This is a genomic window from Bradyrhizobium sp. Kon56 (assembly GCF_055807635.1).
In genome coordinates this window covers 56,105-166,694 of the sequence record NZ_JBVVOU010000010.1, presented here as the reverse complement: position 1 = coordinate 166,694, position 110,590 = coordinate 56,105, and the positions used below count along the sequence as shown (strand labels likewise).

111 protein-coding genes, 2 tRNA genes, 1 other RNA gene and 1 pseudogene (1 of these 115 only partly in view) are annotated in these 110,590 nt (G+C 64.2%); 57 read left to right on the top strand and 58 right to left on the bottom strand.

Annotated elements, in window-relative coordinates:
• Positions 1 to 62: 62 nt before the first annotated feature.
• From AC0L3B_RS18545 to AC0L3B_RS18535, 3 genes are all read left to right on the top strand, one after another.
• Positions 63 to 683 carry a class I SAM-dependent methyltransferase gene (locus AC0L3B_RS18545; RefSeq protein ID WP_473380873.1) on the top strand — a complete coding sequence of 207 codons (621 nt, stop codon included), beginning with the start codon at positions 63 to 65 and terminating at the stop codon, positions 681 to 683.
• 71 nt (positions 684 to 754) lie between these two features.
• Positions 755 to 1,507: an SIR2 family NAD-dependent protein deacylase gene (locus AC0L3B_RS18540; protein ID WP_247820920.1), complete on the top strand. Its 753-nt coding sequence runs from the start codon at positions 755 to 757 to the stop codon at positions 1,505 to 1,507.
• A 2-nt stretch (positions 1,508 to 1,509) separates the two neighbouring features.
• Positions 1,510 to 2,157, top strand: coding sequence for a non-canonical purine NTP pyrophosphatase (locus AC0L3B_RS18535; protein WP_247820921.1), 648 nt, complete (start codon positions 1,510 to 1,512; stop codon positions 2,155 to 2,157).
• On the opposite strand, the gene AC0L3B_RS18530 is transcribed toward AC0L3B_RS18535, so the two are convergent.
• Positions 2,152 to 3,825 (bottom strand): HTH domain-containing protein, encoded by a 1,674-nt coding sequence (locus tag AC0L3B_RS18530; protein WP_247820922.1) that lies wholly within the window; start codon positions 3,823 to 3,825, stop codon positions 2,152 to 2,154. The two genes, AC0L3B_RS18535 and AC0L3B_RS18530, sit on opposite strands and share 6 nt — an antisense overlap.
• A 270-nt stretch (positions 3,826 to 4,095) precedes the next feature.
• Positions 4,096 to 4,407: a 50S ribosomal protein L28 gene (gene rpmB / locus AC0L3B_RS18525; protein WP_007604603.1), complete on the bottom strand. Its 312-nt coding sequence runs from the start codon at positions 4,405 to 4,407 to the stop codon at positions 4,096 to 4,098.
• 628 nt (positions 4,408 to 5,035) lie between these two features.
• Between rpmB and AC0L3B_RS18520 the strand changes: the two genes are divergently transcribed.
• From AC0L3B_RS18520 to AC0L3B_RS18500, 5 genes are all read left to right on the top strand, one after another.
• Positions 5,036 to 5,845, top strand: a complete 810-nt coding sequence (locus AC0L3B_RS18520; RefSeq protein WP_204512785.1) for a DUF3108 domain-containing protein — start codon at positions 5,036 to 5,038, stop codon at positions 5,843 to 5,845.
• A 677-nt stretch (positions 5,846 to 6,522) separates the two neighbouring features.
• A complete protein-coding gene (locus tag AC0L3B_RS18515) occupies positions 6,523 to 9,939 on the top strand; it encodes a helicase-related protein (protein WP_473380872.1) in 3,417 nt (1,138 codons plus the stop codon).
• A 22-nt stretch (positions 9,940 to 9,961) separates the two neighbouring features.
• Positions 9,962 to 10,231 (top strand): RNA-binding S4 domain-containing protein, encoded by a 270-nt coding sequence (locus AC0L3B_RS18510; protein ID WP_083926310.1) that lies wholly within the window; start codon positions 9,962 to 9,964, stop codon positions 10,229 to 10,231.
• Between the two features lie 132 nt (positions 10,232 to 10,363).
• Complete coding sequence (gene fdxA / locus AC0L3B_RS18505) at positions 10,364 to 10,702, top strand: ferredoxin FdxA (RefSeq protein ID WP_018452948.1); 339 nt, start codon at positions 10,364 to 10,366, stop codon at positions 10,700 to 10,702.
• Between the two features lie 344 nt (positions 10,703 to 11,046).
• Complete coding sequence (locus AC0L3B_RS18500; RefSeq protein WP_247360829.1) at positions 11,047 to 11,886, top strand: CarD family transcriptional regulator; 840 nt, start codon at positions 11,047 to 11,049, stop codon at positions 11,884 to 11,886.
• Between the two features lie 135 nt (positions 11,887 to 12,021).
• Here the strand turns inward: AC0L3B_RS18500 and AC0L3B_RS18495 are convergent, their stop codons facing one another.
• A complete protein-coding gene (locus AC0L3B_RS18495) occupies positions 12,022 to 12,393 on the bottom strand; it encodes a winged helix-turn-helix transcriptional regulator (RefSeq protein ID WP_473380871.1) in 372 nt (123 codons plus the stop codon).
• A gap of 109 nt (positions 12,394 to 12,502) precedes the next feature.
• Between AC0L3B_RS18495 and AC0L3B_RS18490 the strand changes: the two genes are divergently transcribed.
• On the top strand, positions 12,503 to 13,213 hold the full coding sequence (locus tag AC0L3B_RS18490) for a glutathione S-transferase family protein (protein WP_204512782.1): 711 nt from the start codon (positions 12,503 to 12,505) through the stop codon (positions 13,211 to 13,213).
• Between the two features lie 37 nt (positions 13,214 to 13,250).
• Here AC0L3B_RS18490 and AC0L3B_RS18485 read toward each other — a convergent pair whose 3' ends face one another.
• From AC0L3B_RS18485 to cyoA, 7 genes are read right to left on the bottom strand one after another with little or no spacing between them, the layout of a single operon-like run.
• Positions 13,251 to 13,784, bottom strand: coding sequence for a response regulator transcription factor (locus tag AC0L3B_RS18485; protein ID WP_018452952.1), 534 nt, complete (start codon positions 13,782 to 13,784; stop codon positions 13,251 to 13,253).
• Entirely contained in the window at positions 13,774 to 15,153 is a 1,380-nt protein-coding gene (locus AC0L3B_RS18480) for an ATP-binding protein (protein WP_166520799.1), read from the bottom strand. The genes AC0L3B_RS18485 and AC0L3B_RS18480 overlap by 11 nt, the downstream gene beginning before the upstream one ends.
• The gene (locus AC0L3B_RS18475; protein WP_473380870.1) at positions 15,125 to 15,985 is read right to left on the bottom strand and encodes an SURF1 family protein; all 861 of its coding nucleotides are present in this window, start codon (positions 15,983 to 15,985) and stop codon (positions 15,125 to 15,127) included. The genes AC0L3B_RS18480 and AC0L3B_RS18475 overlap by 29 nt, the downstream gene beginning before the upstream one ends.
• Positions 15,982 to 16,368: a cytochrome o ubiquinol oxidase subunit IV gene (gene cyoD / locus AC0L3B_RS18470; RefSeq protein ID WP_473380869.1), complete on the bottom strand. Its 387-nt coding sequence runs from the start codon at positions 16,366 to 16,368 to the stop codon at positions 15,982 to 15,984. Before cyoD ends, AC0L3B_RS18475 begins: the two co-directional genes overlap by 4 nt.
• Positions 16,365 to 16,994, bottom strand: a complete 630-nt coding sequence (cyoC, locus tag AC0L3B_RS18465; RefSeq protein ID WP_085351629.1) for a cytochrome o ubiquinol oxidase subunit III — start codon at positions 16,992 to 16,994, stop codon at positions 16,365 to 16,367. The genes cyoD and cyoC overlap by 4 nt, the downstream gene beginning before the upstream one ends.
• Positions 16,995 to 18,992, bottom strand: a complete 1,998-nt coding sequence (gene cyoB / locus AC0L3B_RS18460) for a cytochrome o ubiquinol oxidase subunit I (RefSeq protein ID WP_018452957.1) — start codon at positions 18,990 to 18,992, stop codon at positions 16,995 to 16,997.
• An 11-nt stretch (positions 18,993 to 19,003) separates the two neighbouring features.
• Positions 19,004 to 20,164: a ubiquinol oxidase subunit II gene (cyoA, locus tag AC0L3B_RS18455; protein ID WP_473380868.1), complete on the bottom strand. Its 1,161-nt coding sequence runs from the start codon at positions 20,162 to 20,164 to the stop codon at positions 19,004 to 19,006.
• Between the two features lie 182 nt (positions 20,165 to 20,346).
• On the opposite strand from cyoA, the gene AC0L3B_RS18450 reads away from it, so the two are divergent.
• Positions 20,347 to 21,672 carry an MFS transporter gene (locus AC0L3B_RS18450; RefSeq protein ID WP_473380867.1) on the top strand — a complete coding sequence of 442 codons (1,326 nt, stop codon included), beginning with the start codon at positions 20,347 to 20,349 and terminating at the stop codon, positions 21,670 to 21,672.
• Between the two features lie 198 nt (positions 21,673 to 21,870).
• On the opposite strand, the gene AC0L3B_RS18445 is transcribed toward AC0L3B_RS18450, so the two are convergent.
• Positions 21,871 to 23,262 (bottom strand): M48 family metalloprotease, encoded by a 1,392-nt coding sequence (locus AC0L3B_RS18445; RefSeq protein ID WP_018452960.1) that lies wholly within the window; start codon positions 23,260 to 23,262, stop codon positions 21,871 to 21,873.
• 134 nt (positions 23,263 to 23,396) lie between these two features.
• Positions 23,397 to 24,236, bottom strand: coding sequence for a thermonuclease family protein (locus AC0L3B_RS18440; RefSeq protein WP_473380866.1), 840 nt, complete (start codon positions 24,234 to 24,236; stop codon positions 23,397 to 23,399).
• 254 nt (positions 24,237 to 24,490) lie between these two features.
• Here AC0L3B_RS18440 and AC0L3B_RS18435 point away from each other — a divergent pair, with 254 nt between their 5' ends.
• From AC0L3B_RS18435 to AC0L3B_RS18420, 4 genes are all read left to right on the top strand, one after another.
• Positions 24,491 to 25,696, top strand: a complete 1,206-nt coding sequence (locus tag AC0L3B_RS18435) for an ABC transporter substrate-binding protein (protein ID WP_473380865.1) — start codon at positions 24,491 to 24,493, stop codon at positions 25,694 to 25,696.
• Between the two features lie 132 nt (positions 25,697 to 25,828).
• Positions 25,829 to 26,620, top strand: coding sequence for an enoyl-CoA hydratase (locus AC0L3B_RS18430; RefSeq protein ID WP_473380864.1), 792 nt, complete (start codon positions 25,829 to 25,831; stop codon positions 26,618 to 26,620).
• A 2-nt stretch (positions 26,621 to 26,622) separates the two neighbouring features.
• Positions 26,623 to 27,375, top strand: a complete 753-nt coding sequence (locus AC0L3B_RS18425; RefSeq protein ID WP_473380863.1) for a VOC family protein — start codon at positions 26,623 to 26,625, stop codon at positions 27,373 to 27,375.
• Between the two features lie 136 nt (positions 27,376 to 27,511).
• The gene (locus AC0L3B_RS18420) at positions 27,512 to 29,680 is read left to right on the top strand and encodes an acetate--CoA ligase family protein (RefSeq protein ID WP_473380862.1); all 2,169 of its coding nucleotides are present in this window, start codon (positions 27,512 to 27,514) and stop codon (positions 29,678 to 29,680) included.
• A gap of 101 nt (positions 29,681 to 29,781) precedes the next feature.
• Here the strand turns inward: AC0L3B_RS18420 and AC0L3B_RS18415 are convergent, their stop codons facing one another.
• The 3 genes from AC0L3B_RS18415 to AC0L3B_RS18405 are packed head-to-tail and all read right to left on the bottom strand — an operon-like array spanning position 29,782 to position 32,858.
• Positions 29,782 to 30,600 (bottom strand): enoyl-CoA hydratase/isomerase family protein, encoded by an 819-nt coding sequence (locus tag AC0L3B_RS18415; protein WP_204512777.1) that lies wholly within the window; start codon positions 30,598 to 30,600, stop codon positions 29,782 to 29,784.
• A 15-nt stretch (positions 30,601 to 30,615) separates the two neighbouring features.
• Positions 30,616 to 31,776, bottom strand: coding sequence for an acyl-CoA dehydrogenase family protein (locus AC0L3B_RS18410; RefSeq protein WP_008133127.1), 1,161 nt, complete (start codon positions 31,774 to 31,776; stop codon positions 30,616 to 30,618).
• A gap of 17 nt (positions 31,777 to 31,793) precedes the next feature.
• The gene (locus tag AC0L3B_RS18405; protein WP_026232431.1) at positions 31,794 to 32,858 is read right to left on the bottom strand and encodes an acyl-CoA dehydrogenase family protein; all 1,065 of its coding nucleotides are present in this window, start codon (positions 32,856 to 32,858) and stop codon (positions 31,794 to 31,796) included.
• A 238-nt stretch (positions 32,859 to 33,096) separates the two neighbouring features.
• On the opposite strand from AC0L3B_RS18405, the gene AC0L3B_RS18400 reads away from it, so the two are divergent.
• Entirely contained in the window at positions 33,097 to 33,882 is a 786-nt protein-coding gene (locus AC0L3B_RS18400) for an SDR family NAD(P)-dependent oxidoreductase (RefSeq protein WP_473380861.1), read from the top strand.
• A gap of 221 nt (positions 33,883 to 34,103) precedes the next feature.
• Here AC0L3B_RS18400 and AC0L3B_RS18395 read toward each other — a convergent pair whose 3' ends face one another.
• Positions 34,104 to 34,376, bottom strand: coding sequence for a GlsB/YeaQ/YmgE family stress response membrane protein (locus AC0L3B_RS18395; RefSeq protein ID WP_083926312.1), 273 nt, complete (start codon positions 34,374 to 34,376; stop codon positions 34,104 to 34,106).
• 30 nt (positions 34,377 to 34,406) lie between these two features.
• Entirely contained in the window at positions 34,407 to 34,988 is a 582-nt protein-coding gene (locus tag AC0L3B_RS18390; protein WP_473380860.1) for a YidB family protein, read from the bottom strand.
• 158 nt (positions 34,989 to 35,146) lie between these two features.
• On the opposite strand from AC0L3B_RS18390, the gene AC0L3B_RS18385 reads away from it, so the two are divergent.
• Both AC0L3B_RS18385 and AC0L3B_RS18380 read left to right on the top strand, forming a co-directional pair.
• A complete protein-coding gene (locus AC0L3B_RS18385; RefSeq protein ID WP_473380859.1) occupies positions 35,147 to 36,154 on the top strand; it encodes a 2-dehydropantoate 2-reductase in 1,008 nt (335 codons plus the stop codon).
• A 28-nt stretch (positions 36,155 to 36,182) separates the two neighbouring features.
• Positions 36,183 to 36,398: a hypothetical protein gene (locus AC0L3B_RS18380; RefSeq protein WP_083926313.1), complete on the top strand. Its 216-nt coding sequence runs from the start codon at positions 36,183 to 36,185 to the stop codon at positions 36,396 to 36,398.
• 117 nt (positions 36,399 to 36,515) lie between these two features.
• Here the strand turns inward: AC0L3B_RS18380 and AC0L3B_RS18375 are convergent, their stop codons facing one another.
• The gene (locus AC0L3B_RS18375; protein WP_018452973.1) at positions 36,516 to 37,148 is read right to left on the bottom strand and encodes a hypothetical protein; all 633 of its coding nucleotides are present in this window, start codon (positions 37,146 to 37,148) and stop codon (positions 36,516 to 36,518) included.
• Between the two features lie 208 nt (positions 37,149 to 37,356).
• Between AC0L3B_RS18375 and AC0L3B_RS18370 the strand changes: the two genes are divergently transcribed.
• From AC0L3B_RS18370 to AC0L3B_RS18345, 6 genes are all read left to right on the top strand, one after another.
• Entirely contained in the window at positions 37,357 to 38,874 is a 1,518-nt protein-coding gene (locus tag AC0L3B_RS18370; protein WP_473380858.1) for an AMP-binding protein, read from the top strand.
• Positions 38,875 to 38,900: 26 nt separating this feature from the next.
• Positions 38,901 to 39,539, top strand: a complete 639-nt coding sequence (locus tag AC0L3B_RS18365; protein WP_473380857.1) for an RraA family protein — start codon at positions 38,901 to 38,903, stop codon at positions 39,537 to 39,539.
• A 26-nt stretch (positions 39,540 to 39,565) separates the two neighbouring features.
• Positions 39,566 to 39,937: a cupin domain-containing protein gene (locus AC0L3B_RS18360; protein ID WP_473380856.1), complete on the top strand. Its 372-nt coding sequence runs from the start codon at positions 39,566 to 39,568 to the stop codon at positions 39,935 to 39,937.
• Between the two features lie 48 nt (positions 39,938 to 39,985).
• Positions 39,986 to 40,942: a tripartite tricarboxylate transporter substrate-binding protein gene (locus AC0L3B_RS18355; RefSeq protein WP_247820928.1), complete on the top strand. Its 957-nt coding sequence runs from the start codon at positions 39,986 to 39,988 to the stop codon at positions 40,940 to 40,942.
• Positions 40,943 to 41,039: 97 nt separating this feature from the next.
• Positions 41,040 to 41,116, top strand: a tRNA-Arg gene (locus AC0L3B_RS18350).
• Between the two features lie 125 nt (positions 41,117 to 41,241).
• A complete protein-coding gene (locus AC0L3B_RS18345) occupies positions 41,242 to 42,381 on the top strand; it encodes an amidohydrolase/deacetylase family metallohydrolase (RefSeq protein WP_018452978.1) in 1,140 nt (379 codons plus the stop codon).
• A gap of 26 nt (positions 42,382 to 42,407) precedes the next feature.
• Here the strand turns inward: AC0L3B_RS18345 and AC0L3B_RS18340 are convergent, their stop codons facing one another.
• The gene (locus AC0L3B_RS18340; RefSeq protein ID WP_018452979.1) at positions 42,408 to 43,553 is read right to left on the bottom strand and encodes an acyl-CoA dehydrogenase family protein; all 1,146 of its coding nucleotides are present in this window, start codon (positions 43,551 to 43,553) and stop codon (positions 42,408 to 42,410) included.
• Positions 43,554 to 43,674: 121 nt separating this feature from the next.
• Here AC0L3B_RS18340 and AC0L3B_RS18335 point away from each other — a divergent pair, with 121 nt between their 5' ends.
• A complete protein-coding gene (locus tag AC0L3B_RS18335; protein ID WP_247820929.1) occupies positions 43,675 to 44,373 on the top strand; it encodes an alpha/beta hydrolase family protein in 699 nt (232 codons plus the stop codon).
• A 4-nt stretch (positions 44,374 to 44,377) separates the two neighbouring features.
• Here the strand turns inward: AC0L3B_RS18335 and AC0L3B_RS18330 are convergent, their stop codons facing one another.
• On the bottom strand, positions 44,378 to 45,352 hold the full coding sequence (locus AC0L3B_RS18330) for a ketopantoate reductase family protein (RefSeq protein WP_377828817.1): 975 nt from the start codon (positions 45,350 to 45,352) through the stop codon (positions 44,378 to 44,380).
• A gap of 154 nt (positions 45,353 to 45,506) precedes the next feature.
• On the opposite strand from AC0L3B_RS18330, the gene AC0L3B_RS18325 reads away from it, so the two are divergent.
• Complete coding sequence (locus AC0L3B_RS18325) at positions 45,507 to 46,310, top strand: enoyl-CoA hydratase-related protein (RefSeq protein ID WP_085351611.1); 804 nt, start codon at positions 45,507 to 45,509, stop codon at positions 46,308 to 46,310.
• Between the two features lie 47 nt (positions 46,311 to 46,357).
• Here the strand turns inward: AC0L3B_RS18325 and AC0L3B_RS18320 are convergent, their stop codons facing one another.
• The gene (locus AC0L3B_RS18320; RefSeq protein ID WP_204512773.1) at positions 46,358 to 47,242 is read right to left on the bottom strand and encodes a LysR family transcriptional regulator; all 885 of its coding nucleotides are present in this window, start codon (positions 47,240 to 47,242) and stop codon (positions 46,358 to 46,360) included.
• A 113-nt stretch (positions 47,243 to 47,355) separates the two neighbouring features.
• Between AC0L3B_RS18320 and AC0L3B_RS18315 the strand changes: the two genes are divergently transcribed.
• Genes AC0L3B_RS18315 through AC0L3B_RS18300 form a run of 4 tightly spaced genes read left to right on the top strand, consistent with a single transcriptional unit; the run spans position 47,356 to position 51,366 of the window.
• Complete coding sequence (locus tag AC0L3B_RS18315) at positions 47,356 to 48,720, top strand: FAD-dependent oxidoreductase (protein ID WP_204512772.1); 1,365 nt, start codon at positions 47,356 to 47,358, stop codon at positions 48,718 to 48,720.
• Between the two features lie 34 nt (positions 48,721 to 48,754).
• On the top strand, positions 48,755 to 49,759 hold the full coding sequence (locus AC0L3B_RS18310) for an ABC transporter substrate-binding protein (RefSeq protein ID WP_085351609.1): 1,005 nt from the start codon (positions 48,755 to 48,757) through the stop codon (positions 49,757 to 49,759).
• Between the two features lie 16 nt (positions 49,760 to 49,775).
• Entirely contained in the window at positions 49,776 to 50,549 is a 774-nt protein-coding gene (locus AC0L3B_RS18305; protein WP_085351608.1) for an ABC transporter ATP-binding protein, read from the top strand.
• Positions 50,542 to 51,366 carry an ABC transporter permease gene (locus AC0L3B_RS18300; protein ID WP_018452987.1) on the top strand — a complete coding sequence of 275 codons (825 nt, stop codon included), beginning with the start codon at positions 50,542 to 50,544 and terminating at the stop codon, positions 51,364 to 51,366. The genes AC0L3B_RS18305 and AC0L3B_RS18300 overlap by 8 nt, the downstream gene beginning before the upstream one ends.
• Positions 51,367 to 51,474: 108 nt before the next feature.
• Here AC0L3B_RS18300 and gtdA read toward each other — a convergent pair whose 3' ends face one another.
• Positions 51,475 to 52,515, bottom strand: coding sequence for a gentisate 1,2-dioxygenase (gene gtdA / locus AC0L3B_RS18295; RefSeq protein WP_018452988.1), 1,041 nt, complete (start codon positions 52,513 to 52,515; stop codon positions 51,475 to 51,477).
• 90 nt (positions 52,516 to 52,605) lie between these two features.
• Here gtdA and maiA point away from each other — a divergent pair, with 90 nt between their 5' ends.
• Positions 52,606 to 53,238, top strand: a complete 633-nt coding sequence (gene maiA, locus AC0L3B_RS18290; RefSeq protein WP_473380855.1) for a maleylacetoacetate isomerase — start codon at positions 52,606 to 52,608, stop codon at positions 53,236 to 53,238.
• Positions 53,228 to 53,740 (top strand): MarR family winged helix-turn-helix transcriptional regulator, encoded by a 513-nt coding sequence (locus tag AC0L3B_RS18285; protein WP_473297380.1) that lies wholly within the window; start codon positions 53,228 to 53,230, stop codon positions 53,738 to 53,740. The genes maiA and AC0L3B_RS18285 overlap by 11 nt, the downstream gene beginning before the upstream one ends.
• A 20-nt stretch (positions 53,741 to 53,760) precedes the next feature.
• Here AC0L3B_RS18285 and AC0L3B_RS18280 read toward each other — a convergent pair whose 3' ends face one another.
• The 3 genes from AC0L3B_RS18280 to AC0L3B_RS18270 all read right to left on the bottom strand — a co-directional run bounded on the left by AC0L3B_RS18280 (position 53,761) and on the right by AC0L3B_RS18270 (position 57,467).
• On the bottom strand, positions 53,761 to 55,374 hold the full coding sequence (locus tag AC0L3B_RS18280; RefSeq protein WP_473380854.1) for a benzoate-CoA ligase family protein: 1,614 nt from the start codon (positions 55,372 to 55,374) through the stop codon (positions 53,761 to 53,763).
• Positions 55,371 to 56,510, bottom strand: a complete 1,140-nt coding sequence (locus tag AC0L3B_RS18275; RefSeq protein ID WP_247820934.1) for an FAD-dependent monooxygenase — start codon at positions 56,508 to 56,510, stop codon at positions 55,371 to 55,373. The genes AC0L3B_RS18280 and AC0L3B_RS18275 overlap by 4 nt, the downstream gene beginning before the upstream one ends.
• Positions 56,511 to 56,777: 267 nt before the next feature.
• Positions 56,778 to 57,467 (bottom strand): cysteine rich repeat-containing protein, encoded by a 690-nt coding sequence (locus AC0L3B_RS18270; protein WP_247820935.1) that lies wholly within the window; start codon positions 57,465 to 57,467, stop codon positions 56,778 to 56,780.
• On the opposite strand from AC0L3B_RS18270, the gene AC0L3B_RS18265 reads away from it, so the two are divergent.
• The gene (locus AC0L3B_RS18265; protein WP_473380853.1) at positions 57,466 to 57,726 is read left to right on the top strand and encodes a hypothetical protein; all 261 of its coding nucleotides are present in this window, start codon (positions 57,466 to 57,468) and stop codon (positions 57,724 to 57,726) included. The genes AC0L3B_RS18270 and AC0L3B_RS18265 overlap by 2 nt on opposite strands.
• A gap of 34 nt (positions 57,727 to 57,760) precedes the next feature.
• Here the strand turns inward: AC0L3B_RS18265 and AC0L3B_RS18260 are convergent, their stop codons facing one another.
• Positions 57,761 to 58,762 (bottom strand): NADP-dependent oxidoreductase, encoded by a 1,002-nt coding sequence (locus tag AC0L3B_RS18260; protein ID WP_473380852.1) that lies wholly within the window; start codon positions 58,760 to 58,762, stop codon positions 57,761 to 57,763.
• 207 nt (positions 58,763 to 58,969) lie between these two features.
• Here AC0L3B_RS18260 and AC0L3B_RS18255 point away from each other — a divergent pair, with 207 nt between their 5' ends.
• Together AC0L3B_RS18255 and AC0L3B_RS18250 are read left to right on the top strand one after the other, a co-directional pair.
• Entirely contained in the window at positions 58,970 to 60,265 is a 1,296-nt protein-coding gene (locus AC0L3B_RS18255) for a dicarboxylate/amino acid:cation symporter (RefSeq protein ID WP_027569994.1), read from the top strand.
• Between the two features lie 12 nt (positions 60,266 to 60,277).
• On the top strand, positions 60,278 to 61,198 hold the full coding sequence (locus tag AC0L3B_RS18250; protein ID WP_026232434.1) for an amino acid ABC transporter substrate-binding protein: 921 nt from the start codon (positions 60,278 to 60,280) through the stop codon (positions 61,196 to 61,198).
• A gap of 72 nt (positions 61,199 to 61,270) precedes the next feature.
• Here the strand turns inward: AC0L3B_RS18250 and AC0L3B_RS18245 are convergent, their stop codons facing one another.
• The 4 genes from AC0L3B_RS18245 to AC0L3B_RS18230 all read right to left on the bottom strand — a co-directional run bounded on the left by AC0L3B_RS18245 (position 61,271) and on the right by AC0L3B_RS18230 (position 64,866).
• Complete coding sequence (locus tag AC0L3B_RS18245; RefSeq protein WP_018452997.1) at positions 61,271 to 61,636, bottom strand: nuclear transport factor 2 family protein; 366 nt, start codon at positions 61,634 to 61,636, stop codon at positions 61,271 to 61,273.
• A 166-nt stretch (positions 61,637 to 61,802) separates the two neighbouring features.
• Positions 61,803 to 62,153 (bottom strand): RidA family protein, encoded by a 351-nt coding sequence (locus AC0L3B_RS18240; protein WP_473380851.1) that lies wholly within the window; start codon positions 62,151 to 62,153, stop codon positions 61,803 to 61,805.
• A 133-nt stretch (positions 62,154 to 62,286) separates the two neighbouring features.
• The gene (locus AC0L3B_RS18235; protein WP_473380850.1) at positions 62,287 to 63,207 is read right to left on the bottom strand and encodes an extracellular catalytic domain type 1 short-chain-length polyhydroxyalkanoate depolymerase; all 921 of its coding nucleotides are present in this window, start codon (positions 63,205 to 63,207) and stop codon (positions 62,287 to 62,289) included.
• Positions 63,208 to 64,866 carry an FAD-binding dehydrogenase gene (locus tag AC0L3B_RS18230; protein WP_204514025.1) on the bottom strand — a complete coding sequence of 553 codons (1,659 nt, stop codon included), beginning with the start codon at positions 64,864 to 64,866 and terminating at the stop codon, positions 63,208 to 63,210. It lies immediately after the preceding gene.
• A gap of 293 nt (positions 64,867 to 65,159) precedes the next feature.
• Between AC0L3B_RS18230 and AC0L3B_RS18225 the strand changes: the two genes are divergently transcribed.
• From AC0L3B_RS18225 to AC0L3B_RS18200, 6 genes are all read left to right on the top strand, one after another.
• On the top strand, positions 65,160 to 65,630 hold the full coding sequence (locus AC0L3B_RS18225; RefSeq protein ID WP_018453000.1) for a Clp protease/crotonase-like domain-containing protein: 471 nt from the start codon (positions 65,160 to 65,162) through the stop codon (positions 65,628 to 65,630).
• 274 nt (positions 65,631 to 65,904) lie between these two features.
• Entirely contained in the window at positions 65,905 to 66,099 is a 195-nt protein-coding gene (locus AC0L3B_RS18220) for a hypothetical protein (RefSeq protein ID WP_085351669.1), read from the top strand.
• A gap of 24 nt (positions 66,100 to 66,123) precedes the next feature.
• Complete coding sequence (locus AC0L3B_RS18215) at positions 66,124 to 66,714, top strand: SCO family protein (RefSeq protein WP_018453003.1); 591 nt, start codon at positions 66,124 to 66,126, stop codon at positions 66,712 to 66,714.
• Positions 66,715 to 66,805: 91 nt separating this feature from the next.
• Positions 66,806 to 67,741 carry a transporter substrate-binding domain-containing protein gene (locus tag AC0L3B_RS18210; RefSeq protein WP_085351597.1) on the top strand — a complete coding sequence of 312 codons (936 nt, stop codon included), beginning with the start codon at positions 66,806 to 66,808 and terminating at the stop codon, positions 67,739 to 67,741.
• A 260-nt stretch (positions 67,742 to 68,001) separates the two neighbouring features.
• Complete coding sequence (locus tag AC0L3B_RS18205; protein ID WP_026232438.1) at positions 68,002 to 68,511, top strand: TIGR02281 family clan AA aspartic protease; 510 nt, start codon at positions 68,002 to 68,004, stop codon at positions 68,509 to 68,511.
• A gap of 190 nt (positions 68,512 to 68,701) precedes the next feature.
• A complete protein-coding gene (locus AC0L3B_RS18200; protein WP_204512762.1) occupies positions 68,702 to 70,201 on the top strand; it encodes a phosphomannomutase/phosphoglucomutase in 1,500 nt (499 codons plus the stop codon).
• 144 nt (positions 70,202 to 70,345) lie between these two features.
• On the opposite strand, the gene AC0L3B_RS18195 is transcribed toward AC0L3B_RS18200, so the two are convergent.
• The 9 genes from AC0L3B_RS18195 to AC0L3B_RS18155 form a co-directional block, all read right to left on the bottom strand.
• Entirely contained in the window at positions 70,346 to 70,855 is a 510-nt protein-coding gene (locus AC0L3B_RS18195; protein WP_018453007.1) for an Lrp/AsnC family transcriptional regulator, read from the bottom strand.
• A 67-nt stretch (positions 70,856 to 70,922) separates the two neighbouring features.
• Positions 70,923 to 71,876: a sugar kinase gene (locus AC0L3B_RS18190; protein WP_473380849.1), complete on the bottom strand. Its 954-nt coding sequence runs from the start codon at positions 71,874 to 71,876 to the stop codon at positions 70,923 to 70,925.
• A 7-nt stretch (positions 71,877 to 71,883) separates the two neighbouring features.
• Positions 71,884 to 72,822, bottom strand: coding sequence for an NAD(+) diphosphatase (nudC, locus tag AC0L3B_RS18185; RefSeq protein WP_473380848.1), 939 nt, complete (start codon positions 72,820 to 72,822; stop codon positions 71,884 to 71,886).
• A gap of 11 nt (positions 72,823 to 72,833) precedes the next feature.
• Positions 72,834 to 73,253: an HIT domain-containing protein gene (locus AC0L3B_RS18180; RefSeq protein ID WP_018453010.1), complete on the bottom strand. Its 420-nt coding sequence runs from the start codon at positions 73,251 to 73,253 to the stop codon at positions 72,834 to 72,836.
• A 275-nt stretch (positions 73,254 to 73,528) separates the two neighbouring features.
• Positions 73,529 to 74,656, bottom strand: coding sequence for a muconate cycloisomerase family protein (locus tag AC0L3B_RS18175; RefSeq protein WP_018453011.1), 1,128 nt, complete (start codon positions 74,654 to 74,656; stop codon positions 73,529 to 73,531).
• Positions 74,653 to 75,408, bottom strand: coding sequence for an SDR family NAD(P)-dependent oxidoreductase (locus tag AC0L3B_RS18170; protein ID WP_018453012.1), 756 nt, complete (start codon positions 75,406 to 75,408; stop codon positions 74,653 to 74,655). The genes AC0L3B_RS18175 and AC0L3B_RS18170 overlap by 4 nt, the downstream gene beginning before the upstream one ends.
• On the bottom strand, positions 75,408 to 76,205 hold the full coding sequence (locus tag AC0L3B_RS18165; protein ID WP_018453013.1) for an amino acid ABC transporter ATP-binding protein: 798 nt from the start codon (positions 76,203 to 76,205) through the stop codon (positions 75,408 to 75,410). Before AC0L3B_RS18165 ends, AC0L3B_RS18170 begins: the two co-directional genes overlap by 1 nt.
• Positions 76,202 to 76,864: an amino acid ABC transporter permease gene (locus AC0L3B_RS18160; RefSeq protein WP_018453014.1), complete on the bottom strand. Its 663-nt coding sequence runs from the start codon at positions 76,862 to 76,864 to the stop codon at positions 76,202 to 76,204. Before AC0L3B_RS18160 ends, AC0L3B_RS18165 begins: the two co-directional genes overlap by 4 nt.
• A gap of 124 nt (positions 76,865 to 76,988) precedes the next feature.
• Positions 76,989 to 77,834, bottom strand: a complete 846-nt coding sequence (locus AC0L3B_RS18155) for a transporter substrate-binding domain-containing protein (RefSeq protein ID WP_204512757.1) — start codon at positions 77,832 to 77,834, stop codon at positions 76,989 to 76,991.
• Between the two features lie 193 nt (positions 77,835 to 78,027).
• On the opposite strand from AC0L3B_RS18155, the gene ffs reads away from it, so the two are divergent.
• The 5 genes from ffs (at position 78,028) to AC0L3B_RS18130 (ending at position 81,463) form a co-directional block, all read left to right on the top strand.
• Positions 78,028 to 78,124: signal recognition particle sRNA small type (gene ffs / locus AC0L3B_RS18150), an RNA gene on the top strand.
• 95 nt (positions 78,125 to 78,219) lie between these two features.
• Positions 78,220 to 80,040 (top strand): DNA polymerase III subunit gamma/tau, encoded by a 1,821-nt coding sequence (locus AC0L3B_RS18145; protein ID WP_085354356.1) that lies wholly within the window; start codon positions 78,220 to 78,222, stop codon positions 80,038 to 80,040.
• 25 nt (positions 80,041 to 80,065) lie between these two features.
• On the top strand, positions 80,066 to 80,395 hold the full coding sequence (locus tag AC0L3B_RS18140) for a YbaB/EbfC family nucleoid-associated protein (RefSeq protein WP_007597704.1): 330 nt from the start codon (positions 80,066 to 80,068) through the stop codon (positions 80,393 to 80,395).
• A gap of 1 nt (position 80,396) precedes the next feature.
• Complete coding sequence (gene recR / locus AC0L3B_RS18135; RefSeq protein ID WP_018453017.1) at positions 80,397 to 80,999, top strand: recombination mediator RecR; 603 nt, start codon at positions 80,397 to 80,399, stop codon at positions 80,997 to 80,999.
• 26 nt (positions 81,000 to 81,025) lie between these two features.
• The gene (locus tag AC0L3B_RS18130) at positions 81,026 to 81,463 is read left to right on the top strand and encodes a hypothetical protein (RefSeq protein WP_007597700.1); all 438 of its coding nucleotides are present in this window, start codon (positions 81,026 to 81,028) and stop codon (positions 81,461 to 81,463) included.
• A 139-nt stretch (positions 81,464 to 81,602) separates the two neighbouring features.
• On the opposite strand, the gene AC0L3B_RS18125 is transcribed toward AC0L3B_RS18130, so the two are convergent.
• From AC0L3B_RS18125 to AC0L3B_RS18115, 3 genes and pseudogenes are all read right to left on the bottom strand, one after another.
• Entirely contained in the window at positions 81,603 to 82,967 is a 1,365-nt protein-coding gene (locus tag AC0L3B_RS18125; protein ID WP_204512756.1) for an AmpG family muropeptide MFS transporter, read from the bottom strand.
• Positions 82,968 to 83,053: 86 nt separating this feature from the next.
• Positions 83,054 to 83,355, bottom strand: a pseudogene (locus AC0L3B_RS18120) (GIY-YIG nuclease family protein).
• Between the two features lie 62 nt (positions 83,356 to 83,417).
• Positions 83,418 to 84,617 carry a DNA recombination protein RmuC gene (locus tag AC0L3B_RS18115; RefSeq protein WP_085383584.1) on the bottom strand — a complete coding sequence of 400 codons (1,200 nt, stop codon included), beginning with the start codon at positions 84,615 to 84,617 and terminating at the stop codon, positions 83,418 to 83,420.
• A 171-nt stretch (positions 84,618 to 84,788) separates the two neighbouring features.
• Between AC0L3B_RS18115 and def the strand changes: the two genes are divergently transcribed.
• The 3 genes from def to truA all read left to right on the top strand — a co-directional run bounded on the left by def (position 84,789) and on the right by truA (position 87,107).
• Positions 84,789 to 85,313, top strand: a complete 525-nt coding sequence (gene def, locus AC0L3B_RS18110) for a peptide deformylase (protein ID WP_007597693.1) — start codon at positions 84,789 to 84,791, stop codon at positions 85,311 to 85,313.
• Between the two features lie 12 nt (positions 85,314 to 85,325).
• Positions 85,326 to 86,249, top strand: a complete 924-nt coding sequence (fmt, locus tag AC0L3B_RS18105; protein WP_473380847.1) for a methionyl-tRNA formyltransferase — start codon at positions 85,326 to 85,328, stop codon at positions 86,247 to 86,249.
• A gap of 120 nt (positions 86,250 to 86,369) precedes the next feature.
• The gene (gene truA / locus AC0L3B_RS18100) at positions 86,370 to 87,107 is read left to right on the top strand and encodes a tRNA pseudouridine(38-40) synthase TruA (RefSeq protein WP_204514024.1); all 738 of its coding nucleotides are present in this window, start codon (positions 86,370 to 86,372) and stop codon (positions 87,105 to 87,107) included.
• Positions 87,108 to 87,271: 164 nt separating this feature from the next.
• Here the strand turns inward: truA and dapE are convergent, their stop codons facing one another.
• The 14 genes from dapE to rpmH form a co-directional block, all read right to left on the bottom strand.
• The gene (gene dapE / locus AC0L3B_RS18095; RefSeq protein ID WP_204512754.1) at positions 87,272 to 88,438 is read right to left on the bottom strand and encodes a succinyl-diaminopimelate desuccinylase; all 1,167 of its coding nucleotides are present in this window, start codon (positions 88,436 to 88,438) and stop codon (positions 87,272 to 87,274) included.
• Positions 88,435 to 89,085: a DUF805 domain-containing protein gene (locus tag AC0L3B_RS18090; protein ID WP_204512753.1), complete on the bottom strand. Its 651-nt coding sequence runs from the start codon at positions 89,083 to 89,085 to the stop codon at positions 88,435 to 88,437. The genes dapE and AC0L3B_RS18090 overlap by 4 nt, the downstream gene beginning before the upstream one ends.
• A 102-nt stretch (positions 89,086 to 89,187) precedes the next feature.
• Entirely contained in the window at positions 89,188 to 90,033 is an 846-nt protein-coding gene (dapD, locus tag AC0L3B_RS18085; RefSeq protein ID WP_473380846.1) for a 2,3,4,5-tetrahydropyridine-2,6-dicarboxylate N-succinyltransferase, read from the bottom strand.
• Positions 90,034 to 90,171: 138 nt separating this feature from the next.
• Positions 90,172 to 90,627 carry a DUF302 domain-containing protein gene (locus AC0L3B_RS18080; RefSeq protein ID WP_473380845.1) on the bottom strand — a complete coding sequence of 152 codons (456 nt, stop codon included), beginning with the start codon at positions 90,625 to 90,627 and terminating at the stop codon, positions 90,172 to 90,174.
• 4 nt (positions 90,628 to 90,631) lie between these two features.
• The gene (locus AC0L3B_RS18075; RefSeq protein WP_018453029.1) at positions 90,632 to 90,991 is read right to left on the bottom strand and encodes a carboxymuconolactone decarboxylase family protein; all 360 of its coding nucleotides are present in this window, start codon (positions 90,989 to 90,991) and stop codon (positions 90,632 to 90,634) included.
• 109 nt (positions 90,992 to 91,100) lie between these two features.
• Positions 91,101 to 92,006: a LysR family transcriptional regulator gene (locus AC0L3B_RS18070; protein WP_473380844.1), complete on the bottom strand. Its 906-nt coding sequence runs from the start codon at positions 92,004 to 92,006 to the stop codon at positions 91,101 to 91,103.
• A gap of 25 nt (positions 92,007 to 92,031) precedes the next feature.
• Positions 92,032 to 92,724 (bottom strand): pyrimidine 5'-nucleotidase, encoded by a 693-nt coding sequence (locus AC0L3B_RS18065; RefSeq protein WP_085351583.1) that lies wholly within the window; start codon positions 92,722 to 92,724, stop codon positions 92,032 to 92,034.
• Positions 92,725 to 92,926: 202 nt separating this feature from the next.
• Positions 92,927 to 93,913 carry a DUF1036 domain-containing protein gene (locus AC0L3B_RS18060; RefSeq protein WP_018453032.1) on the bottom strand — a complete coding sequence of 329 codons (987 nt, stop codon included), beginning with the start codon at positions 93,911 to 93,913 and terminating at the stop codon, positions 92,927 to 92,929.
• Between the two features lie 68 nt (positions 93,914 to 93,981).
• A complete protein-coding gene (gene argB / locus AC0L3B_RS18055) occupies positions 93,982 to 94,869 on the bottom strand; it encodes an acetylglutamate kinase (protein WP_007597683.1) in 888 nt (295 codons plus the stop codon).
• 231 nt (positions 94,870 to 95,100) lie between these two features.
• Complete coding sequence (locus tag AC0L3B_RS18050; protein ID WP_368506915.1) at positions 95,101 to 95,466, bottom strand: DUF423 domain-containing protein; 366 nt, start codon at positions 95,464 to 95,466, stop codon at positions 95,101 to 95,103.
• On the bottom strand, positions 95,466 to 96,119 hold the full coding sequence (gene yihA / locus AC0L3B_RS18045) for a ribosome biogenesis GTP-binding protein YihA/YsxC (protein WP_085351580.1): 654 nt from the start codon (positions 96,117 to 96,119) through the stop codon (positions 95,466 to 95,468). The genes AC0L3B_RS18050 and yihA overlap by 1 nt, the downstream gene beginning before the upstream one ends.
• 111 nt (positions 96,120 to 96,230) lie before the next feature.
• Positions 96,231 to 98,078, bottom strand: coding sequence for a membrane protein insertase YidC (gene yidC, locus AC0L3B_RS18040; RefSeq protein WP_026232445.1), 1,848 nt, complete (start codon positions 98,076 to 98,078; stop codon positions 96,231 to 96,233).
• A gap of 13 nt (positions 98,079 to 98,091) precedes the next feature.
• The gene (rnpA, locus tag AC0L3B_RS18035) at positions 98,092 to 98,505 is read right to left on the bottom strand and encodes a ribonuclease P protein component (RefSeq protein ID WP_018453036.1); all 414 of its coding nucleotides are present in this window, start codon (positions 98,503 to 98,505) and stop codon (positions 98,092 to 98,094) included.
• 27 nt (positions 98,506 to 98,532) lie between these two features.
• Positions 98,533 to 98,667, bottom strand: a complete 135-nt coding sequence (gene rpmH, locus AC0L3B_RS18030) for a 50S ribosomal protein L34 (protein WP_008542748.1) — start codon at positions 98,665 to 98,667, stop codon at positions 98,533 to 98,535.
• Between the two features lie 382 nt (positions 98,668 to 99,049).
• Here rpmH and AC0L3B_RS18025 point away from each other — a divergent pair, with 382 nt between their 5' ends.
• Positions 99,050 to 100,549: an ATP-binding protein gene (locus AC0L3B_RS18025; RefSeq protein ID WP_026232446.1), complete on the top strand. Its 1,500-nt coding sequence runs from the start codon at positions 99,050 to 99,052 to the stop codon at positions 100,547 to 100,549.
• A gap of 163 nt (positions 100,550 to 100,712) precedes the next feature.
• Positions 100,713 to 100,789, top strand: a tRNA-Arg gene (locus tag AC0L3B_RS18020).
• A 129-nt stretch (positions 100,790 to 100,918) separates the two neighbouring features.
• On the opposite strand, the gene AC0L3B_RS18015 is transcribed toward AC0L3B_RS18020, so the two are convergent.
• Complete coding sequence (locus tag AC0L3B_RS18015) at positions 100,919 to 101,143, bottom strand: hypothetical protein (protein ID WP_018453038.1); 225 nt, start codon at positions 101,141 to 101,143, stop codon at positions 100,919 to 100,921.
• 266 nt (positions 101,144 to 101,409) lie between these two features.
• Between AC0L3B_RS18015 and AC0L3B_RS18010 the strand changes: the two genes are divergently transcribed.
• The 5 genes from AC0L3B_RS18010 to AC0L3B_RS17990 all read left to right on the top strand — a co-directional run bounded on the left by AC0L3B_RS18010 (position 101,410) and on the right by AC0L3B_RS17990 (position 107,843).
• Positions 101,410 to 101,856, top strand: a complete 447-nt coding sequence (locus AC0L3B_RS18010; RefSeq protein ID WP_247820953.1) for a hypothetical protein — start codon at positions 101,410 to 101,412, stop codon at positions 101,854 to 101,856.
• Positions 101,857 to 102,554: 698 nt separating this feature from the next.
• Positions 102,555 to 102,713, top strand: a complete 159-nt coding sequence (locus tag AC0L3B_RS18005; protein WP_018453041.1) for a hypothetical protein — start codon at positions 102,555 to 102,557, stop codon at positions 102,711 to 102,713.
• Between the two features lie 151 nt (positions 102,714 to 102,864).
• Positions 102,865 to 105,018, top strand: a complete 2,154-nt coding sequence (locus AC0L3B_RS18000) for a GumC family protein (protein WP_473380843.1) — start codon at positions 102,865 to 102,867, stop codon at positions 105,016 to 105,018.
• Positions 105,019 to 105,020: 2 nt separating this feature from the next.
• Positions 105,021 to 106,184 carry a glycoside hydrolase family 5 protein gene (locus AC0L3B_RS17995; RefSeq protein ID WP_473380842.1) on the top strand — a complete coding sequence of 388 codons (1,164 nt, stop codon included), beginning with the start codon at positions 105,021 to 105,023 and terminating at the stop codon, positions 106,182 to 106,184.
• A 78-nt stretch (positions 106,185 to 106,262) separates the two neighbouring features.
• Positions 106,263 to 107,843 carry a hypothetical protein gene (locus AC0L3B_RS17990; protein ID WP_473380841.1) on the top strand — a complete coding sequence of 527 codons (1,581 nt, stop codon included), beginning with the start codon at positions 106,263 to 106,265 and terminating at the stop codon, positions 107,841 to 107,843.
• 44 nt (positions 107,844 to 107,887) lie between these two features.
• Here AC0L3B_RS17990 and AC0L3B_RS17985 read toward each other — a convergent pair whose 3' ends face one another.
• Complete coding sequence (locus AC0L3B_RS17985) at positions 107,888 to 108,910, bottom strand: LLM class flavin-dependent oxidoreductase (RefSeq protein WP_473380840.1); 1,023 nt, start codon at positions 108,908 to 108,910, stop codon at positions 107,888 to 107,890.
• A gap of 273 nt (positions 108,911 to 109,183) precedes the next feature.
• Here AC0L3B_RS17985 and AC0L3B_RS17980 point away from each other — a divergent pair, with 273 nt between their 5' ends.
• Both AC0L3B_RS17980 and AC0L3B_RS17975 read left to right on the top strand, forming a co-directional pair.
• Positions 109,184 to 109,693: a DUF2867 domain-containing protein gene (locus AC0L3B_RS17980; protein ID WP_204512566.1), complete on the top strand. Its 510-nt coding sequence runs from the start codon at positions 109,184 to 109,186 to the stop codon at positions 109,691 to 109,693.
• Between the two features lie 273 nt (positions 109,694 to 109,966).
• Positions 109,967 to 110,590, top strand: the 5' portion of a protein-coding gene (locus tag AC0L3B_RS17975; RefSeq protein ID WP_018453047.1) for a calcium:cation antiporter. The gene runs 459 nt beyond the window's last position; the window shows 624 of its 1,083 coding nt (coding positions 1–624); the start codon lies at positions 109,967 to 109,969; its stop codon lies beyond the right edge, outside the window.

Below are 110,590 nucleotides of genomic sequence, written 5' to 3'. Positions count from 1 at the left end.
TTGCGTTGGTCCGCTAGTATCCTTAAGCTATCTGCTGCGATTAAAATTCATATTGCAGGCAAATGACAAGAGACAGCGGCGGTTACGATGAAGGCTATTCGTCGAGTGATTGTTTTTGGGGGAGGTCCCCCGGCTCTTTGGTAAAATCGTTTCTCGAAGAGCATCCGGACGTACGTGGAATTCGCGTGCTCGACTTAGGTTGCGGGGAAGGGAAGAACGCCGCCGCATTTGCTCAATGCGGCGCAAGCGTAACAGCAGTTGATTGCTCCGCGAAGGCTATAGAAAATGGTCAGCGCTCGTTTCCAGACCCGCGAATTGAATGGCTCGTCTTAGATGGAAGAGCTTATCTGACTAGAGATGAATTATTCGATGTGATTGTGCTCTATGGCTTAGCGCACTGCCTTAGTTCGTCTGAAGAGATATCCTCACTGATCCAAACGGCGCTACTGAGGACACGGCTTGGCGGGTATCACTTCCTTGTTTCATTCAATGATGGGCCCCATGATTTATCCGCCCATCCGAACTTTTCGCCAACTCTACTGGCTCATTCGTTTTATGTTGAGCAATACGAAGGCCACACGGTCTTGGCTGAGTCTGACTCGATCATTCACGAGACGCATCCCCATAACAACATCCCGCATTTTCACAGTCTTACTCGCTTAGTAGTGAAGAAGGTCCGATGACCTGCCCCCCCGATCTTCGAAGATTGTACCGCGATAGGCGCGTCGTCCCGTTCGTCGGCGCAGGAGCGTCAATGTCAGTTACCTGGGACGGAGGAACCAAGAGGGGGCCCTCCTGGGAAGCGATGGTGGACCAAGCAGCGAAGCTGATTGGCTGTAATGACGAAAATTTGCTACGGATGCGGGGAAGTGACCTCCAAATCTTGGAGTACTTCAAGATTTTGAACCGCGAGCTCGCACCGCTAACGAATTGGCTTTCGCTACAATTCGCCGAAGCGACGGATGCAGACATTCTTGCCTCGCCGGTGCATTCAGAGTTGGTTCAACTGGATCGTTGCAGCCTCTACTATACAACAAATTATGACGATTTTATCGAACGAGCTCTAAAGAAGAGCGGACGAAATACACACATCGTATCCGGCGAACACACAATTGCGCATGATAGGTCCGTGATCGAAGTCGTCAAATTTCACGGCGACTTCAATAGTCCTCAACAGATGGTGGTCTCCGAATCGCAATACATGGAGCGGATGCGATTGGAGAGTCCAATGGACTTCAAGTTGCGGGGCGACATACTTGGTAGAGCCGTTCTGTTTATCGGATACAGCTTCCGCGATCCGAATGTGAATTACTTATTTCACATCGTGAATCGCTTATTTTCCGATCTGCCAAACTCTTCGAGTGGGAGAAGAGCATACATAGTTCTGCCAGAGCCGTCGGAATTCGAGCGGCGCCTCTTCAATGAGCGCAACATCGATGTCATACCCGTTGGGGCGGAAGATATATCAAAGAACGTCGCTGAAGTGCTTCATGAGATGAGAATCTAGTGATGAGCTCCTCTCCCATACAAATCGCGTATTGCTCCTGGAGTGATTACAAGAAGGAGGAATGGGCACTAGCGAAGGACACGATCGAGCTTGAGTATACCGGCAAGAAGCTGGGTGAGCTCTTCGATATCCGCTTTAGGAAGATCGCAACAACGGAGCCGCTATTATGCGATCTCGAGTCTATGGTTAAGTTCAAAGTTGAATCTGCGTATCGACAGATTCAGATCCCCTGCATTGTTGAGCATGCAGGGCTCGTTCTGGAAGGCTTCGGGGATAAGTCGTTTCCGGGTGGACTTACTCAGCCGATGTGGGACTCTCTTGCTCCCGAGCAGTTTGTGGCGGCTTGTTCGACGCTCACCACTAGAGCGATCGCGCGAGCTGTGGTTGGCTATTGTGACGGTTTGAACGTCCACACCTTTGTTGGCGAGACCCAAGGCGCTTTGAGTAATTCTCCAAGAGGAATTAGAGAGTTCTACTGGGACACCATTTTTTGTCCTGACGGCTTCGGCGGCCGGACCTATGCGGAGATCGTGAAGAACGATCATTCAGGTCTCGGGGAAAAGCTCCTCGTATCGCAATCAATTAAGGCCCTCAAGGCATTCATGACGTATCGCTTGGCCGCTGAACCGTCTTTATTTCCAGCGCTATGAACGCATTTGCGGCAATAGCTCGTCTAGCGTTCGCCGAAAGGCTTCCATCCCAAAAGAGTTGTAGATGTAGGCGTTTGCTCGGCGGCCTAGGCTTGAGATCTCCCCCTCTACTGGGGCGTCGTATACCTTAAGAAAATCGCGATAGCTGAATTTCAGCGTTCCTGCCTCTCTGGCGCGATACATGTCGAACGCGAGATCCGGTGGGGTCTGTACAAAGAGTAGTCCGATCCCGCCAGCGCACTTTCTTTCTAAGTGCTCGAAGGTGTCGAGATTTCGAATTCCATCGACAATCGTACGATTGCCACCTTCGTGCGCGATTTGGCTCGCGATGGCGTCAGCCAACTTCTTAGTGCCGCCTTCCGCACTGATGAATTCGTATGCTCGAGTTTGAAATTCCTCTCGTCCAATCTCCGCAATTGGAGGTGATTCCATTAGCGTGCGAACCAACTCCCCAGTCTTGATCAAAGAGCATTGTAAGCGTTGGCTGAGGTAATTGGCGGTCTCCGACTTCCCCGATCCAATTCGGCCCGCGACAACTAAGATGCGGTCGGTCGCAAAGCGAGAGTTATTTACGATTTCGAGTCTTGCTCGCGTGAAGAGAGTGGACGGATAAAAGCGTCGCAAACATAGCTGCGACCAATACTCGAAATCGGTTATGTCGACCTTGTCCTTTGAAAGATCGATCCATCCCAGGCCTTTGATCGATGAATCGCCCTTCTGCAGCTTCTTGGCTGTGTTCCAATCGGGAAGCCATGCACGGTAAACAATGGCAACGTGCCGCCTTCCGACCTCCGAAGAGTCGTCATTCAGAACTCCCAAACACTCTAGTGGGACGCTTTGAAAGAGATCGATAGTAGGTTTATCCGTAAGACTTGCCTCAGCCGAGACCTTGCGTTTTCGTCTGGTTCGATCTGGCAAAAAAAGTTCTTCCGCGAGCTCTCTGCGTCCACAAGCTGACAAACCAAAGTCGGCTCGCGAAAGCATGTCGAGATCAGCGGCGCTAACGTGGCCACCGAAGCCAATGCACTTCGATCCTCTTAGAAATTCGGCTGCTCGGCTGAGATAGGATCGCTTGAAGAACAGCAGGCGCTGACCACATTGAACCAAGACGTACGTTATGAATTGCTTCGCGTCGTTGTTGACCTCAGCCTCAGCTCGCCCGAGGTAGGTGGTAGTTTTTTCGCTAAGAAGCTGCCCCAGTATGGAGGATGTATCGGTGTCTATACCTTGAAAGGTCAGGACATCGCGATATGCAGATTCTGGAACGCACAGAACTTCTTCGTGCGGCGTATTTAGTACACGGCGCTCGGCTACGTATTCAGACGGAACTTCGCCGGGCGCAATGTCCGGCTCACTTAATGGTGCTCCTAGGGAAGCGCGAAGGATAAAGCGCCCGCGACCAGTTCGAACAAATCGTGAGTCAGACTTTCTGTGTAAGATGTCCATGCTAAGCCGAGCCTGCATGGATTTCTGAGGTGTGCGACCCATTGTGTGGTCGCCAAAGAGTCCTTGCTCGACTCCTCGATCAACAATCTCACCAGCGCTAAGTGGGACACGAGACTTGCTCAACACAATCTCCGCGACACGAAGAAAGGTTTGTCGTTCACCTTCGACGCGCTCGTCGGTCTGATTCTGCACGGCAACCGTTTGTTTTTGGTAACTATGCATTAGGATGATGTGCTTCCGCTCGGCGAGTGCTCACTCAAAAGCTACCTCGATCTAAGCCGCGCGCGAAGGACGATGCGGCTGTCGTTGAGAGGCTCCCAAAAAGTCGTGTCAATTGATGATCTTAGCGTAACCTACTCCAAGCGATGCGGCGACATAGACATTTCAACCGCAAAAACAAAAACGGCCGGATCTTCCGATCCGGCCGTCACGCAAACTCTTCCGGCTTAGCCTACGCCTCGCGACGCAAGCCTCCGCCCATTCCGATAACTCTTAGCTCGCCTTCTTCGCCGGCGCGGGGGTCGGGCCGACCTTCTTCTGGATGGCGCGCTTCAGCTCGAGGGCGCGCGGCGACAGCACGGCGGCCTTGGCCTTGAGCAGGAAGGGATCGAGGCCGCCATTGTGGTCGACGCTCTTGATCGCGTTGGTGGAGACGCGCAGGCGCACGTTGCGGCCCAGCGCTTCGCTGATGAAGGTCACGTTGACCAGGTTCGGCAGGAAGCGGCGCTTGGTCTTGATGTTGGAGTGGCTGACCGTGTGGCCGACCTGGGGGCCCTTGGCCGTCAATTCGCAGCGGCGAGACATGGCAAAATCCTCAATCTTTCCCAACGATGTGCGGCCGCCATTCGGGGCGCCACGGGCAAATCTCTGTCCTTGCAGGGAGCGGGCGGACGTATAGGGGGGAAGCGGCGGGACGTCAAGGTTTTGGGGCGGGTTTCGTGCTCCAAGCTAGCTGTCATCGCCCGGCTCGCCGCCTTCGCTGAAGCTTCGGCGGGCCGAGCACCCGTGTGGGCCTCGGCGTAGCCTTGGCGGAGCCGGGACCGGGCGATCCAGTATTCCAGAGGCGGTACGGCTGACCAGAGGGGCCGCGGCGTACTGGATGCCCCGGTCAAGCCGGGGCATGACAGCGGTGGAGGTGGCGGGGTGAGGTGCGCTTTACAGCCCCACCCCGATCACCAAAACGGCAATGATTATCGCGCCTTACCATCACATAAAGGGCGTATTCGCGCCCGAAAAGTCCAGTGGAGTTCCGGCCGCCGACAGGCCCGGACGCATTGCTTGGCGCGCTATTTGGCTTAAGTAACAACCGTTCGCGCCCCGATTGGATTGTTTCGTGCTCACAACGCCTCATCTTGCGCCCTGCCTGCGCTCAGCGGAGCGGCGCGCAAGGAATCCGCGCGTAAGCCATCCGCGCCCTGCCGGCCGCTGGGTCATGGCGGCCCTTGGCGGGCTGGTGTTGGCGTGGGCGGCGGAGCCCGCGGCGGCGCAGGGCAAGCTCGAGGCGCAATACGAGGCGACGCTGGCGGGCATTCCCGTCGGCAAGGGCGCCTGGAATATCGACATCCAGGACGATGTGTTCGCGGCCGCGGCCTCCGGCGGCACCTCGGGGCTTTTGAAATCGTTCGCGGGCGGGTCGGGCACCGGCGCCTCGCAGGGCCGCGTCGTCAACGGCGCGCTGGTCGCGACCGGCTACCAGGCCTCCACCACCACCTCGAAGAAGACCGAAGAGATCCGCATCACGCTCGACAAGGGCAATGTGAAGGATTTTGCCATCGTGCCGGAGCCGCCGGTCGATCCCGACCGCATCGTCGTCACCGATGCGCATCGCCGCGGCGTCTGGGACCCGATGACGGCCTCGCTGGTGCGTGTATCCGGCAGCGGCGAGGTGCTGTCGGCGGACGCCTGCCACGGCAGCGCCGCCGTGTTCGACGGCCGCATGCGCTACGAGCTCAAGCTCGATTTCAAGCGCATGGAAAACGTCAAGGCGGAGAAGGGCTACCACGGCCAGGTCGTGGTCTGCTCGCTGTATTTCGTGCCCATCGCCGGCTACATCCCCGACCGTCCGGTGATCAAATATCTCGCCGCCCAGCGCAACATCGAGGTCGCGTTCGCGCCGATCGCCGGAACGCGCATCCTGGTCCCGTTCTGGCTGAAAGTGCCGACCCCGCTCGGGCCGGCCATGCTGGAAGCGACCTCCTTCATCACCAGCGCCCAGCCGCCCAAGGTCGCGAAGACGCAGTAGGGCTGGGTGCCGTAGCCCCGCTGCCGTAGCCCGGATGGAGCGCAGCGTAATCCGGGGTTCTTTGCTTCGGCCCCCGCATTGCGCTCCGCTCCATGCGGGCTACGGACCTCCCTTTTGGTGAAAATAAACATCAATGATTTCAACAACATCCCTACTGTGCATGGGGTTGTTTTCGCACTTTTGTTTGGAGGGGGGTCGGGATGCGGGAATCCATTTGACTCCTCCCCGATTCTGATTCGACTCCGCGCCGTCCCCAGCTTTAACGATTCCGCCATCGAAACGTCGCTTGTGCGGCGGGCCAAAACTCCATCTAGTGCGAACCCATAAGCCTCCCGCGACATCTTGCGTGAACGGAACAGGACTCAAGAGGGAGTCAGCGATTCGGCCGCGATTCGTTCTCAACTCGTTCCGAAGCTTAAAGCCAACGGGAAAAGCGTCGCAAAGTGAGACAGTTGCGCGGGATCTGGGAAGGGGCGCCGCATTCTCCGCCGTCATGCCCCGGCTTGACCGGGGCATCCAGTGCGCCGCGCCCTCTCGGTTTGATCTGCGCCGCCTCTGGAATACTGGATCGTCCGGTCGAGCCGGGCGAGGACAGCAGCGTGTGAGGCGAGCCCTTCGCGCCACCGCCCCAAAACAGCACTGACATTCGCCCCAATCGCCATTACCTAATCCCCCAGATGCCTTTTTCCTCCTCCCCCTTCGCTTCCGAGCGGCTTCCCGGCGCCGGCGTCACTGCGGTGCTTGGTCCCACCAACACCGGCAAGACCCATCTCGCCATCGAGCGGATGCTCGCGCATCCCTCGGGCATGATCGGGCTGCCGCTGCGCCTGCTCGCGCGCGAGGTCTACAATAAGATCGCAGCAAGGGTCGGCCCCGACGCCGTCGCGCTCGTGACCGGCGAGGAGAAGATCAAGCCGAAAGCGCCGCGCTACTGGGTCTCGACCGTCGAGGCGATGCCGCGGGATCTCGACGTCTCGTTCCTCGCCGTCGACGAGGTGCAGATCGCGTCTGATCTGGAACGCGGCCACGTCTTCACCGATCGCATCCTCAACCGCCGCGGCCGCGACGAGACGCTGCTCTTGGGCGCTGCGACCATGCGTCCGATCATCGAGCGGCTGCTGCCGGGCGTCTCCATGATCACGCGGCCGCGTTTGTCGCAGCTGGAATTCGCCGGCGACCGCAAGATCACGCGGCAGCCGCGCCGCACCGCCATCGTCGCCTTCTCGGCCGACGAGGTCTACGCCATCGCCGAGCTGATCCGCCGCCAGCATGGCGGCGCCGCCGTGGTGCTGGGTTCGCTGTCGCCGCGCACCCGCAACGCGCAGGTCGCGATGTTCCAGAACGGCGAGGTCGATTACCTCGTCGCCACCGACGCCGTCGGCATGGGCCTCAATCTCGACGTCGACCACGTCGCCTTTGCCTCCGACCGCAAGTACGACGGCTACCAGTTCCGCCGCCTGACGCCGTCCGAATTCGCCCAGATCGCCGGCCGCGCCGGCCGCGCCACCCGCAACGGCACCTTCGGCACCACCGGTCGCTGCGCGCCGTTCGAGCCCGAGCTCGTCAATGCGCTGCAGAACCACACCTTCGATCCCGTGAAGGTTTTGCAATGGCGCAATTCGAAGCTGGATTTTGCGTCCCTCGGCGCGCTCCAGGTCTCGCTGAACCTGGCCCCCGGCCACGAGGCGCTGACGCGCGCGCCGATTGCCGAGGACATGCGCGTGCTCGACCACGCCGCCCGCGACGCCGAGGTGCGCGATGTCGCGCATGGCAAGGATGCGGTGGAACGGCTGTGGGAGGCCTGCCAGGTCCCGGATTATCGAAAGCTGTCGCCGGCCGCCCATGCCGAGCTGGTGACGACGCTGTACGGCTTCCTGATGCGGAAGGGATGCATCCCCGACGCCTGGTTCAGGACCCAGATCGACCAGGCCGACCGCGTCGACGGCGATATCGACACGCTGTCGGCCCGGATCGCACAGATTCGCACCTGGACCTTCGTCGCCAACCGCCCTGACTGGCTGAAAGACCCCGAACGCTGGCAGGGGATCGCCCGCGAGGTCGAAAATAAATTATCGGATGCGCTCCATGAACGCTTGACTGAGCGTTTCGTTGATCGCCGGACCAGTGTATTGATGCGCCGCCTGCGGGAGAACACGAGCTTGAATACGGAAATCGGCAAGACCGGCGAAGTCATCGTCGAAGGCCATGTCATCGGCCGCCTCGATGGCTTCACCTTTGCACCGGATGCGGCGGAAGCCGGCTCCGATGCGAAAGCGTTGCAGGCTGCAGCGCAGGCCGTGCTCGCCGGCGAGATCAACGCGCGCGCCGAAAAACTGGGCAATGCGCCGGACGAGCAGTTCGTGCTGACCTCGGAAGGCATCATCCGCTGGACCGGCGACGCCGTGGCGCGGCTGTCTGCCGCAGAGGAAGCGCTGCATCCGCGCATCCGCATCATCTCCGACGAACGCCTCACGGGCGCCCCCCGCGACAAGGTGCAGGCGCGGCTTGAGCTCTGGCTCAAGACGCATATCGAAAAGCTGCTCGGGCCGCTGTTCGAGCTCAGCAAGGCCGAGGACGTCACCGGCATCGCCCGCGGCATCGCCTATCAGCTCGTCGAGGCGCTCGGCGTGCTGGAGCGCCCGAAGATCGCCAACGAGCTGAAGGATCTCGACCAGCCCTCGCGCGCGACCTTGCGCAAATACGGCGTCCGCTTCGGCGCCTATCACCTCTATTTCCCCGGCCTGCTCAAGCCGGCCGGGCGTGCGCTGGCCGCGCTGCTCTGGGCGCTGAAGCAGGACAATGTCGATCCCTCCGCGCTGTCGGGCGCGCAGCATCTGGCGAGCTCGGGCCGCACCTCGTTCCCGGTCGACAAGCAGCTGCCGCGCGATGCCTATCGCGTGCTCGGCTACAAGCAGGCCGGCGAGCGCGCCGTGCGCGTCGATATCCTCGAGCGCCTGGCCGATCTGATCCGTCCGGCGCTGGCCTGGCGCGAGAACGCGTCTGGCGAAAAGCCCGCCGGGGCATTCGACGGCCGCAGCTTTGTGGTGACGCAGGCGATGACCTCGCTCACCGGCTCCGCCGGCGAAGACTTTGCCTCCGTGCTGCGTGCGCTCGGCTATCGCATGGACAAGCGCCCGCCGCTGCCGGCGAAGCCCGCCGCGGCTGTTGTCGAGACGCCTATTGCTGAGACGCCTGTTGCTGAAGCCTCCAGCGAAGAGACGCCCGCAACCGAAACGCCGGTCGAGGACGCCGCAACCCCTGCGGATGCCGCGATCGAAGCCGCTGCCGAGCCTGTGACCGTCGAAGACGCGCCCGGGATGGAGCAGCACGACGAGCCCGCGCATGACGAGCCGGCGCTCGAAGCTTCCGTCACGCCGGAAGACGCTCCCGGCATCGCGCCACCTGCGGAAGAGCCTGTTGCCCCCGCTGAAGCTGTCGAAACCGCACCTGCCGAAACCGCGCCTGCAGAGACCGCTGCAACTGAAGCCGCTGCGTCGGCCGATGCGGCAGCGCCCGTGGAAGCCGCGGCGACGCCCGCCGAGCCCGAGCTCATCGAGGTCTGGCGTCCCGCGGGCCGTCACGATGATCGCAAGCCGCGCCACGAGCGCCATCGCAACCAGCGTCATCACCAGCCGCGTCCACAGGCGGCCGCTGAAGCCGGCGCTGCGCCTGCCGAAGGCGAAGCCCAGCCTGCCGCCGACGGCGAGAAGCGCGGTGAGCGCCATCGCCATGGCGGCGGTCATCGTCGAGATGGTGGCAGGGACTTCCGCAAGCCGCGAGAAGGTGGCGCCGAAGCTGCGCCGCGTCCCGAGGGCCGCGACGACAAGAACCGCCGCTTCGAGGGCAAGAATGGCGGCAGCAAGGACCGCGACAACAAGGACCGCAACAAGGGCAAGTTCGGCGGCGATCGCGACAAGGGCCGCGATAACCGTGGCCGTGACCGCGACAAGGGCCGCGACCGCCAGGGCGGACCGTCGCTGCGCCCCTACGCATCGAGCGCCACCCCGCGCGAGCGCGATCGTCCGGTCGATCCGAACTCGCCGTTCGCGAAGCTCGCTGCGCTGAAGGAGCAGCTGTCCGGGCGTAAGGAGTGAGCCCACGACCGAGCGGCAGCGCATCGACAAATGGCTGTGGCACGCGCGGGTGGTGAAGGCGCGCACCTCCGCGGCCGCGCTTGTCGAGTCCGGCCATGTTCGCGTCAACGGTGCACGCGAGAAATCGCCAGGGCATGCGATCAAGATCGGCGACGTGCTCACCATCGCGCTCGATCGCACCGTGCGCGTCTTGAAAGTCATCGCCTTCAACGAGCGCCGCGGCGACGCCGCCTCGGCCCGTGTGCTCTACGAAGAGCTCGGTGAAGGCCCGCCAAGTTCTCAGCGCAATTAATTGCGCTTTGAATTCATTTCTTGGTCGATCAAGCGCATAAAGCCGTCATGATCGGCCGTTCCTGAGCTTGCGGCGCCGGGCCATCCGCGCTACGCAAGCCGCGACTTTTAAAAGAGCTTTTCGGAGCGTTGGATGACTTACGTCGTCACTGAAGCGTGCATCAAGTGCAAGTACACCGACTGCGTCGAGGTTTGCCCGGTCGACTGTTTCTATGAGGGCGAGAACATGCTCGTCATCCATCCTGACGAGTGCATCGACTGCGGCGTGTGCGAGCCGGAATGCCCCGCCGATGCCATCAAGCCGGACACGGAACCGGGCCTGGAAAAGTGGCTCACGGTCAACGCCGACTACGCCAAGAGCTGGCCGAACATCACCCAGAAGAAAGAATCACCCGACGACGCCAAGGATTTCGACGGCATGGAGGGCAAGTTCGACAAGTATTTCTCGCCGAACCCCGGCTCCGGCGACTAATTCGGGTCAAACTTAACCCTATTAGCGGCCTTACCGCCGAAAACTAGGCCTTAACACCCCTAAATCATTGATTTTTGCGGGAAATGTGCTATATTGGGCACATTGAGCCGAACCCTGGTTAGCCCCGTCGGCCCCGTTGGGTTCCCGTGAAACCAAATGTCGAACAGGGGCGTGGCAGTTTCCGCGCGCAGGCTGTGTCACAGAAAACGCGTAAAAAGAGTACTTCAGCGAAGGCTTCCCATAAGGACGCCAAGAAAGTCGCCGCGGCCAGCCGTAGCGCATCCAAGGGTCGGACCGCGACGAAGGCGCCGGCTGCAAAGTCCTCGAAGAACAAAAGAAGCGCAATGCCTAACAAGACTGCCAAGCCGGCCGCGAAAGCGACCGTTGCCAAGCCTGTTGCCGCCAAGCCTGCCGCCAAGCCCGCTGTTGCCAAGGCTCCCGCTGCCAAGGCTCCCGCTGCCAAGCCCGCCGCAAAGGCTCCTGTTGCTGCTGCTCCTGCCAAGGCCCCTGTTGCTGCCGCCAAGCCGGCCGTGAAGCCCGCGGCTGTTGCGCCGAAGGTCGAGGAAAAGAAGGTTGTGACCCAGCGTCAGGGCTTCAAGGCCAACGAATTCGTCGTCTATCCCGCTCACGGCGTCGGCCAGATTCTGGCCATCGAGGAGCAGGAGATCGCCGGCGCGAAGCTCGAGCTGTTCGTCATCAACTTCATCAAGGACAAGATGACGCTGCGCGTGCCGACCGCCAAGGTCGCCAATGTCGGCATGCGCAAGCTCTCCGACCCCGCGCTGGTGAAGCGTGCGCTCGAGACCCTCAAGGGCCGTGCCCGCGTCAAGCGCACCATGTGGTCGCGCCGCGCCCAGGAATACGAAGCGAAGATCAATTCGGGCGACATCGTCGCGATCGCGGAAGTCGTGCGCGACCTCTATCGCTCCGAGTCGCAGCCCGAGCAGTCCTACAGCGAACGCCAGCTCTATGAAGCAGCGCTCGACCGTCTCTCCCGCGAGATCGCGGTGGTGCAGCACTCGACCGAGACCGAAGCGGTCAAGGAGATCGAGGCCCAGCTCGCCAAGAGCCCGCGCCGCACTGGCGCCAAGTCCGAAGCCGCCGAAGGCGAGGCCGATGCGGACGCCGAGGGCGATAGCGACGAGACCGAGGGCGGCGCCACGGTCGCCGACGAGGCCGCGTAAGCGTCTCGCGCGTCGAACGCAACAGATCAAAGCCCGGCCTTACGGCCGGGCTTTTTGTTTTGGAGACGCTGACCGCCCCGGTTCGGGGACGTCAGCGGGCGGAATTGCTTTGAGCCTATGCGGTCCTGAGCAGGATCAAACCCGCGATGCGCTTCCCGAAGCGCCGCGCCCGGTCTCGCGGTCGTCTCCGCGCGCATCAGTCGCAACCGTCCACCACCAGGCGCCCAACGCATCGATCAACGGCACCAAGGTGTGGCCGGCGGCGGTCAGATCGTACTCGACCCTCAACGGGTATCCGTCGAATTCCGTGCGGGTCACGATACCGGCGTCCTCCAGCTTGCGAAGCTCGAGGGCGAGTATCCTGTGCGAGATGGTCGGATTGTCCCGACGCAAGTCGCTGAACCGTTTGGTGCCCTGTTTCAAATAGTAGATCAGAAGCGTAGGCCACCGGCCGCTCAGGATCTGCATCACTTCCTCGATGGGACATCTCGAAACGAGGTCTTTCATCGGCGGACTCCAGGTTACAAAAATGTTCGCAATTTACTTGATGGAGCGAGCGACTAGGGTTCGGGACCGCTGCGCAGCGTGATCATCAGAAATCACGGAGAATAGATCGATGGATCCAATCCTACTCTACGGCTTCCCGATGGGAAGCTCCATGGGACTCGTTGCAGCTCTTGAATGGCTTGGCAGGCCATATCGCCTGTGTCGCGTCGACATGCTGGGCGAGATGCTGAGCCCGTCATACGCCAGGATCAATCCGCGACACGAGACGCCTGCACTTATAACGGACCAGGGCGATGTGCTGACGGAAACCATGGCGATCGCGGCTTGGCTCGAAGCCAGGGATACCGAACGGCGCATCAGCTTTGATCCGTTGTCGCCGCAAGCCGATCGCATGCACCAGCTGATGGCGTTCGTGAATACCGGCTTTACCGGCGCCTTCGCGCCGCTTTGGGTCGCAATGGAAGGCGTGGCGATGGACGACGCCATGCGTTCGGCCTTGCGGGAGTTCGGAAGGAGAAAGGTGATCGAACGCCACGACAAGCTCGAAGGCATGATCGAGCCGGCAAGGTTCCTGCTCGCCGACCGGCCGACCCTCGCGGACGCCTTGCTGGCAGGTGTGGCGCGCTGGCTCGACTTCCACGCTGTCGCGGACAGGAGCCGCTGGCCAAAGCTGGCCGCGCTGCGCCAACAACTCGAGGCCGATCCCGGGGTCATCTACGCCACCGCCGTGGAGAGCGGCAGCAATGATCCGGGAACAGGATCCTGCGCAGGCCACACCGCCCTGGCCGACGTCATCGCGCGATATGGCAAGCAAGCTTAACCAGTGGAGAGGAGGAGCGGCTTCGATCCGCTCCTCCTCACTTCACCGGCCGCTTCTCGAGCTTCCGCGCCAGCGTCCGCCGATGCATCCCGAGCCGCCTTGCGGCTTCCGAGATGTTGAAATCGGTTTCGATCAGGGTCTGGTGGATGCGTTCCCACTCCAGCGTCTTAATCGATGTCGGCCGGGCGTCGAGCGCGACCTCGGCATTGCCTGCGGCCTTGTTGAAGGCGGCCTCGATGTCGTCGGTGTTCGACGGCTTTGCCAGATAGTGGCATGCGCCGAGCTTGATGGCCTCGACGGCGGTGGAGATGCTGGCAAAGCCCGTCAGCACCACGATCAGCATCTCTGGATCGTGCGTGTGCAAGAGCTCCACGCAGGCCAGTCCCGAGGCGCCGCCGAGCTTGAGGTCGACGACGGCATAGCCAAACGATCGCTCCTCCAGGACTTTCCGCACGTCCTCGATCGAGGCGGCGAGCACGACCTCGTAGTCGCGGCGCTCGAACGAACGCTTCAGGGTGCGGGCGAAGCCGGCATCGTCCTCGACGACGACGAGCGAACGATCAGGCGTCAAAGCTGCCTCCGATCGCGAGCGTTGCGAGCGGCAGCGTGAGGCGGACCGTAGCGCCGCGCTTCCTGTGGTTCTCGGCGGTCACGCTGCCCCCTAACTTGCGCACCACGTTCACCACCAGGAACAGGCCGAGCCCGCCGCCGGCGCGGCCCTTGCTCGATTGATAGGGCTTTCCGAGCTGTGCCAGCATCTCCGGCGCAAAGCCGGGGCCGCGATCGCTGATCGACAGCACGAGATGATCGCCCTCGCGCCCGGCAACGAGCTCGACCCAGTCGCGCGAGACCTCGTAGGCGTTGTCGAGCACGTTGAAGATCACCTGCTTCAGCGCGACGTCCGAGACGATTGCGACGTCTTCGCCGAAAGTGTTGACGAAATACAATGTGCGCGCCGAGCGCGCGTCGCGCCACTCTTCCACGAGCGCGGTGACGAAAGCCGCCACCGTCGTCGGCGACGATCCCTCGCCGCGGGCTTCGCCCGCCGACACCAGAATGCCTGTCACGATCGACTTGCAGCGTTGCAGCGAGGTCTCCATCTCCTCGAGGTCCTCGGCCAGCTCCTGATCGGCGGCGAGGTCGGGCATGCGGCGCCAGTCGCCGAGGATGACCGAGAGCGAGGCGAGCGGCGTGCCGAGCTCGTGAGCCGCGCCGGAGGCGAGCAGGCCCATGCGCACGATATGATCCTGCTCGGCGGCATGCTGGCGCAGCGCCGCCAGATGCGCGTCGCGCTCGCGCAAATTCCTGTTGATGCGGGTGACGAACACCACCAGCAGCACGGCGTTGAGCACGAAGCCCAGCAGCATGCCGGCAACCGTGAGGGTGTAGGTCTCGCTCAGCGGGTTCGGCGGCAGGTCGAGCGGTCGGTAGGCGACGGTCAGCCAGACGAAGCTCGCGCAGGTCAAGGCGACCAGCGACCAGGTCGAGCGGCCATCGAGCAGCACCGCGCCCAGCGTCACCTGGAGCAGGAACAGCGAGGTGAAGGGATTGGTGGCGCCGCCGCTGAGGTAAAGCTGCGCGGTCAGCGCGGCGACGTCCAGCATCAGGGCGACCAGCAACTCATTGTTGGTGATCGCGGCGCGATGGCGCACCCAAACCAGGCTGGAGATGTTGAGAAATATCAGGGCGCCGATTACCGCCCCCATGCGGGTGAGGGGCAGGGGAATGCCGAGCCACACATGCACGCCGCCGATGGTCACGATCTGGCCGACCACTGCGGTCCAGCGCAGCTGGATCAGCAGCGCCATGTTCTTGCGGTTGGTCTCGTCGTCGGTTGGCGCTGTGCCGATCAGCTCGCTGCGCGCGTCCGCCTGCGATTGCAGCGTGACGGCGCCATGCGTTCGTCCGTCGTCAGGTGGGCTCGCCGATCGTTCCAGCATCTGATCCCGTCCTGCGGGCGACAGCATCGGGGCCGCCGGCCGCTTCGTGGACGAAGCCGCTCCAGGGCTCCTTGCGGCGGAACAGCCCGCCGCCGAATGTGACGAAAAGTCTGCCGGCCAGCATGAACGCCAGGGCAAACCACGTCAGCGCGTAGATCAGGTGGTTATTGGGAAAGCTGATCACGGTCAATCCGCCGATTGGGCCGTTGCCGGATTGTGATCGAGCGTCGGCATCGACGAAGAAGGGCGCGACGTGGTCGAGGCCGCATGCCGCCGCAATCGCGGCGACATCCCGCGAGTACCAGCGATTGTGCTCAGGCACGTTGGTCCTGAGGAATCCGCCTTTTGGCTCCGTCACGCGCAACAGGCCGGTGATCTCGACCTGGCCTTGCGGATTGCCGTCCCGGCGCGTCGAGGCGTCGCGCCGCTCGGGCGGCACCAAGCCGCGGTTGACCAGGACCAGCGTGCCGTCGTCGCGCCTGAGCGGCGTCAGCACCCAATAGCCCGGGCCTTCTTCGGTGACGGCCTGAACCAGCGTCTCGCGGTCATGCAGGAAATGGCCGGAGACGCTGACGTGCCTGTATTCGTCGTTCGCGGCGGAGACGGTCGGCCATGCCGCCGGCGAGAGGATCGGCTGGGCCGGGGCATGAACGCGCTGCTCGACGCGATCGATCAGCGCCAGCTTCCAGGCGCGGCGCTCGATCTGCCAGACGCCGAGCGCGATCAGAAGCGCAAAGGCCGTGAGCGAGAGGATCGTGAGCCACAAGGGCGGGCGCGCTGCGTTGCTGCGCGTCCCGTTTGCCTCGCTCGTCACGGTCCGGGTCTCGTTCATTTCATCCCGGTCATCTGGTGGATCGGCATCATGTTGCTGTTGAGGTGGTTCATCACCCACAGCGAACCCGACAGGGCGATCACCACCATGACGATGGTGAAGATCAGCGCCATCATGCTCCAGCCGTTCTCTGACGTCGTGTTCATGTGCAGGAAGTAGATCATGTGCACGATGATCTGCACGACCGCGAAGGCCATGATCACCAGCGCGGTGATCTGCTTGCTCGGAAGCGCGCCGCTCATCACCAGCCAGAACGGGATCGCGGTGAGCACGACCGAGAGCACGAAGCCGAGCATATAGGTCGAGAACGAGCCGTGGGCATTGGCGTGGCTGTCGCCGTGATGATGATCGTCCGCGTAGGCGGCGTGAGTATCGGTGTTCATCGCAGAACTCCCAGGAGATAGACGAAGGTGAAGACGCCGATCCAGACCACGTCCAGGAAGTGCCAGAACATCGACAGGCACATCAGGCGGCGGCGATTGGCCTCGATCAGGCCGAACTTCCAGACCTGCACCATCAGGGTCACCAGCCAGATCAGGCCACAGCTGACGTGCAGGCCATGGGTGCCGACCAGGGTGAAGAAGGCGGACAGGAAGGCACTGCGCTGCGGCGTCGCGCCCTCATGGATCATGTGGGCGAACTCGGACAGCTCGATGCCGATGAATGCGGCTCCGAACAGGCCGGTGATCGCCAGCCAGATCTGGGTCTGCGCGATCTTGTTCTGCTGCATCGTCAGCATGGCAAAACCATACGTGATCGACGACAGCAGTAGCATCGAGGTGTTGACCGCGACCAGCGGCAGCTCGAACAGATCCTTCGGCGCCGGGCCGGCGGCGTAATTGCTGCCGAGCACGCCGAAAGTGGCGAACAGGATCGCGAAGATGAGACAGTCGCTCATCAGATAGATCCAGAAGCCGAGCGAGGTGCTGTAGCCTTCCGGATGCGGGTGTTCGTCGGCGAGGTAGAAGACCGGCTCGCCGGTTTGCGTGGGATTGACAGCGACAGTCATTTACTTGGCTCCGGCGAGCAGCTTGGTGCGCGCGTCTTCGGCCCGGATGACGTCCTCGGCCGGAATATCGAAATCGCGGTGATAGTTGAAGGTGTGACCGATGCCGACGGCGAGCATCGCGATGAAGCTCGCGGCCGCCAGCCACCAGATGTACCAGATCAGGCCGAATCCCATCGCGGTGGCGAAGCCGGCGAGGATGATGCCGGTGCCGGTGCTGCTCGGCATGTGGATCGGCTTGAACCCGGTGAGCGGGCGCTGATAACCGCGCTTCTTCATGTCCCACCACGCGTCGTTGTCGTGAGCGACGGGGGTGAAGGCGAAGTTGTAGGCCGGCGGCGGCGAGGAGGTCGCCCATTCCAGCGTGCGCGCGTCCCAGGGATCGCCGGTGACGTCCTTGAGCTGCTCGCGCCTGAGGAAGCTGACGGCGAACTGCATCAGCATCGAGAGGATGCCAAGGAAGACCAGGAAGGCGCCAATGCCGGCGACGATGAACCAGATCTGCAGGCTCGGGTCGTCGAACACGCGGAGGCGGCGGGTCACGCCCATCAGGCCGAGCACATAGAGCGGCATGAAAGCGAGGTAGAAGCCCGTGACCCAGAACCAGAACGACAGCTTGCCCCAGAACGGGTCGAGCTTGAAGCCGAATGCCTTCGGGAACCAGTAGCCGATACCGGCGAACGCGCCGAACACGACGCCGCCGATGATCACGTTGTGGAAGTGCGCGATCAGGAACAGGCTGTTGTGCAGGACGAAGTCGGCCGGTGGCACCGCGAGCAGCACGCCGGTCATGCCGCCGAGCACGAAGGTCAGCATGAACGCGATCGTCCACATCATCGGCAACTCGAAGCGGATGCGGCCGCGATACATCGTGAACAGCCAGTTGAACATCTTCGCGCCCGTCGGGATCGAGATGATCATCGTGGTGATGCCGAAGAAGGAGTTGACGCTGGCGCCCGACCCCATCGTGAAGAAGTGGTGCAGCCAGACCAGGTACGACAGGATGGTGATGACCACCGTGGCGTAGACCATCGAGGTGTAGCCGAACAGCCGCTTGCCCGAGAAGGTCGATGTCACTTCCGAGAAGATGCCGAAGGCGGGGAGAACCAGGATGTAGACCTCGGGATGACCCCAGATCCAGATCAGGTTCACGTACATCATCGGGCTGCCGCCGAAATCGTTCGTGAAGAAGTTGGTGCCGACGTAGCGATCGAGCGAGAGCAGCGCGAGCACGACGGTCAGAACCGGGAAGGAAGCGACGATCAGCACGTTGGTGCAGAGCGCGGTCCAGGTGAACACCGGCATCCGCATCATGGTCATGCCGGGGCACCGCAGCTTGACGATGGTGCAGATCAGGTTGATGCCGGACAGTGTCGTTCCGACGCCCGCGACCTGTAGCCCCCATATGTAATAGTCGACGCCGACATCCGGACTGTAGCCGATGTTCGACAGCGGCGGATAAGCGAGCCAGCCGGTGCGGGCGAATTCGCCGATGAACAGCGAGGCCATCACCAGCACCGCGCCGCCGACCGTCATCCAGAAGCTGAAATTGTTCAGGAACGGGAACGACACGTCGCGCGCGCCGATCTGGAGCGGCACGACGAAGTTCATCAGGCCGGTGACCAGCGGCATCGCCACGAAGAAGATCATGATCACGCCGTGGGCGGTGAAGACCTGGTCGTAGTGATGGGCGTTGAGATAGCCCTCCGAGCCGCCGAAGGCGAGCGCCTGCTGCAACCGCATCATCAGCGCGTCGGCGAAGCCGCGCAGCAGCATCACGATGCCGAGGATCATGTACATGATGCCGATGCGCTTGTGGTCGACGCTGGTGAACCACTCGCTCCAGAGATAACCCCAGACGCGGAAATAGGTCAGGCCGGCGAGCATGATGAGGCCGCCGGTCGCCACCACGGCAAACGTGCCGACGACGATCGGCTCGTGCAGCGGCAGCGATTCGAAGGTGAGCCGGCCGAAGATGAGCTTGAGAAGATCAGGAGACATGCGGGATCTCTTTACGAATCTGACTTCGGACGTTGTCCGAGGAAGAAGGACGAGGACTTCAGCGGCGTGAAACTCGGCCGCTTCAGGCCGGCGCCGAGCAGCGGCGCGGTGTCGACAGGTGCCGTGATGGAAGCGGTGGTCCTGCCCTGCGGCGCATCGGGCGTGCAGGTGCCGGCGACGAAGGTCGGCTCCGGCCCAAGCGCCGTGCCGCGGCGGGCGTACTTGTCGTAGGCCAGCGGCAGGGTGTTGTTCAGGCCCTCATGGCCGAGGCCGCCCTTGGCGTCGATCGCCATCATCTCGCTCTGGCACATCTTGCCGGTCTCGACGCACATGTTGAGGATCAGGCGGTAGAGATCGGAATCGACGGTGCCGTAGCGCCGCACCGGCTCGTTCTGGCTGGGTTTTTCGAGCTGGAGATATTCGGCGCGGCCGAGCGAGCCGCCGCCGGACTTGGCGCTGGCGATCCAGGCGTCAAAGCCCTTGTCGTCGAGGCCCTGGAAGTTGAAGTGCATGCCGGAGAAGCCGGCGCCGCTGTAGTTCGCCGAAAAGCCCCGGTAGGTGCCGGCGTGGTTCACGACGGCGTGGAGCTTGGTCTCCATGCCAGGCATCGCGTAGATCTGGCCGGCCAGCGCGGGGATGTAGAACGAGTTCATCACCGAGGACGCGGTGATGCGGAATTTGATCGGACGATCGACCGGAGCTGCCAGATCGTTGACGGTGGCGACGCCGTAGTCCGGATAGATAAAGAGCCACTTCCAGTCGAGCGCGACGACGTCGACCTCGAGTGGGGCCTTGGATTGGTCCACGGCGCGGTCGGCATGGATGCGGCCGAGCGTGCGATAGGGGTCGAGCAGATGCGTGCCCATCCAGGTCAGCGCGCCCAGGCAAACGATGATCAAGAGCGGCGCCGACCAGATCACCAGCTCGAGGCTGGTCGAGTGGTCCCAATCCGGCTCGTAGCGGGCGTCGGTGTTGGACTGGCGGTAGCGCCAGGCGAACAGCACCGTCAGCGCCATCACGGGGAGGACAATCAGGAGCATCAGCACGGTGGAGATGATGACGAGGTCGCGCTGTTGGGCCGCGATATCGCCGGCCGGCGCCAGCACGACGTAGTTGCAGCCGCCGAGCGCAACCGCCAGCGGTAGCAGCGCCAGAATCTTGAAACGGGACACGGGCCGAGCCTTATGAGAATGAGTTTCCTTTGCGGGGCCAAGGGGTAGCTGCGGCGCAGCAATCCGGACATTGGACAATTTGTCCAATGTTGCAGTGCGGGATGTTGCGCCAGACAGGGCTAGATTGCCTGGCGCCTCGCCGGGCGGTTGGCTTTGGTTTTCAGGACGTTAAGGGCGCGCGAATGGCGATGGCACAGACCCCCGCAATGGCAGACCACTCGGGCGAGCACGGCCACGATCAGGCCAGTCCCGGCGAGATCGCTATCGGCGTCATCATCGGCCGCACCTCGGAATTCTTCGACTTCTTCGTCTTCGCGATCGCCTCGGTGATCGTGTTCCCGCGCCTGGTGTTCCCGTTCACGAGCGAACTGACCGGCACCCTCTATTCCTTCATGATCTTCGCGCTGGCCTTCATGGCCCGGCCGATTGGCACCGTCATTTTCATGACGGTCGACCGCGGGTACGGCAAGACGGCCAAGCTGATCTCGGCGCTATTCCTGCTCGGCACCGCCACCGTCGCGATCGCGTTCCTGCCCGGCTATCACGAGATCGGCGCTGCCGCGATCTGGCTGCTGGCGCTGGCGCGCATCGCACAGGGTCTGGCCTGGGGCGGCGCCTGGGACGGCATGGCCTCGCTGCTGGCGCTGAACGCGCCGCCTTCAAAGCGCGGCTGGTACGCGATGGTGCCGCAGCTTGGTGCGCCGCTTGGTCTGATCGTGGCGAGCGGGCTGTTCGCCTATTTCGCCGGGAATCTGTCGGCCGACGATTTCTTCGATTGGGGCTGGCGCTATCCGTTCTTCGTCGCCTTCGCCATCAACGTCGTGGCGCTGTTCGCGCGCCTGCGCATGGTGACGACGGAAGAATATGCCTCGCTGTTCGAGACCCGCGAATTGCAACCCTCGCGCATCTCCGAGACCGTGGCGCGCGAAGGCCAGAACATCATGCTCGGTGCGTTTGCGCCGCTGGCGAGCTTCGCGCTGTTCCACATGGTCACGGTGTTTCCGCTGTCCTGGGTGTTCCTGTTCACCCGCGAAAGCCCGGTGCGCTTCCTGATCATCGAGATCGTCGCCGCCGTGTTCGGCGTCGGCGCGATCGTGCTCTCCGGCGTCATCGCCGATCGCGTCGGCCGCAAGTCGCTGCTGATGGGATCGGCGATCGCGATCGCGATCTACAGCGGCTTTGCCCCGCAGCTGCTCGATGCCGGCGCGTTCGGCGAGACCATCTACATGGTGATCGGCTTCATCCTGCTCGGCCTCTCGTTCGGCCAGTCCTCGGGTGCGATCGCCTCGAACTTCAAGCAGGCGTATCGCTACACGGCCTCGGCGCTGACCTCCGACATGGCCTGGCTGTTCGGCGCAGGCTTTGCACCGCTGGTCGCTCTGTTGCTGGCGACCAATCTCGGCGTCATCGCCTCGGGTGCGTACCTGCTATCAGGCGCGTTCTGGACCTTGCTCGCGCTCTGGCTCAGCGGCCAGCGCGAGGCCGGCGATATGGACGCGGGCGGTTAGGGCGTGAGCTGCAGCTACAAGCGAATGTCGTCCCGGCCTAGTGCGCAATTGCGCACGGGGGCCGGGACCCATACCGCGTGATCTATCGAACGCGGGTGTTCTTAATCCCGAACGACCAGCGCCCGCCAAATTGCTCCCTGGGGTTATGGGTCCCGGCCGACGCCGGGACGACAGCGGAGTTTGCGGAACCACCGCGCGTCAATCCGCCACGACCTTCACACGATCGCGCACCTTCACCTGCGCGTTGCGATCGAGCCCGTTGAGCACGCGAAAACGCTCGGCCGGGTGGTCGACGCCGGCCATGCGGTGGGAGAGCGATTCCACGGTGTCGCCAGGCTGTACGGTGATGACCTTGATGCGCAGCGGGCGCGCGGCCTGGATCTCGTCGAGCGTCAGGCGGCGGAATGAACCGACGGTCTCGCGCGCATTGCGCTCGCTCTCGGTCGACTTCTGCCGTGCCGCGAAGATGAAGCGGTAGACGTCGCTGCCGAAGCGCAGCGCATAGACCTTGAACTGCCACTGGTCGCCCTTGGCGGTGGCGGACGCAGCCGGAAAACCGTTGATGGTGATGTCCTCGGTGGAGGCCTTCTCGACGCCCTCCATCCAGCCGGAATTCAGGTAATCGCCCAGCGACTGTTCGGCCGGCACCCGCACGACGTCGAAGCGCATCGCCTGCGAGCCGCCGTCGCGCACGCCGATCACGGCCTGCGCGGTGTTGTCGAGCGTAAAATTGTCCGGCGCCTGGAAGGTGAAACCGAGCTTCGGATGCAGGAAGCGCCGGCCACGGACAAAACCTTCGCTGGGGTCTTCGCCGTAGACGAGATTGTCGATCGCGGCGAGATAGGTCTCGCGGTCGCGTTCGCCGCCCTCTGGCGCTGCGTATTGCCGCGCGATGGTCTGCGCGTTCTGCACGCGCTCGGGCGTTGCCGGATGCGACGAGGTGAAATCCTGCGCCCGCGGATCGAGCGAGGTCTTGCCGACCTTCAGCTCGGCATTGCGCTCCATCGCCGAGAGAAAGCGTGCAGCACCATAAGGATCGAAATGGGCCTTGGCGGAGATGCCGACGCCGACGCCGTCGGCCTCGAACTCCTGATTGCGCGAAAAGCTCGCCATGGTCAGCTTGGTCTTGGCGAGCGCCAGCGCGGTGAGATCGGGATCGTTGCTCATGTCGGTGACGACGCGGGTGACGATCGCGGCCTGGCGGGCCTGGTCCTCGCGCATCGCGGCGTGCTTGGACAGCACATGCGCCATCTCGTGGCTGAGCACGGAGGACAATTCCGACGTATCGCTCGCCAGCGCAAGAAGACCGCGCGTGACATAGAGCTGGCCGTTCGGCAGCGCGAAGGCGTTCACCGCGCCGGAATTGAGGATCGTGACCCTGTAACCCTGATCGGGGCGGTCGGACGCTGCGACCAGGCGGTCGACGGTCTTGGTGACGAGCGATTCGAGCCTGGGGTCGTCATATGTGCCGCCGTAGCTCGCCAGGATGCGCTCGTGCTCCTTTTCGGTGGCGGGGGTCTGCGCGACGGCCGGCTTCGGCTTGGGCATTGCGACGGTCGGGGGCGCCGCCGCGGTCTGGAACCGGCCCATATCGCCGCAACCGGCGAGGGCTGAACCCAGCACGAGGCATAGCGCAGCCGGCGCTGCCCGCAGGCGGCGGCGTTCACCTCGTCCGTGCCGTCCTAGCACCCCATTCACGTCGCTTAACCCGTGCCTGGCCCTTTTTAGGGCCTTACCCCTGTCGGCTCGTTTGCGCCCAGCAACTCGATTTGTCCCACGAGGCGTACATCGATACGCGGCCCCGTATTCCCCTCAGCCCAGCCCCGGACACGAATACGCTTATTTTCCAGAGACTTAAGGGTGATCCCGGCGCTTTCGAACGCGGGTATCATGCGCTTTGAAATAGTCACGGCGAAGCCGCGTGTCCAGTTTCGTCCGAAGTTGAGGTAGGTCATTGCCCCAGCTTGCCGGACCGACAGGACTTTGCCCTCGACCACCACAAAACGCCCGATCCCCGCCAAAATATCGTCCGGACTTTCCGCGTTTTTTATGGCCGACAGGTCAGCCCAGCTGCCCTTTTTTTGGCGCCTCGCCTCGGCCTCCGCCGCCATCAGGGCGGCCGCGCAGTCCTTATCGGCGATCTCGGCCGAGACGATGGCCTCGCCCTGGGCGAGGAGCGTCGCCTGCACGGAGATGTCGCTCTCGCCGACAAAGACCAGCGCGCCCTGACGGCCATAGCGGTCGGGCGTGTCGTCGGCGCTGCGCAAAATAACGTCGCGACCGACGAGCAGCGTCGTCAGCGCCTGCTTCGTGTTTGCGGTCGGCTCGATGCCGGTCAAGCGGATTTCCCGGCCGTCATCGAGACGCAGACTGCGCGCATCGATCGCGGTGACGCGGCCTTCGCCCTGGGACTCGAACTGGCACGGCGTGGCGGACGCACCGCGTGCCGCGACCAGGAGACATGCGACGATGAGATGAAGCAGTCGCGTCACGTTGCCCGGAAAGGTTGCGTTGCGCTCCAACCATAACTCAAGCGCGGTGGGGCGCGAAGACTGTTTGTTCATACTCCGTCATTGCGAGCGCAGGGAAGCAATCCAGAGTCCCTCCGAGGAAAGATCCTGGATTGCTTCGCTGCGCTCGCAATGACGGCGGAGGCACTCTTCCGCATCTCGTCATTCCGCTTTGCGGAAAGCGCGTGTTGATCGTTCATCTGCATCGTCCCGTGCGCTTGCTGCGCTGTCGCGCATGCGGCATGATTGCGGTAACAGCAATAACCAAGCCGCCATCAGAGTACGGCGCGATAAGGGAGGTCTTTTCGATGAAGCATGTTTTGTCGGGCATTTTTGCCGCTGCGTTGGCGCTGAGCGCGAGCGCCGTGCAGGCCCAGGACAAGCCGCCACTGAAGATCGGCGGCATCCTCGACATGTCGAGCCTTTATGCCGACATCACCGGCCCCGGCAGCGAGACCGCGGCCAAGATGGCCGTGGAGGACTTTGGCGGTGAGGTGCTCGGCCGCAAGATCCAGGTGCTGGCTGCCGACCATCAGAACAAGGCCGATCTCTCCGCCAATATCGTCCGCGACATGCTCGACAATCAGGGCGTCGAAATGATCTATGACGTCGCGGCCTCCGCGACGGCGCTCGCCGCCGGCGAGATCGCGAAAGCGCGCAACAAGATCATCATGTTCAACGGCCCGGGCTCGATCCGCCTCACCAACGAGGCCTGCGGTCCCTATACCATTCACTACGTGTTCGACACCTACGGTCAGGCCAATGTGACCGGCCTTGCGGCCGTGAAGTCGGGCCTCGACACTTGGTACTTCCTCACCGCCGACTACGCCTTCGGCCAGGATCTGGAAAAGGACACCAGCGCCGTCGTGACCAAGACCGGCGGCAAGGTGCTCGGCAGCGTGCGCCATCCGCTCAACACGTCGGATTTCTCGTCGTTCCTGCTCCAGGCCCAAGCCTCGAAAGCCAAGGTGATCGGGCTTGCGAATGCCGGCGGCGACACCGTCAACGCCATCAAGCAGGCGGCCGAGTTCGGCATCACCAAGGGCGGCCAGAAGGTCTCGCCGCTGCTCGCCTTCGTGACCGATATCGACTCCATCGGACTCGAGACCGCGCAGGGCCTGTTGCTGGCGGAAGCCTTCTACTGGGATCTCAACGATGACACCCGCGCGTTCTCGAAGCGCTTCCAGGAGCGTATGAAGCGGCCGCCGACCTCCGCGCAGGCGGGCGTTTATTCGTCCGTGACGCACTACCTGAAGGCCGTGAAGGCCGCCGGCACGACGGACGCCGCGACGGTGATGAAAGTGATGAAGGAGACGCCGATCAACGACTTCTTCGCCAAGAACGGCAAGATCCGCGAGGACGGCCGCATGCTGCACGACATGTACCTGTTCGAGGTCAAGAAGCCGTCGGAATCCAAGGGCCGCTGGGACGACTACAAGCTGCTCGCCACCGTGCCCGGCAGCGAGGCGTTCCAGTCGCTGGAGCAGTCGCGCTGCCCGCTGGTGAAGAAATAAACACCGTCATTGCGAGGAACGAAGCGACGAAGCAATCCAGGCTGTCTCCGCGGAAACGTTTCTGGATTGCTTCGCTACGATCGCAATGACGAACATCGATAGACCGAGCCAAACAACAACAAGGAGAGCCCCATGAGCAACGACATGGTCCTGCAGAAGCTCGAAGGCGGGCTGCTCACCATCACCATGAACCGGCCCGAGCGGAAGAACGCGCTCAACCCGGACATGGTCGCCGGGCTGGTCGTGGCGGCACGGCGCGCGGCGGATGATCCGAAGGTGCGCGCGGTCTTGTTCAAGGGCGCGGGCGGCAGTTTCTGCGTCGGCGGCGACGTCAAGTCGATGGCCGAGGGCCGGGCGCCGCTGCCGTTCGAAGTGAAGATGGCGAACCTGCGCCGCGGCATGGAAGTGTCGCGTATCCTGCACCAGATGCCAAAGCCCGTGGTGGCACAGCTCGATGGTGCTGCGGCCGGCGCGGGTCTGTCGATGGCGCTGTCGTGCGACCTCCGCGTCGCTTCCGAATCCTGCAAGATCACCACCGCCTTCGCAAAAGTCGGCTTCTCCGGCGATTACGGCGGCACCTATTTCCTCACCCAGCTGCTCGGCAGTGCGCGGGCGCGCGAGCTCTATCTGACCTCGCCGGTGCTGACCGCGAAGGAAGCACATGCGATCGGCATGGTGACCAAGGTTGTCCCCGACGCCGAGATCGATACGGCCGCGCACGAGCTCGCACTGTCGCTGGCGCAGGGCCCGTCGATCGCGCTTGGCTTCATCAAGCGCAACATCAACAATGCCGAGCATCTCGCGCTGGAGGATTGCTTCGACGGCGAGGCGATCCATCACACCCGCTGCAGCGATACCGAGGATCACAAGGAGGCCGCAAAGGCGTTCGTCGAGAAGCGCAAGCCGACCTTCAAGGGCGCATGACGATGGCGCCCTATATGCGGTTGCGGCAGATCTGCCTGGTCGCGCCGCAGCTCGCGCCCGTGATCGCGGATATCGCTGACATCATGGGCCTCGCTGTCTGCTACCGCGACGGCAACGTCGCGAAATACGGCCTGGAGAACGCGCTGCTGCCGGTCGACACGATCCTGCTGGAGGTGGTCGCGCCGTTCAAGGAGGGCACCACGGCCGGCCGCTTCATCGAGAAGAGCGGCGGCCGCGGCGGCTACATGGCGATCTTCTGCTGCAACGATCCCGACGAGCGCGGCCGTAACGCCAACGCTCTGGGCGTGCGCACCGCCAACGTGATCGACCACGCGCCCTATCACAGCGTGCAGCTCCATCCCCGCGACTGTCGCGCCGCCTTCATCGAGTTCAACCACACCGAAGGCAGCGACGACATTTTGGGGCCTTATCCGCCAGCGGGGCCAGACTGGCATAAATTCATCCGCAAGGACGTGACGCAGGCGTTGACGAGCGTGGAAATACAGAGCCCGGACCCGCAAGGGCTGGCCGAGCATTGGGGCAAGCTCATCGGCGTGGCGCCGAGTGGCGATGTCGAACTGAAGCTGACCAACGCGACCTTCCGGTTCGTGAAGGGCGCCAGCGAAATCATGAGCGCGCTGGAGTTTCAGGTGACAGATGTGGCCCAGGTGCTGCATGCCGCCAAGGCCAAGGGGCTCGCGGTGGCGGGCAATGAGTTTCTGCTGAGCGGCGTGACATTTCGGCTCGCTGCTTGACCACTTGCGCTAGTTCTCGTTGTGTCGTCATGCCCAGGCCTGTCCCGCCTGCGCGGCCGAAGCGGCTTCGGCCGCGCAGGCGAGACAGGCCCGGCCATGACGGGGGTAGCGCCAGACCGACAATTGGAATCTGCACATGCCGCATCCGCTCGACAGCTTCTTTGCACCCGCCAGCATCGCGCTGATCGGTGCTTCGCGCGATCACGAGAAGATTCCGGGGCGCCTGCTGTCGATGTTGCGCAAGAACGAGTATCCCGGAAAAATCTATCCGGTGAACCCGAACTACGCCGAGATCGACGGCCTCATTTGCTACAAATCGATCACCGACATCGGCGCGCCGGTCGATCTCGCAATCATCCTCATCCCCGCCCGCGCGGTGCTCGCCGCGCTCGAACAATGCGCCGCCGCCGGCGTGAAGAACGCTGTTATCATCTCCTCCGGCTTCGCCGAGGAGGGCGGGGAGAGCGCGGCGATGCAGGACGCGATCGCGGCGCTGGCGAGGCGCACCGGCATGCGGATTTCCGGTCCGAATGCCGAAGGCTTTTTCAGCCAGAAGCAGCGCGTGGCGGCGACGTTCAGTCCCGCCGTGGACGTCAAGCCGAGCGTGGTGCCGCTGGTCGCCACGACGAAGCGGATCGGCATCGTGGCGCAGAGCGGCGGCATCGGCTTTGCGTATTATCACCGCGCCAGTGCGCTCGGCATTGCCGTGAGCTATGTCGTCAGTGCCGGCAACGAATCCGATCTCGGGGCCGGCGAGTTTCTGGATTACATGGTGCAGGACGCTTCAACGGACGTGATCCTGCTGTTCATCGAAGGCATTCGCGACGTCGACAAGTTTCTCGCGGCAGCGCGGCGCGCCGCCGAACTGAAAAAGCCTGTCATCGTCACGAAGGTCGGCCGCTCCGGCGCCGGGATGCGCGCGGCCGCCTCGCACACCGCGAGCATGGCCGGATGGTCGGCGGCCTACGACGCGGTGTTCGCCAAATATGGCTTCATCGTCTCCAACGATCTCGACGAGGCGCTGACGATCGCAGCTGTGCTTGCGAGCAATCCGTTGCCGAAAGGCGATCGCGTCGCCGTGGTCACCGTCTCCGGCGGCGCCGGCATCTGGGGCGCCGATGCCGTGGCGCTGCAAGGCTTGCAGGTGCCGGAGCTCTCCGAAAAAGTCCAGGCGGAGATCAGCGCGCTGATGCCGTCCTACGGCACCGCGCGCAACCCGATCGACGTCACGGCGCAGGGCGTGACCTCGGGCGGCTTGCAAAAGAGCGTCGATGTGCTCACCGCGTCGGACGAGATCGACGCAATCCTGATCGTGCTGTCGCTGTCGAGCGACGTCCGGAAGCCCTTCAAGGAAGCCGAGCTGACGCCGGTGCTGGCCGCGCAGCACAAGCCGGTGGTGTTCTATTCCTACACGGTACCGTCCGATTTCGCGCGGCGCGAGCTTGCCAAATCCGGCGTCGTGGTGCTCTCCGGCCTCACTTATGTCGGCGTCGCGATGCGGCAGCTCGTCGATTATGCCACCTTCGAGCTGCAGAGGCCCGCGGACGGGGCGCAAGTCCCCGCGCGGGACATCTCAGCACAGCTGAAATCGCCTGCGCTCTCGGAAGCCGACAGCAAGACATTGCTCCGCGCCGCCGGCATCGCGCTGCCGGATGAAGTGCTGGTGAAGGACAAGGGCGAGCTCGATGATGCCGTCGCCCGCGTCGGCTTTCCGCTGGTGCTGAAGATCCAGTCGCCGGACATCGCGCACAAGAGCGAGGTCGGCGGCGTGCGCGTCAATATCACCACAAAGGGCGAAGCGTTTCTGGCGTTCGAGGCGCTGCTCAACAATGTGCGCCAGCACAGGCCTGAGGCGGCCATTCAGGGCGTGCTGGTCTGCCCGATGGCGAAGCAGGGTGTCGAGATCATCATCGGCACCATGACAGACGCGACGTTCGGGCCGATGGTGATGGTGGGCCTTGGCGGCATCACGACCGAATTGTTCCGCGACGTCGTCTACCGCCCGGCGCCGGTCAGCGCAGAAGAAGCCGGCACGATGCTGGCGCGCTTGAAAGCCGCGCCGCTGCTGACGGGATTTCGCGGGGCGGCGATGGCGGATGTTGCGGCGGTGTCGCAGTTGATCGCGGACATTTCCGTGCTTGCCGCGCAACATGCAGAGGAGATCGCGGAGATCGAGCTCAACCCGATGCTGGTGCACGCGGAAGGGCAGGGCGTGACGATCGTGGACGCGCTGGTGGTGGGGCGGAGATCATCCCTCTCCCCTTGTGGGAGAGGGTGGCTCGCCGCGAAGCGGCGAGACGGGTGAGGGGTCTCTCTCCACAAGCGCAAGAGAATGGCTTGCGGAGACAACCCCTCATCCGGCGCTTCGCGCCACCTTCTCCCATAAGGGGAGAAGGAAGAAAGGACCTACCGCCCCCTGAAATTCGCGACCCGCCGCTCTTCCGTGGCCTTCACGCCTTCCTTGAAGTCTTCCGTGGCGCGCAGTCGGGTCTGCTCCTCGAGCTCGTGATTGGTCGCGGCCATCACGCGATCGGCGAGGCCAGCGCGCATCGTGGCGCGGGTGGAGACGAGGCCGAGCGGGGAGCATTCGGCGATTTCACCGGCGAGCTTCAGTGCGGCCGCCTTGACCTGGTCCTGCGGCACCAGCTCGTTGGCGAGGCCCCATTTGAAGGCCTCTTCACCGGTGACGCGGCGGCTGGTGTAGAACATCAGCTCGGCGTTGTTCTTTCCGATCAGCTCGGGCAGCGTCACAGTCAGGCCGAAGCCGGGATGAAAGCCGAGCTTTGTAAAGTTCGCGGAGAAGCGCGCTTCGGGGCAGGTGACCCGGAAGTCCGCCGAGACCGCGAGGCCCAGTCCGCCGCCGATGGCGGCGCCCTGCACGGCCGCGACGATCGGCTTCTTGGCGCGGAAGATGCGCACGGCCTGGATGTAGAGATGATTGATCGCCCCGAGGCTGTCGGCCGGATCGCCCTTGGCCGTCTTATCGGCTTCGCGCGCCTCTTGCGCCTGTCGTGCCGGGTCCTGGAAATTGGCGCCGGCGCAAAACGCCTTGCCCTGGGCCGATAGCACCGAGGCGCGAATCTCGATGTCGCGATCGAACTCGTCGAGTGCGTCCGCGATCTGGTTGATCAGCGAAATGTCGAAGAAGTTGAGCGGCGGGCGGCGGATCTCGATGGTGCCGACGTGACCAACTGTTTCGACGCCGATATCTTTATAGGTGCTCATGATGTCCTCGAATGATTAGCGCAAGCCAAGCCCGCGGGCGATGATGCCGCGCAGCACCTCGGTGGTGCCGCCCTGGATGGTGAGTTTCGGCGCGGTTTTGATGGCGAAGTCGAGCTGCCGCTCCAGCGTCTCGCGGTTGGTCGCGGTCTCCTCGACGAAGGCGGCGAGATCGCGCACGCGGTGCGGCAGCTGCTGTTCCCACACCGTGCCGATGTCCTTGACGATGGAGGCTTCGACGACCGGCTCCTTGCCGGCTTGCAGCATGCCCGCGACCGAGACCGACATGCGCCGCATGGTGTGGAGCTGCGCCACCAGCCGGCCGATGCCTTCGGCGCTGCGGGTATCCGGATTGGGACCAACGGCGCGAACCAGCTCGGTCAGCACGTAATAGGTCTCCAGGAAGCGCTCGGGGCCCGAACGCTCATAAGCGAGCTCGCTGGTCGCCTGCTTCCAGGCGCCGTCCACTTCGCCGAGCACATGATCGTCAGGCACGAAGAAATCGGTGAACACGACCTCGTTGAACTCGTACTGGCCGGTGATCTGGCCGATCGGGTTCACCTGGATGCCCGGCTGCTTCATCTTGACCAGGAACTGGGTCAGGCCGTGACGTCGGTTTTCCTTGGTCGGCTGCGACGTCCGGAAGATCGCGATCATGTAGTCGGCGATATGCGCCGACGAGGTCCAGATCTTGGTGCCATTGATGAGATAGCCGCCGTCGGTCTTGGTCGCGCGGGTCTTCGCGGCAAACAGGTCCGAGCCGGAGTTCGGTTCGCTCATGCCGATCGCGAAGCAGATCTCGCCGCGGCAGATGCGCGGCAGGATGTCCATTTTGATGTGCTCAGGCGCGTATTTGATCAGCACCGGTCCGCTCTGGCGGTCGGCGACGAAGAAGCGCCGCGTCGGCGCGTTGGCGACGCGCATCTCCTCCGTCACCACGTAACGTTCGAGGAACGAGCGCTCCTGGCCGCCATATTTTTTCGGCCATGTCATGCCGAGCCAACCCTTGGCGCCGACCCGGCGGGAGAATTCCGGCGCGTCGGTGTCTTCGCGGTTGGGCTTGTGCGGATCGAAGGTACCGGCGGCGATTTCCTCCGCGAGGAAGGCGCGTACTTCCTTGCGCAATTGCTCGCATTTCTCGGGCAGGCGGATCGGATCGAAACGGAGGGCAGCGGTCATTGTTGTCTCGTCCCTGATCAGCGCGAAGCCACGAGCGGCCACAATTCGTCGGCGCCGCGGTTGGCAATGAGCTTGCCGAGCTCGACGGCCCAGTGGCTTTCCGAACCGAAATCGTCGCGCCAGGCAAGCGCCCGCAGCGAATAGCGGTGCAGGATGTGCTCCAGGGTGAAGCCGATCGCGCCATGGACCTGGTGCGCAATGGCGCCGCCCTTTTCCGCAGCTTCCGCGCAGCGGATCTTTGCGGAGGCGGCTTCGAGATAGACCGCGTCATCGAACGACTTTGCGTTGGCGATGGCGTCGGCCGCGGAAGTCGCAGCCGCAAGCGCAGCAGCCGACTCGCCGGCGAGGCGGGCGAGATTGTGCTGCACCGCCTGGAATTTGGAGATCTTCTTCTCGAAGGCGACGCGCTCGTTGGAATAGCGCACGGAGATGTCGAGCATCGATTCCAGCGCGCCCGCGATCTGAAGGCTGCGCGCGACGCCGCCCATCAGCATCATTGTGGTCTGGTCAAAGCCGCTCGGCGCGGGCTTGATGGTGAGGGGCTGGACCTTGTCGAGCGTGACGGTGTCGCTGTGGTCATAGCCGACATTGAGTCCGGTCTCGATCCGGCCCTTGCTCGCATCCACCAGCGCGACCGCGACTCCGTCCTTGCCGTGGGCCAGCACCGCGAAGTGCTTTGCCGCCTTTGCGAAGGGCACGCCGCGGGCGCGGCCGGAGAGCGCACCATCGGCATCGCGGGTGATGCGATCCTTGGGCGACGCCGGCAGCACCGTCATCTCCCCCTCCGGGGAAGCGATCTTCGCCTGCGCCAGCAGCCAGCCGGCCAGCATGGTCTCGGCCAGGGGAACCGCGACTGCGAAACGGCCGGCCGCGTTCAGCAGCGCAAAGCCGTCGGCCAGACTCGCGCCGGAGCCGCCGAGATCGTCGGGCACCCAGGCCAGCGGCAGGCCGGCCTCGCTCAGCGCCTGCCACAGCGGCGCCTGCCACGAATCCTTCTTGTCGTTGTTGACGGTCTGCGGATCGGCGAGATCGGCGAAGATTTTCTCCGCGGTCTCGACGACGATATTGTCACTCTCCGCCACAGCGTTCCCCGTGTTTTGCCATTGGCGCATCCGGCCCCAGTGGGGCGGGCGCGCAGGTTCTTCTTGCGCCCGATGATCCAAAAAAGCCATGGCCCTGACAAGCGCTGATCGCAGGTCAACCTGCGGCGCGGGCATGGGCGATGAGCTAATTCCGCTTAGCGGAGTTTGCTCGATTTGCAGGGCGCGGCAAACTCGCTAAACAGAACGTCGATACTCAATCAAGGGGAAGGAAATCCGGATGGCAAAGGACAGTTTGTGCGCAATCGTGACGGGGTCCGCCTCCGGCCTGGGCGCTGCGACCGCGGAAATTCTCGCACGGAGCGGGGCGCGGCTCGTCATCAACTATTCCTCGAGCCAGAAGGAAGCGGAGGCGACCGCGGAGCATTGCCGCAAGGCGGGCTCACCGGAAGTTCTGGTCGCGCAGGGCGACGTCTCGAACGATGACGATTGCCGCAAGATCGTCGCGGCAGCTGGCGGCTGGGGCCGGCTCGACGTGCTCGTCAACAATGCCGGCACCACCAAGCATGTCGTCCATGCCGATCTCGACGGATTGTCGGCGGAAGATTTCCAGCGCCTGTACGGCGTCAACACCATCGGCCCGTTCCAGATGGTGCGCGCGGCGCGCAGCCTGCTCGAGGCCGGCGCCAAAGCTTCTGGGCGGCCGTCCGCCGTGGTCAACATCTCCTCGGTCGCCGGCATCAGCGGCGTCGGATCGTCGATCGCATACGCCGCGAGCAAGGGCGCGCTCAACACCATGACGCTGTCGCTGTCGCGCGCGCTGGCGCCGCTGATCCGCGTCAACACGGTATGCCCGGGCTATATCGATACACCCTGGTTCACCAAGGGCCGCGGCGAGGCGGGCGCCAAGCAGGTGCGCGACAGCGTCGTGGCGAAGGTGCCGCTGAAGGTCGCGTCATCGGCGGAAGACATCGCGCAGCTCGTCTGTTTCCTGGCGATGCCGGCCTCCAGCAACATGACCGGCGAAGTCGTGCGCATGGATGCGGGGATGCATTTGGTGACGTGATCGCGCGGCACATTCTCTCCACGTCGTCGCCGGGCTTGACCCGGCCTCCGCTCTCTCCACGTCGTCGCCGGGCTTGACCCGGCCTCCGCTCTCTCCACGTCATGGCCGGGCTTGACCCGGCCATCCACGTGTCGCCGCGCGGATCAAAAGACGTGGATGCCCGGGTCAAGCCCGGGCATGACGATGAGGTGGCGGTGTGCCGCTTTCGGCGTTTTGAAGCGTCACCCCTTGATCACGCCGCTCGCCACCAGCCGGTGCCAGATGAACAGCACCACCACGGCGCCGATGGTGGCCATGATGAATCCTGCACCCTGGTCGGGACCGTAATGACCGATGGCCTGACCGATGAAGGTCGCGAGAAACGCGCCGGCGATGCCGAGGATGGTGGTGAGGATGAAGCCGCTCGGATTGTTCGGTCCCGGCGCCAGCCAACGCGCGATGAGGCCGGCGATGAAGCCGACGACGATGATCCACAACAAGCCACCCATGCTCATGTCCGTGCTCCCCTCGTTTGACTAAACCAATCAGACTCTGCCCGCGATCTCTTGCTCGGTCGGCAGCCGTCCGTCCGGCGTCAGATGGTCGACCACCTGCGGCAGATACTGGCTGAGGCCCGAGAGCAGCTCGTCACGCGACAGGCCGCTTTGGGCGGACAGGCTCTCGATCTGGTCGGCGCCGAGCGCATTGGCGAGATCGCCTGGAGCGATCGCCTTGTTCTCGCCCTTGCCGACCCAGGTATTGGCAGTATCGCCATGACCGCTGTGCTGAAGCTGGTTGAGGAGATCGCCGAGCCCGCCGCTGAGCACGCTGCCGGCCGCGCCGCCCGCGAGCAGGCCGCCAAGGCCGCCCTTCAACAGGTCGCCGAGGCCACCACCAGCGCCTGCATTCACCGGCGGGGGGAGATGCGTCGGCGTCGGTGCCGGGGACGGCTGCGGCGCGCTGCCGCTCTGGTTGCCGCTCATATGCTTGAATGCCTTCCAGGCGAGCAGGCCAAGCAGCGCCATGGTCATGGGCGACATGCCGCCATTGGATGAGGATTGTGAACTCGGCGTGCTTGGCCCGCGCGGGCCGTTCTGCATGCCGTTGAGGACGTCGAGCAAACCCATGGCGTTCTCCCTTGGCGCTTTGTTGCCGGTAACAAGCCCCGTTCGAAAACATATGAGGCCGTCATGACGGTTACAAGGCGATTGCGCCGCAACTCCGGGAATGGGCAGCAGACACAGCCTCTGCTATCGAGGGCGGATCGTTGAGGGGGCAAGCCAAGATGATGACGGATCGACCGATCGTGGTGGCCGGCGCGGGCGCCATCGGATGTTTTGTCGGCGGCACCCTGGCGGCTGCCGGTCGCCGCGTCGCGTTCCTGGTGCGACCGCGGGTGAAGGCCGAGATCGAGCGGTTCGGTCTGCTTCTGACCGATTTCGACGGCTCCGAGAAGAAGCTCGATCCGGGCCAACTCGCGCTATCGGAAGATCCCGCGATCTTGCACAGCGCCGGCATCGTGCTGGTCACGGTGAAGAGCGCCGACACGGCAGCTGTCGCCAAGCAGATCGCGCAGCATGCGCCGCAGGACGCTGTCATCGTCTCGCTGCAAAACGGCGTCGGCAACGTCGCGGTGCTGCGCGATCGCCTCGGCGATCGCCGCGTGCTCGCCGGCATGGTGCCTTTCAACGTGGTCGGGATGGGCGAGGGCCGCTTCCACCGCTCGACCTCTGGCGACATTCATGTTGGCCAAGATGACACGAACGCGGCCGCAGCTCTGTCGGTGCCGGGGCTCACGATGCGCGCGAGCCGCGACATCACCGGCGTGCAATGGGGCAAGCTGATCATCAATTTGAACAACGCGCTCAGCGCCTTGTCCGACATGCCCCTCGCTGCGCAATTGGCGAACCGCGAATGGCGAAGGTTGTTCGCCGATCAGATGGCGGAGGGGCTGGCTGCAATGAGGGCCGCCGGCATCACACCGGTCTCGGCGACGCCGATCCCGTCGTCCTGGACGCCCGCCTTGCTGAGACTGCCTGATCCGATTTTCGACCTGATCCTGGGAAGGACCATGAAGATCGATCCCGAGGCGCGTTCCTCGATGTGGCAGGATTTGAAGCAGGGCCGCAAGACCGAGATCGACTATCTCCAGGGCGCGATCATCGCCCTCGCCGAACAGAACAGTGTCGACGTGCCGCTGTCGCGCCGCATTGTTGCGCTGATCAACGAGGCTGAGGCCGCGGGCAAGGGTCCGCCGCGGCTGACGCCGCAGCAGGTTCGCGGCGCTGCATGAGTTCACGCCGGCTGACGGGAGACGTGCGATGAAACGTTGTTTGACGATCGGGGTCGTGCTCGCCGCCTTATGTGCAGCTTCCACGTTTGCTCAGGCAAGGCCGCCGACCGTCACGAATTCGCCCGGCTATGACGCGCGCCTGAAGGAGAGTCGTTCGCAGTTGGGTAGTTCACCGACAACAACGGCGCCGGTGAATGCGCCGGTTGCTCAACCGAAGCGCAGCAAGAAGAAGCACACGAACTGAGGCTAGGAGACGGATCCCCGCCCAGTTCGTCATTGCGAGCGTAGCGAAGCAATCCAGACTGCCTCCGCGGAGAGATGCTGGATTGCTTCGCTGCGCTCGCAATGACGGCGACGCAGCTCAGCCCTTCTTCGCGGGCTTGCTCGGCGTCGGGCTGAACAGCTTCTTGATGTCGTTCAATCCATCCGACAGCCGCGGCCATTCGCAGGAGAACGAGCCCTTGGTGCAGGGTGTGCCCTTCGGCCGCGGCCGCGCGTCGCCGATGGCGGCCTGCTGGACTTTCGGCCGCTCGACCGGCACGGGCACGCGCTCGACCTCGGTTCGCAACGCGACCCGCTGGAGCTGCTGCACCTGTTGTTCCTGCTGCTCGCGCTGCTGGCGCGCGGTGGCCTGCGCGGCTTCATTGCTGCGGCGCTGATTGGCGAGATAGGCGGTGTAGGATTCGTCGATCTTCTTCTGCTCCTCCGGCGTCGGATTGGGCCCGGCGATGTCGAAGCTGCGGTCCTGGAGGAAATCGTAATAGGAATAGCCGCCGCCCGCCTTGCGCCGGCCGGCGAATTTGGCGTTGCAGTCGGCAAGCGCAGCCGTCTTCTCGGATTTGGTCGTAGCTTTCTCGGCGGCGTCGGCGCAGGCCTCGAAGTCAACAGGCGCGCGCTTCCACCATTGTGCCTGGGCATGCGACGGCGCCAGCAGGAAAAATCCTGCTGCAGCAACGACAAGCGCCGCACGACGCGATGCAACTACGTCCGACATTCTACGAGAGCATTCCTTGCAAAACTCAACCCGAACTGAGTCGGGCTGATTTTTGCCCCTTTATGGCCTGCTTGTCACCCATGGAACCCGGGAATTTCATGGCTGTGATGCTGACATTTTTTGCTTGACGTGGCGCAGGAGTCACAGCGTCACTTCATCCTGCGCTCGCCTCATCGGCGACGCCAAGAATACGAAGTGGAAACGCCTCATGCTGCTGCCCCTGTCCGATGTGCCGCGCTGGTACGCCGAACGCAAACCGCAAGGCACGATCGCCGTCCGTCACGGGCAGGATACGCTGACATGGGACGCGCTCGAACGCGGCGCCAACCGGCGCGCGCGGGCGTTCATGGCCAAGGGTGTCAAGCCCGGCGACTTTGTCGCGATCGGTTTGCCCAACTGCAATGCGTTCTTCGAGACCTCGTTTGCCGTGTGGAAATGCGGGGCGACGCCGACCTCGCTGTCATGGCGGCTGCCGCGCGGCGAAGCCGCCGCGGTGCTCGACATCCTGAAGCCGGCGCTGGTGGTCGGCGGCGAAGCCGACTGGAACGCGCCGAACCGTCTGCCCGCGGATTTCGTGCCGGAAGGGTTTTCGGACGAGCCGCTCACCGCACCGGTGGCGCGCTATTGGAAAGCCATGACCAGCGGCGGATCGACCGGCCGCCCGAAGGTGATCCTCGATCACCAGCCGGCGGTGACCGACACGGTCGCCGCGCCGCCGCTCAACATCCCTTTCGGGGTCTCGCTGCTCAATCCCGGCCCGCTCTATCACAATGCGCCGTTCATCGTGTCGCACTATGCGCTGTTCACCGGCGGCCAGCTCACCGGCCTCGTCAAGTTCGATGCCGAGGAGGCGCTGCGGCAAATCGCGCGCGAGCGCGTGCAATGGGTCAATTTCGTGCCGACGATGATGCATCGGATCTGGGCGCTGCCGGACCACGTGCGCAACGCCTATGATGTGTCGAGCCTGCAAACCGTCTTCCACATGGCCGCTCCGATGCCGCCCTGGCTGAAGGAGAACTGGATCGCCTGGCTCGGACCCGAGCGGATCTGGGAGCTCTATGGCGGCACCGAGCGGCAAGGCTCCTGCATCATCTCCGGCACGGAATGGCTGACGCACAAGGGTTCGGTCGGCAAGATCGGCGAGATGGCGCGCTTGCGCATCATCGGCGAGGATGGCAACGACGTTGCGCCGGGCGAGACCGGCGAGATCTATTTCCTCAACAATGACGGCAGGGATGCCACCTATCACTATCTCGGCGCGGAGCCGAAGCGCCGCGCCGACGGCTGGGAATCGCTCGGCGACATCGGCAGGCTGGACGCGGAAGGCTACCTTTATCTTGGTGACCGCCTCGCCGACATGGTGCTGCGCGGCGGCGCCAACATCTATCCCGCCGAGGTCGAAGCCGCCGTCTCCGAGAGCCCTGGCGTGCGCTCCTGCGTTGTGGTGGGATTGCCCGATCCTGAACTCGGCCAGCGCGTGCACGCCATCATCGAGCCGGAGCGCGATGCGGACGGTCAGGCCATCGCCGACGGTATGGCGGATTTTTTGAAGGACCGGCTCAGCCGCTACAAGCATCCGGAGAGCTTCGAGATCGTCGCCGCCCCGCCGCGCGACGATTCCGGTAAAGTTCGCCGCACCCTGTTGCGCGACGAGCGCGCGGCGTGGATGAAGGAGGGGCGCTCCTTCCGGATTTGGCCGGCGAAGGCGCGGGCGCACGCCGATTAAGAGAATTCACGGGAAGGACTGAGATTATGACCATCACCATCGCTGCGAACGCCGTGCCGAAGCCGCCGGCCGCGATCATCGAGGGTTTTCGCGGTGCGCCGACCTCGGTCATTTCGGACAATCTCGGCCGGTTGCCTGGCGCAGTGGGGCTCAAGCCCTATCATCGCGGCGCCAAGCTGGTGGGCACGGCCTTCACGGTCCGCACCCGTCCCGGTGACAATCTCGCCATCCACCGCGCGCTCGAGCTGGTGGGTCCCGGCGACGTCATCGTGGTCGATGGCGGCGGCGACGAAACGCGTGCGCTGGTCGGTGAGATCATGAAGAACATCGCGCAATGGCGCAAAGCCGAAGGCTATGTCATCGACGGCGCGATCCGCGACGTCGCGGCGTTCGCTGCCGATGACTTTCCCTGCTATGCCCGCGCGGTGATCCACCGCGGCCCTTACAAGAACGGCCCCGGCGAGATCAACGTGCCTGTTTCGATCGGCGGCAGCGTGATCTCGCCCGGCGACATCGTCGTCGGAGACGAGGACGGCGTGGTGTCGTTTGCCGCCGCCGGTGCCGCGGCGCTGCTCGACGCCGTGCGAGCCCAGGTCGCGCGCGAGGAGGAGACGCTGAAGGCGATCCGCGAGGGCCGTTATCAAGGCTCGTATGGCAAATCCTGATCAGCGAGAATGAAGAGGAGGGCGGCGTGAGGCAGCAGGACGAATTCCACAATCTCGACGATAACGGCGACGGGTTGTTTCGCGAGCTCGCGGCAGGGGTGACCACGCGCATCTTCTCCGGCGAGCAGGCGATGCTGTCGGTGGTGACGCTGGCGCCGCATGCGCAAGGCACGCTGCACCATCATCCCGAGGAGCAGTGGGGCGTGCTGCTCGACGGCTCCGCCATCCGCGTCCAGGGTGATGAGGAGATTGCCGTGAAGAAAGGCGACTTCTGGCGCACGCCGGGTAATGTGCCGCACACCATGCGCGCCGGCCCCGACGGCGCCCGCGTGCTGGACATCTTCAGTCCGCCGCGGCCAGAATACAGAAAAGCGGGATCCGGTTTCGGGACCACTTAAAGCGCCAAAGAGCAAAAGCCGGGCGCGAGAAAACAGGGGAGGGATACCATGACGATCACACGACGGACGCTGCTGGCAGCGCCGGCTATTCTCGCGATGACGCCGGCGTTGGCGCAGGCTTCAAAAATCACACTGGTGGTGCCGTTTCCGCCGGGCGGATCCACCGATGCGATGGCGCGGCTGCTCCAGAGCCATCTGCAAACCAAGCTCAACCGCATCGTCATTGTCGAGAACAAGTCGGGCGCGGCAGGCGCGCTCGGCGCGGCGCAGGTCGCCAAGAGCCCGCCTGACGGCTCGACGTTCCTGGTCACCTTCGATTCCCACGCGGTGATCCCCTCCATCCTCGACAAGCCGCCCGTCGATGTCGAGCGCGAGCTAATGCCGGTGTTGCTGGTCGGCACCGCGCCTTACGTGATCGCTGCCGGTGCAGGCCGCCCCTACAAGAGCTTTGCCGACGTGGTGGCGGCCTGCAAGGCGATGCCCGGCGCGGTGAAATACGCCTCCGTCGGCATCGGCACGCTCGGCCATCTCGCCATGACCGTGCTCGGCAACAAGGCCGGCGTCGAGATCATGCACGTGCCCTATCGCGGCGGAGGCCCCGCAATGAACGACGTGCTCGGCGGCCATGTCGATCTGATCGCGGGATCGGCGGCGCTGGTCGCAGCCCAGCTCGGCACCAACATGCTGCGTCCGATCCTGCAGCTCGGCCGCGAGCGGCTGCCCGGCCTGCCGGATACGCCGACCGCGATCGAGGCAGGCTTCCCGGATTTCGAGACGCTGGCCTGGTGGGGCATCTTCGCGCCCACCGGCACGCCGCCGGACATCGTCGCAGGCCTCGCGACGGCGTCCAAGGAGATCCTGAGCGAGCCCGCCACCGCCGCCCAGCTCAAGGAAACGCAGCAGATGACGCTGCTGCTCGAGGACGCTCCCGCCTTCAAGACCTTCTTCGACAAGCAGGTCGCGATTTGGGGCAAGGTGGTGAAGGACAACAATATCAGGGCGTGAGATGGCCGGCAGCCCTCCGCATTGAGCAATGCGGAGGGCTTCCGATCCCGCCTCCGCTTTGATATGAAGCCCCGGTAACCCGCTCTGCGGGTTCCGCGGTCCCGTAGCTCAGCCGGATAGAGCGACGGTTTCCTAAACCGTAGGTCGGAAGTTCGAGTCTTCCCGGGATCGCCAGTTTTTCAGTGAGCAATCGTCGCGTTTGATACGCTCGTCGGCGCAAAAATTGCTAGAAGCGCGAAGCTTCCTTCCTGGCCCGGGCTGACTGCCGCCCCGCCTCGCTGCCATATCCGGAGACGACAATGCCTTTCGACTTGATCCTGCGCGGCGGCCGTGTGGTCGACCCGTCCCAGAAGCTCGATGCTGTGACGGATGTCGCCTTTTCCGGCGGCAAGGTCGCGGCGATCGGCAGTGGGCTCAAGGCGGATCCGGGCACCGAGGTGCGCGACGTCTCTCGCTACATCGTGACGCCGGGACTGATCGATCTCCACACCCATGTCTATTGGGGCGGCACGTCGCTCGGCATCGACGCCGAGGAGTTCTGCCGTCTTTCCGGCGTCACCACCGCGGTCGATACCGGCAGTGCGGGGCCGGGCAATTTCGCGGGCTTCCGCAAGCATGTGATCGAGCCGAGCCAGGTTCGTATCCTCGCTTATCTGCATGTCTCGCATGCCGGCATTTTCGGCTTCTCGCACCGGATCATGGTCGGCGAGAGCGAGGAGCTGCGGCTGATGAATCCGATCGAGGCGGCCAAGGTGGCCGACGCCAACCGCGATCTCATCGTCGGCATCAAGGTGCGCGTGGGGCTGCATTCCTCGGGCACGTCGGGCGTCGTGCCGCTCGACATCGCGCTCGAGGTCGCGAACGAGGTCGGCATGCCCCTGATGGCGCATATCGATCATCCGCCGCCGAGCTACGAGGAGGTGCTGGCGCGCCTGCGCCCCGGCGACGTGCTCACCCATGCGTTCCGTCCCTTCCCCAACACGCCTGCGACCGCGCAGGGCACGGTGAAGCGGGCGGTGCTCGACGCCCGCGAGCGCGGCGTGCTGTTCGACATCGGCCACGGCAAGGGCTCGTTCGCATTCAAGACCGCGCGTGCGATGCTCGCCAACGGCTTCTATCCCGACACCATCTCGTCCGACATTCATCAGCTCTGCATCGACGGCCCGGCCTTCGATCAGGTGACGACCCTGTCGAAATTCCTGTGCATGGGCATGCCGCTGTCCGACGTCATCGCAACCTCGACCGTCAACGCCGCGATGGCGCTGCGGCGCCCCGAGCTCGGCAGCCTCAAGCCGGGCAGCGTCGGCGACGCCACGCTGATCTCGGTGAGGGAAGGCCAGTTCGACTATGAGGACGTCGTCGGCGAGCACCTGATCGGCGACCGCAAGATCGTCTCCGAAGGCGTCGTGATCGGCGGCCGGTGGTGGCATCCGAATTGAGCGGCAGGCCGTTCACGCCGGCTTGATTACAACGACCTCGCGATCAACAGCTTCATGATCTCGTTCGTCCCGCCATAGATCTTCTGGATGCGGGAATCGATGAAGATGCGCGAGATCGGATATTCCTGCATATAGCCGTAGCCGCCGAACAGCTGCAGGCATTCGTCGGCGGTCTCGACCTGCTTCTCCGAGCACCAATATTTCGCCATCGACGCCGTGACGGTGTCGAGGTCCTTTGCGACCAGCCGCTCGATGCACCAGTCGACGAAGACGCGCGCGATCATCGCTTCGGTCTTGCGCTCGGCGAGCTTGAAGGCGGTGTTCTGGAAATCCATCAGCGGCTTGCCGAAGGCCTTGCGCTCCTTGGTGTAGTCGACGGTGAGTTTTATCGCGCGCTCCATAGCCGCGACCGCGCCGACCGCGAGCGCGAGGCGCTCCTGCGGCAATTGCTGCATCAGCTGCACGAAGCCCTGGCCTTCCTCGCCGCCGAGCAAATTGTCCGGCGGCACCGCGACGTTGTCGAAGAACAGCTCAGACGTGTCGGAGGCATGCAGGCCGATCTTGTCGAGGTTGCGCCCGCGCTTGTATCCATCCGCGCCTGAGGTTTCGACCACGATCAGCGAAATGCCCTTGGCGCCGACATCGCCGGTGCGCGCAACCACGATGACGAGGTCGGCAGCCTGGCCGTTGGTGATGAAGGTCTTCTGTCCGTTGATGACGTAGGAATTGCCCTGCTTCCTGGCGGTGGTCTTGACGGCCTGCAAATCCGAGCCGGTGCCGGGCTCGGTCATGGCGATGGCGCCGACCATCTCGCCTGAAGCCATCTTCGGCAGCCAGCGCTTCTTCTGCTCCTCCGAGCCGTAATTGAGGATGTAGTGCGCGACGATGGCGCTGTGCACGGAGACGCCGGTCGTCAGCTCCGGCACCGTGCTTTCGAGGTCGTCGAGCACGGCGGCATCATAGGCGAAGGTGGCGCCCAGGCCGCCATATTCCTCCGGCACGCTTGCCAGCAGCGCGCCCATCTCGCCGAGCCCGCGCCAGGCAAAGCGGTCGACCATCTTCTGCTCGCGCCATTTTTCGGCATGCGGGGCCAGATCCTTGGCAAGATACTTCCGGAACTGGTCGCGGAAGATTTCGAGCTCTTCGGTCATCCAGGAGGAGCGGTAGGACATGGTCACCTCGGTCAATGCGGCTTGCCGGCCTGGTTAGGCCAGCCTTTGGCGGCAATTATTGTGTTTTCAGGCTGTGCCGGTGACGCTACCAAGGCGGCCGGAGCAGCGTCTATCGGGATGGTTGATTGTGGCTGTCAAAATTCAAACCGTCAAAACCAAAGAGCTCAAGCTCGACATCGCGCGCATCGGCACGGTCTCCGCGATCCTGACGCAGCCGGACAAGGCGCGCGCCTGTTACGTCCTGGCGCATGGTGCCGGTGCAGGGATGCGGCATGCATCGATGGACAAGATTGCGGAGGGGCTCGCTGCTCGCGACATCGCGACCTTCCGCTTCAATTTTCCTTACATGGAAAACAAGCAGGGCCGTCCCGACCAGCCTGCGGTCGCCCACGCCACGATCCGCGTGGCAGTCGAGGAAGCCGCGCGGCTCTGCCCTGGTGTGATGCTCGTTGCGGGTGGAAAATCCTTCGGCGGGCGCATGACCTCGCAGGCGCAGTCCAAGGCTCCGCTGCCTGATGTCAAAGGGCTCGCCTTCCTCGGTTTTCCCCTGCACGCCGACAAGAAGCCGTCGACGGAGCGCGCCGAGCATCTCGCCCATGTCGAGATCCCGATGCTGTTCCTGCAAGGCACCCGCGACGGGCTCGCCGATCTCGGCCTCCTCAAGCCGGTCATCGCCGCTCTTGCCCCGAAGGCGACGCTGCATGAGATCGAAGGCGGCGATCACTCCTTCGCGGTGCTGAAAAAGTCCGGCCGCACCAATGAAGAGGCGCTGACAGAGGTGCTTGATACGCTCGCGGCCTGGATCGACAAACTCGCCTGAAATCTCACGCCGAATATAGCCCCTTGTCGCGCGCCTTCTGAATCGCGAGCGCGGCGATCAAGTCGAGCGTCGGCGTCGACAGGCCCGCGGTGCGCGCGAAGGCTTGGGGCGCCTTTACCAGGACGTCGATCTCCATGGCGCGGCCGAGCTCGTAATCCTGCAGCAGCGACGGCTTGTGGTTGGGGGCGGGGCCGCTGCGTGATACGCGCTTGACCTCGGGGATAAAATGCTGAGCGATCTCGTTGGCCTCGTTCAGCATCCGCGGAATGACATCCGCAAAGGCGGGGTCATCGCGCACGCCGCGCGCGGTCTGGCCGGTGAGCAGGCACAGCACCGACAACGACATGTTGGTCAGCAGCTTTGACCAGATCGCCTCGCGGATCTCGGCGACCGGCGGCGATTCCAGCCGTGCGTCGCTGAAGGCACCACGGAGCGTCGTGATGCGCGCGCAATTGCGGTCGTCACATTCGCCGATCAGCAGGCGGTTGCGGTCCGGCGTCAGGTTCTGCACGACGCCGGGCGCGATCACCTCGTTGGAGGAGAAGACCACGCCGCCGACGATCCGCTCTTTCGGAATGCAGGCGCGCAAGCGCCCGCCCGGGTCGAGGAAGGAGATGTCCGGCGGGGTCGGGTGCCGCGGCGGCAGGCCGATCCCGTACCACCAGGGAATGCCGTTCTGCGCGAACACGATGGCGGTGTCGTCCTGCAGTAGTGGCTTGAGACTGGAGACCAGCCCGGTCAACGCGGTTGCCTTCAAGGTGCTGATCACGACATCCTGGGGGCCGAGCTGGGCCGAATCGCCGGAGGCGTTCACCTTGGCGGAGACCTCGGAATCGCCGACGCGCAGCTTGAGGCCGTTGGCCCGGACCGCCTCCAGGTGCGCGCCCCGCATCACGCACGAGACCTCGTGGCCGGCGCGGGCCAGCCGAACTGCAAGATGGCTGCCGACGGCGCCCGCGCCGAAAATGCAGATGCGCATGTGATGTCCGTCCCTGATCCCTTGATGCCGCCCCGCGGCAGCATGACACAAGCCGCCATGCGATGGACGCGGCTGCCCTACGCTCGAAAGATATGGATCAGGGCGCGGAGCCTCGGTCATAGTGCGCGCCAAACAAACGAGCGGAGGAACACCGATGACCGACAGCCCCGTCCTGTGGACCCTGGATGCGCGTGGGGTTGCGACCGTCACGTTGAACCGGCCGGAGGTTAACAATGCCTATGACGGCGCGTTGATCGCAGGCGTGCTCGCGGCCATGGACGATCTCGGCAGCAAGCCCAACCTTCGCGTCGTCGTGCTCAAGGGCAATGGCAAGCATTTCCAGGCTGGCGCCGACCTCAAATGGATCAACGGCGTGCGGCCGCAATCGAGCGAGGCGAACGAGGCGGCGTCGCGGGCGACGTTCGAGGCCGTGCAGCGGCTCAACACGCTGGCTATCCCGACGGTCGCGCTGGTGCAGGGCGGCTGCTTTGGCGGCGGCACCGGCGTGATCGCGGCCTGCGACGTCGTGATCGCGGCGGACAACGCGCTGTTCTCGATCACCGAAGTGCGCTGGGGCCTGACCGCGGCCATCATCATCCCGCAGCTCTGCGATGCCATTGGTGTACGGCAAGTCCGCCGCTACGCGCTGACAGGTGAACGTTTCGGCGCCGAGGACGCCCGTCGTATCGGCCTCGTCCACGAGGTGGTGCCGCTCGCCGATCTCGACGCCGCCGGCGCGAAGGTGGTCGAGCAGTTGCTTGCCAACGGATCGGAGGCGATGGCCGAGACCAAGCGGCTGGCGCTGGAAAGTTCGTTCGGCGGCATGGCGGTGGACGATGCCGCCTACAAGCGGCTCGTGCATCTGCATTCGCTGAAGCGACAGAGCGCGGAAGCCGCGGAGGGGCTGGCGTCGTTCGCGGAAAAGCGCGCCGCGAATTGGGCAGGTGCTAAAAGCTGAACGCGAGTAGCCCGGATTACGCTTCGCTCCATCCGGGCTACGGGCTTTTACAGCGACGTGGCGAGTGACCTTTTCAGCAAAGTGAGCAGCGCCTGTACCGCGGCGGCATTGCGCCGCCGTTCAGGGATCGCAGCCTTCACCCACAATTCCGGAATCGGAAACTCGCGCAGCACCGGCTTGAGCGCGCCGTCGCGCAAGGCGCTCGCGACGAGATAGTCCGATATCAACACAATGCCGTTGCCGGCGATGGCGCTGCGCGCCAGCACTTGGCCCTCGTTGCAGGACAGCAGCGGGCTGACCTGGACGCTGATGCGGCCGCGCGGCCCGTCAAAGATCCATTCGGGGCCGGTCGGTAGAAAGCTGAGGCAGCGATGATCGACCAGATCACGCGGATGTTTTGGCGTGCCGTGTTTCTTCAAATAGGCAGGCGAGGCGCAGAGCAGCCGCTTCAGCGGGCACAAGGGTTCGTCGACGACACCGCCAAAGGAATGCGGGAAGGCGCCGATGGCGATGTCAAAGCCTTCGGTGACGGGATCGACCGGACGGTCGAACAGCACGATCTCGAGCTTGAGCCGCGGGTTCTGGGTCTGGAAGGCGGTGAAGACGTCCGCAAGCCGCGCGACCGTCAGCGAGGTCGGGGCCTTGATGCGCAGATGATCGACGAGATCGTGGCCCTTCTCGCCCATGCGCGACAGCAGATCGGCGGCGTCGGTGACGACGCCGCGGGCGCGATGCACGTAGCGCTGGCCGGCCTCGGTCAGCCGCAATTGCCGGGTCGAGCGATGAAACAGTGGCGTGCCGATCCGCGCCTCCAGCTGCGTGACGCGCTTGGCGACCACCGACGTCGAGACGCCGAGTTTTCGCGCGGCCGCGGAGAAGCCGGTGGCGTCGGCGGTCGCGAGGAACGCCTGAAGGTTTACCAGGATGTCCATCTTCGGCCTTTCGCGATTCGAGAAAGGTGATCGCCTATTTTGGCGGATTGTAGCTCGATCCGGGTTAATTCATAGTCCGGCCCAAGCAAAGGATTTCAGGGACAGGACGCGCCATGCAGGCCATGACGATCGAAGAACCGGCGCGCCAGGTGCCGCTTTACGGCGAATATGAAGTCGTCGTCCTCGGCGGCGGTCCGGCCGGCATCGTGGCGGCGGCCTCAAGCGCACGCGCGGGACGGAAGACGCTGCTGATCGAGCGGTACGGCTTCCTTGGCGGCATGGGCACCGCCGCAGGCGTCACCAATTTCTGCGGCCTGCACGGCAATGTCCACGGCGAGGCCCACCGGCTGGTGCAGGGCATGGCGTCGGAGTTGCTGGCGCGGATCGATCGCTTGAACGGCCTCAACGCGCCGCATCTGATTCTCGGCAAGGTCTTCGCCCAGGCCTACGACACCGCCGCCTACAAGATCGCGGCCGACCAACTGCTCGCCAGTCACAAGGTGCACATCCTTTTCCACGCGCTTGGTGCCGGTGTGGTGATGGGCGATAACCGCCGCATCGATGCGCTGATGGTCGAGACCAAGGCCGGCCGGCAGGCGGTGCGATCGGAGATCTTCATCGATTGCTCCGGCGACGGCGATCTCGCGGTTTGGGCCGGCGCGCCGTTCGAATTCGGCGACGAGCACGGTCATCCGATGTATCCCTCGATGATGCTCCGTCTCAACAACATCGACCCGGAGAGGGCAGGCGAAGCCTGGCGGACCATTCCGCAATTGATGGAGCAGGCCACCGCCGCCGGCACCCACACATTCCCGCGCAAGAGCGCGATCGTGCGGCCGCAGAAGTCCGGCATCGAATGGCGGGTGAATTTTACGCAAGTGGCGCGCGAGGACGGCCATGCCATCAACGGCATCGAGCCTGATGATCTCACCCGCGGCGAGATCGAGGGCCGCAAGCAGGCGCTGGCTGCGTTCGAATTCCTGCGCACCGTGCCGGGCTTTGAAAAATCCTACATCGTCGACCTGCCGCCGCAGCTCGGCATCCGCGAAACCCGCCGCATCACGGGCGGCTATCAGCTCAGCGGCGAGGACGTGCTCGGCTGCGCTTCGTTCGAGGATTCCATCGGGGTCAATGGCTGGCCGATCGAGGCCCATGTCCCCGGCGACGTCGTCTTCACCTTCCCGCCGATCCCGGAATCGCGCGGCTATAACGAGCTGCCTTACCGCATGCTGGTGCCCGAAGGCGTCGATAATCTGCTGGTCGCCGGCCGCTGCGCCTCGATGACCCATGAGGGCCAATCGGCGGCCCGGGTCTCGGGTGCCTGTTTCGTGATGGGGGAGGCGGCCGGTTCCGCGGCAGCGCTGGCGCTCTCCGGAAACCGGATCCCGCGTGACATCCCCGTTGAAAAGCTGCAGGAAACGTTGAAACAACAGGGCGCCTTTATCGGACGGGACCAGCCCGTGCCTGAAGGCCTGTAACCGACTGCAAGATATCGACGGCGGAGGAAACGAAATGATCGGGATTGTGCGGCTCGCGCTAGCTGGCCTGATGGCGATCACAGCGATGGGCACGGCCCGAGCCGAGGGCGCGCTGAAGGCCAGGATCGGCGTGCTCAGGCTATCCTCCTCCGCGCCGGTGTTCATCGCGCAGGACAAGGGCTATTTCCGCGAGGCCGGCCTCGACGTCGAGCTGAAATTCTTTGATGCGGCGCAGCCGATCGCGGTGGCGACGACCTCGGGCGACATCGATTTCGGCGTCACCGCCTTCACCGCAGGTCTTTACAATCTCGCCGGCAAGGGCGTGCTCAAGGTGATCGGCGGCATGAGCCGCGAGAAGGCCGGCTATCCCCTGATCGGCTATTTCGCCAGCAACAACGCCTATGCGAGCGGCCTGAAGACGCCGAAGGACCTCGCGGGCAAGCGCGTGGCGATGACGCAGGTTGGCTCTTCCTTTCACTATTCGCTCGGCCTGCTTGCCGACAAATACGGTTTCAAGCTCGCCGACGTGAAGATTGTGCCGCTGCAATCGCTGTCGAATGCGGCGGCCGCGCTGAAGGGCGAGACCGTGGATGCAGCGCTGCTGCCGATCTCCACCGCGCGAAAGCTGATGGACGACGGTGGTGCGAAGTTTCTCGGCTGGGTCGGCGACGAGACACCCTGGCAATTGGGCGCGGTGTTCGCCTCACCGAAGACGCTGACCAACAAGGTGCTGGTGACGAAGCTGCTCGGCGCCTTGGCAAAGGCCGACCGCGAATATCACGACGTCATCCTCGCCGCGATGAAGGACGGTGTCGCGCCGATCAATGACAAGACAAAGCCGCTGCTGGAGATCATCGCCAAATATACGAACCTCCCGGTCGAGCAGGTGGTCGGCAACTGCGCCTATATCGATCCCGACGGCAAGCTGGATGTGAAGAACGTCGACAACCAGATCAAATGGCTCCAGGAGCAGGGTTTTGCCGACAAGGGCTTCGACGCGAATGCGATCATCGCCAAGGAATTCGTGAAGGCGGATTGAGAGTAGAACGCAGTCCATGGACCTGATCGCCAACCACATCACCCATCGCTTCGGCGATCTCGCCGTGCTCGACGACGTCTCGTTCACCGTCAGCGCGGGCGAGGTGGTGGCGATCGTGGGGCCGTCGGGCTGCGGCAAGAGCACGTTGCTGTCGATCCTCGGCGGGCTGTTGCTGCCGACCTCCGGCGCGCCCGAGCTGCGTGGATCGCCGCCGGCGGACAGCCTCAATCCGCTCACCTTCGTGTTCCAGGACTTTGCGCTGCTGCCCTGGGCGAATGTGGAGGAGAACGTCGAATTCCCGCTGCTGCACACCCAGCTCTCGGCCGTGCAGCGCCGCGCGCTGGTCGAGGACGCCTTGCGCCGCACCGGCCTGACCGATTTTCGCAAAACCTATCCAAAGCAGCTTTCCGGCGGCATGCGCCAGCGCGTCGGCATTTCGCGCGCGCTCGCGGTCAGGCCGGCCATTCTCCTGATGGACGAGCCATTGTCGGCGTTGGATTCGCAGACCCGCGAACTGCTGATGGAGGATTTCGTCCGGCTGCTCGCCGATGGCGGCATGGGCGCCGTGTATGTCACGCATAATCTCGAAGAGGCGGCGAGGCTTGCCGACCGCATCGTGGTGCTGTCGCGGCGCCCTGGCCGTATTCGCGAGGTCGTGAGCGTGCCGATGACGCGCACTGAGCGCGGTGACATTGCAGCCCGTGAAAAGCTGCTCGCGCTTCAGAACCAGATCTGGTCGCTGATCCGCAACGAGGCGATCGATGCCGAGCGCGAGGTCCAGCATGCTTGATCGCGCTCCGGCGGGAACATCGACGAAGGATGAAGCGGTCCGGCGCGTCCGCTTTCGCGGCGCCGGCTTCGTGCCGGCGAGCAGCCGTTTCGGCGGCTGGATCGCGCTCGCGCTGGTCATTGCGATCTGGCAGGCCGCCGGCAGCACCGGCCTGGTCAATCCGCTATTCCTGCCACCGCCATCGGCGATCGCGCGGGCGATCTACCAGCTCGCGATCTCGGGTGCGCTGTGGCAGCACCTTTCCGCGTCGCTCCTGCGCATCGGTGTCGGCTGGCTGCTCGGCACGGCGGCCGGTGTCGCGGTTGGCTTTGCCATCGGCCTGTCGCGTCTGGCGCGCAGCGTCGGCATCACCTTCATCTCGGCGCTGTTCCCGATCCCGAAGATCGCGCTGCTGCCGCTGTTGATCCTCTGGCTCGGCATCGGTGAAGAGCCGAAGATCGCGACCATTGCGCTCGGGGTGTTCTTCTCGACCGCGATCTCGGTCTATAGCGGCGTCGACGCGGTGCCGCGCAACCTCATCCGCATGGCGCAGAGCTTCAACGTTCCGTTCGCCACCATCGTGCGCAAGGTGGTCTGGCCGGGCGCGCTGCCCGCGATCCTCGCCGGCTTCCGCATCACCTCGTCGGTGGCGCTGCTGCTCGTCGTGAGCGCCGAGATGATCGGCGCGCAGTACGGCATCGGCGCGTTCGTGCTGCAGGCTGGCAATTTGATGCAGACGGATCAGCTGCTCGCGGGCGTGGTGATTTTGTCGGTGTTTGGGTTGATGGTGGGGAGGGTGATCAACTGGCTGGAGACGCGGCTGTTGCACTGGCGGTGAGGTTTACTCCGTCATTGCGAGCGCAGCGAAGCAATCCAGACTGTCGCCGCGGAAAGATTCTGGATTGCTTCGCTGCGCTCGCAATGACGATGCTACCAGCAGCGTACCTCACGCATTCCCGCGATCCTCCCGGAACAAATCCAGCTTCTGCTGCACGGGGCGATCCGAGAAGCTGAACAGCACCGCATCCATATCAGCCTCGTGCGTGACCCATTGCCAGCTCGGCACCACGAACAAATCGCGCGGGCCCCATTCGAACGTCGCATCCCCGATGCGGGTACGGCCGTGGCCCTCGATCGGACAGAACACCGTCGCGTCCGTCGCGCGATAGCGCGCGGTCTTGAAGCCCTTCGGCAGCAGCTGGATGAACGTGCCGATGGTCGGCATCGCGAAGTCGCCGGTCTCGGGGTTGCTGAATTTCAGCTTCAGCCCGTGACAGGCATCCCACTCCTGGCTCGCGCGAGCCTTCTCCAGTGCCTCGCGCGTGTAGGCATAGGGATAGCTGAAGATCGGGGAAGTCTTCGAGCTCCGCTTCACGTCGACCGGCAGCAGATTGTGGCCGTAGCGTGCAAAGCTGTCGCCGGCGGGCCTTGTAATCTTCTGCTGATCCTCGTTGGAGCCTTCCGCGAAAGAGCAGTCGAAGAATTGCACCAGCGGAATGTCGAGACCGTCGAGCCAGAACATCGGCTGGTCGGTCTCGTTGGAATGATCGTGCCAGGTCATCGACGGCGTGATGATGAAGTCGCCGGGCTCCATCGCGGTGCGCTCGCCGTCCACGGCGGTGTGGGCGCCCTTGCCTTCGAGCACGAAGCGCAGTGCCGATTGGCTGTGCCGGTGCGCGGGCGCGACGTCGCCGGGCACCACCATCTGCACGCCGGCATAGAGCGACGTGGTGATTTTCGACTGTCCGCGCAGGCCGGGGTTTTCCAGAACTAGCACGCGCCGCTCGGCCTCTTTCGCCGTGATCAGCTTGCCGGCTTCGGTCATGTAGTCGCGGATGATGTCGAACTTCCACAGATGCGGCCGGCAGGCGCTCTTCGGCTCCGGCGTGATCAAATCGCTCATGACCGTCCAGAGCGCGGTGAGATTCTCGCCGTCGATCTTCTTGTAGAACGCCTCGCGTTCCGGCGTCTTGGTCACGGCTTCCATGGTGCGGCTCCCGTCGCTTTGTTGATTGACAGTATACTTACGATCTGGGTAGCGTCAACGTGCGAACAAGAACGAAACGGGAGGGTTCCGATGAAGCTGCACGGCTATTTCCGCTCCAGCGCCGCCTACCGGGTACGCATCGCGCTGAACCTCAAGGGCCTCGGTGCCGAGCACCTGCCGCATCATCTTCGCAAGGGCGAGCAATGTGCGCCAGCCTATCTCGCCATCAATCCGCAGGGCCTGGTGCCGGCGCTGGAGAACGATGCGGGCGCAGTGCTGACCCAATCGGTCGCCATCATCGAATGGCTCGACGAGACCCATCCCAACCCGCGCCTGTTGCCGAGGGATGCGTTGCAGCGCGTCAAGGTGAGGGCGTTCGCGCTGGCGATCGCCTGCGACACTCACCCCGTGCAGAACTTGAAGGTGCTGGCGCGGCTGCGCGAGCTCGGCCTTGCCGAGGAGAAGGTTCAGAACTGGGCGGCCTGGGTCAACCGCGAGGGGCTCGCGGCGTGCGAGACGCTGATCAGAAGCGAGCCGGGCCCGTTCTGCTTCGGGAATGCGCCGACGCTCGCCGATCTCTGCCTGGTGCCGCAGCTCGCCAATGCGCGCCGCTTCGGCGTCGACGTCTCCGCCTATCCGCGTCTGCTGAAGGCGGAAGCTGCGGCCAAGGCGCTGTCGGCGTTCGTCAACGCCGCGCCGGAGAAGCAGCCCGATGCCGAGTAAGCCTGCGCCTCCGATCACGATAGACGCGGTCTATGCGGCGCCGGGCTATCTGTTCCGGCGCATGCAGCAGATCGCGGTCTCGATCTTCATGGAGGAATGCAAGGCGTTCGACCTCACGCCGGTGCAATACGCGGCGCTGATCGCGATCCATACCCACCCCGGCATCGACGCGACGCGATTGTCCGCAGTGATCGCCTTCGACCGCTCCACGCTGGGCAGTGTGATCGAGCGGCTTCAGGCCAAGGATTTCGTCGAGCGCAGGCCGGCGCCGGAAGACAAGCGGATCAAGCTGCTCTATTTGACCAAATCAGGCGCGGCGATCCTGCGCGACATCATTCCCGCCGTCGAACGCGCCCAGGCGCGGATGCTCGAGCCGCTCAAGCCAGCGGACCGCAAGGCGCTTATGGGGCTCCTGGCGCAGCTCGTCGATCTCAACAACGAGGCGTCACGAGTGCCGCTGCGGGCGGAGGACGCGCTGGAGCATATGGGGAAGGCGCCTTAATCCTGGATGACAGCGGAGGTTCACATCCGCAACAACGCCTGCCGGTCGATCTTCCCCGTGCCGGTCTTCGGCAGCTCGTCGATGAAGATCACCTCGCGCGGATATTTGTAGGGAAGCAGTTTGCCCTTCACGTAATCCTGCAGCCGCCGGGTCGTTTCGCTTTGATCCGCCGCGCGGGTGTTCATCACCACCACTGCCTTAAGCGTCATGCGCCGGTCCGGCAGCTCGGCGGCGAACACCGCGCATTCGCGGATGTCCGGGTGGTCGGCGAGGCAAAGCTCAACCTCGAGCGGGTAGACCCATTGGCCGGAGATCTTGATGAGATCGTCGGCGCGGCCGCGGAAGAAGTGAAAGCCATCGCCATCGCGGACGAAGCGGTCGCCGGTGTAGATCCAGCCGCCTTCGCGGATGGTCTCGGCGGATTTGTCCGGCCGGTTCCAGTACAGCGGCGTGTTGGAATCGCCGCGCACCCACAAGATGCCTTCCTCGTCGTCGGCGACATCGCGGCCGTCCTTGTCGCGCAGCGCGACCTCATAGCCGGGCACGCGCAGGCCGGCGGCGCCGAGCTTCTTCCGCTCGGGGCGGTTGGAGAGATAGATGTGCAGCACCTCGGTCGAGCCGAGGCCTTCCACGATCACGAGACCGGTTAGCGTCTTCCAGCCGTTGAAGACGTCGGCCGAGAGCACCTCGGCGGCCGAGAGCGCCATGCGCAGTGAGGAGAAGTCGGTCTTGTTCGCGCCCTCGGCCTTGGTCAGCGATGTATAAAGCGTCGGCAGGCCGAAGAAGACCGTCGGCCTGTACTGCTCGACCGCCGAAAAGATTGCCGCGGGCTTCGGCTGGCCTGGCAACAGCAGTGTCGTCGCGCCCGCCGAGAACGGGAAGGTGATCGCGTTGCCGAAGCCATAGGCGAAGAAGATTTTTGGCACCGAGAAGCAGATGTCATCCGGCGTCAGCTTCAAGACGTTCTGCGCAAAGGCGGCTTCGCTATAGGCCATGTCGTGCTGGAGATGCACGATGCCCTTGGGGCGGCCGGTCGATCCGGACGAATACATCCAGAACGCCATCTCGTTGCGATGCGTGTCGGCTTCCGCGAGCTCAGTCGGAAATTGCGAGAGCCAGCCGGCGGCAGAAACGGCGTTCGGTGCGGCCTGATCGCTCACCGCGCCATTGACGACGACCAGCGTATGCAGGCTCGTGTCCTTGCAGGCCTCGGCGTTGAAACGCGCACAGAACTCGGCGTCCGCCACCGCAACAGTCGCGCCGGAATCGGCGAGATAGAATTGCAGCAGATCCGGCGGTGTCAGCGTGTTGATCAGCAATGGCACGAAGCCGGCGCGCACCGCGCCGAAGAACGCGGCTGGGTAGGCCGGAGTGTCATCGAGGAACAACAGCACGCGATCGCCGCGCTTGAGGCCAAGCGAGGCAAAGCCGTTGCCCCAGCGCCCGGCTTCCGCGCAGAGCTCCGCGTAGCTGCGCGTCCCCGCGGGGCCAATGAGTGCGAGCTTGTCGCCGCATCCTCTTGCGAGATTGTCGAACAGCACGCGGCTGGCATTGTAGACCTGCGGAACGGAAAAGCCGATCTCGCGCGCGCCCGCGCAGTCGGCGGGCACCTGGTCGTTAATCTGCCCGCTCATGCCTCGTCCCCACCGTTCTTGGCGGCTTCGTAGCGCGCCATGAAGGCCGGCGACATCGCGCGCAGGCGGGAGTCGTCGATGCGGCCGGAGCGGGTGATGTAGCTATAGGCAAAGTCCATCAGGCCCTGCTGCATGTGCTGAGCAAAGTGCTCGTACCAGAAAGCGCTGGTCCGCGCGGCATTGACGAGCTTCTGCACCACCGGCTTTCGCGCGGCCTGGTAGCGATGCAGGGCGGTCGAGAGATGGGCGTCCGATTCCAGCGCCTTGACCAGTGCAATGGCGTCCTCGATCGCGAGCCGCGTGCCCGAGCCGATCGAAAAATGCGCCGAGTGCAGGGCGTCACCGAGCAGCACCATGTTCTTGAACGACCAGTGCTCGTTCCAGACCCAGGGGAAGTTGCGCCAGACCGATTTGTTGGAGACCAGCGAGCGGCCGCCGAGCGTGTCGGCGAACACCTCCTCGCAGACACCTTTGGACTGCTCCACGTCTTTGTAGGCGAAACCGTAGGCCTGCCACGTCGCATGATCGCATTCGACCAGGAACGTGCTCATGGTCGGCGAGTAGCGGTAGTGGTGGGCGTTGAAGGCGCCGCGGTCGGTCTTCACAAAGGTCTGCGACAGCGTGTCGAAGCGCTTCGAGGTGCCGTACCAGACGAACTTGTTGGAGGAGTAGGACAGCGAGGTGCCGAAATCGCCCTCGAAGGCGCGGCGCACCAGCGAGTTCAGCCCGTCGGCAGCGACGATCAGATCGTGCCCGTTGAGCTGATCGATCGCATGAATCGGCGTGTCAAAGCGCGGGGTGACGCCGGCATCGATCGCGCGCTGCTGCAGGAATCGCAAGAGCTCGAGCCGGCCGATCGAGGAGAAGCCGACGCCGTCGATGGCCACGCTGTCGCCGCTCAGGTTCAGCGTAATGTTCTCCCAGCTCTCCATGTGCGGCGCGATCGCGTCGACCGTCTCGGGGTCGTCGGCGCGCAGGAATTCCAGGGCCTGATCAGAAAACACCACGCCAAAGCCCCAGGTCGCGTCGGCCGGGTTCTGTTCGAACAGGTCGACTTGATCCTCGGGGTGACGCTTCTTCCAGAGATAGGCGAAGTAGAGCCCACCGGGCCCCCCGCCAATCACGGCGATCCGCAACGTCTGCCTCCCTAATTGACAGTATACTTACTATCTAGGGGTAGACTAATGTGCTCCGGCCACCCGCGCCAGCGGAATTATCGGCAAGCCGCGCGGCACACCACAGCTCACGTCCGGACGCGCGTTTGGCGCGTGTCCGAAGCAGTGACCTTGCGAAGCATAGCCAAACCGTGGCGGCTTGGCCATCCGCCCCGTCAGACGCAGCGCTTCACCCGTACGCCGCCCACGAGCACGGTGGTGCAGCGGACCGCCGGATGGCACGCTTCTCTAGCGTGCCGCGAACGGCGCCAGCACGTCCTTGCAGGCAGGTGACAGCGACGCGGCGTTGCTGGCGATGCACTGCACGATGCGGCCGCCGCCAGGCGCTACGCCGGCGCACAGCGTGCGGATGTCGGCACCGCAGGCGGAGCGGACGATGAACAGCTCTTCGCGCGGCCGCAGCGGGCGCAACGCGATCACGGCGGGCGCGGCTGCCGGTGCTGCCGCCGCCGCGGGAGCCGCGCCCGGAGGTGCCGCCGTTGCTGCCGTGCCACCGCCGCCCGCCGCGGCGCTCACGGCCTTCTCGCAGGCCGGCGAAACCTTTGCCTTGTTCTTCTCGAGGCATTCGAGCGCAGGCGCGCCGCCTGGCGGCACGCTGGCGCACACCTTGGGATAATCGGCGCGGCACGCGCTCTTGACGGCAGCGACCTGCGCGCTGCTCGGCTGTTTGGCTGCCGCGGCCTTCGGCGCTGCTCCAGATGCCGGCTTTGCGGCGGGGGCGGTTTCAGCCTTCGGCGCGGCAGGCGCGGCCTCCGCCTTGGGTGGAGCCTCTTTGGGTGCAGCCTCGGTCTTCGGCGCCGCAGCAGGCTCGACGGCGCGAACCGCGGTTTGGCATCCCGAGGACAGGCTGGACATGTTCTTCTGCAGGCATTGATAGGCTTCCACGCCGCCGGGCGTGACGCTCGCGCAGTGCGCCATGAAATCCGAGCGGCATGCGGAGCGGATCGCGCTCTTCTGCGCCTCGGTCGGCGCTTGTGCGAATGCGCCTGCTGCAGTTGCGAAGAGAGCCGCCGCCAGCAACGCCCCGCGTGCCGACGCATGTTTCAACGTGTTGAACATCCGAGTAATTCCTGCCCTGTCGGCAACGCCGACAATTTTTTCAAATGTGATGCAAACAATCGTCGCGGGTGATGCCGCGCGCGACATCATTGGCGGCCGCGACCTCTACCGCAAGTAGATATTGGCTTTGCAATTGCGACGTAACTACGTCGTCAGAGCTTGATCATGCGCTTGCCGCGGTTCTCGCCCGCCAGCAATCCGATCAGCGCCTTCGGCGTGTTCTCGAGGCCGTCGATGATGTCCTCCTGCACCTTCAGCTTGCCGGATGTGACCCAGGCCTGGAGGTCGGCGAGCGCTCGCTGACTCTCTTTCATGTAGTCCATCACGATGAAGCCTTGCATGACGAGCCGCTTCACCACGATCAGGCCGGGCACGCCGCGCGGGCCGTGTGCCGAGGGCGCGCCGTCATATTGCGAGATCGCACCGCAGCAGGCGATGCGGCCGTAATTGTTCATCTGCGGCAGGCAGGCTTCGAGAATGTCGCCGCCGACATTGTCGAAATAGACATCGATGCCCTTCGGAGCCGCCGCGCGCAACGCCTTGAACACCGCGCCGTCCTTGTAGTCGACGGCGGCATCGAAGCCGAGTTCGGAGGTCAGCCAGCTGCACTTGTCGGCGCCGCCGGCGATGCCGATGACCCGGCATCCCTTGATCTTCGCGATTTGCCCGACGATCGAGCCGACCGAGCCCGCGGCCGCGGAGACCACGACCGTCTCGCCCTCTCTGGGCTTGCCGATCTCCAGCAGGCCGAAATAGGCGGTGAGGCCGGCAATGCCGAACACGCTGAGCAGATGCGTCATCGGCTCGAGCTTCGGCATCTTGGTGAGATGCTTGGCGGGCACTGTCGCCAACTCCTGCCAGCCGGTGTCGCCGAACACGATGTCGCCCGGCGCAAGCTCCGGCGCCTTCGAGCTGATGACCTCGGCGATGGCGCCGCCGGCCATCACGCTGTTGGCCTCCACCGCTGAACGATAGGTCGCGCCGTGCATCCAGGCGCGGTTGGCGGCGTCGAGCGAGATGTAACGCACGCGCAGCAAGGCCTCGCCGTCCTTCGGCTCGGGCACCGCACCTTCGACCAGCTTGAAGTGCTCGGGACCGAGCTTGCCGCTGGGCTTTTCCACCAGAAGAATCTGACGATTGACGCTGCCGCTCATGATGTTTCCCCTCGGTCGTTTGACGATTATTGATGCAGCGGCCGCAAGAAAAACGTGCAAGCCGCTTTCGTTGTGCGCTGCATGAAGGCTAGATCGCGGGCGCCAGTTTCGCAACGGGAACATCCGCCCGACGATCGCACGCCAAGCGTGTTGCGCAGTCGTCATATCTGCGACATCATGAAGCGGTCGGTGTAGCGGGGGTGTTCAATGTCGAACAGGTTTACGCAATTCATTCTGGTGGCGATGGTGCTCGGCATCATCATGGGCGCGGCGATCTACAATTTCCTGCCCGACACGCGGGGCGACTGGGCCTCGTCCATCAACCTGATCGCCGTGATTTTCCTGCGCCTGATCAAGATGATCATCGCGCCGCTGGTATTTGCGACCCTGGTCGGCGGCATTGCTCATATGGGCTCGGGCTCCAAGCTCGGCCGCATCTTCGCCAAGACCATGGGCTGGTTCGTCAGCGCCTCTTTCGTCTCGCTGATGCTCGGCCTCGTGATGGTCAATCTGCTCCAGCCCGGCGCGAATTTCCCGGGTACGCTGCCTGACAAGGCGCAGTCGACCGGCCTGCCGGTTTCCGCCTTCTCGATCGAAAAATTCCTGACCCATCTGATCCCGACCTCGATCGCGGATGCGATGGCGCAGAACGAGATCCTGCAGATCGTGATCTTCGCCGTGTTCTTCTCGGTGGCGATGGGCTCGATGCCCGAGCGCTCCAAGCCGATCCTGGCGCTGATCGACGACATCGGCCACATCATGCTCAAGGTGACGGGCTATGTGATGCTGTTCGCGCCGTTCGCGGTCTGGGCCGCCATCACCGCGACGGTTGCCAAGAACGGCCTGCTAGTGCTCTGGAAGCTCATCGTCTTCATGGGTGGCTTCTATCTCTCGCTCGCGCTCCTGTGGGGCATCCTGGTGGTCGTGGGCTTCATCGTGATCGGGCCGCGCTACGCCCATCTGCTGAAGCTGATCCGCGAACCGCTGATGATCGCGTTCTCCACCGCGAGCTCGGAAGCGGCGTATCCGAAAACTCTGGAGGGGTTGAACAAGTTCGGCGCCTCGTCGCGGATATCGAGCTTCGTGCTGCCGCTCGGCTATTCCTTCAATCTCGACGGCACGATGATGTACTGCACCTTCGCGAGCGTCTTCATCGCGCAGAGCTATCACATCGACATGCCGCTCGGCACCCAGCTCGCGATGCTGGCAACGCTGATGATCACCTCGAAGGGCGTGGCCGGCGTGCCGCGCGCCTCCCTCGTGGTGATCGCCTCGACGCTCTCGCAGTTCGGCATCCCCGAGGCGGGGCTGTTGATGATCATGGGCATCGACACCTTCCTCGACATGGGCCGCAGCGCCACCAACGTGATCGGCAACACGCTCGCGACCTCGGTCGTGGCCAAGTGGGAAGGCGAGCTCGGGCCCGAGCACGAGCTTGAACCTGGCGATGCCGTGCCGGGGGACATGATCCCCGGCGAAGTGCCTGCGATGGCCGGCCATTGATCGGAGTGCATCATGCGCCTTTCAATGGCGATATCGGGCGGCCTGTTGCTGGCAGCGTGCCTGCTGGCCACGGGTGCCTCCGCCCAGACCGGTGGCAGCGAAGGGCTTAGCCCGACGCTGTCGGCGATCAAGACCGCGCACACCGTGCGCCTCGGCTATCGCGAGAGCTCGCCGCCGTTCTCCTTCCTCGACCAGGCCAACCGGCCGATCGGCTACAGCCTCGAGCTTTGCGAGGCTATTGTCGAGGAGATCGGCGTCGAGGTCGACGATCCCAATCTGAAGATCGCCTACGTCAAGGTCACCTCCGATGACCGCATCGACGCCGTGCTCCAGAACAAGATCGACCTGGAATGCGGCTCGACCACGGCCAATGCCGAGCGCGGCAAGCGCGTCGCCTTCTCGCCGCTGATGTTCGTCGCCGGCACCAAGCTGATGGTGCCGAAGGCGTCCAGCGTCCAGTCACTGACTGATCTGAAGGGCAAGACCGTCGTGGTGACGAAGGGCACCACCAACGAGCAGGCGATCCAGGCGGCCGACAAGAAGTCATCGTTGGGACTGACCATCGTTGTCGGTGCCGATCACGAACAGTCATACCAGATGCTCGTCGACGGCAAGGCCGATGCGTTCGCGACCGACGACATCCTGCTGTCCAGCCTGATCGTGCGTCACAAGGCGCAGGACAAGTTCCGCGTCACCGGCGATTACCTGTCCTACGACCCCTACGGCATCATGTTCCGCAAGGGCGAACCGCAACTGGCGGCGGTGGTCGATCGCACTTTCCGCAAGCTCGGCTCCAACCACGACCTCGTCCCGCTCTACAACAAATGGTTCACCGCACGGCTTCCGACCGGCGAACGGCTGAACGTGCCGATCTCGCTGCAGCTGGAGGAAGCCTTCAAGGCGATGGACGATTCCGCGAGCGCGAATAACTAGCGCCTGTGCGACGAACGAAAGTGTGCCCTCTCCCTTACCGGGGGAGAGGGCGCAGCAACGAGCAGCGCGCGCTCACGTGCCGGCGGGCACCTGGTCCAGAAATCCCGTGATGCTCCTGATACGGCCGTCCTTCAGCACGGCGAAATCCGTCCCCTTGATCGGGCTGTCGATGCCATCAGGACCAAGGCCCCAACTGAAGCGGACATGGTCGCCGTAGCCGTTGGGCTCGCCGATCAGCTTGAACTTGAAATCGGGGAAGCGCTGCTGCACGCCTGCGATCAGCGCATCGACGCCGTCATGGCCGTCGCCCTTCATCAGGGGATCGACATAGCTCGCATCCGCCGTCCAGTTCTGGCTCAGCAGTTCGCGCCGGCGGTCAGCTGCACGTTCGTTCCAGAGATCGATGTAGCGGCGGGCGATGGTGATGGGATCGGTCATTGTCGTCTCCTTCGATGGCGCCGTGTCGTTCGGCTGACATGATTATCGAAGGTTTGCGCGCGCTGATCGATTACCTCGGAGGTCATGCGCATGATGCGGGAAAGTGTGAAGCGGTTTCCCGATCGGATCATGCGCCGACAAGCGCGCGCAAATGTTTGTCGCGAACTTACTTGGCCGCCGCGACCATGATTTCGACGGTGTATTGTGCCGCCGCGAGCTTGGCTTCGACGGTGGCGCGTGCCGGCGTGTTGCCGGGCGAGACCCAGGCGTCCCACACCGCGTTCATCTCGCCAAACGTCTTCATGTCGGTGATGTAGATCGTGGCCGAAAGAAGTTTGGACTTGTCGGTGCCGGCCTTGGCGAGATGGCTGTCGATAGTCGCCAGAATGTCCTGGGTCTGCTTCGTCACGCTTTCGCCGGCGGCGTTGTTGGCGACGACACCGGCGAGATAGACTGTGTTACCGTGCACGACGACCTGGCTCATGCGCGGGCCGGTTTCAAGACGCTGAATGCTCATTGGGGGTCTCCTTTGAATGGCGGCCCTGTCTAGCGCAGCGGCTTGCCCTGTGCCACCCCAGGCACGCATGCGTTGCCGGGCACGCATGCGTTGCCAGGCACGCATGCGTCATCGGCGATGCCTGAGTTGCACTTCAGGGAAACTGGCCGAAGAACGTCCAGATCGTTTCGGCTGCGTCGATGTCGCCGTTCTGCGACCCGAGCAAGCTGGCGGCGACCTTCGGGAAGCGGGCATCCGGAGAAAATCCGGGCATGCGATGACCGCCTTGATTGATGCGATAAAGCACGACGTCGTGCCCTTCAGGACAGCGCGAGGAGATCCGCGTCACCGTGGACTGGTCTGCTGGCGCCCTGTCGGGCAAATCGGTCATGTCGGCATTATCGGTCTCGCAGCCGTTGAGCTTGCGCCAGAACGCAAGCGTCTCGTCGGTGGACCAAAAACTGTCTGCGGCATAATAGCTCGATCCGCGGCCGCCTTCGTAGGGGACCAGCGGATCGGCGGTGCCGTTCATCAGCAGCATCGGCAACGGCCGCGACGGATGGCACGTGACAGCGGTCTCATCAGTGAGGTTCATGCTCACGCTCGCGCCGGCAGCAAACAGATCGGCGCGGGCGCAGACCAGCGTCATTGCCATGGCGCCGCCATTGGAGATGCCGGTGACATAGACGCGGCGAGGATCGGCGGTGCCGTTCGCCACCAGCTTCTCGACGAGCTTTGCGATGAAGGCGACGTCGTCGGTGCCTGCGGGCGGGCCACGGAGCGCCGGTCCCGCCTTGGTCCTCGCATCGGCCCATGCGTGGTTGAGGCCATCAGGAAAGACCACCGCAAACCCTTCGCGCTTTGCGACCTGCGGCCACGCCGTCCGCGTCATCATGTCGGCGCCGCGCTGCGTCTTGCCGTGCAGCAGGACGACGAGCGGCACGAGCCGCTTCGACGGCAGTTGCACAGTGTAGGACCGCTTCACACCGTCAATATCGATCGTATCCGCGGACGCAGCCGAGGCAGCGGCTAATGCCGCAACAAACGCCCCGATGCGCAGCCGCGGCCGCATCATCTAGCCCACGGCCTTCGCCGCGGCCCGGCCCGCATTGCGGCCCGAGAACAGGCAGCCGCCGAGGAACGTGCCTTCCAGCGAACGATAGCCGTGCACGCCGCCGCCGCCGAAGCCGGCGGCTTCGCCGGCTGCATAGAGGCCGGGGATGACGCTGCCCTCCTCGCCGAACACGCGCGAAGAGAGGTCGGTCTCGAAACCGCCGAGCGTCTTGCGGGTGAGGATGTTGAGCTTGACCGCGATCAGCGGCCCTTGCGCGGGATCGAGGATGCGGTGAGGGGAGGCGGTGCGGATCAGTCTGTCGCCGATATAGCGCCGCGCATTGTGAATGTTCATCACCTGCGCATCCTTGACGTAAGGGTTGGCGATCTCTCGGTCGCGCGCCTCGATCTGCATCCTGATGTGCTCGAGCTTGAGGAGGTCGCTGCCGGCCAGCTTGTTCATGGCCGCAACGAGATCCTCGATCTTGTCGCGCACGATGAAGTCGACACCATGGCTTTTGAACGCTTCCACCGGCGCCGGCGCGCCCTTGTTGGTGGCGCGCTTGATGGTCATGCGCCAGCTCTTGCCGGTGAGGTCGGGATTCTGCTCCGAGCCCGACAGCGCAAACTCCTTCTTGATGATGCTCTGGGTCAGGATGAACCAGGAATAATCGTAGCCGGTGGACATGATGTATTGGAGCTGGCCGAGCGTGTCGGAGCCGGGAAACAACGGCGCCGGCAGGCGCGTGCCGGTGGCGTCGAACCACATCGAGGAGGGGCCGGGCAGGATGCGGATGCCGTGGCGCGGCCAGATCGGTGACCAGTTCTGGATGCCTTCGACATAATGCCACATGCGGTCGCGGTTGATCAGCCGCGCGCCTGCCTTCTCGGTGATGCCGATCATGCGGCCGTCGACATGCTCGGGCACGCCGGAGATCATGAATTTCGGCGGCGCGCCGAGTCGCTTCGGCCAGTTCTGCCGCACCAGCTCGTGATTGCCGCCGATGCCGCCGGACGCCACGATCACGGCTTGGGCCTTCAACGCAAACTCGCCGACAACATTGCGCGACGAACTCTTGCCGCGCTCGACATTGTCGGGGGCGAGAATGGCGCCGCCGACGCCATCCACCGTACCGTTGGTGATCGAGAGCGCATCGACGCGATGGCGGAACCGAAAGCTCAGCCGGCCGCTTCTGACCGCCTCGCGCGCGCGGCGCTCGAACGGCTCGACGATGCCGGGCCCGGTGCCCCAGGTGACATGAAAGCGCGGCACCGAATTGCCGTGGCCCATCGCGTCATAGCCACCGCGCTCGGCCCATCCGACCACGGGGAAAATGCGATGTCCCATCGCTCGCAGCCATGCACGCTTCTCGCCGGCCGCGAACGCCACATAGGCTTCGGCCCATTGCCGCGGCCAGAAATCCTCGTCGCGGTCGAAGCCGGCGGTGCCGAGCCAGTCCTGCATCGCGAGGTCGAAGGAGTCCTTGATGCCGAGCCGGCGCTGCTCCGGCGAATCGACCAGGAACAATCCGCCGAACGACCAGAACGCCTGGCCGCCGAGCGACTGCTCGCCCTCCTGGTCGACCACGATTACGCGCTTGCCGGCGTCCGCGATCTCGGTTGCGGCCACCAGGCCCGACAGTCCTGCGCCGACAACGATGACGTCAGTCTCTTCAGCCATCTGTTCGGCCATATGTTTCCCCCTCCATGTGTTTCGCCCTCCACAGGTTCCTCCCTGTAGTTGCCCGGATTGAAGCCGGCGGTTGCAACTGAGATCAAGAGGACGGCGCGTAAGACATCGTTAACTTGTTCCACTTCGGGAAAAAGACCGGCTGAGTGCAGCGCCGGCGCAACACTGGATTTGAATTTGTTTTGAGCGAGCCGGCATGCCTAGACAAAACCGCGGTTACGACGGACCCTAGCAGGGCATCACCACCTGACACACAGATTCGAATTCGACTGGGGCGGGGGCCAATGAAGTTTCTGACGGGGTTGCTTGCGGCGGTTCTCCTGATCGCGAGCATGGGCGCTTCTCACGCGGTGGTTCGGATCGCGGATGACCGCGGCGGCCGGATCGGAACCTACGTCGACAAATACCAGGACCTGCGACAGTCGGGCGATACCGTCATCATCGACGGTCTCTGCGCCTCTGCCTGCACCATCGTCCTCGGCGCCATCCCGCCTGACCGCATCTGCGTGACGTCGCACGCCACACTGGGCTTCCACGCCGCGTGGGATTTCGGCAGCAACGGCCGCGCCGTCACCAATACCGAAGCGACCCAGATGCTCTATGCGATGTATCCCTCGCAGGTGAAGCGCTGGATCAATCAGCGCGGCGGCCTCACCCCGCATATGCTCTTCCTGAAGGGCCGGCAGCTCCAGGCTATGTACAAGCCTTGCTACCTCGACGCGCAGGCCTCGGCCAACAAGCCATCGTCGCGGTAGGCCGCGCCGTCGTTGCTTCCGTTCAACCCTGAATTCTCGTCATAGCCGGGCGTCGCTTTCGCTCGCCTATGTCCCGGCCATCCACGTTTTTGGCCCGGGCGAGAATCACGTGGATGCCCGGGCCTTCGCCTCGCGGAAGCGGCTTCGGCCGCGCAAGCCCGGGCATGACGGAGAACCTCCGTATCACAAGTTCTCCAGCCCGCCCGCCGCGCTTGCCCGGCCCCGTCCCAGCGCCTATTTGAAAGGCAGGGAACCCTTCACCCCGATCGTTGTCATGGCTCAACCACTGCACCCCGCCCATCCTGTATCGGACAATTCGCCCACTGCCGGCCGGACGCCGGTCGTGCTGCTGTTGGCAGGTGCTGGCGTCGGCGGCCTGGTCGTGCTCGGCGCGCTCGCGCTCTGGTTCCACTACGGCAGCCAGGTGTTCTTCGAAATGATCAGGACCGGTCTTGCCGCCTGCTTCTGACACGCGACAGGAAGTTTTCCGCTCATGAGCCCTACCGCCCGTCCGCTGGTGATCGCGACCGCCTTCGCCGCAAGCCTCGTCCTCGGGCTGCTGATCGTATTCTGGGCCATGGGCGGGGTCGGCAAGGTGGCGCAGCCGGCCGCGATCGGCGGCCCGTTCCAGCTCACCGACCAGAACGGCAAGACCGTCACCGACAAGAACCTCAAGGGCAAGCCGACCCTGATCTTCTTCGGCTACACCCATTGTCCCGACGTCTGCCCAACCTCGCTGTTCGAGATCTCGGAAGTGCTGCGCGCGATGGGCAAGGACGCCGACAAGGTCAATGCCGTCTTCATCTCGGTCGATCCCGAGCGCGATACGCCGGCCGCGATGAAGGATTATCTGTCGAGCTTCGACCCGCACCTCGAAGGGCTGAGCGGCGATCCTGCCGAGACCGCCAAGGTGATCACCTCCTACCGGGTCTATGCCAAGAAGGTCCCGACCAAGGACGGCGACTACACCATGGACCACACGGCGCTGATCTATCTGATGGATCGCGACGGCCGCTTCGTCTCGCCGTTCAACCTGAAGCGCACGCCGGAAGAAGCCGCAGGGGAGTTGAAGCGGTATCTGTAGGCTCCCCTATTGACCGCAATCCGCGCTCGCGTTCCCGGCCGGATGGGCTATAAGGCCCTCCGATCCCAACGAAAATCGTTCATTTCAGCCGATGGCTCCATCGCAACAGGCGAAATCGTCCAAATCCGCCCGTGGCTTGCTGACCGGGCTGGTCGTCGGCGTCTGCGCGCTCGCTGCTGCGCCGTCCGCGCAGGCGCAGGCCCCGGCCAAGCAGCCCCCAACGGCGCCGCAAGCCTCACCTCAGGTCGCGCCGCAAGCCGCCCCGCAGGCGGTGCCGGGTTTCTGGGACCCGCGGCGGCGGCCAGAGCGGCCGGACCTGTCGCGCCTGACCGTGATCCGTTTCCTGACCGAGACCGACTATCCGCCGTTCAATTACACCGGCGCCGACGGCAATCCGGCCGGCTTCAACGTCGACTTCGCGCGTGCGCTGTGCGAGGAGATCAAGGTCACTTGCACGGTGCAGATGCGGCGCTTCGAGACGCTGGTCGATGCGCTCTCCTCCAACCGGGGCGATGCCATCATCGCCTCGATGGCGGTGAGTCCGCAGCTCCGCGCCCGGGTCGACTTCACCGATCCCTATTACCGCGTGCCTGCGCGCTTTGCTTCGCGCAAGGACGCGGTGATGCCGGAGATCCGGCCCGAATATCTCGAAGGCAAGAAGGTCGGCGTCATCTCCGGCTCCGCGCATGAGGCCTATCTCAAGGCCCTGTTCACCGACGCCGAGCTGCACCCCTATCCCAACGACGACGCTATGCGCGGCGCCTTGCGCAAGGGCGAGGTCGATTTCATCTTCGGCGACGCCATCGCGCTCGCGTTCTGGATCAACGGCACGGATTCCGGCGATTGCTGCGCCTTCTCCGGCGGCCCCTTCGTCGAGAGCCGTTTCTTCGGCGAGGGCATTGGCATCGCCGTGCGCAAGGGCAACGACGTGCTGCGCCAGGCCCTGAACTGGGCGATGTTCCGCGTCTGGGAGAAGGGCCGCTACACCGATCTGTGGCTGCGGTATTTCTCGGTGAGCCCGTTCTAGTCCCAGGCGCCGTTGCCAATTCCTCATCCTGACGAGCTTGCGTAGCAAGCGTCTCGAAGGATGACGGCCCCGCTGGTGGCCGGGCCCTTCGAGACCCGCGCTTCGCGGGCACCTCAGGATGAGCATATGTCGTATCCGCGACACCGGCGCATTAACCGTCCGCTCATCCTTTTCGTCAAAATAGCACCGCTCTGGCCGCAGCGTCGCTCGCGGAGCGGCCTTCCGCGTGGTGAAATCGAGCTTCGGCTTCGAGTGGTGTGATGCGTAACATAATGATCTTCGCGGCGATCATGATCGGCCTCGGCACCTTCATGGCGCAGATGGCGGACAGGATGAGCTCCGCCTCGGCGACGTCGGTGCCGCGTACGGTCGCAGTCGCGTCCACCGCGGCGGCCGGCGGCCGCAGCCTCAACATCCCCCGCGACGGCCGCGGCCACTTCCAAACCGAGGGCCGGATCGAAGGCCAGCGCATCGGCTTCATGGTCGACACCGGCGCCTCCGTGGTCGCGCTGAACGAGACCTCGGCCGCCCGCTTCGGCCTGCGTCCCTCGCGCAGCGATTACAACGCCACCGTCTCCACCGCCAACGGCACCATCAAGGCCGCGCGCACTCGCATCGCCATGCTCGATGTCGGCGGCCTAATCGTGCGCGACGTCGATGCCATGGTGCTGCCCGACGAAGCACTGTCCGAGAACCTGCTCGGTCTCTCCTTCCTCTCCCGCCTCAGGCGCTTCGAATACGCCAACGGTCAGATGGTGCTGGAGCAGTAAAGGTCCTCCCAAAGGCGACGGCGACACATATTTAAAGAAAATCTCTATTTCGATCGCTCTCGCGGACAGATTTCCCCGTTACCAAACTGCCGCAATTATCATCCATAAGCTGCCATTCCCGCCTTCCGCTGCAGCCCGGCATTCGCTAAGGCTGCATCAAATCCTGGCTCTTTTTCACGAGACCGTCTCAATGTTCCCCAAGCCGAAATCCGTGTTGCTGCCCAACACCTATGCCTTCGAATCCGAGCCGATGGTGAAGGCCACGGGCTTTCGCGAATACGACGCGCGCTGGCTGTTCCAGAAGGAAATCAACCTGATGGGAATCCAGGCGCTCGGCATGGGGCTGGGCGCGCTGATCGCAGAACTCGGCGTCAGCCAGGAGATCGTCACCGGTCATGATTTCCGCGGCTATTCGGCCTCGATCAAATATGCGCTGATCTCCGGCCTGATGGCAGCAGGCTGCAAGGTGCACGACATTGGGCTCGCGGTGACGCCGATGGCCTATTTCGCGCAGTTCGACCTCGACGTGCCCTGCTGCGCCATGGTCACGGCCTCACACAACGACAATGGCTGGACCGGCGTGAAGATGGGCGCCAACCGCCCGCTGACCTTCGGTCCCGACGAGATGACGCGGCTGAAGGAGATCGTGCTGGGCGCCGAGTTCAAGAACAAGGCCGGCGGCTCCTATCAATTCCACGAGAATTATCCGGCGCGCTACATCGCCGATCTCACCAGCCGCCCGAAGCTCAAGCGCAAGCTCAAGGTCGTCGCGGCCTGCGGCAACGGTACCGCCGGCGCATTCGCGCCGCAGGTGCTGGAGGCGATCGGCTGCGAGGTGATCCCGCTCGACACCGAGCTCGACCACACCTTCCCGAAATACAATCCGAACCCCGAAGACATGGAGATGCTGCACGCGATCCGCGACGCGGTGCTGCAGCACAAGGCCGATGTGGGTCTCGGCTTCGATGGCGACGGCGATCGCTGCGGCGTCGTCGACAACACCGGCGAGGAGATCTTTGCCGACAAGGTCGGCGTGATGCTGGCGCGCGACATGTCCGCGATCCACAAGGACGCGCAGTTCATCGTCGACGTGAAGTCGACCGGCCTGTTCATCACCGATCCGGTGCTGCAGAAGCAGGGTGCAAAAACCACCTATTGGAAGACCGGCCATTCCTACATGAAGCGCCGCACCCATGAGACGGGTGCGCTCGCCGGCTTCGAGAAGTCCGGCCACTTCTTCTTCAACAAGCCTTATGGACGCGGCTATGACGACGGTCTCGTCTCGGCGCTGGCGATCTGCGATATGCTTGACCGCGCCCCCGGCAAGTCGATGGCCGATCTCAAGAACGCGCTGCCGAAGACCTGGTCGTCGCCGACGATGTCGCCGCATTGCGCCGACGAGACCAAATACGGCGTCATCGACAAGGTGGTAAAGCACTTCGAGGCCTTGCAGGCCAATGGCGCCAAGATCGGCGGCCAGTCGATCCGCGATCTCGTCACCGTCAACGGCGTCCGCGTCACGGTCGAGGACGGCAGCTGGGGCCTGGTGCGGGCCTCCTCCAACAAGCCCGAGCTCGTTGTCGTGGTCGAGAGCCCGGTCTCCGAGCAGCGCATGCACGACATGTTCGAGATGGTGAACAGCGTGCTGCGCACCCATCCCGAAGTCGGCGAGTACAATCAGAAGATTTGAGGCGCGAGGCTAGTCTCACCTGCTGTCATGCCCGGCTTGACCGGGGCATCCAGTACGCCGCGGCTTATCCGTACCCCATCATCGTCTCTGGAATACTGGATCGCCCGGTCAAGCCGGGCGACGACAGTTTGCGTGTGGTGAGCCTTAAGCCGCAACCACAGCCGGGATCGGCAGCGCGGTGACCGACTTGATCTTCTCCATCGCGAAGCGCGAGGTGACGTTCTTCAGCGGCACGGCGCTGATCAGTTTCTTGTAGAACACGTCATAGGCCTGCATGTCCGCGACGACGACGCGCAGCATGTAATCGACGTCGCCGGCCATGCGATAGAACTCCATCACCTCAGGCATGGCGCTGACGGCGTCGGCGAACCTCTTGAGCCAGGCGTCGGAATGGTCGGAGCTCTCGACCGACACGAACACGGAGATGCCGAGCCCGATCTTGTTCTGGTCGACCAGCGCCACCCGCTTGGTAATCACGCCGTCGGCCTCCAAGCGCTGGATGCGCTTCCAGCAGGGGGTCGAGGACAGGCCGACGCGGTCGCCAATCTCGGCGACGGAGAGGGAGGCATCGTCCTGCAGCACCATCAGAATCTTGCGGTCGATGGCGTCGAGGCGGCGGCTGGTCTCGGGGAGTGGGACGGCGAGATCGGTCATTTGAAGAACTTTGTTCCATTTCAAGGGACGTTTTCCCTGATATAGAGAAAATCTTTCTATAGCAAGTCTATAATCTTGGCGCCCGCTCCAACGTCGCCGCCGGCGACGTGCTCAAAAGCTCTTCAACTTCAACGCGTTGCGGGGCGGCCAGGCCGCCACCATGACGGGTGCATTTCAGCGCCGCGGCGGCCGCGGCGAATCGCAGCGCCTGCCGCACGCCGCCACCTTCGGCGAAGCGAAGCGTGAAGGCGCCATGGAAGACGTCGCCGGCGCCGAGCGTATCGACGGCCTGAACCGGGAAGGCCGGCGTCTGCTCCAATGCGCCGGTCTCGTTCAGCCAGATCGTGCCATACGGACCGCGGGTGGCGGCGAGGAAGGCGGGCGTGAGCGCGGCCAGGCGCTTCAATGCCGCGCCGTCATCGGGGATGCCGGCTGTCTCCTGCAACTGGTCACTGGCGAACAGCAGATGTGAGGCGGCCGTGAGCAGGCTGTCCTGCAACGACATCGCGCGGTCGACGCCGACGATGACGGCAATGCCGCGCCGGCGTGCCTCGGTGCAGAGCGAAGTTGCGAACGCGGCGCAGCGGCTTTCGACGAGAACCGCCCGGCAATCGGCGAGCAGCTTGTCGGCGTCGGGCAGCTCGACTGTCCACAGGGCCGGATCGCGATAGATCGTGAGCGTTCGCTCGCCCGTCGCGTCAATGATGATGGCAGAGACGGGCGTGCTCGCATCAGGTATGCGCACGATATGGCTTGTGTCGATATTTTCGGATGTCATGCGGTCGAGAATGAAGCCGCTCGACGTCTCCTGCGCATCGCCCATCGGACCTGCGAACGCGACGCGGCCACCAAGCCGAGCGATAGCGATCGCGGCATTGAGTGCGTTGCCGCCGCAAATCTCCGCGAGATGCCTGGCATTCGCCTTGCTGCCGCGCGCGGGCACGGTTTCGACACGAAAGGTCAGGTCGCGCACGGGAATGCCGATGCAGAGGATGCGCGGCGCGATCCCTGGTGCAGCCATCTCCGTCTCAGCTCTTGTCGTGCACCCAGCGGCCGAGCAGGTGATGCGCAATCGCAAACGGATGCGGGCCGGCGAGCCCGTCAGGATGCGTCCGCGTCAGCATCAAGGCCGCCTCCTCGCGCGTGAACCAGCGCGCATCCTCCAACTCGGAGTGATCGACGACGATGTCCTCGCTCACCGCCCGCGCGCTGCACCCGATCATCAGCGACGACGGATAGGGCCAGGGCTGGGTCATGTAATATTGCACCTCGGTGCAGCGAATCCCGGATTCTTCGAAAATCTCGCGGCGCACCGCGTCCTCGATGGTTTCGGCGGCCTCGACGAAGCCGGCGAGGCAGGAATACATGCCCGGCGGAAACTGCTTCTGGCGGCCGAGCAGGCATTTGTCGCCGGCGGCGACGTGCATGATCACGACAGGGTCGGTGCGCGGGAAATGCTCGGCCTTGCAACTCGGGCACTCCCGCTTCCAGCCGCCTTCCTTCATCGCGGTACGCGTGCCGCAATTGGCGCAATAGCCGTGGCGCTGATGCCAGCTCACCATCGACTTCGCCATCGCGATCGCCGACAGCTCCTCCGGCGGCACCGCGCCCTGCATCGCCATGCCGCGCAGCTCGCTGAGGGCGTAGTCCTCGCGCCCGATCAGCTTCTCGGACGCGGCCTGCGACAGGCCCATCCCGAACATCGCGGCGCCGCCGCGCAAGCCTAAGAAGATCGTGCCGGGATTGGCGCCGCATTTCAACGCCTCGTCGATTCCGAGCAGCGCGCGCACTTTGTCGCCCTCGCGCTTCACCAGCAGTGAGTCGCGATAGACCACATAGGCGCGCGACGACGGCTTCTGCTCCATCGCGAACAGCTTTTCGTCGTCGCGGCGCAGATGCGCGGCGCGGTCGAGAATGTTGGTGACGAAGGCGGGTTGTCCCAGTGGAAACGAGTCGAATGCTGACATTTCTTGTTCTTTCAGCCCAACCAGATCTTGCGGCGAAGCGCGCTGATGAAACTCTGCACCTCGGTGGCGTCGTGCGCCAAGGGCTGCATCACGCCCCAGACCGGCCGCGGCCAGGCGGCGTCACTGGTGCGGCGCGCGATGATGTGGACGTGAAGCTGCGGCACGAGGTTGCCGAGTGCCGCGATGTTGAGCTTGTCGCATTGGGTGATCTCCTTCAGCGCGCGCGAGACGCGGGAGATCTCCGTCATCAATTGCGCCTGCTGCACCTCGTCGAGGTCGATGATCTCCACCGCGTCGGCGCGTCGCGGCACCAGCAGCAGCCAGGGATAATGCGCGTCCTTGATGACCAAGACCTTGCACAGCGGCAAATCGCCGATGTCGATAGTGTCCTCTTTCAGGCGGGAGTGCAGCGACCAGGCGGGTTCGGACATAAAAGTTTCCGGATGGCCCGATGGGATCGGGCATGGCGGGGCGGAACCCCTGAATATTTGCTGCGACCATACGATACGGAATCTGATTGGGGAAGGATGGCGCTCCGCAGAGGCGGCATACGCGATCGTCGTCCTGGACAAGCGCAGCGCCGATCCAGGACCCATTACCATCGGATTGGGTTTGGCGAAGATTTCGGGGTTACCGACCTCGTGCCGCAACTTCTCTTTAGGGCAATGGGTCCTGGCTTTCGCCAGGACGACGTGGGGGCGTGCCTTTACCCCTCCGCCAACACCCGCGCATTGGCGCGGACCGAGGCTTCGCTGACGCGGATGCCGAGGCCGGCACCGTCCGGCACCACGACGTGGCCGCCGCGATTGGCGACGCGCTCTTCCAGCACGTCCTCGGTCAGCACATGATGCGGCATGTAGAATTCGCAGCCGAGCGAGATGCCCGGCGTCGCGGCGATCAGCTGCGTGCCGGCGGCAAGCCCGATGCCGCCCTCCCACAGCGTGCCGCCATAGCCGGGCAGGCCCGCGATGTCAGCGATCGCCATGATCGCCTGCGCCTCGAACAGGCCGCCGGCCTTCATCAGCTTGATCGAGACGGCATCTGCCGCCTCGCGGCGCACCACCTCCATCATGTCGCGGCGGTCGAAACAGCTTTCGTCGGCGAGCACCGGCGTTTCCAGCGCCGCGGTGAGCTGCGCCATCACGTCGAGAAATTTGCGCGGCACCGGCTGCTCGATGAAGGTCGGCGCAAACTGCTCGATATCGCGCAGGATTTTGATGGCGCCGAACGGCGCCAGCGCCTGGTTGTAATCGACGCGTAGATCGACCTTGTCGCCGAATTCTTTCCGGATCGCCGCGAGATGATCGAGATCCTCGCGATGCGGCTTCACGCCGGTCTTGACCTTGTAGATCAAATTGCCGTCCGGAACCATCTTCCGCATGCGTTCGAGATCGGCGGCGAAATCCGGATCGGCGATCGAGAACGACAGCGGGATCGTGTCGCGTACGCGCCCGCCGAGCAGGTCGGCGACCGAAAGTCCCGACGACTTGCCGACGATGTCGAGCAGCGCCATCTCGATCGCGACCTTGGCTTCGGCATGTCCGACCAGCGCACGATCGAGCTCGGCCATCAGCGCGCGGATGCGGCGCACCGACTTGCCGAGCACGATTGGCCGCAAATAGATGTCGAGCGCGGCGAACGCCGCTTCCGGCGTTCCCGTGAACACTTCCCATGGTGCCGCCTCGCCCCAGCCGATCACGCCGTCGCTCGACGTGAGCTCCAGCAGCACGCGCTTCACCGTACCCTTGACGTTGCCGACGCCCTGGAGGCGCGCCATCTTGATCGGGCTCTCGATCAGGAACAGCCTGAGACGTTCGATGGTGGCTTCGGTCATGTCAGGCCTCCATTGACGTGCCAGACCTGGCCGGTGACGTAGGATGCTTTTGGGGATGCCAGGAAGGCGATGATCTCGGCGACTTCCTCCGGTCGCCCGCGGCGGCCCATCGGGATCAGCGTCTCGGTCGCGGCGATCTGCTCGGGTGTAAGCCGGCTTTCGCTGGGCTTGTCCTTGACGATCAGGCCCGGCGCGACGGCGTTGACGGTGATGCCCTCCCTGGCGAGCTCGACTGCGGTGAGCCGCACCAGCGCTTCGAGCGCGGAGCGGCTCGCGGCCGTCGCTGCAAAGGGCGCGAACTCCGGCCGGATCGCGTGAGCGACGAACGACGACACCGCCACGATCCGCGAATCTCGCCCTGCACGCAGCAGCGGCAGCGCGGCGTCCACCAACCGTGTGAACGCCAGCGCCGACTCGTCCATTGCCTTGCGGAACTGATCCGCCGGCGTACCGATGGCGCTGCCGCGCCGGGCATGGCCGCCGATCAGGATCAATCCGTCGAGCCGGCCGAAGGCACGTTGCGTAGCGGCGACGGTGTCGGTGGCCGCGGTCTCCTCGGCGAGATCGCCGAGGCATTTTGCGACGATCGCGCCTTGCGCTTCGGCTTCCGCCGCCGTGGCGTCGAGGCCGGCTGCGTTGGAGCGCGTGTGCAGCAGCAGCGCAGTGCCGGGCCCCGCGAGCAGTTTTGCGGTGGCGCGGCCGATGCCGCTGGCGGCGCCGGTGACAAGATAGACGCGATCGATTTCGGACATCACGATGCCGTTGTAACCGGCGGCAGCGCGCCGGTGCGGTGGAAATGGCTGAGGAACGCGCGCGTCGCTCCTTCCTGCGGATTGTCGATCACCTGTCGCGCCGGGCCTTCCTCGACCACGACGCCGTCGCGCATGAAGATCAGACGGTCGGCGACTTCGCGGGCAAAGGCGATCTCGTGGGTGACGATCACCATGGTCATGCCCTCCGACGCCAGCTGCTGCATGACGTTCAAGACCTCGCCGACAAGCTCGGGATCGAGCGCGGAGGTGACCTCGTCGAACAGCATCACGTCCGGCTCCATGGCGAGCGCCCGCGCAATCGCGACGCGCTGCTTCTGTCCGCCGGAGAGCGTTGCCGGATATTGGTCGGCCTTCTCTGCAAGGCCCACCTTCGTGAGTTGGGCCCGCGCCAGCTTCTCGGCGTCCGCTTTGGCCATGCGCCGCACCGTGACCGGTCCCTCCATCACGTTCTGCAGCGTCGTCATGTGCGGGAACAGATTGAAATGCTGGAACACCATGCCGGTGGTGGTACGGAATTTGGCCAGCGTCTTCACATCGGGGAGCTTCGTACCCTCGCCGAACGAAAAGCGGGTGTCGCCGACGCGAACGCTGCCGCCGTCGGGCGTCACCAGGAGGTTGATGCAGCGGAGCAGCGTCGACTTGCCGGAGCCGGACGGGCCGATCAGCGCCACGACGCCGCCCTTCGCGACATCCAGGCTGATGCTCTTCAAAACCTCGTTGCTGCCAAAGCTTTTGCGCAGCGCCCGGATCTCGATCTTGGAAGAGGTGTCGCTCATTCGCCGACCGCCAGTCGCTTCTCGCCGCGCCGGACCATGATGGTCAGGGGGATCAGGATCGCCGCATAGGCGACCGCGACGGCGGTGTAGGTTTCCAGCGGACGGTAGCTGTCATGGGCGGCGACCTGGCTCTGATAGACCAGATCAGGCACCGCCAGCACCGAGACCAGCGAGGTGTTCTTGAACTGGATGATCGACTGGTTCATCAGCGCCGGGATCATGCGCTTGATCGCCTGCGGCAGCACGATGCGCCGCATGCTCTGTCCCGGGGTCATACCGAGCGCGGCACCGGCTTCGGACTGGCCGCGGTCGATCGAGATGATGCCGCCGCGGATGATCTCCGAATAGAACGAGCCGCCATAGAGCGACAGCGCCAGCGCCGACGCCGTGATTGGGGTCATCTCGACACCCGCCAGGATCGGCAGCGCGTAATAGAACCAGATCAGCTGCACCAGGATCGGCGTGCAGCGGAACGCCTCGATGAAGGTGAGCGCGAGCAGGCGCACCGCGCGAAAGCGCGACAGGGTGCCGAACGCGCCGAACAGGCCGAAGACGAGGCCAAGCACGACGATGACCACGGTGAAGCCTACGGTGACGCCGAGCCCGTTGAGAAAGAGCCAGCGATAGCTCCAGAGGATGCCGAAGTCCCACTGATACATGCGTGTGTTACTCGTCGAACGCCTTGACCGCCGGCATTGTCGTCCGGAGCGATGCGAAGCATCGAGCCCGGAATCTCGAGATTCCGGGTTCGCCCTTTGGGCGCCCCGGAATGACAGTGGAAGACTACAGCGAAACGCCCGGCGGAATGTCCGCCTCGGTCACGCCCACCAGCTCCATGTTGGTGATGATGGCGTTGCGAATGAAGCCGAGGCCTTTGTTGAAGTCGATCCAGGTGTTGACGTAGTCGCGCCAGGTCTTGTCGGTCTCGCGGCGGAAGCCGGCGTTCGACGTGGTAGCAAAGATCGGCGTCGGCAGCACGAACTGGCCCAGCGAGGGATTTTTCTTCAGCACCGTGAGCGACAGCATGGTGATCAGGCACTGCGCGTCGACGCGGCCGGTCTGGAGCGCGGCGGTGGCGTCGTCGGCGGTCTTCAGCCGCGAGATCTGCGCCTTCGGCGTCAGGCGGCTCACGACCTGGTCGTGCGAGGAGCCCTGGTCGACCGCGATCTTGACGTCGGGCGAGTTCAGCTCGGCCCAGCTCTTCGGCTTGAAGTCCTTCTTGCAGAGGATGCCGAAGGCGTTGTTGAAGACCGGCACCGAGAAGTCGACCACCAGCGCGCGCTTCGGGGTCGGGTTGAGGCCGAAGAAGATGTCGATCTTGTTGGACTGGAGGTCGAGCACCGAATTGCCCCAGGTGGTCTCGGTGATCTCGAGCTCGGCCTCCATGTCCTCGGCGAGCGCCTTGGCGATGTCGACGTAAAAGCCTTTCCACTGGCCGGTCGAAAGATCCTTCATGTAATAGGGCGCGCCGCCGCCGACCGCGCCGATCCGCATCTTCTTGGTGCGGCGGATGCGGGCGAAGGTCGATTCGTTGGTATCGGCGGTCTGCGCCACGGCAGGGGAGGCCAGCGTCGCCGCGCCAATCGCGCCAAGTCCGACAATCGATGCAACATCACGACGTGTAACCATTGGGATCAATCGCTTTTCTGTTGGAAGAAGTTCCGGCAGCGTTCTTACCAAGGCGCCTCCGGCAGTGAAAGCACAGCCTATCGGCTGGGCAGACCAGGAATTGCCCGGATGCTGGGCAAGCCACCATGAAGCCGCGCCTGTTCAAGCCGATACCCGCTTGCTTTCCGGTCCTTTTGGCCCCAAATAGGGGCCGGGAGATTGGCGGTGGACGAGCCACTCGCCAACCGGGTCAGGTCCGGAAGGAAGCAGCCCTAACGAGGTCCGGATCGGGTCGCTCGTCAGTCTCCTACCTGTTTTTTCCGAGCGAATTGCGCCGGCGGCTCGGGCCGCCAGCGCGCTCCTTTCCGCAAAGCCGGCCGAAAGACACTTCATTGCGGATCGACCGATGACCGACGCTGGCGCCCCTCCCAACCCTGAAAGCGCCGGCCGGGCCAGCACGCCCTACCGGGTGCTGGCGCGGAAATACCGTCCTTCCTCATTCGACGATCTGATCGGCCAGGAAGCCGTGGTCCGCACCGTCTCAAATGCATTCGAGACCGGTCGCATTCCGCAGGCCTGGATCCTCACCGGCGTCCGCGGGGTCGGCAAGACCACCACTGCGCGCATCCTTGCCCGCGCGCTCAACTACGAGATGCCGGATGGCTCGGTGAAGGGCCCGACGGTCCAGATGCCGACGCTCGGCGTGCATTGCCAGGCCATCATGGAAAGCCGGCACATGGACGTGCTGGAGATGGACGCGGCCTCGCACACCGGCGTCGACGACGTCCGTCAGATCAATGACAGCGTCCGCTACGCGCCGGCCAGCGCCCGCTACAAGGTCTACATCATCGACGAAGTCCACATGCTGTCGACGGCGGCGTTCAACGCCTTCCTGAAGACGCTGGAGGAACCGCCGGAGCACGCCAAGTTCGTGTTCGCAACGACTGAGATCCGCAAGGTTCCGGTCACGGTGCTGTCGCGCTGCCAGCGTTTTGACCTGCGCCGCGTCGAGGCCGACGTGCTGATGAAGCATCTCGCCAATATCGCGGCCAAGGAAAACGTCGAGATCGAGCCCGAAGCACTCGGTATCATCGCGCGCGCCGCGGAAGGCTCGGTGCGCGATTCGCTCTCGCTGCTCGATCAGGCGATCGCGCATGCGGCAGGCACCGTGAAGGCCGATGCCGTCAGGCAGATGCTGGGGCTCGCCGACCGCACCCGTGTCATCGATCTTTTCGATTCTCTGGCGCGCGGCGACATCGCGTCCGCGTTTAGGGAGTTCCGCGACCAGTACGACGTCGGCGCCGATCCGATCGTCGTGCTCTCGGATCTCGCCGAATTCGTCAATTTCGTCACCCGCGTGAAGATCGTGCCGGCGACCGCCGACAACGTCGCCTATGGCGAGACCGAGCGCGTGCGCGCGCGCGATTTCGCCTCGAAGATCTCGATGCGCGTGCTGTCGCGGATGTGGCAGATGCTGCTCAAGGGCATCACCGAGGTGCAGGCCGCGACGCGGCCCGCCGCAGCCGCCGAGATGGTGCTGGTGCGCATCGCCTATGTCGCCGACCTGCCGACGCCGGACGAAGCGATCAAGATGCTGGAGCAGAACGGCGGCGTCGGCTCGTCGGTCCTGAGCGGCGGCAGTGCCGCGCACAACGCGCCGGCCGGGCCGGTGGCGTCCGCGGCTCCCGTTCGCATGCCGAATTCGTCACCGTCCTCGTTCGGCGGCGGTGGTGCCCGTCCGCAGATGGCAACGCCCGCGCCGGATCCGCAAGCTGCCGCGCCCGTGTTGCGCGTCACGAGCTTCACCCAGCTCGTTGCCCTGGCCGGGCAGAAGCGCGACCTCCTGACCAAGGGCGCGCTCGAAGGCGACATGCGCCTCGTTCGTTTCGAGGAGGGCCGGCTGGAAGTCGCGCTCGAGCCAAACGCCTCCAAGACCATGATTTCCGATCTCGCGCGAAAATTCGAGCTCTGGACCGGGCGCCGCTGGACCGTGATCGTCTCCAACGAGCCGGGCCAGCCGACGCTGCGCTCGGTGAGCCAGGCGGCCAAGCAGGAACGTGCGCGCACCGCCGAGGCCGATCCGCGCGTGCGCGAGGTGCTGTCGCGGTTTCCGGGTGCGAAGGTCGTCGAGGTCCGCAGGCTTGCCCCCGAGGCGCCGGAATCCGATATTAACGCCGACTATGGCAGTGACGATCCGCCCGACGGTTCCGACGGCGACGATCTCTAGAGCCAATTTTCCAAGGACAACACCGATGGTCGATATTTTCGGCATGATGAAGCAGGCGCAGCAGCTGCAATCCAAGATGCAGGAGATGCAGGACCAGCTCGCCAACGTCGAGGTCGAGGGCATCTCCGGCGGCGGTCTCGTCGCCGTGCGCATGACCGCGAAGATGGACGTCAAGGGCGTCAAGATCGATCCTTCGCTGATGAAGGCGGAAGAGCGCGAGGTGCTCGAGGATCTGCTCGTCACCGCGTTCGGCGAGGCCCGCCGCAAGGCGGAAGCCGCCATGCAGGAGAAGATGCAGTCGCTCACCGGCGGGCTCGGCCTGCCGCCGGGGCTGTCGGGGCTGTTCGGCCAGTAGGATGGGCGCTGTTGCGGGTCCTGAAATCGAGCGGCTGGTCCAGCTTCTCGCGCGGCTGCCGGGCCTCGGTCCGCGCTCGGCGCGGCGCGCCGCGTTGCATCTGATCAAGAAGCGCGAAGCGCTGATGATACCGCTGTCCTCGGCCATGCAGGTCGCACTCGAGAAGGTCCAGGTCTGTAAGACCTGCGGCAACATCGACACGCAAAGTCCCTGCACGGTCTGCACCGATCCGAGGCGCGACCCCTCGATCATCGTCGTCGTCGCCGACGTTGCCGATCTCTGGGCGCTGGAGCGGGCCAATGCCACTCAAGGGCGCTATCACGTGCTGGGCGCGACATTGTCGCCGCTCGACGGCGTGGGCCCGCAGGACCTCACCATCGAGGCGCTGGTCGCGCGCGCGCATGAGGCGCAGGTGCATGAGGTCATCCTGGCGCTGAATGCCACCGTCGACGGCCAGACCACGGCACACTACATCACCGACCTGCTTCAGGACGCCAACGTAAAAGTAACCCGGCTCGCCCATGGTGTGCCGGTCGGCGGCGAGCTTGATTATCTCGATGAAGGTACGCTATCGGCCGCGATGCGGCAGCGCACCCTGTTCTAGCCATCCAGACTTACGGAACGGACGACATGACGAAACTTTTCGCCACACGATGGGCTTTGGTCGCGACGCTGACGATGCTGGCGACGCCGGCCATCTCCGCGCAACAGGACGACGGGGCTCCGCCGCCGTCGAAGCCCGGCAAGCCGATCAATGCCGGGGAGGTGCTGTCGGGCGAGCTGAACACGATGAAAGTGCGCGACGTCAAGAACGTCGGCAAGCGGGTTGCGACCTACCAGATCACCTCCGAGCCGCGCCGGCTGCCGCCGCCGAGCGGGCTGTGCAATCTCGAGACCGGACCCGAAACCTTCCAGCTCGTTCCCAGCGGCGATGCGCAGGCCGCACAGCTGAAGACGTTCGCCGGCAAGGAGATCTCGGTCAAGGTCGACGAGATCGCCTGCGCCAGCGATCCCGGCCAGATGAGCGAGGCCGTGATCACGAAATGGAGCCTGATCAAGAAGCAGTAGGGGGCGCCCCGTTTGCCCGCCACACATATAAGCGCATCTGTTTTTCGTCATGCCCGGGCTCGTCCCGGGCATCCACGTTCTTGGCGCCGCGTAGCAAGGCGTGGATGGCCGGGACAAGCCCGGCCATGACGACGTTGCGTTAAACCCGCACCGGCCCCAGCGCATCAAAATGCCCGCGCTTCTGCAACCAGGCCAGCAGCACCAGGCTCGGGATCGCCACCAGCATGCAGATCACGAAGAACAGCGGCCAGCCGGTGGTATCAGCCACGAAGCCGGCGCCTGACGAGAGATAGGTCCGCCCCACCGCGGCAAGCGCGGTGAGCAGCGCATATTGCGTCGCCGTGTGCAGCGGGTTCTGGCAGAGCGCCGAAAGATAGGCGACGAAGATCACCGTGCCGATGGCGCTGGTGAAGTTCTCACAGGTGATGGCGAAGGCGAGCGCCCATTGGCTGGTGCCGACGAAGGCCAGCCAGGAGAAGGAGAGGTTCGCGAGCGCCTGCACCACGCCGCCGATCCAGAGGCTGGTCGCGAGCGAATAGCGCCGCGCGACGAAGCCGCCGGCAAAGCCGCCGATCAGAGTCGCAGCAAGGCCCACGCCCTTCACGATCGCCGCATAGTCGTTGCGGGAGAAGCCGAGGTCGATCACGAACGGCGCGGTCATCGTGCCGGAGAAGGCGTCGGTGAACTTGAACAGCACGACGAAGGCGAGTGCCGCAAGCGCGTCCTTGCGCGTCAGGAATTCCGAGAAGGCGCCGATTGCCGCGTGCAGCACGCGCGCGAGCGCGGTCTGCGTCTGCGTCGCGGCTTCCGCCCGCAATGACTGCTCGGGCTCGGTCGCGACCAGCGCCGTCATCGTCCCGATCAGCACCATCGCCGCCATCACCACATAGCCCCACATCCAGGCGGACGTGCGGGTGATGCCGGTGCTCTCGAAGCCGGAGACGATGAACAGCGCGCCGGCGGTCGAGACCAGCATGCCGATGCGATAGGCCGCGACATAGGACGCCATGCCGGCGGCCTGCTCGCTCTCCGGCAGGCTCTCGACGCGGAAGGCGTCGACCACGATGTCCTGCGTCGACGAGGCCGTCGCCACCAGCAATGCGCCGAGCGCGACGTAGAACGGCGAGCGCGCGGGATCGGTCAGCGCCAGCAGCAGGATCGCTGCGATCAGCAGCAATTGCGAGAACAGCAGCCAGCCGCGGCGCCGCCCGAACGCGCGCGTGAACAGCGGCACATGCATCGCATCGACCAGCGGCGCCCACAGGAATTTCAGCGTGTAGGGCGTGCCGACCAGCGCAAACAGCCCGATGGTCTTGAGATCGACGCCGGATTCCCGCATCCACACCAGCAGCGTCGAGCCCGACAGCGCCAGCGGCAGCCCGGACGAGAAACCGAGGAACAGCACGATCAGCACCCGCGGCTGCAGGTAAACGGCAAGGCTGTCACGCCAGGAGGTGGGGGCCGTGCCGGGGCCGGCAGGGGAGGTCGCGTCGGGTGCGGTCATGGCAGGGTGTTAGCAGATTCTGAGAGCCACAAGTGAGGTGTCGTCGCCCGGCTTGACCGGGCGACCCAGTATTCCAGAGGCCGGAGTTATGGAGGGCCCGCGATCTCCGCATAGAGATCGTTCCAATCGGGATTATCCTTCTCGATCAGCGCAATCTTCCAGGCGCGCGTCCATTTTTCAGGCGCTTCTCGCGTTTTATCGCATTCTCGGGATCATCGAATTGCTCGAAATAGACTAGCTTCACAACGCCCTATTCCTTCGTGAAGCTCTCGACTAACTACAATTTGTGTTCGGCCACGCGGCGGATGAGATCGTTCGTTACGCCAATGTAGAGCGTGTCGCCCATCTTGCTGGCGAGAATGTACACGTAGTAGCAGCGCCCGCCCATCTGCCGTCTCTGGGATACTGGGTCGCCCGGTCAAGCCGGGCGACGACAGTGTGTTCTATATTCTACTCCCCCGCCTGGAGCTTCCTCGGGAACAACTCGGCAGCGCCGGTGGCCACGAGATGCGGGGCTTCGGGCGCATCGCTCTTGCTGAAATCGAGCTCTTCGATCCGCCCCGCGCGCTTCTCGATCTTGTCGGCGGAGATCAGGATCTGGCGGACGTCTTCGTTCGCGTCGGCAAAGTGCTTCTGCAATTTCAGCACGCGATCGCGCAGGCGGCCGAGGTCGTCGCCGAGCTTGATCACCTCGGTCTGGATCTGGTCGGCGGCATCGCGCATGCGCGCGTCCTTCATGATCTGCTGCATCACCTGGATTGCGAGCATCAAAAGCGACGGCGACACCAGCACGACGCGGGCGCGATACGCCTTCTGGATCACGTCGTCGAAACCGTCGTGGATCTCGGCGTAGACCGATTCCGACGGCACGAACATCAACGCCATTTCCTGGGTCTCGCCGGCGACGAGATATTTTTCGGCGATGTCGCTGACATGCTTCATCACGTCACCGCGCAGCCGCTGCGTGGCGATGCGCTTTTCCTCGTCGGTGCGCGCATCATGCAGCGCGGTCATCGCCTCCAGCGGAAATTTCGCGTCGATGCAGAGCGGACGCTGGTCGGGCAGGAACACGACGCAGTCCGGACGCTTGCCGGTCGAGAGCGTGAACTGGAACTCGTAGGCGCCCTTCGGCAGACCGTCCTGGACGATCGCTTCCATCCGCGCCTGACCGAAGGCGCCGCGCGACTGCTTGTTGGCGAGCACGTCGCGCAGGGTCGTCACCTGCGTGGTGAGGTCGGTGAGGTTCTTGTGCGCGCTGTCGATGATGCCGAGCCGCTCGTGCAGCGCGTGCAGGCTCTCCATGGTGTTGCGGGTCGAGTGCTCCATGGACTGGCCGACGCGGTGGGTCACCGAATCCAGCCGCTCGTTGACCGCGCGCGCCATGTCGGCCTGGCGGCCGGCCAGCGTCTGGGTCATGGCGTCGACTCGCCCCGCAGCCTCGCTCTGGGCGTGCAGCATCTGGCTGATGCGCTCCTCGAGCTCGTCGGCGCGGATGGCGTTGGCCATCGCGAGTTCCGCGCCGCGCCGCCCTGACCGCGCGATCACGACGGCAATCACGAGCAGCAGGATAAGGACCAGGGCGCCGAAGCCGATCAGCGCGTCCACGGTGCGCACCGGCCAGTCGCCAAGCATGAAAATGACCTCGTTCATGCCCCTGCTTCTAGCCGATTCGCTTCGAGACACGAACGAATAGCGAACATTTATGGTAAATGCTCTGTTAATTTTTATGGTTAACGAAACCTGAAGTTTTATGGTTAGCGGAGGGTTAACGGGGTTCCCGGCCGCATTGACCGCATCGAACGCGCGGCTTAAATCGCGGCCATGGCCCTCAGAGAAATCATCATCCTGCCCGACAAGCAGCTGCGTCTGGTCTCCAAGCCGATCGAGAAGGTCACGCCGGAGATCCGCAAGCTTGCCGACGACATGTTCGAGACCATGTACGACGCGCCCGGCATCGGGCTCGCGGCGATCCAGATCGCGCAGCCGTTGCGGCTGATCACCATGGACCTCGCCAAGCCCGACCAGGACGGCGAGACCAAGCCCGAGCCGCGCGTCTTCATCAATCCGGAAATCATCGCCTCTTCGGAGGACCTGTCGGTCTACGAGGAAGGCTGCCTGTCGATCCCCGAATATTACGAGGAGGTCGAGCGCCCTGCGAAGGTGCGGGTGCGCTATACCGATCTCGATGGAAAGGTGCACGAGGAGGACGCCGAAGGCCTCTACGCCACCTGCATCCAGCACGAGATCGACCATCTCAACGGCGTGCTGTTCGTCGACTATCTGTCAAAGCTTAAGCGCGACCGCGTGCTGAAGAAGTTCGAGAAAGCCGCCAAGCGCGCGGAGTGAGGTTCTCTGTCGATGCCCCTCCGCCTGATCTTCATGGGCACGCCCGATTTCTCCGTGCCGACGCTGCTCGAGCTCGTCGCGCATGGCCACGAGATCGCGGCCGTGTACACGCGCGCGCCGAAGCCCGGCGGACGGCGCGGGCTGCAATTGCAGCCGACCCCGGTGGAAGAGGCTGCGCGAAAGCTCGGTGTGCCCGTGCTGACGCCGAAGACTTTGAAAACGCCGGAGGGGCTGGAAGAATTTCGCGCCTTTGACGCCGATGCGGCCGTCGTCGTCGCCTATGGCATGATCCTGCCGCAGGCGATCCTCGATGCGCCGAAGCTCGGCTGCTACAACCTGCACGCCTCGCTGCTGCCACGCTGGCGCGGTGCCGCTCCCATCAACCGCGCCATCATGGCCGGCGATGCCGAGAGCGGCGTGATGGTGATGAAGATGGATGTTGGCCTCGACACCGGCGACGTCGCCATGGCGGAACGGCTCGCGATCACGGACAACATGACCGCGCTCGATCTGCACGATCGTCTGTCGCGGCTCGGTGCCGATCTGATGGTGCGCGCCATGGCCGCGCTGGCGCGCGGCGGGCTCCAGCTCGAGCAGCAGAGCGAGGACGGCGTCACCTATGCCGCCAAGATCGACAAGGCCGAAGCGCGGATCGACTGGACCAGGCCCGCTCGCGAGGTGCTGCGCCATATCCACGGCCTGTCGCCGTTTCCCGGCGCCTGGGCCGAACTTGAGAATGCGCGGGTCAAGATCCTGCGCTGCGAGCTGGCGAAAGGCACGGGCGCACCCGGTGAGGTGCTCGACGATCACCTCACCATCGCCTGCGGCGAGGGCGCAATCCGTCTGATCGAGCTCCAGCGCGAAGGCAAGGCACGCATGCAGGCCGCGGACTTCCTGCGCGGCGTGCCGTTGAAGACCGGCGCCAAATTCACCTGACGCTGTCATACCCCGCGAAGGCGGGGTATCCAGTACGCCGAGGCGTCTCGGTCGAACGGATAGGCTGCGGAGTACTGGATCGCCCGGTCGAGCCGGGCGATGACAGCGAAACTGGACAAGATGCCCCGCTACAAGCTCACCATCGAATATGACGGCGCGCCGTTCTTCGGCTGGCAGGTGCAGGAGACGCTGCCCTCGGTGCAAGGGGCGCTGGAGGCTGCCGTCAAGGCGATGACCGGCGCGGATGCGCGCGTGCACGGCGCCGGGCGCACCGATGCCGGCGTGCATGCGCGCGGCCAGGTCGCGCATGTCGATGTCGCGAAGCAGTTTCCGCCAGGCCGTTTTCGCGACGGCTTGAATGCGCATCTGCGCCCGCATCCTGTCGCGGTGCTCGAAGCGGATATCGTGCCTGATAGTTTCGAGGCGCGCTTTTCGGCCATCAAGCGCCACTACCGCTACCGTATCGTCAACACTCGCGCCAATCTCGCACTCGATGCCGGCCACGCCTGGCGCGTGCCGCGCCGGCTCGACGCCGATGCGATGCATGCGGCGGCACAACGCCTGCTCGGCAAGCACGATTTCACCACCTTCCGCGACACCGAGTGCCAGGCCAGGTCGCCGGAGAAGACGCTCGATCAGCTCGACGTGCTGCGCGACGGGCGCGAGATCACCATAGTCACCTCGGCGCGCTCATTCCTGCACAGCCAGGTGCGTTCGATGGTGGGGTCGCTGATGTGGGTCGGCGAAGGCCGCTGGACCGCCGATGATCTCTCCGCAGCGCTCGCCGCACGCAACCGCGCCGCCTGCGGCATCGTCGCCCCGCCGGACGGGCTGTATCTGATGCAGGTGGATTACTGATGGGGTGAGGGCGCGTACTCTCGCTACATCCCCCACTGTCATGCCCCGGCTTGACCGGGGCATCCAGTACGCCGTGGCCTCTCGGCTCAGTCACTGTCGTCTCTGGAATACTGGATCGCCCGATCAAGTCGGGCGATGACAGCGGAGTGGGCAGGCGGAAGAGCCTACCCAAAATACCTCGCCAAAATCCCGCGATACACCTTGGTCAACCGCTCCAGATCCTGAACTGGCACGCGTTCGTCGATTTGGTGCATGGTCTGGCCGACCAGGCCGAATTCGATCACCGGGCAATAGCTTGAGATGAAGCGCGCATCCGAGGTGCCGCCTGAGGTCGACAGCTCTGGCTTGCGGCCCGTCACTTCCTCGATCGCGGACACCGCGAGTTCGGTGAACGGGCCGGGCTTGGTCACGAACACGTTCGAGTTCGAGGGCTCCCAGACGATGCGGGCGCGAATGCGGTTGCCGCAGGCTTTTGTCAGCCGCGTCTCGACCAGCTCGCGCAGGCTCGCCTGGGTGTGGTTGTCGTTGTAGCGGATGTTGAATTTTGCGCGGGCCTGGCCCGGGATGACGTTGTTGGCGGTGTTGCCGACGTCGACCGAGGTGAATTCGAGGTTGGAGGCCTGGAACTGCGCGCTACCATGGTCGAGCGGCTCGTCCGAGATGGCCACGATCAGCCGCGCGATATCAGGCACCGGATTGGCGGCGCGGTGCGGATAGGCGACATGGCCCTGCACGCCGTCGACATACAGCGTGCCGGATTGCGAGCCGCGGCGGCCGACCTTGATGGTGTCGCCGAGGGTCTCGACATTGGAGGGCTCGCCGAGCACGCAATGGTCGAATTTTTCGCCGCGCTCGGCCGCCCACTTCAACAGCTTGATGGTGCCATTGATGGAGACGTCTTCCTCGTCGCCGGTGATCAGGAAGGAGATCGAACCTTTGCCGTCGCTGCGCGGCTTGCCGTCGTTCGCGGCAAGATGCTCCAGCACCGCGGCGACCGAGCAGGCGATGCCGCCCTTCATGTCGACCGCGCCGCGGCCGTGCAGAAAGCCGTCCTTCACCTCGCCGGAGAACGCGCCGACGCTCCAGGCGCTCTCGTCGCCAGGCGGCACCACGTCGGTGTGGCCGGCAAAGGTGATGTGCGGCCCGTCAGTGCCGATCCGCGCATAGAGATTGTCGACGTCGGCGGTGCCGGGCTCGCTGAAGGTCACGCGGTGGCATGTGAAGCCTGCCGCATTGAGGGCCTGTTCGAGCACGCCCAGCGCACCGGCATCGGCCGGGGTTACCGAGGGGCAGCGGATGAGATCGCGGGCAATCGAGAGAGCATCGGTCATGCGCCCCGCTTAACATGCATGCCGCCGGGTGGGCTAGCACTGGGCGGGACAAATTCGATCTCGCTCTGCTGGTCCCAGCTTTTCGTCGAAGGTGCGGGCGCGGAGCCATCTTCAAGGACGGCCAGTGGATCGGGGCCGAACCGGTTGTCGCCCGAGGTGCCGGGCACAATGAATATTTCCACGAGGCCCCAAAACCACGGAATGTGCACGGTCCAGGCGACGGCAAGAACCCAGTTTGAATTGGTGGGCAGCAGGTCCGAGAACTGGTCGAACAACGCAGGCACGACGAAGAACGGAACCAGCCACCAGCCGCTCCGGTCGCGATCGTGCAGCCGCTTGGTCGCGGTTGCGAGATAGATCCACAGGAATAGCAAAGTGCCGAACACTTTGAGGATGAGGGTCGCGCGATCGGCCGTAGCCAGCTGACGATAGGCCCTGGGATCGACCACGTTGAAGATGTCGTCGACACCGAAATCGAAGTCGACATTGAAGTTGAAGGCGAAAGTTGCCGCCCCGTTCAGCACCTTGAGGGCCTGGTCGATCATCCCGAGCATGCAGGCCAGCATCATGACGATCAGCAGCGCCTGCCACAGCAGCGCGCGGTTGATGCGGCCGTCGAAGCGGAAGAGATACCAGATCCAGTCCATGCCAAAGGCTCCGGGCGGGAAAGGTCGCCCGGATGTTGGTCGCGATGGGGGGAGGGCGGGTTCGATGGACCCTCGGTGTCGTACAGCCGCTGGTGCCGCGAATCAGTCCCGCAGCAGCTCGTTGATGCTGGTTTTGGAGCGCGTGCGCTCGTCGACGCGCTTGACGATGACGGCGCAGGCGGTGCTCGGGCCGATCTGGCCGTTCTTCATGGGCTTGCCGGGCAGCGCGCCGGGAACGACGACCGAAAATTCCGGCACCTCGCCGATGAAGATCTCGCCGGTCTCGCGATCGACGATCTTGGTCGACGCCCCCAGGAACACGCCCATCGACAGCACCGCGCCCTTGCGCACGATCACGCCCTCGGCGACCTCGGAGCGCGCGCCGATAAAGCAATCGTCCTCGATGATCACGGGCTCGGCCTGCAGCGGCTCGAGCACGCCGCCGATGCCGACGCCGCCGGAGATGTGCACGCGCTTGCCGATCTGCGCGCAGGAGCCGACGGTCGACCAGGTGTCGATCATGGTGGATTCATCGACGTAGGCGCCGAGATTGACGAAGGACGGCATCAGCACGACGTTGCGGGCGATGAAGGCGGAGCGGCGCACGATGGAGCCGGGGACGGCACGGAAACCGGCATCGCGAAAGCGGTTCTCGCCCCAGCCGTCGAACTTCGAGGGCACCTTGTCCCACCAGGCCGCCTTGCCGGGGCCGCCGGAAATGGCGCCCATGTCGTTGAGGCGGAACGAGAGCAGCACCGCCTTCTTCAGCCATTGATTGACCTTCCACTTGCCGTCGGCCCCGCGCTCGGCAACGCGGGCCTCTCCCTTGTCCAGAATCTCCAGCGCGTGATCCACGGCCTCGCGGACCTCGCCCCTGGTCGAGGTCGAGACGCCGTCGCGCGCCTCGAAGGCGCCGTTGATGGTGGATTCGAGGACGGACAGGGACATTTGGCGATCCTTGAGCAGCATTTGCGGGGAATTTGGATCGCTTTTTCGGGACTTGGAGCGAGAGAGTCAAGAACGCAGTCGGCCATGTCCCGGCGCGTTCGGACGCGCCCGGGACATGGCCCGGGATATGGCCGGCCGCTATTTTGATGTGCCCGCGAGATCGATGCCGTTCACGATACCCTCGCAGAGGCCGGCGAGCTCATTTCCGAGTTCGGTCAATGCCGGTGAACGGTAGCGCGCGAAGGCCATAGCCGGATCAAGCCATCGCAGTTCGGCTTGACCGTCTGGAAAGCCGATCACGGCGAACTTAAGGGGGGCCTCGAGCAGCGCCGCGCTATCGGCGGTCAGCAGCCGCGACATCAGGCGTGGGTGGAAAAACAGGACCTGACGCGCGGGGCCGATGGCGAAGCCGCCACGACTGAGCAGCATTTGCGGGTCGATCTCGTGCAGGATCCAGAGGTCTGCCGCAATGATTCCCTGCTTCAAGCGGGTGACCACCTCTTCGACGGTCAACGAAGAGGTGACCGACCGGTGAAACGAGCTTGCGGCCGAACCGCATCCGGAGAAGGCCACAGGTTGCGGTGTTTGCGTCATCGGATCAGCCTTCGCCCGGCTTCGGTGCCCGGCTCGCATCGAACGCTTCGAGCGTCCGTGCCGAGTAGACCAACGACGCCCCCGCACCGATCGCAATCGCCACGCCGAGGGCCTCGGCGAGCTCCTCACGGCTCGCGCCGAAACGTGCGGCGGCGGCGGCGTGAACCGCAATACACCCGTCGCAGCGGGCGGTCACGGCCGCCGCCAGCGCGATCAACTCGCGCGTCTTTCCGTCCAGCTTTCCTGTCTGGGGGCCAGCCGCGCCAAGTTCGCGATAGCCCTTCAGCGTCGCCGGGCTTAGGGCACCAATGTCGCCGATCCGCGCCAGCAAGTCGCTCCGATAGGCGCTCCAATCCATCATCATTGTCTCTCTCCTCGAACGGCGGGTTGTTGCCGAGCTCGAGAGATAGACGTGCGGTCTCGCGGGAGCCATCAGCTATGGGCGTATGGCCGCTATACAGCTTGCCGAAGCGTCAGGCGAATTGAGGGAATTCTCCCGCGATGAAGTCCACCACGGCGCGAACCCGCCGGACCTTGCCGGTGTCGCGATGAAATCCCAGCCACAGCTCGCGGCTCGGGACGGGCGCCGGCGTCTTGATCGAACGAAGCGCGGGATAGGCCGAGGCCAGCCGAGTCGGCAAGCAAACCAGCCCCGCGCCGGCAGCGGCCGCAGCGGCCTGACCATCGCGGCTATTGCTGCAGAATCCAACATGTGCCTGCGGCAAATAGCGACGCAGCCACTTCGTCTCCGCAACACTTTCGGCGAGCGCCGCGTTCATCGTAATGAGCGCAGCGTCGGCGCCACCGTCCGAAAAATCGGGCGGTCCCTTTGCCTTGAGATAGGCAGCAGCAGCATAAAGCTCGAACGGAATGCTGGCGATCTTCCGCTGCATCAGTCCGTCCTGCTGGAAGCGCCCGAAGCGCAGGGCGACATCTATCTCCCGCCGCGTGAGGCTCAGGGCCTCGGCGTCAGTAACCAGCTCGACGGTGACGGTCGGATGCGCCGCGCAGAACTTCGCCAGCAAAGGCGAGAGGATCAGTGCCCCGAGCCATTCGGGCGAGGTCACGCGCACCGTTCCGGTCAGTCCAGCGCTGCTGCCAACTGCGATCCGCTGCGCCGCCAGTGCTGCGTCCTCCATCCTCTCGGCATAATCGAGAATCTGCCGTCCGGTGTCGGAGAGCCGAAGGCCGGACGGAAGGCGGTCGAACAGGATCGCACCGAGCTTGCTTTCGAACAGTTCGAGGCGCCGGCTCATTGTCGGTTGCGTGGTGCCCAGCTTTCGTGCGGCACCCGAGAGGCTTTTTTCGCGAGCCAGGTGCAGGAAGTAGCGCAGGTCTTCCCATTCGATCGCAGCCAAGTCTGTCGGCTTCTGAGGCACGGTCGCTCCTGCGTTGCTGCGGGGGTCAGCCGATCGCGAGCGACTGCAGAAACCCAGTCAGATCGTCGGTGACGTGGTCGACATGGGCCGCATCACGGCCCGCCAGTTCCCAATCTTCACGCACCACTTGCTTGGTGCCGTCCGGCACCACGAGTATCGTGGTCATGCCGAGCTCGTGCGGAACGGTGAGGTTGCGGGCGAGGTCCTCGAACATCGCTGCGCGGGTCGGATCGACCGAATGGTCGGCGAGAAACTTCCGGTAGGTCTGTGGCGCCGGCTTCGGCTCGAATTCGGCGGCGATGATGTCGAACACGCCGTCGAAATGCGTGGCAAAGCCGAGTCGCGCCAGCACCGCATCGACATGATCGACCGAGCCGTTGGTCAGGATCAGCTTTCGTCCCGGCAGTTTTGCAATGGCCTCGCCCAGGGCCGGGTTCGGCTCCAGCGGGGAATGGTCGATCTTGTGGACATAGGCGAGATAGTCGTCGGCGCGTACACCATGCAGGGTCATCATGCCACGCATGGTGGTGCCGAAGCGCTGGTAATAATCCTTCTGGATCTTGCGCGCTTCCACCGGTGTCAGATTGAGCCAGTTGCAAACGAACTCGGTGATCCGCGCATCGACCTGCTGCCACAGATTGACGTGGTGCGGATAGAGCGTGTTGTCGAGGTCGAACACCCAGGTGTCGATATGGGCAAAGGCGCGGGAGGAGGTCATTTTCACTCTCTATCCGTTGACCGCGGCGGCGCCCCACCCTCAATCGTCGTCCTGGCGAAAGCCAGGACCCATACGCCGTGACCGATCATTGGGGCACTGCGGTCGTCGTTCTTCGCCAAACCCAATCCTGGGGTAATGGGTCCTGGCTTTCGCCAGGACGACAGCGGCGTGCGTGGCACCGGTACCATCACAACAGCACCCGTCACGGCATTGCAAACCGCAGCGTCTTGCCGCCGCTCGACATGTCCACCGCGCTAAAGCCCGTGGCCGCGAAACCGCGCGCGCCGCAGTCGGTCTGCTCGTTGGTCTCGAACTTGGTCTCGCGCGTGCAAAGCTGCTTGTCGCCGCCCCAGTTCAGCGGCTTGTCCTTCAGCTTGACGATTCGGTTATCGGCGTCGATGGCTTCCGCGAAGCTGAATATCTGCTTCGGCTGGCCGCTCACATCAGGGTGCAGGCAGGTCTTGGGGTCGATGCGATACCAGCCGCGGCTCGTCACCGATTTGCCGTCGTCGGTGGCGACCGCCGCCATCACCTTGTGCGCGGTGTCGTTGCACCAGGTGAGGCCTGTCGCAGACGGCGTCTGCACGGCATCGACCATGGTCTTGAAGAAGTTCGGCGACGACAGGATGTCGGACGACAATCCGCGGCTCTTCAGGAAAGCGGCCAGCGCGCCTTGCGTCTTCGGCCCGTCGACGCCGTCGATCGGCGCGGCGTCGTAACCTGCGATCACCAAAAGCCGCTGGATGCCGGCCAGGCGGGCCTGCTCGTCGTCATACTCGGAGTCCTCGGCGAGATAGGCGACGAAATTGCCGTCCGCGCCTTGGGTCGGGGTGATCTGGGTGAAGGCGGCTTGGGTCTGGCCGCTGCGGCACTGCCGCGCTGCCGCGATGACGAAATTGTCCTGCGCGACGCACAGCGTGTCGCTGCCGTTCTGCGGGATCGGGGATGCGCCGTAGACGCCGAGCGCGCGGGCGTTGAGCAGGATGCGGTCGGCGGAGAGCGTGCCCTGCACCACCACGCGGCAGGTGGCGGGGTCGATCCTGAACCAGCCGCGCGTCGCGGTCGCCGCCTTGTCGTCGATGCCGATCGCGGCCTCGACGACATAGGACATGCGGTTGCAGATTTTCAGGTCGGCGAAGGCCGGTGCGGAGGAGAACACGAACGAGATGGCTGCGGCAGGGAGCGTCATCAGGAAGCGCGTCAGGACGGAGCGGCGAGGCCGCCGCTCTCCCAGCACTGTTCCTGTCCGCTCTTCTCTCACTTGTGGATCAGCGTGCCCGTGCCGGTGTTGGTGAAGAGCTCGAGCAGCACCGCGTGCTGCATCTTGCCGTCGATGATGACGACGCCCTCCACGCCCTGTTCGAGCGCGTAGATGCAGGTCTCGACCTTCGGGATCATGCCGCCCGATATGGTGCCGTCCGCGATCAGCTTTCGCGCGTCCTTGACCGAGAGCTGCGGGATCAGCTTCTTGGACTTGTCGAGCACGCCCGGCACGTCGGTGAGCAGCAGCAGCCGCTTTGCCTTCAGCGCGCCGGCCACGGCACCTGCGAAAGTGTCGGCGTTGACGTTCAGCGTCTGCCCCTCTTTCGAGGTCGCGAGCGGCGCGAGCACGGGGATCAGCTCGTAGCCGATCAGCTGGTTGAGCAGCGTGAGATCGACTTTCTCGGGATCGCCGACGAAGCCGAGATCGACCGCCTTCTCGATGTGCGAGTCCGGATCCATGATGGTGCGCGTCGTCTTGGACGCCTTCACCATATTGGCGTCCTTGCCAGAGAGCCCCACGGCCTTGCCGCCGGCCTCGTTGATGTAGCCGACGATCTGCTTGTTGACGGAGCCGGCGAGCACCATCTCGACGATCTCGATGGTGGCGGCATCGGTGATGCGCAGGCCGGCTGCGAATTCCGAGACGATGCCGAGGCGCTTGAGCATGGTCGCGATCTGCGGGCCGCCGCCATGCACCACCACCGGATTGATCGCGGTCTGCTCGAGCAGCACGATGTCGCGGGCAAAATTCTTCGCGGTCTCCTCGTCGCCCATGGCATGGCCGCCATACTTGATGACGATGGTTTCCTCGTCATACTGCTGCATGTGCGGCAGCGCTTCGGACAGGATGCGGGCCTGGTCGAGCGGGGAGATTTCGGTCATGAGGCGGATCTCGCTGGCGGGATACTCGGGCCGCGTTCTATCCGATTGGCGGGCGGGGCGCAAAGTGATGTTCTTCCCCTCTCCCCTTGCGGGAGAGGGTGGATCGCCGCGATAGCGGCGAGACGGGTGAGGGGTTCTCTCCGCGCGCGCAATAGTGAGTTCGTGGAGAGAACCCCTCATCCGGCGCTTCGCGCCACCTTCTCCCGCAAGGGGAGAAGGAACAAAGAGCCACTATTTCTTTCCCACCACCGCCGCGAGCGTCACTGCCAGCCAGCTCAAGATCATCACCGATCCACCCGTCGGCGCCGCATATGGAAACAGCGAATGGCCGGCATATTGCCGCAAGGTGAGGTCGCCCGCGAACAGCGCGGCGCCGGCTGCGAAGCCGGACGCGGCGATGATGCCAATTCCGCCGTGCAGAAGGCCGCGCCCGAGCAGGGCGACGGTCGCGAGTATGGCGGTTGCATGAAACAGCAGCATGGCGCTTGCGGCGGCGAGCCGGCTCGCATCGCCGCCATGCGAGGAAGCGGCGGCCAGCGCGACGCCGGCGGCGCCCATCATACCGGCAAGCCCGATCAACAGGCGGAACGCCGCCATTACGAGGTGCGCTCTTCCAGCAGCTTGGCGATCGCGGCGCGCAGCTCGGCCATGCCGGTTGCGCTCCGCGACGAGGTCGCGAGCACGTTCGGGAACGCGGCCGGACGCTTGGCGAGCGCGGCCTCGGTCTCGACGATGCGCGATTGAAGCTCGGCGGCCTTGATCTGGTCGGCCTTGGTCAGAACCAGCTGGTAGCTGACCGCGGAGCGATCGAGTGTCTTCAGGACTTCGAGATCGACGTCCTTGAGGCCGTGCCGCGCGTCGACCAGCACGTAGACGCGCGCGAGGCTCGCGCGTCCGAGCAGGAATTTGTGGATCAGCTCGGTCCAGGACGCGACCTGGCTCTTCGGTGCCTTGGCATAACCATAGCCGGGCATGTCGACCAGGCGCAGGTCACTTTTCCCGGGGACCTCGAAGAAGATCAGCTCCTGGGTGCGGCCCGGCGTATGCGAGGTGCGCGCGAGCGCGTTGCGGCCGGTCAGCGCGTTGATCAGGCTGGACTTGCCGACATTGGAGCGGCCGGCAAAAGCGATCTCCAGCCCCGCCATCGGCGGCAGCGTTTCAGTCGAGGGCGAGGCCCAGATGAACTGCCAGTCGCGCGTGAACAGCTTTCGCCCGACCTCGATCAGCTTCGCATCTTTGTCGTCATTCATGCGAAGGCTTTCTGTTTGTCCGCGTCATTGCGAGCGAAGCGAAGCAATCCAAAAATGCATCCGCGAAGGGACTCTGGATTGCTTCGTCGCTTTGCCTCGCAATGACGACCGCTACGTCGCCTTCTTCGCGAACGTCGCCTTGAGATTGTCGAACAGCTCCACCTTCACGCCGTTGCGGCGCATGATGAAGCTCTGCTGAAGCACCGAGAGCGTGTTGTTCCAGGCCCAGTAGATCACGAGGCCCGCCGGGAAGCCCGCCAGCATGAAGGTGAAGATCAGCGGCATCCAGTTGAAGATCATCTGCTGCGTCGGATCCGGCGGCGTCGGATTCAGCTTCATCTGGAACCACATCGTGATGCCCATGATGATCGGCCAGATGCCGAGCGCGAGGTAGTGGCCGAACACGGGAATGGTGGTCGGATCGAACGGGATCAGCCCGAACAGAGTGAACAGGTTGGTCGGGTCCGGCGCGGAAAGATCCTTGATCCAGCCGAAGAACGGCGCGTGCCGCATCTCGATGGTGACGAACAGCACCTTGTACAGCGAGAAGAACACCGGGATCTGGATCACCACGGGAAGACAGCCGGCGACCGGATTGATCTTCTCCTTGCGGTAGATCTCCATCATCTCCTGCTGCTGCTTCACCTTGTCGTCAGGGTAGCGCTCCTTCAGCGCCTGAAGCTGCGGTTGGACCGACTTCATCTTCGCCATCGAGGCGTAGGACTTGTTCGCCAGCGGGAAGAACAGGAGCTTCACGATCACGGTCACGAGCAGGATCGAGATGCCGAAATTGCCGAAGAAGCGGTAGAAGAAGTCGAGGCCGAGGAACATCGGCTTGGTGATGAAGTAGAACCAGCCCCAGTCGATCAACAGATCGAAATGGTTGAGGCCGAGTTCCTTGTTGTAGCCGCCATGGCCGGCGAGCGGGAAGTTGATGCCGACAACGCTGGCTTCCTTGGCGCCGGCGAACAGCCGCGCGTTCGCGGTCGCGGAGCCGCCGATCGCGACGGTGACCGGATCGAGCAGATAATCGGTCTGGTAGGTGTGGACGTTGCCACTCGGATTCGACGAGAAGCGCGCCTGAATCTGCGCACTGGTGTCCGGCAGCAGCGCCGAGGCCCAGTATTTGTCGGTCATGCCGAGCCAGCCATTGGTGGCCTTGAAGTTCACCGTCCGGGCTTCGTCGATTTTCTTGTAGGCGTATTCCTGCAAGCCATCGAGATAGCCGATCAGGCCTTCATGCAGGATGTAGTAGCCGGAGACCTGCGGCGTGCCGTGGCGCGAGATCAGTGCGAACGGATAGAGCGTGACCGGCGCGTTGCCGACATTGCTCACCTCGTCCTTGACGGTAAAGAGGTAGTGGTCGTCGACCGAGATGGTGCGACGGAAGTTGAGGCCCTCGCCATTGTCCCATTTCAGCAGCACCGGGGTCGTCGGCGTCAGGCTGCCGCTGCCGTCCTGCTGCCAGACGGTCTGCGCGTCCGGCAGTTTCGCCGTCACGCCCGTCGCCGGTACCCAGCCGAACTCGGCGTAATACGGCTCCGCGGTCCCCGAGGGCGAATACAGAATAATCGGCGGTGACTTCGGATCGACCGTTTCGCGGAATTGCACCAGCGCGACATCGTCGATGCGTCCGCCCTTCAGCGAGATGCTGCCGGCGATCCGCGGCGTCTCGATCTTCACGCGCGGGCTGGCAGCAATGGCGGTGTCACGGCTTTGAACCGGCTGGGCTTGCTGGTTCGCGCTCGGCGTCGACGGCTGGGCCGTGCTGCCGGCCTGCGGCGTGGCGCCCGGCGTAGCGGAAGCCGTCGGCTGCGGCGTGGTCTTCTGCAGCTCGGCCTGCGCCTGTTGCTGGGCGCGCTGCTTCTCCATCGCCGGCATGTTGTAGAAATATTGCCAGGCGATCAGCACGAAGCCCGACAGAATGACGGCGAGGATGGTATTGCGGTTGTCGGTCATCATTCTCTCGTCATCAATCCGGTTTGCGGCTGGTCGCAGGAGCGGGGCCGGGCTTTAAGCCGTCGGTTGTTGGGCTGCTTTTTGAGCCGCGTCCCTTGTGCGTATGCCGCGCGGGCTTCGCGAACGCTATGCGCAGATCGTCGAGCATGGTGGCGAAGCCGCGCGAGAGCGCGTCCCTTCGGCCGACCAGCACATAATCATGATGGGGCTGCATCGACACCGGATCGAGCCGCTTCACCAGTTCGCGAAGCCGGCGCCGGATGCGATTGCGCTCGGGGGCGTTGCCGTTCTTTTTGGTGACGGTGAAGCCGATCCGGATCGGGCCGCTATCGTCGCGACCGCGGCTTTGCAGGACGAACGCGGGGCTATTCACCCGCGCGCCATTGGCAACGGCGAGGAAATCCGCTCGCTGCCTCAGCCGATCCATGATGAAATCCCAAAAAGGGGGTCCGGCTCAGGCGCTCAGACGCTTGCGGCCGCGAGCGCGGCGGGCGGCGAGCACCTTTCGGCCGCCGGCCGTGGCGAGACGGGCACGGAAGCCGTGACGGCGCTTGCGCACCAGTTTGCTGGGTTGATAAGTCCGCTTCACGGGTTTTTCTCCGCTGACCGGGCAATTTGCCTGTAGAATTGATGATAAAGTCCGGAAGATGCTGCCCAAAACGGGCCTTTTTCGGCCCCAAGAGAGCCGCTCCCGGCGGTCACACCGGGTCATCGCGGACAATTGCGCGGCTTATAAGCGAGCGCCTTCTTTTCGTCAACGCCGCACAAGAGCTCAATTCCGGCGAATATCGCTGTTTGTGCGGGGTTTTTAACCCTTGAGGTAGCGACTCGCCAAATCTGCGCTTACATCCGACCTTGGGAGATTGACGATCTGTAATTTGACCGCGCTGGGGGCGGGCCGCATCTTCATACGCGCCAAACCCTTCACCAGCCAAATCTTCAACCCGGTAAAGGCAGCGAGGGCGAATTTCGTGGCAGCGACAGACCTCCAGCCGATCCAGGATGGGGATCAGCGGGACCCGCCGGCGGCGCTGCCGCGTGGGACGCGCGGACTTGGGCTGTCCGGCAAGCTGCTGCTGCTCACCGTCCCCTTGGTGATGATCGCGGCCATCCTGCTCTACGTGCCGGCCATCGCCAACTTCTGGGTCAACCGGCTCAACGACCGCGTCGCCGCGGCCAACACGGCAGCGCTGGTGCTCGATGCGGCGCCGCTCGGCATGGTCCCCGATTCGCTCTCGCGCGAGATCCTGAAAAGCATCAATGCGCGCGCCGTCGCCATCAAGATGGGCCAGCAGCGTCGCCTGCTCGCCAGCGACAATCTGCCCGCCGCCATCGAGCACGATATCGACCTGCGCGACATGACGGCGTGGGAGGCGATCACCGGCTCGTTCCGGATGATGCTGGAGACCGGCAACCAGGCCATCCGGATCGTCGGGCCCGGCGTCGGCAACGCCCAGTTCATGGAGATCGTCACCGACGAGCTGCCGCTGCGGCAGTCGATGTACCGATTCTCCCGCAACGTCGTGGTGGTCGCGCTGATCATCGCGGTGCTGACCGCCGGCCTCGTCTATCTCGCCATGCATTATCTCTTCGTGCGCCCGATGCGGCGGCTGACCGCGAGCCTGGTCGGCTTCCACGAAAATCCCGAGAGTTCAGCGGGGATCATCGTGCCGAGCCAGCGCAGCGACGAGATCGGCGTTGCTGAGCGCGAATTATCGGACATGCAGCGCGACCTGATGTCGATGCTGCATCAGAAGAGCCGGCTCGCCGCCCTCGGCCTCGCCGTCTCCAAGATCAATCACGACCTGCGCAATCTGCTGGCCTCGGCACAACTCCTGTCGGACCAGCTCGCCAGCGTGCCGGATCCGCGGGTGCAGCGCTTTGCGCCAAAACTCGTCCGCTCGCTCGAGCGCGCCATCGCCTTCTGTCAGTCGACCTTGTCTTACGGCCGCGCCCAGGAAGCCGCGCCCGACCGGCGCATGATCATGATCGAGCCGGTGGTGCTTGAGGTGCGCGAGACCGCTGGCCTTGCCTCCGACGCCTCGATCTCCTGGGTCGCCGCAATCGAGCGCGGGCTCGCGGTCGATGCCGATCCCGACCAGCTCTTCCGCGTGCTGCTCAACCTCGTCCGCAACGCCGCCCAAGCGCTGGAAAGCCATGCGTCCGCCGAGGGCGGCGCGCAGCAGATCCGGATCACGGGAAAACGCGAGGGCGCGGTCGCCATCCTCGAGGTCTCCGATACCGGCCCTGGCGTGCCGCAGAAGACTCGCGAACACCTGTTCGAGGCGTTCCAGACCTCCGGCCGCCCCGGCGGCAGCGGCCTCGGCCTTGCCATCGCCGCCGAGCTGGTCCGCGCCCATGGCGGCGACATCCATCTGGTCGAAGGCACCATCGGTGCCACCTTCCGGATCGTCATCCCCGACCGCCCCGTGGAACTGCTCTCCGTCCGCAACGAGCGGGCGCGGGCGTAGGCCGGCCGGCGGCTGAGTGCGGAAACTCTCATTTCCCAGCAAAATCACCCCAATCCGGACCTTGCCAATTGGGGCAAGAGCGGTTAGTCAGGGCGCTCTTTCGCACCCCTCCGGCGTCGCCGGGGGCTGCCTGCGGGCCACGCCCGCACTGTCAGCGAAAAACGCGCCCGTAGCTCAGCTGGATAGAGCATCAGACTACGAATCTGAGGGTCGGACGTTCGAATCGTTCCGGGCGCGCCATTTTCGAATACGCGATCGACGCCGATTTCCCGCATCCATTCGTTTCGTCCGCAGGCGGCGCACCCGTTTCGGCGCGATGACAATCAATTGCACTGTTCGGGATTCTGCGTACCGCCGACAAAGCCCGCTTTAGCGCCGCCCTACATCTTGCGCCGCCGGATCCGAACCAAGCCCCTTGCTCGTCAGCAAACGGTTGAACTGATCGGCGGAAAAAAGCTGCCCGTCCGGAGCCGTGATCGACACCACAAAACCATTCACCGCATGCTTGCGGGCCAGGATCACCGCAACGATCGCGCTGTCACGGAAATCCACGGTGCGGCAGTCGTCTTTTACAGCTTCGATGATGAATGTCATTTGGCCCACGACCACCGTTGGCACGCGCCAATTGCGCGCCCGGCCACTCAATCCCGTATCGGTGAAAATGATATTGCCGACAAGCCGGCTATTGACCCGATTGAACCGCAACCATACCCATATTGGGGGAACAGCAGACCGGTCCTGCCTCACGCGCGGTGCGCCACGGATACATAGAACCGGCTTGTGGGCGTCGGACCGGACATCCGTAGAAGCGGGGACTGGTGATGGTTGGTACGACTGAAGGCGAGGACATCGCGTCGGATTTGATCCGAACCGTCTCCCGCCACTCGTTGGCCTACATGCTGTGCGCAGCCAGCGAAATGTTCCGCCACTACGATTTCGATCCGCTGGACTTGATGATCATTCATGCGGTCCTGAACGCCAACGTTCTCAAGATCATGAAGTCCCCCGAACTCGACCGGCAATTTGGCAGTATCCAGGCGGTGGAGCCGGACAAGATCAAGCAGGGCGTTTCCCGTGCCGCCCTGTCCCGCTTTTTCGGTCTGCCGATCGAAACCGTTCGGCGGCGCGCCGATCGCTTGAAGAAGCAAGGCATTTTCCGCGAGACCGACCAGGGTCTGATCGTAACCGAAGCCAACCAGTTCAAGTTCGGCAATAATCACGAGTTGCAGAGAACCAACATGCTCCTGGTGCGGAAATTCCTCCGTGACCTGACGGAAGCGGGCGTTGAGCTTCCCGGCGGGATTTGATGGACCATTGGCGCTTCCGAATCGGGACCGCACCAGACGGTGCGCCATTCATCATCCGGCTTTCACGCGCTCTTCGGCCGAAAAGCGACGATGGATCCGCTTGGCTCGTCTTCGCGCATTGCCGCCTCGATTGCCTTCGCCAACGCAGCCTGGTCGAATGGCTTTGATAAACGCGGCAGGCTGGATCGTTCGTTGCTGGGAATCTCTGCGTATCCCGTGCTCAGGAGGATGATCGTCCCGGGGCGCTCCGCGGCGACAGCGCCGGCCAGCTGCAGTCCAGTCATCCCAGGCATGGCAAATTGTCCTCCCCTGACGACGCCGAATCATCCTCGGCACCAAGATCGTTTCCGCCTGACAGGGACCGCGCCGATGATCGGCCGCGACATCCGTACCTCGTCAGACGAGAATCAGTTGAGAATAATACCGGCCGCGAGCCTGCACCGCAAAGTGTCAGCAAGTCGGCCGATTCCCGCACAAGATGCATACCGCGCGACCGACCGTGATACGCGAGGGCAACGTCACGCGCTGCTGCGCAGGCAAGGGCGCGGTGCGCTATGAATGGTAAGATCCAGGCACGCTCGGCCGGCGGTGCGAGGTGCAGCACGCAACATCACTTGTAATCTGCTTCACACGCAAATGCGCCCAATGACGCTAGACAAAACAGGTCGCGCCTCCGCGCGGCCTGTTCGGAGCTGGCGATGATGGCTGCACTGGCAAAGGCGATATCCCGCGCGACGAGAACCAACGTTGATGTCGAAACTCTGAAAGTCCTCGTGATCTTTTCGGGCGCGGGCTTGCTGCTCTCTCTCGTGGCCGCAATGATCTACGGGCAGGCTGGCAACGCCGCTTTGTTTTGAGATCCGGCGCGCCGGGTCGTCGAAGTGCGTCGTCTCCTTAACGAACCGTTTACCGAGCTTCGCGGCAGCCGTAACCGCGGGTTAACCATGGATATTTACGGTGCAGCAAGTCTCTAGGCTGTGCCTGTTAGTTGATTTCGAGTCCAACCCCATGGCGTTCGGTAGAAGCGCATCTCCGCGAAGCATCGCCCCGACGGAGCCCGCGGCTTCGTGGGAAGCGCCGCGGGCTGCGGCGGCGACCCCCGACAACACCGCCCCCGCGCTGATCAAGGGATCGCTGACCCTCACCGGCGCGTTCTCTTTCCTGCGTGAGAACGGCCGGCGCATCCTGATGCTGGCGCTGGCACTCTTCGCGCTCGGCGTCGCCGTGCTGATGGTGCTGCCGGTCCGCTATGCCGCGACGGCGCTCGTCGTGGTCGATCCCCGCGAGCTGCGCGTGACCACGGACCAGGACGTGCTGCCTGGCATCGGCCAGGACGCCGCTGCGCTTCAGAGCCAGATCGAGATCGCCAAATCGGACGGCTTTCTCCGGCCCCTGATCGAGAAGCTCAAGATCGCCGACGACGAGGATATCGCAGGCGGTCATACCGACATGACGCGCCTGCTCGAAAAACTCCGCAGCCGCCTCGATATCTCGCGTCGCGGCCTGACTTACGTCATCGCCATCTCGTTCACCTCGAACAGTGCGGAGCGGGCAGCGTATTATGCCAATGCCATCGCAGAGGCGTTCGTCGCGACCCAGAGCCGCGTCCGCAGCGATGCGACGGACGAGGCGGCCGACTGGCTCAAGGACCGGCTGAAGACGCTCAGCGAGCGCCTGCGCGTCTCGGAAGACGCCGTCGCAGCCTTCCGGCTCGAGCACAAGATCCTCAATGCCGGCAAGGATTCCACCACCCAGCAATTGCGGGTGACCGACCTGAACCAGCAGGTCTCCGCGGCTCGTGCGCGCACCGAGGAAGCCAAGGCGCGTTACGAGCAGGTGCAGCGCGATCTCAAGGCCAATGTCGAAGGTCCGGTGAAGCAGGATCTCCTGAGCATGCTGCGCGCGCAGCGCTCGACCCTGAACGACCAGATCGCACAGAAGAAGGCGGTCTACGGCGACCGCCATCCTGATCTTGCGATCTCCTACAGCCAGTTGGCTGACATCAACAGGCAGATCGAGGTCGAGCGGAAGAAGAACATCGACACCGCGAAGTCCGAATACGAGGCCCAGCTCGAGCAGCAGGCCGCGCTGGAAAAGCAGCTCAAGGCGGTCGAGACGCAGATGCTGGTGGACGGCCAGGCGCTCGTGAAGCTGCAGGAGCTGCAGCGCGATGCCGATGCCAACAAGAACATCTACGAGCAGTTTTTGTCGCGGTTCAAGACGACCAACGAGCAGCGTCAGCTTCAGAGCTCGCAGACCAAGATCGCTTCGCCCGCGATCCCGCCGCTGCGCTCGACGCGTCCGCCGCTCGCCCTGCTGCTCGCCGCGCTCGCGATCGGCTCGCTGCTGACGTCAACCGCTACGGTTGCGGCGATGACGAGCATGTCCGACAAGTCCGATCCTGCCGAGGCTCCGGCTCGAACGCCCGCGCGGGCGGAGGCGAGGGAGACGCCCAATCGGCAAGCCCAACGTCCGGCTCCGGCCGTGCAGCAACCCGAGGCGATGCCGAACCTTCCGGTCTGGTCCCGCATTCCCGAACTGATGTCGGGAGCGGCGCCCAACACTGTCTGGCAGCGACCGATTGCCGCCCCAGCCGAGCTCGATCTCGGCGCTTACCTGCGTCCGCTGCTCGAGCGTATCGATCGTGCCCCAGTGCGTGGCTGCAAGGTCGCCCTCGTGCTGTCGGTCGGCAAGAGCGCCGGCGGCAACACCGTTGCGCGCTCGCTCAACCGCGCGGCCGTCAATCGCGGCATGATGAGCGTGCTGATCCGGCTGCAGCCGGAATTCGCGGGCGCCCAACCGCCGGTGACCGAATGGCAGGACGGCTCGACCACGGCAGGACTCCAGTCGATCGACGAGCTGCTGAGCGCCGGCAGGAAGGCCGATGCGCGGCCGGAGGACGACATTCGCTCGGAGTTCGACTTGATCATCGTCCATGCGAACAATCTTGCCTTGCAGCCGGATGCGATCGCGCTCGCCGCGCACGCGGACCTGATCATCCCGGTGGTGCGCGCCGGCGAGCTCGGTTCGGCGGCGATGCGACGGGTGACCGCCGCGCTGTCGAAGTGCGCCACCGTGCCGACCGGTCTCGTCGTCAATCATGCGCCCGCCGGCTCTGCCGCGCCTCACCCGGACGGCGGTGCGCTTAGCAGGGCGGTTTGACGATGGCGACGCCGTGCCGTCGTCTGCTCCTTGCCACGATCTTGCTATCCACGATCTTGATGCCAACGTCGCTCGCCTCCGCGACATCGGCCGAAACTTGCGTACCTGCCTCGCAGACCGTCGCGCCGGACAGGCTCGCCGCACTGTCGCGCGGGTTCAATGCCGACGGCTGGATCAATGGCGAAAAATCCGCGCCTCCAACTCGCGAATTGCTGCAGCAGCTTCGCAAGGCCGGGATGGGCCATGTCCGCTTGCCGGTGCCGGCCGAGCGCGTGATGCTGCGCTTCGCTTCGAAAGCGGAACGCGATGAGACGCTGCGTGCGCTCGACAAGGCATTGAAGCAGCTCATCTCGCTCGGCTATTCAATCTCCGTCGATCTTCATCCCGGCGATCGTTTCAATCGCCTGCACAAGGACGACGCCGACGCCTCGCTGCGCGAGCTGGAGGAGGCGTGGGGCACGCTCGCCCGGGTCATTCAATCGTTTCCGGCCGACCGCGTGTTCGCCGAGCTGCTCAATGAGCCCGACATCGAAGCCGACAGATGGCAAAAGCAGGTCGAAACGCTCGCCGCCTTCGTTCGCCAATTGCTTCCCGCGACCACGCTGATCGTCGGCCCGGTCGACTGGCAACGCGCGGACTCGCTGCCGCGGTTTCGCCCGTTGCCGGATCCAAACGTCGTCTACGCCATCCATTTCTACGATCCCATGGTGTTCACACACCAGGGCCACTGGGACGTGCAGGATCCGCTGCACGACATCACGGATCTGCCTTATCCGATCAGCGCCGGCGATCCCGGGGTTCAGGCGCTCCGCCGGGATTTGCAGGACAGAGGCGCGACGAAGGCGCTCGTCATGCTCGACACGGCGATTGCCGCCGCCAGGGACAAGCCGGATGTCAGCCGGTGGCTCGCGCCCGCGGTCGCGTGGCAGCAGCAATTTTCGCGGCCGATCATCATCAACGAATTTGGCGTTTTGAAAGCCGCAGCGCCCCGGGACAGCCGCGTGCGCTGGCTCGCGGCCGTGACCGCATATGCGCGGGCGCATTGCTGGGGCTGGGCGCATTGGGAGCTGGCGCAGGGATTCGGCCTGCTCGAAAACGGCACCGGCAAGCCCGATGCCGACGTCATGCGCGCGCTGCTCGGCGCGACCAAGCCGGGCCGCCGTTGAACCCGTTCCGCCATCGTTAACGAATCCTTACGCATCCTGCCGCTATCGTGGCCGCCGCGCTGCGCCAAAGGACGAGTCATGAGTGGCGGGACCTCACCGCATCTTCAAGCCGTGCAGGCGGGCTGTCCCGAGCCTTCGCGTTCGCCTTCACGTTCGCCTTGGCGCGAGCTGATCCCGACGCTCTGCATCGCCATCGCAACCATCGGCTTTGTGCCGGTCCTGCACGGGGCGAGCCCGGTCCTGTCCCTGACCGTCGAAGTTCTCGTCGCCATCGCCATCGTGGTTGCGGCTCCAACCTACGCGCCGGCGATCGCGATCTTCGTCCTGTTCTTCCAGAACCTGTTCGTCTCGATCCTGTCGCCGCTGATTTCGGCGCCGTCCGACCTGGACTTCATCAAAGGCTATAATTTTCTCGTCTGCTCCGTGATGTGGCTGACGACATTTGGGCTCTACGTCGCCGGCCAAAGGAACCGGTCGACTGAGGTCAATCAGATCATGCGCTGGGGCGTCGTGACCCTCGCCGTGGTGTCGTTGTATTTCGCGATCGGCTTCGTCCAGGACGGCCAGGCGGCAACGGTCTATCTGCGCAACATCGTGCTGCCGCTGTTCCTGTTTCAGCTCTCGCTGCTGACGGCCGCGACCTATGACGTTCGCGCCACGCCGTTCCTGGTGACGCTTGGAGTCATTCTGATCCTGTGCGGATACGTCGAGTTTGCGTTTCGGGATTTCTGGCTGGCCGTCACCAACGGCTACACGTTCTGGGGTTTCGACGAGCTCAAGGCGGCCCGCTCCGGCGCTTGGGAAGCCGAGATGCGCGCCACCGGCAACGTGCCGGTCGATCTGAAGGATCGCTTCAGCTTCGACTTTCTCAATACGCCCCTGCTCGAAGGGTTCGGCGTGTCGAAAATCCTCCGCATCCACGGGCCGAATATGCACCCGATCAGCTTCGCGTACGGGATCGCGTTTTTCGGGCTTTTCCTGTTTTCGGTAGGGCGTCCGGTTCTGGCCCTCGTGGCGTTGCCGCTGCTGATCGTTTGCAGCGTGAAGGGAGCGCTCATCGTGGTGGTGTTCGTCGCCACGGCCTGGATATCGACCCGTCTGCTCGGCGCCGTGGTGACGCTATGGCTCGGCTTCGTGGCCTTGATCGTGTTTGCAATTGTCGCGATCCGCGTCGGCTTGCAGATCGGCGACTATCACGTCCTCGGCCTCATGGGCGGCTTGAACGGATTTCTCGAAAAGCCGTTTGGCCGCGGCCTGGGCGTCGGCGGAAATCTGTCGGACGATTATTTCTCGATCGACTGGAGCGCCGCGCAGGCCGCCGGAACGACCAACGGCGCCGTCGAGAGTGCGATCGGGGTCCTGCTGTACCAGATGGGCATCGCCGCCCTCGTTCCGCTGGCGTTTCATTTCGCGGTGGCGCTGAAGGCCTGGCGTCTTTATGCGTTCTCCGGATATCTGACGCAGGGGCTCGCAGGCTTCGGCGTCATGGTCGTGCTGCTGAATGGATTGTTTCAGGAAGAGGCCTTGTTCGCGCCGCTGGCGCTGGGGCTCATGCTCTCGCTCACCGGGCTGGTCATCGGCAGCCAGATCAGGGCGCAGACGGTCTCCGTTCCGGATGCCGATCCGGAGCGGCTGGCACACTACCAGCCCGCGACGTAGCCTTTAAAAGCCGTAACCTCAAAAATTGCGCGGCAGTCCAGGCGTCACCGCCACCCCAGCGCAGGCGCCACATGCGTGAGGATCGCCTCGATGGCGTGCGCGCAATAGTCGACGCCGAGCTGGTTTGGAATCGTCAACAGCAACGTGTCCGCCTCGGCGATCGCCTCGTCCGCTCGGAGCTGCTCGATCAGCACATCAGGTTCCGCCGCATAGGAGCGGCCGAAGATCGCGCGGGTGCGCGGGTCGATGAAGCCGACCTGGTCTTCGCCGCCGCGCTCGGAGCCGAAATAGGCGCGGTCGCGATCGTCGATCAGCGCGAAGATGCTGCGGCTGACGGACACGCGCGGCTCGCGGGGGTGGCCGGCCTCTTTCCAGGCTGCGCGATAGGTACGGACTTGCGCGGCCTGCTGCACATGGAAGGCTTCGCCGGTCTCGTCGTTCTTCAGCGTCGAGCTCTGCAAATTCATGCCGTGCTTGGCGGCCCAGACCGCCGTCGCATTCGAGCCGGCGCCCCACCAGATCCTCTCGCGCAGGCCTTCCGCATGCGGCTCGAGCCGCAGGAGCCCCGGCGGATTTGGGAACATCGGCTGCGGGTTGGGTTTTGCAAAACCTTCGCCGCGCAAGATGTCGAGAAACACTTCGGCATGACGCCGGCCCATGTCGCCGTCGCTCTCGCCGTCGGCCGGCTGGTAGCCGAAATAGCGCCAGCCATCGATCACCTGCTCGGGCGAGCCGCGGCTGATGCCGAGCTGGAGGCGCCCGCCTGCGATGAGATCGGCGGAGCCTGCGTCCTCCGCCATATACAGCGGGTTCTCGTAGCGCATGTCGATCACGGCCGTGCCGATCTCGATCTTGCTGGTCCTGGCGCCGACCGCGGCCAGCAGCGGAAAGGGCGAGGCGAGCTGGCGCGCGAAATGGTGCACGCGGAAATAGGCGCCATCGGCGCCGAGCTCTTCCGCCGCAACCGCAAGCTCGATGGATTGCAGCAGCGTGTCCGCAGCCGAGCGGGTCTGCGATTGCGGCGAGGGCGTCCAGTGCCCGAAGGAGAGGAATCCGATCTTTTTCATGGAGGCAACATATGGAGGACGGGAGGAGTTTGCGACACTTCGGCCGGAGGAAAGATGACGACCTGGGAAGCGCGTATGGGTAAGTGCCGCTCCTCGAGGGGGAAGCGGACCGAAGCAGACATCGCTGCCAGCTGGCCTTTTGGCCTAACTGAGACATGTGCGCCGCAGGATTGTTGCGATGCAGAGCGCGTGGATATAAAATGACGGCGGCGGCAAGATCCTCTGCAACGCCGGCTGCGCTACGCCCTTCCCCGGCATGCGGTACCTGATCCCATGACAAAAGCGCGCGCCGTGCCGATGCCCAGCAACAGCGTGCTTGCGCCGCTTTACGCGGGCGCGGACCTTTTGGACGCCTTTGCAATTCAACTGCCGGCGGGCGCCAGCGATGATGTAGAGGTGCTGGCACGCGCCGCGCTCGAGCGACAGGCGTGGTGGATTCGTGCGCTCACGCGTGTCCGCGATGTGGTGATGGCGGCAGTCGCGGTCAAATCGTCGCGCGCCGTCGGTCTTGCCGCGGCGGCGCGTGGGCCGGTTATCGGCTTCTTCCCGGTGCTGTCAAAGAGTGCGACGGAGTTGGTCGTGGGTGCGGATGACCGGCATCTCGACTTCCGTGTCACCATTCAACTTCGCGCCGATGCAGCAAATGGGCGCGAGCTGGTCGCGGGTACCGTGGTGCATTGCCATAACCGACTGGGGCGCATCTATCTTGCTACGATAGCACCGTTTCATCGCGTGATCGTTCCGGCCAGTGTGGAACAGGCGGCAAGAGCAATGAAGAATTGAGCAGGCTTGGTGGTCGTGACCGGCTGCGGTCGACCAACGAGTCGGCTTCTGGCCCCTCAGCTGACTTGCCGCGCAATCTGTCGAGGACCGCTTGTGACCCGAAGCGGACCTAAGCCGCGAGGAAAACCCCTGGCTGTTTCCGGATGTCTTTCAATCATTGGAGGTTCCCGCGTATGATGGGAGGTCACAAGAGGCCGGCCCATCACAGTACTTGGCGCCGGCCGTCGGGATGAGAATCGCGCCTGAGACGCGATCAAGAACCGGGGGATCGACATGGGTGTGGTGGGTACGACAGCGCGCTGGACGTGGATTTGGCCGGCTCTCGCCTGGGCCATCTTGTTGCTCAGCCTGGTTCTCGGCGGCGGCGGAATTGTATACGCAGCCGCCGGCGCGGCCCTGTTCGGCACGGTCTTCGCCGCCGTATACCACGCCGAGGTGGTCGCTCACCGCGTCGGCGAGCCGTTCGGCACCCTGATCCTCGCGTTAGCGGTGACCGTGATCGAGACGGCGCTCATCGTCTCGGTGATGATCGCAGCGCCTGCCGAGAAAGCCGGACTGGCCCGGGACACGGTCTTCGCGGCGGTCATGATCGTCTGCAACGGCATCGTGGGGGCCTGCCTGCTGTGGGGCGGCGTCCGGCACCGTGAACAGGGTTTCCAGGCGCAAGGCGCCGGCGCCGCTCTCGCCGTGCTCGTCGCTCTCACCAGCCTCACGATGGTGCTTCCGAACCTTGCGGCGCAAGAACTCGGCCCGCTGTACAACACCTCGCAGCTGGTGTTCGCCGCGCTTGCGTCCTTGGTTCTGTACCTGGCGTTCGTTTTCGTTCAGACGATCAGGCACCGTGACTATTTCCTGGCCGCGAAGGGTGCCACGGCGGACGAGCATTCGCCTCCTCCG

Coding starts and splice junctions, on each gene's coding strand:
- AC0L3B_RS18545 (WP_473380873.1), top strand. CDS start 63: ATGACAAGAGACAGCGGCGGTTACGATGAAGGCTATTCGTCGAGTGAT.
- AC0L3B_RS18540 (WP_247820920.1), top strand. CDS start 755: ATGTCAGTTACCTGGGACGGAGGAACCAAGAGGGGGCCCTCCTGGGAA.
- AC0L3B_RS18535 (WP_247820921.1), top strand. CDS start 1,510: ATGAGCTCCTCTCCCATACAAATCGCGTATTGCTCCTGGAGTGATTAC.
- AC0L3B_RS18530 (WP_247820922.1), bottom strand. CDS start 3,825: ATGCATAGTTACCAAAAACAAACGGTTGCCGTGCAGAATCAGACCGAC.
- rpmB (WP_007604603.1), bottom strand. CDS start 4,407: ATGTCTCGCCGCTGCGAATTGACGGCCAAGGGCCCCCAGGTCGGCCAC.
- AC0L3B_RS18520 (WP_204512785.1), top strand. CDS start 5,036: ATGGCGGCCCTTGGCGGGCTGGTGTTGGCGTGGGCGGCGGAGCCCGCG.
- AC0L3B_RS18515 (WP_473380872.1), top strand. CDS start 6,523: ATGCCTTTTTCCTCCTCCCCCTTCGCTTCCGAGCGGCTTCCCGGCGCC.
- fdxA (WP_018452948.1), top strand. CDS start 10,364: ATGACTTACGTCGTCACTGAAGCGTGCATCAAGTGCAAGTACACCGAC.
- AC0L3B_RS18500 (WP_247360829.1), top strand. CDS start 11,047: ATGCCTAACAAGACTGCCAAGCCGGCCGCGAAAGCGACCGTTGCCAAG.
- AC0L3B_RS18495 (WP_473380871.1), bottom strand. CDS start 12,393: ATGAAAGACCTCGTTTCGAGATGTCCCATCGAGGAAGTGATGCAGATC.
- AC0L3B_RS18490 (WP_204512782.1), top strand. CDS start 12,503: ATGGATCCAATCCTACTCTACGGCTTCCCGATGGGAAGCTCCATGGGA.
- AC0L3B_RS18480 (WP_166520799.1), bottom strand. CDS start 15,153: ATGCTGGAACGATCGGCGAGCCCACCTGACGACGGACGAACGCATGGC.
- AC0L3B_RS18475 (WP_473380870.1), bottom strand. CDS start 15,985: ATGAACGAGACCCGGACCGTGACGAGCGAGGCAAACGGGACGCGCAGC.
- cyoD (WP_473380869.1), bottom strand. CDS start 16,368: ATGAACACCGATACTCACGCCGCCTACGCGGACGATCATCATCACGGC.
- cyoC (WP_085351629.1), bottom strand. CDS start 16,994: ATGACTGTCGCTGTCAATCCCACGCAAACCGGCGAGCCGGTCTTCTAC.
- cyoB (WP_018452957.1), bottom strand. CDS start 18,992: ATGTCTCCTGATCTTCTCAAGCTCATCTTCGGCCGGCTCACCTTCGAA.
- AC0L3B_RS18450 (WP_473380867.1), top strand. CDS start 20,347: ATGGCGATGGCACAGACCCCCGCAATGGCAGACCACTCGGGCGAGCAC.
- AC0L3B_RS18445 (WP_018452960.1), bottom strand. CDS start 23,262: ATGGGCCGGTTCCAGACCGCGGCGGCGCCCCCGACCGTCGCAATGCCC.
- AC0L3B_RS18440 (WP_473380866.1), bottom strand. CDS start 24,236: ATGAACAAACAGTCTTCGCGCCCCACCGCGCTTGAGTTATGGTTGGAG.
- AC0L3B_RS18435 (WP_473380865.1), top strand. CDS start 24,491: ATGAAGCATGTTTTGTCGGGCATTTTTGCCGCTGCGTTGGCGCTGAGC.
- AC0L3B_RS18430 (WP_473380864.1), top strand. CDS start 25,829: ATGAGCAACGACATGGTCCTGCAGAAGCTCGAAGGCGGGCTGCTCACC.
- AC0L3B_RS18425 (WP_473380863.1), top strand. CDS start 26,623: ATGGCGCCCTATATGCGGTTGCGGCAGATCTGCCTGGTCGCGCCGCAG.
- AC0L3B_RS18420 (WP_473380862.1), top strand. CDS start 27,512: ATGCCGCATCCGCTCGACAGCTTCTTTGCACCCGCCAGCATCGCGCTG.
- AC0L3B_RS18415 (WP_204512777.1), bottom strand. CDS start 30,600: ATGAGCACCTATAAAGATATCGGCGTCGAAACAGTTGGTCACGTCGGC.
- AC0L3B_RS18410 (WP_008133127.1), bottom strand. CDS start 31,776: ATGACCGCTGCCCTCCGTTTCGATCCGATCCGCCTGCCCGAGAAATGC.
- AC0L3B_RS18400 (WP_473380861.1), top strand. CDS start 33,097: ATGGCAAAGGACAGTTTGTGCGCAATCGTGACGGGGTCCGCCTCCGGC.
- AC0L3B_RS18395 (WP_083926312.1), bottom strand. CDS start 34,376: ATGAGCATGGGTGGCTTGTTGTGGATCATCGTCGTCGGCTTCATCGCC.
- AC0L3B_RS18390 (WP_473380860.1), bottom strand. CDS start 34,988: ATGGGTTTGCTCGACGTCCTCAACGGCATGCAGAACGGCCCGCGCGGG.
- AC0L3B_RS18385 (WP_473380859.1), top strand. CDS start 35,147: ATGATGACGGATCGACCGATCGTGGTGGCCGGCGCGGGCGCCATCGGA.
- AC0L3B_RS18380 (WP_083926313.1), top strand. CDS start 36,183: ATGAAACGTTGTTTGACGATCGGGGTCGTGCTCGCCGCCTTATGTGCA.
- AC0L3B_RS18375 (WP_018452973.1), bottom strand. CDS start 37,148: ATGTCGGACGTAGTTGCATCGCGTCGTGCGGCGCTTGTCGTTGCTGCA.
- AC0L3B_RS18370 (WP_473380858.1), top strand. CDS start 37,357: ATGCTGCTGCCCCTGTCCGATGTGCCGCGCTGGTACGCCGAACGCAAA.
- AC0L3B_RS18365 (WP_473380857.1), top strand. CDS start 38,901: ATGACCATCACCATCGCTGCGAACGCCGTGCCGAAGCCGCCGGCCGCG.
- AC0L3B_RS18355 (WP_247820928.1), top strand. CDS start 39,986: ATGACGATCACACGACGGACGCTGCTGGCAGCGCCGGCTATTCTCGCG.
- AC0L3B_RS18345 (WP_018452978.1), top strand. CDS start 41,242: ATGCCTTTCGACTTGATCCTGCGCGGCGGCCGTGTGGTCGACCCGTCC.
- AC0L3B_RS18340 (WP_018452979.1), bottom strand. CDS start 43,553: ATGTCCTACCGCTCCTCCTGGATGACCGAAGAGCTCGAAATCTTCCGC.
- AC0L3B_RS18330 (WP_377828817.1), bottom strand. CDS start 45,352: ATGCGCATCTGCATTTTCGGCGCGGGCGCCGTCGGCAGCCATCTTGCA.
- AC0L3B_RS18325 (WP_085351611.1), top strand. CDS start 45,507: ATGACCGACAGCCCCGTCCTGTGGACCCTGGATGCGCGTGGGGTTGCG.
- AC0L3B_RS18320 (WP_204512773.1), bottom strand. CDS start 47,242: ATGGACATCCTGGTAAACCTTCAGGCGTTCCTCGCGACCGCCGACGCC.
- AC0L3B_RS18315 (WP_204512772.1), top strand. CDS start 47,356: ATGCAGGCCATGACGATCGAAGAACCGGCGCGCCAGGTGCCGCTTTAC.
- AC0L3B_RS18310 (WP_085351609.1), top strand. CDS start 48,755: ATGATCGGGATTGTGCGGCTCGCGCTAGCTGGCCTGATGGCGATCACA.
- AC0L3B_RS18305 (WP_085351608.1), top strand. CDS start 49,776: ATGGACCTGATCGCCAACCACATCACCCATCGCTTCGGCGATCTCGCC.
- AC0L3B_RS18300 (WP_018452987.1), top strand. CDS start 50,542: ATGCTTGATCGCGCTCCGGCGGGAACATCGACGAAGGATGAAGCGGTC.
- gtdA (WP_018452988.1), bottom strand. CDS start 52,515: ATGGAAGCCGTGACCAAGACGCCGGAACGCGAGGCGTTCTACAAGAAG.
- maiA (WP_473380855.1), top strand. CDS start 52,606: ATGAAGCTGCACGGCTATTTCCGCTCCAGCGCCGCCTACCGGGTACGC.
- AC0L3B_RS18285 (WP_473297380.1), top strand. CDS start 53,228: ATGCCGAGTAAGCCTGCGCCTCCGATCACGATAGACGCGGTCTATGCG.
- AC0L3B_RS18280 (WP_473380854.1), bottom strand. CDS start 55,374: ATGAGCGGGCAGATTAACGACCAGGTGCCCGCCGACTGCGCGGGCGCG.
- AC0L3B_RS18265 (WP_473380853.1), top strand. CDS start 57,466: ATGAAATCCGAGCGGCATGCGGAGCGGATCGCGCTCTTCTGCGCCTCG.
- AC0L3B_RS18270 (WP_247820935.1), bottom strand. CDS start 57,467: ATGGCGCACTGCGCGAGCGTCACGCCCGGCGGCGTGGAAGCCTATCAA.
- AC0L3B_RS18260 (WP_473380852.1), bottom strand. CDS start 58,762: ATGAGCGGCAGCGTCAATCGTCAGATTCTTCTGGTGGAAAAGCCCAGC.
- AC0L3B_RS18255 (WP_027569994.1), top strand. CDS start 58,970: ATGTCGAACAGGTTTACGCAATTCATTCTGGTGGCGATGGTGCTCGGC.
- AC0L3B_RS18250 (WP_026232434.1), top strand. CDS start 60,278: ATGCGCCTTTCAATGGCGATATCGGGCGGCCTGTTGCTGGCAGCGTGC.
- AC0L3B_RS18245 (WP_018452997.1), bottom strand. CDS start 61,636: ATGACCGATCCCATCACCATCGCCCGCCGCTACATCGATCTCTGGAAC.
- AC0L3B_RS18240 (WP_473380851.1), bottom strand. CDS start 62,153: ATGAGCATTCAGCGTCTTGAAACCGGCCCGCGCATGAGCCAGGTCGTC.
- AC0L3B_RS18235 (WP_473380850.1), bottom strand. CDS start 63,207: ATGATGCGGCCGCGGCTGCGCATCGGGGCGTTTGTTGCGGCATTAGCC.
- AC0L3B_RS18230 (WP_204514025.1), bottom strand. CDS start 64,866: ATGGCTGAAGAGACTGACGTCATCGTTGTCGGCGCAGGACTGTCGGGC.
- AC0L3B_RS18225 (WP_018453000.1), top strand. CDS start 65,160: ATGAAGTTTCTGACGGGGTTGCTTGCGGCGGTTCTCCTGATCGCGAGC.
- AC0L3B_RS18220 (WP_085351669.1), top strand. CDS start 65,905: ATGGCTCAACCACTGCACCCCGCCCATCCTGTATCGGACAATTCGCCC.
- AC0L3B_RS18215 (WP_018453003.1), top strand. CDS start 66,124: ATGAGCCCTACCGCCCGTCCGCTGGTGATCGCGACCGCCTTCGCCGCA.
- AC0L3B_RS18210 (WP_085351597.1), top strand. CDS start 66,806: ATGGCTCCATCGCAACAGGCGAAATCGTCCAAATCCGCCCGTGGCTTG.
- AC0L3B_RS18205 (WP_026232438.1), top strand. CDS start 68,002: ATGCGTAACATAATGATCTTCGCGGCGATCATGATCGGCCTCGGCACC.
- AC0L3B_RS18200 (WP_204512762.1), top strand. CDS start 68,702: ATGTTCCCCAAGCCGAAATCCGTGTTGCTGCCCAACACCTATGCCTTC.
- AC0L3B_RS18195 (WP_018453007.1), bottom strand. CDS start 70,855: ATGACCGATCTCGCCGTCCCACTCCCCGAGACCAGCCGCCGCCTCGAC.
- AC0L3B_RS18190 (WP_473380849.1), bottom strand. CDS start 71,876: ATGGCTGCACCAGGGATCGCGCCGCGCATCCTCTGCATCGGCATTCCC.
- nudC (WP_473380848.1), bottom strand. CDS start 72,822: ATGTCAGCATTCGACTCGTTTCCACTGGGACAACCCGCCTTCGTCACC.
- AC0L3B_RS18180 (WP_018453010.1), bottom strand. CDS start 73,253: ATGTCCGAACCCGCCTGGTCGCTGCACTCCCGCCTGAAAGAGGACACT.
- AC0L3B_RS18175 (WP_018453011.1), bottom strand. CDS start 74,656: ATGACCGAAGCCACCATCGAACGTCTCAGGCTGTTCCTGATCGAGAGC.
- AC0L3B_RS18170 (WP_018453012.1), bottom strand. CDS start 75,408: ATGTCCGAAATCGATCGCGTCTATCTTGTCACCGGCGCCGCCAGCGGC.
- AC0L3B_RS18165 (WP_018453013.1), bottom strand. CDS start 76,205: ATGAGCGACACCTCTTCCAAGATCGAGATCCGGGCGCTGCGCAAAAGC.
- AC0L3B_RS18160 (WP_018453014.1), bottom strand. CDS start 76,864: ATGTATCAGTGGGACTTCGGCATCCTCTGGAGCTATCGCTGGCTCTTT.
- AC0L3B_RS18155 (WP_204512757.1), bottom strand. CDS start 77,834: ATGGTTACACGTCGTGATGTTGCATCGATTGTCGGACTTGGCGCGATT.
- AC0L3B_RS18145 (WP_085354356.1), top strand. CDS start 78,220: ATGACCGACGCTGGCGCCCCTCCCAACCCTGAAAGCGCCGGCCGGGCC.
- AC0L3B_RS18140 (WP_007597704.1), top strand. CDS start 80,066: ATGGTCGATATTTTCGGCATGATGAAGCAGGCGCAGCAGCTGCAATCC.
- recR (WP_018453017.1), top strand. CDS start 80,397: ATGGGCGCTGTTGCGGGTCCTGAAATCGAGCGGCTGGTCCAGCTTCTC.
- AC0L3B_RS18130 (WP_007597700.1), top strand. CDS start 81,026: ATGACGAAACTTTTCGCCACACGATGGGCTTTGGTCGCGACGCTGACG.
- AC0L3B_RS18125 (WP_204512756.1), bottom strand. CDS start 82,967: ATGACCGCACCCGACGCGACCTCCCCTGCCGGCCCCGGCACGGCCCCC.
- AC0L3B_RS18115 (WP_085383584.1), bottom strand. CDS start 84,617: ATGAACGAGGTCATTTTCATGCTTGGCGACTGGCCGGTGCGCACCGTG.
- def (WP_007597693.1), top strand. CDS start 84,789: ATGGCCCTCAGAGAAATCATCATCCTGCCCGACAAGCAGCTGCGTCTG.
- fmt (WP_473380847.1), top strand. CDS start 85,326: ATGCCCCTCCGCCTGATCTTCATGGGCACGCCCGATTTCTCCGTGCCG.
- truA (WP_204514024.1), top strand. CDS start 86,370: ATGCCCCGCTACAAGCTCACCATCGAATATGACGGCGCGCCGTTCTTC.
- dapE (WP_204512754.1), bottom strand. CDS start 88,438: ATGACCGATGCTCTCTCGATTGCCCGCGATCTCATCCGCTGCCCCTCG.
- AC0L3B_RS18090 (WP_204512753.1), bottom strand. CDS start 89,085: ATGGACTGGATCTGGTATCTCTTCCGCTTCGACGGCCGCATCAACCGC.
- dapD (WP_473380846.1), bottom strand. CDS start 90,033: ATGTCCCTGTCCGTCCTCGAATCCACCATCAACGGCGCCTTCGAGGCG.
- AC0L3B_RS18080 (WP_473380845.1), bottom strand. CDS start 90,627: ATGACGCAAACACCGCAACCTGTGGCCTTCTCCGGATGCGGTTCGGCC.
- AC0L3B_RS18075 (WP_018453029.1), bottom strand. CDS start 90,991: ATGATGATGGATTGGAGCGCCTATCGGAGCGACTTGCTGGCGCGGATC.
- AC0L3B_RS18065 (WP_085351583.1), bottom strand. CDS start 92,724: ATGACCTCCTCCCGCGCCTTTGCCCATATCGACACCTGGGTGTTCGAC.
- AC0L3B_RS18060 (WP_018453032.1), bottom strand. CDS start 93,913: ATGACGCTCCCTGCCGCAGCCATCTCGTTCGTGTTCTCCTCCGCACCG.
- argB (WP_007597683.1), bottom strand. CDS start 94,869: ATGACCGAAATCTCCCCGCTCGACCAGGCCCGCATCCTGTCCGAAGCG.
- AC0L3B_RS18050 (WP_368506915.1), bottom strand. CDS start 95,466: ATGGCGGCGTTCCGCCTGTTGATCGGGCTTGCCGGTATGATGGGCGCC.
- yihA (WP_085351580.1), bottom strand. CDS start 96,119: ATGAATGACGACAAAGATGCGAAGCTGATCGAGGTCGGGCGAAAGCTG.
- yidC (WP_026232445.1), bottom strand. CDS start 98,078: ATGACCGACAACCGCAATACCATCCTCGCCGTCATTCTGTCGGGCTTC.
- rnpA (WP_018453036.1), bottom strand. CDS start 98,505: ATGGATCGGCTGAGGCAGCGAGCGGATTTCCTCGCCGTTGCCAATGGC.
- AC0L3B_RS18015 (WP_018453038.1), bottom strand. CDS start 101,143: ATGACATTCATCATCGAAGCTGTAAAAGACGACTGCCGCACCGTGGAT.
- AC0L3B_RS18005 (WP_018453041.1), top strand. CDS start 102,555: ATGATGGCTGCACTGGCAAAGGCGATATCCCGCGCGACGAGAACCAAC.
- AC0L3B_RS18000 (WP_473380843.1), top strand. CDS start 102,865: ATGGCGTTCGGTAGAAGCGCATCTCCGCGAAGCATCGCCCCGACGGAG.
- AC0L3B_RS17995 (WP_473380842.1), top strand. CDS start 105,021: ATGGCGACGCCGTGCCGTCGTCTGCTCCTTGCCACGATCTTGCTATCC.
- AC0L3B_RS17990 (WP_473380841.1), top strand. CDS start 106,263: ATGAGTGGCGGGACCTCACCGCATCTTCAAGCCGTGCAGGCGGGCTGT.
- AC0L3B_RS17985 (WP_473380840.1), bottom strand. CDS start 108,910: ATGAAAAAGATCGGATTCCTCTCCTTCGGGCACTGGACGCCCTCGCCG.
- AC0L3B_RS17980 (WP_204512566.1), top strand. CDS start 109,184: ATGACAAAAGCGCGCGCCGTGCCGATGCCCAGCAACAGCGTGCTTGCG.